We start from the raw sequence: 115,343 nt of genomic DNA on the forward strand, positions 1-115,343 counted from the left end.
AACAGGACCTGGGGGGACTGGCCTTCGGCCAGCTTGGCGAACTCCTCAGGGCGCTGTCCGAACGTACGGGCGTTGTCGATGAGGGGCTGCATGGGGTGACTCCTCCTGGCGCGCCGGACCGGCGCGTCGGTGTGGGGGACAGAGATACAGGTGAAGTGGGGGACTGCTCTGCTGTCAGCAGCGGAACACTTGAAGTGCCGCCGGAGCGTGGGCCGTCGAGGGTCTCGACAGCGGGACGCCACCCGGTGTGGCCTGCTCGCGGGACGCGGCCGCCGGCTCCTGAGCCAGCAGTGGGCGCTCGGGCCCCTCAGGGGCGAGGTCGGCGGCGCGGAGCCGGTCGCGGGCGCGCAGGGGACCGTTCGGGTCCCGTGCCGGGGTGCAGTGGCGGGGGGAGGCTTCGGTGCGCGAGGCCTTGCCGGAGAGGGTGATTCCGGCATGGGCTTTGGCCTCGACCTGACGGCCTGTGTACGCGGATGCGAAGCACTCGGTCGGTGCGAAGAACTGGAGGGCCAGCAGGACGGCGGCGAGGGCCGCGATCGCGGTCCGTACCGTCGTACCTCGGAACATGCGCCCCCCTTCCCGTACTTCGCACCTCTAGTCCGGACCAAAGCCTGGTCAATGGCTGGTCAAGAAACACATTAGCCCGGCAAAGTTGTTTGCAGCGTTAACTTAACGTTTCCGGCTGAAGAGAGGCTGAAGCGTGCCGGTGGCTGACTCGAACCGGCTCTTGATCTTCTGGAGTTGACGCGCTAGGAACCCTCGACGAGGCCCTTGGCGTCGCGGGCGAGTGCGGTGAGGCGGGAGATCGCGCGGAAGTACTTCTTGCGGTAGCCGCCGTTCAGCATCTCCTCGCTGAACAGCTGGTCGAACGGCTGTCCGGAGGCCAGGACCGGGACCTCGCGGTCGTAGAGGCGGTCCGCGAGCACCACGAGGCGCAGCGCGGTCGCCTGGTCCGGCACCGGCCGCACATCCGTGAGGCACACCGCTTTCAGGCCGTCGGTCAGGGCGCCGTAGCGGCTCGGGTGGACCTTGGCGAGGTGGGCGAGCAGCTCCGGGAACGCGTCGAGCGAGGCGCCCTCGGTGGCGTACGCCGCCTTCGTGACCTCCTCGTCCGCGAACGGGGCCGGGGCCTCGGGCAGCCCGCGGTGACGGTAGTCCTCGCCGTCGATGCGCAGTGGGCGGAAGCGGGCGGACAGGCCCTGGATCTCACGGAGGAAGTCGGCGGCCGCGAACCGGCCCTCGCCGAGCCTGCCCGGCAGGGTGTTGGAGGTGGCCGCGAGCGCCACGCCCGCGTCGACCAGCCGGCCGAGCAGGGTGGAGACGAGGACGGTGTCGCCCGGGTCGTCCAGCTCGAACTCGTCGATGCACAGCAGACGGTGGCCGGAGAGGGTCTGGACGGTCTTCTGGAAGCCCAGGGCGCCCACGAGGTTGGTCAGCTCCACGAAGGTGCCGAACGCCTTGAGGGCGGGCTCGGCGGGGGTGGCGTGCCACAGGGAGGCGAGGAGGTGGGTCTTGCCGACGCCGTAGCCGCCGTCGAGGTAGACGCCGCGGGGGCCGGCCGGCGTTTTGGCGGCCCGGGACCTGCCGAACCCCAGGAAGCCCCGCTTGCCGCCGCCCACCGCGTGTGCGCCGCCGAGTCCCGCCGCGAAGGACTCCAGGACGCCGACGGCCTCGGTCTGTGAAGGCTGGTTCGGGTCCGGGAGGTACGTGTCGAACCGCACCGAGTCGAACCGCGGCGGCGGCACCATCTCGGCGACCAGCCGGTCCGCGGGGACGTGCGGCTCGCGCGCGCACAGGGACAGCGGGGCGGTGTCGGCTATGGAGCCGAACCCGGACGCGGCGGGAGAAGTAGACACGGTTACCCATGCTAAGGGTCGTGCCAGACTGCACGACATGCGACGTCTGTTCCCTGTGACCGACCAGACAGTGATTCCCGGCGGGCCGGAGGGCGGCTCGACGGGCGGCTCGGCGGGCGGCTCGGCGGGCCCCGAGTGGAGCCTCGACGAGCTGGCCGACGCCTACGCCTACCCCGCGCTCGGGCCCGCCGCCGGCGGACCGGACGTGTGGCTGCGGGCCAACATGGTCTCCACGCTCGACGGGGCCGCCCAGCACGACGGCCGCTCCCAGCCGATCTCCAGCGCGACCGACATGCGGATCTTCGGCACCCTGCGGGCGCTCGCGGACGTGGTCGTGGCGGGTGCGGAAACGGTACGCCAGGAGGGGTACCGGCCCGCACGCGCGCGTGCCGAGTTCGCGGCGCTCCGGGAGGCGGCCGGACAGGGCCCCGCCCCGGCGATCGCGGTGATCAGCGCGAGCCTGGACCTGGACTTCTCGCTCCCGCTCTACACGTCCCCCTTGGTCCCCACCCTCATCCTCACCGGCGCCGCGGCCGCCCCGGACCGTGTCGCCGCGGCCGAGAAGGCCGGCGCGCGCGTGGTGATCGCCGGGGACGGCGTCGGCGTCGACCCCGCACGGGCCGTGAGCGCGCTGGCGGACCTCGGGCACACCCGGCTGCTGACGGAGGGCGGACCGCGGCTGCTGGGCCAGCTGGTCGCCGCCGGGGTGCTCGACGAGCTATGTCTGACCGTGGCGCCGATGCTCACCGCGGGGGACGCGCAGCGCATCGCGGGCGGGCCGTCGGTCGCCGTGCCCTCGCGGTTCGCGCTGGCGTCGCTGCTGGAGGAGGACGGGTTCCTCTTCAGCCGGTACTGCCGGGCCTGACCGCGGGGCTTGACCGACCCCTCCTGGTCCGCATAGGGGTTCGAGCGGTACCGCTGTCGTCGACATCAGCGGAATCTGCCGTTCCGTTTAGCTTCCGATGGGCACACTAAGTCCGGCAGTCCCCGTGCGATCACGGGGCAGGATGGTTTCCGCAGAGCCTCAGAGAAGGGGACGCCCGGTGTTCAGAAGCGTTTTGATGATCGAGAAGGCCCTGACGTCCGCCGACGTGGAGTTCGTCACCACCTTGCACGGGGACGAGCCCGTCGCCTTCCACGTGCTGCTCCAGCCGCGCGGGGATCAGGCCGACCGCTTGCTGCGGGCCATCGACGACGTGGCCCTGGGCGAGCTGGACGAGGCCGTACGGGAACGGGACACACCCGAGGGCGAGGCCGCGAAGGGCGTGGGGGAGCAGGCGCTGGAGGTGTCCCTCCAGGCGCTCAGGGCGTCCGGCAGCGAGGCCGAGGGCCGGCTGATCGAGGACCATCCCCTGGACGCGCTGAAGTCCCTGGTCGAGGAGACCGGCGCGGACGAGGTGATCGTCCTGACCGACCCCCACTACGTGGAGGAGTTCTTCCACCGGGACTGGGCCTCCCGGGCCCGTCACAAGGTGGGCGTACCGGTGCTGAAGCTGTTCTCGCACAGCAAGGCATAGGCTGACCCCGCATCCGTACCGCACCACCATTGGGAGACACCTACATGGCACCCGGCCTTCCTACCGCCATGGACCGACCGCACTTCATCGGCATCGGCGGGGCCGGGATGTCGGGGATCGCGAAGATCCTCGCGCAGCGCGGCGCGAAGGTCGCCGGCAGCGACGCCAAGGAGTCGGCGACCGCCGAGGCGCTCAGGGCGCTCGGCGCGACCGTGCACATCGGGCACGCGGCCGGGCACCTGGCCTCGGACGCCACCAGCGTGGTCGTGTCCTCGGCGATCCGGGCCGACAACCCGGAGCTGGCCCGCGCGGCCGAGCTCGGCATCCCGGTCGTGCACCGCTCCGACGCCCTCGCCTCGCTGATGGACGGCCTCAGGCCGATCGCGGTCGCCGGCACCCACGGCAAGACCACGACCACGTCGATGCTGGCCGTCTCCCTGTCCGAACTGGGCCTGGAGCCGTCGTACGCGATCGGCGGCGACCTCGACGCACCCGGCTCGAACGCCCTGCACGGCGACGGCGAGATCTTCGTCGCCGAGGCGGACGAATCGGACCGCAGCTTCCACAAGTACGCGCCCGAGGTCGCGATCGTCCTCAACGTCGAACTCGATCATCACGCCAACTACGCGTCGATGGAGGAGATCTACGAGTCCTTCGAGACGTTCGCGGGCCGGATCGTGCCCGGCGGCACACTGGTGGTCTCCGCCGACCAGGAGGGCGCGCGCGAGCTGACGCGGCGGCTGGGGCTCGGCGGCTCGGTGCGGACGGTGACGTACGGCGAGGCGGCGGACGCCGACGTGCGCGTGCTGTCGATCGTCCCGCAGGGCCTGAAGAGCGAGGTCACCGCCGTCATGGACGGCGTGGAGCTGACCTTCACGGTGTCCGTCCCCGGCCGCCACTACGCGCTGAACGCCGTGGCCGCGCTGGCGGCGGGCGCGGCGCTGGGCGTCCCGGCCGCCGAGCTGGCCCCCGCCCTGGCCGCGTACACCGGAGTCAAGCGCCGCCTCCAGCTCAAGGGCGAGGCGGCGGGCGTGCAGGTCATCGACTCCTACGCCCACCACCCGACCGAGATGACGGCGGACCTGGAGGCGATGCGCGCGGCGGCCGGCGAGGCCCGCATCCTGGTCGTCTTCCAGCCCCACCTGTTCTCGCGCACACAGGAGCTGGGCAAGGAGATGGGCCAGGCCCTCGCGCTGGCGGACGCCTCGGTGGTCCTGGACATCTACCCGGCCCGCGAGGACCCGATCCCCGGCATCACCAGCGAGCTGATCATCGAGGCGGCGCGGGCCGCGGGCGCTGACGTGACGGCGGTCCACGACAAGGCGGACGTGCCGTCGGTGGTGGCGGGAATGGCGAAGCCCGGTGATCTCGTTCTCACCATGGGCGCGGGTGACGTGACGGACCTCGGCCCGCTGATCCTGGACCGTCTCGCGAAGTAAGGGGCCGATCTTCATGTCGTACGACGTCGAAAAGCCGGACGAGCAGTGGCGCGCGGAGCTGACCCCGGCGGAGTATGCCGTCCTGCGCAAGGCCGGGACGGAACCGGCCTTCACGGGGGAGTACACCGACACCAAGACGACCGGCGTCTACTCCTGCCGCGCCTGCGGCGCCGAACTCTTCACCTCCACCGAGAAGTTCGAGTCCCACTGCGGCTGGCCGTCCTTCTACGACCCGAAGGACACGGACGCGGTGGAGCTGATCGAGGACCGCTCGCACGGGATGGTGCGGACCGAGGTGAGGTGCGCGCGGTGCGGGTCCCACCTCGGCCACGTCTTCGAGGGCGAGGGGTATCCGACGCCTACGGACCAGCGGTACTGCATCAACTCGATCTCGCTGCGGCTGACGGCGGAGTAGGGCTCAGCCGCGCGCCGCGTACCTCACGAAGTTCGCCCATCCGACGCGTCCCACGGTGAAGTCGGGACGCGTCACGTCCTTGGAGTCCCGTACGTGGACGGCCTGTTGGGTGACGGCGACCTCGATGCAGCTGTCACCCTGGCTGCCGCTGTAGCTGGACTTGAACCAGGTGAGTTCCGTCGTGCTCATAGCTCTCCTCGCAGTCGCTCCAACAGACCCCTCGATTCCTGCGGGTTGAGGGCCTGCGAGCGCAGTGTGTCATAGCGCTGCTGGAGGAGGCTCACCTCTTTCACGTCGCCGATCAAGCGCCCGTTCTGCTGCCCTTCGGAGTACCCGAACCGCCGCCCCTCCGGTGTCTCCAGAAGCTGCACCGGACCGTCCAGACAGGCGTGCAACCCGCCCTCCAGCGGCATGATCTGAAGCGTCACGTTGCGCGGTGCGCTGTGCTCCAGGACGTGGTCGATCATGGCCCGCATCTGACCCGCGTCCCCGAACCGGCGCCGGAAGACGTGCTCTTCGACGATGAAGCTGAACGGGACCGTCGGCCGCTCGTGCAACATCCTCTGCCGCTCCAGCCGTACGGACAGGAGCGTCTCCAACTGCTCGTCCGTGACCACCGGGATGGTGCCTTCGAACACGGCCCGGGCGTACCCCTCCGACTGCAACAGCCCCGGCACCAACCGGCATTCGTACGTGCACAGGCTGACCGCGATCCGCTCCAGCCTCGCCCACCGGCGGAACCAGGCGGCCAAACCCGCCTCGCCACGCGTCAGTAGCTTCGCCGACCTCCGCAGCGCGCCGGTGTTCCCCGTCGCCTCCTCGGCCCGCTCCACCAGCGACTCGTCCGGCATCCGCCGGCCCAACTCCACTGAGGTCACGGTGTGCTTGGAGAACCGCACCCGCTCCCCGAGCTCGGTCCGGCTGAGCCCCGCGTTCTCGCGCAGGGCCTGGAGCACGGCCCCGAAGACCCGCATGCTGTCCGCGGGATCGGGCTCCCGCTCCTCCTCGTGCCCCGCCGACTCGTCACTGCTGCCCGTCATACGCGGCCACCTCCAGGTGCGTGTGCGTGATCTCCCCGCGATCGACGCACTCAGAGTGACGACTTGATCGACGTACTGTCTACGTTCCGTCCGTGTACGGTGACTCGGCGTACACGGTGTTCACGCCCGAGGGGTCGCTCTCACGCGGGGCGCCTCGGAAGACCTCCTTGGTGTGCCAGGCGCGGTGGGTGTCGGCTACCGGGCGGGTGCCGGGCTGGGGGCCGAGGAGGGGGCGGCCCGAGAGGGCGAGGACGTGGGTGTGGGCCGCCGGGCTGCGGCCGACGAAGCTCTGGGAGACCAGGACGCGGTGGCCGTCGCCTATGCCCAGGACGCCTCTGTCGAAGAGCTTGTGGTGCAGGGAGCACAGGCACAGGCCGTTGTCGACGTCGTCCGGGCCGTCGAACGCCCACCAGCGCACATGCGCGGCCTCCAGCCCGACGGGCGCGGCGTCGATCATGCCGTCGTAGCCGCACCGGTACTCGTACGCGGTCAGGACCGACTCCCGCATCCGGCGGTCGCGTTGGCGTCGGTCGGGAGCCGTCAGGAACCCCGTCTCGGCCGGCTCCAGTTCCAGACCCACCGCGTCGCACAGGTCCTGGTGCAGAGACGGCGGGAAGTGCAGATCCAGCAGCACCCTCGCGATCCGGCCGAGCAGGGACGGTTCCCGCCGGAGCGCCGCCCGCAGGTCCGGGGCCAGCCGCCCGGCGGCCCGGCTCTCGCGCAGCTTCCCCACGGCCGGTCCGGGGCTTCCGGCGCCGCGGTCGGTGCGGACCTCCCACACCTCGTCGTTGGTCAGATGGTGGAAGGGGTACGCGGGGGTTGTCGCGCGGGCGGGACCGTACTCCGTGAGCAGCCGCTTCAGATCGCCCTCCACCGCGGTGTACGGCAACGCGTCCTCGGTGTCGGCCTGGTAGCGGCCCAGGGCGTACAGCAGGAGCAGGGGTTTGTGCGGGGCCCGGACACCGTCCCGGCTCCACTGTCTCAGCTTCGCGGCGCGCTCCACCCAGTCCATGACGGTGATCGTAGTGAGCCGCTTCACAGGGTGCGGCGGTCGGGGAGGAGGCGTTGGGCCCGGAACGCCGCTTTGAGGAAGGTGCGGATCAGGCGTTCGCGGTGTGGGGGCATCCAGCCGATGCCGTGCAGGCGGCAGACGCGTTCTCCGGCGAGGTAGCGGGTGAGGTCGCGGGCGAAGGGGCGTAAGGGGGCCGGGAACCAGTGGTCGGCGAAGAAGTTCATCATCGCCGTCGCCACCCGGTGGCCGGACTCCGTCGGCTCGTACGGCCGGGCGTCGAACTTCGCGGCGAACTCCGTCATCGCGTCCCAGTCCTCGGGAAACGCCTCGTCGGCCAGGGGACCGGACTCGCGTTCCAGGAGGCGGAAGAGGGCCCGCGCCCAGTGGTGCCACGCCGTCTTCATCGGGTCGCTCAGGCCGGGCAGGCCGAGCGAGGTCTGGAGGCGGTCGCCGAAGGTGGCCAGCAGGACCAGCGGATAGACGAAGTCGTCGACGTCGTCGAAGTTGCCGGGCAGGTGCGGGGTGCGGCGGGCGATCGAGCGGTGCATGCGGTTCAGACGGGCGGCGGCCCGGCGGCCGGCCTCGCTGGACACGCCGTCGATCATCCAGGCCGTGAGGAAGGCGTTGCCGTCCCGGAACCGCCTCAGCGGTCGTGTTTCCAGCTTGCCGGTGTGGGCCAGGGTCGCGGAGACGAGGCTCGGCTGCATCATGTGCATGGTGCCGGGATGGATCGTCATCGCCAGCGCGAACTCGGGGACGCGATGACCGACGTAGAGCGCGATCATCCGCTCCCAGTCCGACTCCGGGTCCAAGCGGGCCAGCTCGCGGTCCACCCACTTGTATCGACGGGCCAACTCGCTTTCCTTTCACGGTTTCTGATGTCTCGTTAGGGACACGACGCCTCCTTCGCGCCTTTCGATGCCCGTGCATGGAGTGACCTGTGACACAAGTGGGGGCCGAAGGCCTTATTGAATGACCAAACCATCTATCTGTTGACTTTCGGCTCAGCCAGCCAGAGGATTTCAGGGGTGACACACACCGAACCCCTGCCCGCCCGCGCAGCTCTCCCCGTCGACCTGGACGAGGCGGCCCACCGCTGTCTGGTCGCGGGATTCGAAGGCACCACCGTCGTGCCGGACACCCTGAAGCGGCTCATCGACCGCGGCCTCGGCGGGGTCATCCTCTTCACCCGCAACATCCGGGACGCGGAGCAGGTGCGCCGGCTCACCGACACCCTGCGCGCCCTCCGGCCCGACCTCCTCGTCGCCATCGACAACGAGGGCGGCGGCATCGGCCACCTGGTCACCGCGGGCGCCCCCGAGGTCCCCGGCAACTACGCCCTCGGCGTCGTCGACGACCCCGCCCTCACCGCCCGCTGCGCCGACGCGCTCGCCGGGCACCTCGCGTCGCTCGGCATCACCGTCTCCTACGCCCCCGTCGCCGACATCCAGCAGCAGGCCGACAACCCGATCGTGCGCACGCGCGCCTTCGGCACCGACGCCGGCGTGGTCTCCCGGCACCTGCGGGCCTGGATCGAGGCGACCGAGGCGCGCGGCATCGCCTCCTGCGCCAAGCACTTCCCCGGCCACGGCGGCACGCTCACCGACAGCCACCACGAGCTGGCCGTCGACCCGCGGCCGTACGAGGAACTCGACCTCGAACCCTTCCGGGCCGCGATCGCCGCGGGCGTGCCCATGCTGATGAGCGCGCACGTCGTCTTCACCGCGCTCGACGAGAACCGGCCCGCCACGCTCAGCCGGCGGATCCTGCGGGATCTGTTGCGGCTGGAGCTCGGGTTCGACGGGGTGCTCGTCAGCGACGCGCTGGAGATGAAGGCCATCGCCGACCAGTACGGGGAGGCGGCGGGGGCACGGATCGCGCTCGCCGCGGGGGCGGACCAGGTGATCGTCGCCGTGCCCGATCTCGGGGTCACGCTGGAGTGCCGGGACGCGGTGCTCGGGGCGCTGCACTCCGGGGTGCTGGCCGAGGAGCGGGTGCGGGAGGCGTCGGAGCGGGTGCGGAGGCTCTCCGAGCGGTACGCCGAGTCCTCTCTCGCCGTTCGTGCGTGGGACGCGGGGGTGGGGCTTGAGGCTGCCCGGCGGGCTGTGGGCGGGCAGAAGCCTCCGAGGGTCGTGACCGGTGCGCATGTCGTCGACCTGTTTCCGGCGCCGCATCCCGCACTCAACTGGGGTGGGGAGGATCTGCTGACCGCCGTGCACGAGGTGGATTCCTCGGCTACCGGGACGGCGGTTTCCGGGGAGCCGGAGGATCTCGGGGCGCTGGTCGATGGGATTCTGCGGCGGGCCGAGGGGGTGCCGTTGGTTGTCGCCACGAGTGACGGTGGGTTGTATCCCTGGCAGGGGCGGATCGTGGATGCGTTGATGGGCCGGCGGCCGGACGGGGTTCGGGTTGCCACGGGGCTTCCCGAAGGAGGGGCGTTGTGTTCTTACGGGCGGGGGAAGGTCAATTTGCGGGCGGTGGCGGAAGTTCTCGTCGGGGCGCGGTGATTGCGGCTAACGGCCGGTGGGGGCTGGTCGCGCAGTTCCCCGCGCCCCTAAAAGCAGGAATCCGTCACGGAGTTCTTATGAGCTCCTTGATTCCCCTTGCTGCCAGGTACTCGGAGTCCTCCGCTCGGTCCGCCAGTACCACCGCCGGGCGGAGCCCCTCCTGGCGTCGCCGCATCCACTCCTCGAAGTACGCGCCCCCCGGGCCCGACGTCGAGCGGGTCGACGGGGTGCAGTCCAGGACCAGGGCCGTATCCCGTGCCTCGGGCGTCCACGGCTTCGCCCGGAGTTCCGTGATCGTCGTCGCCAAAGACTCCGCGATCGGCTTCCTCCGGCCATCCGAGTCGAAGAGGCCCAGCGTGTACTCGAGTTCCGGAAAGTCCGCCAGGGAGCGGTCGACGTCGTGGGAGCACCACCACGTCACGCCCCACAGGCCCGTGCAGCCGGAGGCGTTGAGGACCGTCTCGCGGGCGAAGTCGGGGGCGTCGGCGGCCGGGATGTGGGGTTCGGGGGCGCCCGTCTCCTGGACCCAGACCGGGCGGGACGGGTCGGTGGCGTAGGCCTTGGCCAGTTCCGTGCCGTATTCGGCGAGGTGGTGGACCTGGGGGGAGCGGGGGCCGTAGAGGCGGGCGCAGCCGCCGGAGAAGACCCAGGGGTGGACCGTGGTGACGTCGCCCTTGCGGGCCGAGGCCTCGGGGGTGAAGGGGTGGTCGTCGCCGTACCAGGCCGCGTCGTAGGCGGAGTGGGTGACGAGACCGGACGTCCCCAGGCCCTCGCGTGCGGCGGCCAGCAGCGTGTCGAGGTAGTGGTCGACCTCGGTCACCGTGGCCGGGTTGTGCTCGATCAGGTTGTTGATCTCGTTGCCCAGCTGGAGGCCGATGAGGTTCGGGCGGCCGGCCAGGGCGCTGCCCAGGGTGCGCAGCAGGTTCGCCTGGGCCTCGATCGCCTCGGGGTCGGTGAAGACGTTGCGGTGGTGCCAGCTGCGGGTCCACTCCGGGTAGAAGTCGAAGCTGGACAGATGGCCCTGCACACCGTCCACCAGGACGTCCAGGCCCTCCTCGGCGGCCAGGTCGACGAGCTGCGCCAGCTGGTCGACGGCGGCCGTGCGGATCAGGGTGCGGTTGGGCTGGAGGAGCGGCCACAGGTGGAAGACCCGGACGTGGTCGAGACCGAGTCCGGCGATCTGGGCCAGGTCCTCGCGGGTCCGGGCCGGGTCGAAGTCCTGCCAGGAGTGGAACCAGCCGTGACGGGGCGTGTAGTTGACGCCGAAGCGGAGCGTGGAAATGGGATCCTCCTGGGGCCGGCTTCCTGGTGCTCTTGTCCGGTTGTTCGCGTCTTGCTCTTGTCCTGCGCGAATGTATCAACCACCATAGTCAGTGATGGGCAATGATTTGAACCAAGACCTCGTCATCGGCCTCGACGCCGGTGGCACCCGCACCCGCGCCGTTCTCGCCGGTGCCGCGGACGGCCGTGTGCTCGCCGAGGCGACCGCCGGTCCGGGCAACGCCATCACCGTGGCGCCCCCGCAGCTCACCGACCATCTGGCTGAGGCGCTCGCCGCCGCGGTGCCGGAGGAGGCGCGCTCCCAGGTGGTCGCCGTGGCGGGCGGTTTCGCGGGTGCCACGGCCGCCGCCGCGGACGATCCCGGGACCCTCCGGGCTCGCGCAGCCCTCACCGAGGCGCTGCGCCGGCTGGGCGTGCCCGAGTGTCCGGTCGGCATCTGGAGCGACATCGAGGCCGCCTTCGCCGGTGGCCCCGGCGCCCCGGCCGAGGGCCTCGCCCTGGTCGCGGGCACCGGCGCGGTCGCCATGCGCATCGCGGGCCGGCGGGCCACGACCACGGTGGACGGCGACGGCTGGCTCCTCGGCGACGAGGGCAGCGGCTTCTGGATCGGCCGCAGCGCGGTCCGCGCGGCCCTGCGCATGGCGGACGGCCGGGGCCGGGCGACCGTCCTCGCCGGGTGGGTCGGCCGCACCCTCGGCCTACCCGTGGACGTCCTGCCCACAGCGAGCATTTCGTCGTACGACAGGGGCGGCGCCCCTGGTCCGGTCGGCGCGGGCACCCAGGGCACCGGCGTCCCCGGCTGGTCCCGCGCCCGGCGTGAGGACTTCCGCCGGCATCTGCTGCCCGCGGTGATGGCGGACCCGCCGATCCGGCTCTCCCGGTTCGCCCCGCTGGTCGCCGAGGCGGCCGCGGAGAAGGACGCCGTCGCGCTGGAGATCCTGGACGAGGCCGCGGACCACCTGCTGGACACGGTGCGCGCGCTGGCACCCGGCCCGGGCGAGCGGATCGTCGCCACCGGCGGCCTCCTCGGCCCCGAGGGCCCGATGACCACCCCCCTGACAGAGCGCCTGCACGCACTGGACCTGAGCCTCGACTGGGTGGCCGACGGCGGACCGGGCGCGGTGGCGCTGGCGCGGATCTTGCACGGCGGGAACGGCTGATGAGTGACCTCGTGTACCGCGACCCCACCGCTCCCATCGAGAGCCGCGTCCGGGATCTCCTCTCCCGGATGACCCTGCGGGAGAAGGTCGGGCAGGTGAACCAGCGGATGTACGGCTGGGACGCCTACCGCCGCACCCCGGACGGCGACTTCGAGCTGACCGACGCCCTGTACGCCGAGACCGAGCGCTTCGAAGGGCTCGGTGCCCTGTACGGCCTCCAGCGCGCCGACGCCTGGTCCGGCGTCGACCACGACAACGGGCCCGGGGCCGAACAGGGCGCGGCCCTCGCCGAGTTGGTGCAGCGGCACGTCGTGGAGCGGAGCCGCCTCGGCATCCCCGCCCTGTTCGTCGAGGAGGTCCCGCACGGCCTCATGGCCCTCGACGGCACGGTCCTCCCCGTCAACCTCGCTGTCGGCGCCACCTGGGACCCCGCCCTCTACGAGCGCGCCGCCGCCCACGCCGCCGCCGAACTCCGCGCCCGCGGCGGCCACGTGGCCCTCGTCTCCGCGCTCGACATCTCCCGCGACCCCCGCTGGGGCCGCACCGAGGAGTGCTTCGGCGAGGACCCGTACCTGGCCGCCCGGCTCACCGAAGCCGTCGTGCACGGCATGCAGGGCACACCTTCGGAGACCTTCGCCGCCGACAAGGCTCCGGTCGTCCTCAAGCACTTCGCCGGCCAGGGCGCCACCGTCGGCGGCCGCAACTCCGCCGAATCCGAACTCGGTTGGCGTGAGCTGCACGAGATCCACCTCCCCGCCGCCCGCGCCGGTGTCCGCGCGGGTGCCGCCGCCGTCATGGCCGCGTACAACGAGGTCGACGGCATGCCCTGCTCCGGCAACCGCGCCCTGCTCACCGAACTCCTGCGGGGCGACTGGGGTTTCGAGGGACTGGTCATGGCGGACGGCCTCGCCGTCGACCGGCTGGCCCGTATCACCGGCGACACGGTGTCCGCCGGGGCGCTCGCCCTCAACTCCGGTGTGGACCTGAGCCTTTGGGACGAGGGCTTCACGCATCTGGAGGAGGCGGTGGAGCGGGGGCTCGTCGACGAGGACGTGCTGGACGCCGCCGTCGCCCGGGTGCTGCGGCTCAAGTTCCGGCTGGGACTCTTCGACGAGCAGGGCGAGCAGGCCCAACTGCCCCGCGCGGGCGCCGAGATCAGCACCGCACTCGCCCGCGCCGCCGTCACCCTCCTCCGCAACGACGACGTCCTGCCCATCGGCGCGAACGTCTCCCGCATCGCCGTCCTCGGCCCCCAAGCCGCCACCACCGCCCACCAGTCGGGCGACTACACGGCCCCGCAGCTCCCCGGCACCGGCGGCAGCGTCCTCGACGCCCTGCGCCGGCTCGCCCCGCCCGGACTCGACATCCGGCACGCCCGCGGCTGCGCCCTCACCGGCGACGACCTCTCCGGGATCCCGGCCGCGATCGCCGAGGCCGCCGCCTCCGACCTCGCCGTGCTGGTGCTGGGCGGCAGCAGCGCCCGTAGCGCCGACACCGAGTTCGACGCCAACGGGGCGGCCCTGAAAGCCGTGTCCGAGATGACCTGCGGCGAGGGCGTCGACCTCGCCCAACTCCGGCTCGGCGCGGCCCAGTACGCGCTGCTGGACGCCGTCGTCGCCACCGGCACGCCCACCGCGGTCGTGCTGATCCAGGGGCGCCCGCACGTCGTCCCGGACAGCGCGCCCGCCCTGCTCACCGCCTGGTACCCGGGCCCCTGGGGCGGCGAGGCGATCGCCGAGGTGCTGCTCGGGCTCGCGGAGCCGACGGGACGGCTCCCCGTCTCCGTGCCGCGTTCGGCCACCCAACTCCCCGTCTACTACAACCACAAGGACACCGAGTACGGCGGCTACGTCGACGAGAGCGCCGAGCCCGCCTACTCCTTCGGGCACGGACTCGCGTACACGGACTTCGTGTTCGGCACGCCCCGGCTCGACGGCCGTACCGTCGCCGTCGAGGTCACCAACACCGGTGCGCGGCACGGGCGTTCGGTCGTGCAGGTTTATCTGCGCCGGCTCGTCACCGGCACCTGGCCGCGCACCCTGGAACTGTGCGCCTTCGAGGGCGTCGACCTCGCGCCGGGCGCGTCCCGCACGGTCGTGACACGACTCGGCGCCGACCAGCTGGCCGGCGCCGACGTCGTCGAGATCAGGGTCGCCGAGTCGGCACGGGCGGCCCTCACCGCCGTACCGCTGACCCTGGACCTCAGATCTTGACCGCTCCCGAGGACACGCCCTTGTAGAACCAGCGCTGGGTGATCACGAACAGCACCAGCACCGGGACCACGGAGATCACCGAACCGGCCATGACCATCCGCTGGTCGTAGCCGAAGGACGACGACTGGAGCCGTGAAAGGCCCAGCGTCAGCGTCATGTTGCTCTCCGAGCGCAGCACGATCAGCGGCCACAGGAAGTCGTCCCAGGCGCTGATGAACGTGTTGATGACGACCACCATGATCGCGCCCCAAGCGGACGGCAGATACAGGTACTTGAAGCGCTGCCACTCGTTCGCGCCGTCCAGCATCGCCGAGTCCTCGATCTCGCGCGGGACCGCGAGGAACGCGCCGCGCATGAGCAGGACGTTGATCGCGCCGACGAAGCCGGGCAGCCACACACCGGCCAGGCTGTCGACCAGGCCCAGGTCGCGGATGCTGATGAACAGCGAGACCATGATCGACTCGAAGGGGAACATCATCGAGGCGACCAGCACCACCCAGACCGCCTTGCGGCCCTTCCAGGCGGGCTTGGAGAGCATGTAGCCGGCCGTGGTGGAGAAGACCAGCTGGCTGGTGATCGACAGGGCGACCACGATCAGGCTGTTCTTGATGTACGACCACACCGGCACCTGGTCGAAGACCGTCCGGTAGGCGCGCAGGGTCGGGTGGTGCGGCAGCAGGGTGGCGTTCGCGCCGAAGACGTCCTCGCTCGTGCCCTTCAGGGAGGCCAGCAGCTGCCACAGCAGCGGGCCCACGGTGAGGCCGAGCACGAGGAGCAACAGCAGGTAGCGGACCAGGAGTTCGCGCGGGCGGCCGTAGTCGCGCCAACGCGGCATCAGGCGGCGGCGCCTTTCGAGAACCGTGCTCACGACTCGTCCTCCTTGGTCAGACGCTGTGCCAGCAGGGTCAGTCCCAGCGTCAGCGCGAACAGGGCCACGCTGACGGCCGAGCCGTATCCCGCGTTGCCGGTGATCGGGTCCAGGCCGACGTCCCGGATGTAGAACGGCAGGGTGCGGTCGGCGCCGCCGGGGCCACCGGTGGAGCTGCCGAGCATGTAGATCTCGGTGAAGACCCGGAGCGAGCCGATGCCGGTGAGGGTGCCGACGAGCATCATGGCCTGCCGTACGCCCGGGATCGTGATGTGCCAGAAGCGGCGCACCGCACCGGCGCCGTCCATCTGCGCGGCCTCGTGCAGTTCCTTGGGCACGTTCCCGAGGGCGGCCAGGTAGAAGACCATGTACCAGCCGAGGCCCTTCCACAGCGTCAGGCCCATCGCGGAGAGCAGGATCAGCCAGGAGTCCGAGAGGAACGGGATCGCCGACTGGATCACGTGGGCCTTCTGGAGCCAGGTGTTGACCAGTCCGTCGTCCGCGAGCAGCCACTGCCAGCTCAGGCCCACGACCACGCTGGAGGCCAGCACCGGGGTGTAGAACGCCGACCGGAAGAAGCCGATGCCGGGCAGGTTCTTCTCCACCAGGACGGCCAGCATCAGCGGCAGCAGCACCATCAGCGGGACCACGATCACCGCGTACAGGATGCTGTTGCGGGTGGCGAGCCAGAAGTCGTCGTCCTGGAGCATCCGCGTGTAGTTGTCGAGCCCGACGAAACTCGCGGCGCCGCCCAGCGGCTTGGCGTTGGTGAACGACAGCAGGACCGTGTTGAGGAACGGGAACACCCCGAAGATCACCGCGCAGGCGATCGCGGGGGCGGTCCACAGCCACGGCAGCCACCAACGGCGGTACATGGCCGCTCCGTTGGCCCCGGGGGCGGGACCGGGAAGCGCGGCCTTGGCGAGTCGGCGGAGGCGGGACGGGGCCGGGCCCGGCGCGGAGGTCAGGGGCTCCACGCCGGACACCGGGTTCGTGATCTGTGCCGTCACTGTCAGCTGCCCTGCTTCAGCAACTCGTTCGCCTTCTCCTGGGCGTCCTTGACGGCGTCAGCAGCGCTCTTCTTGCCCTGCATGGCCAGCTGCACCTGGGCCACGATGGCGTTCTGCACGGCCGGGGAGAGATTGGTCTGGTTGGTGGAGGCCGTCTTGAGCTGGTCGGCGACGAGCTTGCGGGCCTGGGAGAACGGGTCGGTGCCGGTGACGTTCTGGAAGAACGGGTCGCTCAGCGACGCGGTGGTGGTCGGGAAGATCACCACGGCCGGGTCCTTGCACCAGGCCGTCTGGTTCTCGGCGTTGGTGAGGAACTCCGCGAACGACAGGGCCACCGGGGCGTGCTTGCTGGTCGCGGCGACCGAGATGTACTGCGGGGCGCCGGCGGAGGCGACGCCGAGGGCGTCGTAGGGCTGCTGGCCGACCGCCGTCTTGGCGTAGATCGAGGGGCTGTTCTGCTTCACGAACCGCACGAAGCTCGGGTTCGTCGAGCCGTACGCGACCTTGCCCTGGCTGTAGAGCGTGGAGGGGTCGTTGCTGGAGGACAGCGAGTCCTTCGGCATCGCGCCCTCCTTGTACAGCTTCGCCATCCACTCCACCCACTGGGTGGTGCGCGGGTCGTCGCCGAAGACGGCGGACTTGCCGTCGGAGGAGAGGACCTTGATGCCCATCTGGTCGAAGTCGGCGGGGATGCGCCAGATCGGGTTGGCCATCGTCGCGAAGTACTTGCCGTCGGCGGCCTTGGCGACCTTCTCGTAGTCGGCGAAGAGCCCGAAGATGGTCGTCGGCGGCTTCGCCGGGTCGACGCCGGACTTCTCCAGCAGGTCCTTGTTGTACGTCAGCAGGACACCGCCGGTGTACCAGGGCAGCGTGGTGTGGATCGACTTGCCGGAGGCGTCGGCGAAGGTCGCGGTCTTCCAGAACGACGGGACGAACGGCTTGGACGCGGCCGGGTCCTTGGTGCCGATGTCGAGCAGGTAGCCGGCCTTGGTGAGGGCGGTCGCCGTCGGGGCGTTGACGTTGATGACGTCGGCCATCGTGCAGGCCTGGGCGTCGGCGACGGTCCGGCTGGTGAAGGTGTTGTCGCCGGGGTCGTCGATCCACTTGACCTTGGTGCCGGGGTGGGCCTTCTCGAAGTCGGCGATCACCCCGTTGAAGAAGTCGCCGAAGTCTTTCTTCAGGTTGGTCGTCTGGAAGGTGATCGTGCCCTTGACGTCGCCGGAGAGCTTCCCCGACCCGACGTTGCCCTTGTCCACCTTGCAGCCGCCCGCGGTGGCGTCGCCGCTGTCGGAGCCGCCGGACAGTCCGCAGCCGGTGGCGGCCAGGGACAGAACGGCGATACAGGTCAGGGTGCGGGTCAGTCTTGGTGTGCGCATGTGATGAGCCCTCCGGCTGGTTCAATCAACCAACTTCTACTCCGATTGATGAAAATGTGGACCAGAAGTCATCGGAGGTCAATGGTTTCGCGTGTTGCGTTTAGGTTCCGTACGAGATCAGTGACGGTGCTCATGGTCCGGATGGCTCGGGTCACCAGGGTGTTCGTGCCCGTGCGCGTACACCACACCGCTGCGTGCCTGGTCCAGCCAGCCGAAGAAGGCGCGCCGGCCCGCCGCGCGGCGCAGCTCTTCGAGGACTCCCTCACGGACGTCCTCGTACGGCAGCACGTCACCGGGCGCCGTCCCCCCGAAGGGGTCGACGCCGCGTCTGAGCGCGTCCGGGGTCAGGAAGCGGTCCCGGTTGCGGTCGTAGTAGTCCCGTACGTCGGCCTCGGGCACCGCCTGTCCGGCCTCCAGGGCGTCCAGCACGGTCCGCGCGGCCGCCGAGTGGGCGAGCGCCGCGGCGACGATGCTGCCGAGGTCCGCGACCTCGCTCTCGGCGACGGCGAGCAGCCGCTCGGGCGCGACCTCGGGCGGCACCTTCAGCCCCCGCGCGGCACACTCCCGCCGCGCCAGCTCATCGGCGACGACCACCTGCGTGGCCCACCGCCGCCGCTGCCGCTCCGCCCGCGCGAGCGACTCCGGACGCGAGGTCTCGGGGTCCCGGGCGGGAACGGCGGAGAGAAGGGCGTCCACACGGGTTCTGGGGACCGTGTGGGGGCCGATGAGAGCGGCGGTCCCGGCATCGGCGTGGGCGTGACTGTGCGGGGGTTTCATCCCGCTCACCGAAGTCACGTCCTCATTCATCCGTCACCTCCAGGACCACGGCCTCCGTGTACGCCACGCAGCCGTGCCACGCGGCCTTCGCCATCAGCCAGTACGCGCCGGGGGGTACGGCGCCGCCGTCCACCTCGATCACCGCTTCCACCCGCTCCCCGCCGGGCACCTCGAAGCCCTGGAGGCCCGGAACGACCCCAGGCCAGGTGCCCCACGAGGAGACGGCCCACAGCTGGCCGGTGACCGGGCCGTGGGTGGTGTTGCGCAGGGCGACCGGGACACGGGCCCGCTCTCCCCGCCGTACGGTGATCCGCTCCGCGCCCAGCTCGCACACCAGGCCCGACCCCGCGGGCGGCCCGCCGGGCACGTCCAGGCCCACGACGTCCTCGAAGGTCTGACCGCCGTACGACAGCCGCGCGGCGAGCCAGTGGCGGCCGGGCTCGGCGTCCTGAGCCGGCGTCACCGTGACCTCGGCCAGCGTGAACCCGCCGGGACCGAGGGCGTACGGCAGTTCGGAGGGCGCGACGGACCAACCGGACGGCACCTCGAAGGACACCGTCCCCGAGACTGGCGCGTCCGTGAGCTCGGAGCTCACCCGGACCGTCGCCGTGACGGGCCCGGACGCGGTCAGGGAGGTCGGCGAGACGTACAGCGCGACCGGCATGTTGCCGCGGGGGGCGGGGCCCGAATTGTGCAGCCAGTACCGCGTGTGCACCGGCTGCGCGGGCTCGTGCGCCGCGACACCGGGGCCGGAGCACCCGGCGGGGATGACCGGCGTCGCCAGCACCGTGGCCACCTCGAAGCCCGTGAGGTCCACGGCCAGCGCGCCCCCGTCCTCCGGCGTCAGCGGCTCACCCGCCCGCTCCAGTACGTCCGCCCGCGCGCCCTCGGTCCACCCGACCGGCCCGCGCACCCGCGCCCGCACCGGCCGTCCGTTCACCTCGTGCACCCGGACCACGACCCCGCGCCCCGGATCCACCGCGTCCGAACCGCCCCTGGCCAGCGGCGACCCCACCGGCTTCAGCGCGTCGAGGATCACCTCGCGGGCGGGCTCCACCTCCAGCAGCGAGGTCGTACGAGGAAGCGAGGGGCTCCCCTCACCCCGTACGCGTCCCGTCAGCGGGTGGTTGTACGCGTGCCCGCGCGCCGGCAGCTCCAGCTCCCGCCAGTCGCCCTCGCCCGCGACGACCGCGTACTCGAACGTGTGCGACCAGCGCTGGAGCTGGAACGCCGAACCGTCGGGCGCGGTGCGCCGGGGCGGGTCGACCCAGATGCCGGAGGGCCAGCCGGTGCAGGAGCGCATCAGGGACATGTAGAGGTCGCCGGAGGAGGTGACCACACAGCCGGGCGTGCCCCGGTTCAGGACGGCGAAGCCGCGCCCGTCCCAGGCGTCACCCGGCGGCAGGGCCTCGCCGCCGCCCGCCGCGGTGGCCGCGACGGTGAAGTCGTCGAGGTCGGCGACGAGCGCGTCGACCGCCTTGGCGTCACCCTCCGCGTCCGGGCCCGCGACCACCAGCAGCGGCAGCCGCTCCAGGTCGCGCAGGTCCGCGCCGGGCACCCACTCCTCGCGCAGCGAGGCGCGCGGCGCGACCCAGACGGAGGCCGCGCCCCGCTCGGCGAGCTGGCGGCGCAGTTCGCGCTCGGCCGCCGGGTCCATGGCGAGCGCCTCGGCGACCAGGGAGTTGCGCTCCGGACCGCCCACGGCGATCCGGAGATCCGGCAGGTTGGAGTCGACCTCCAGGTCGCCGTAGCGGGGCCCGCCCGCGATGGTCGAGGTGGCGGTCACGCCCGTGCGGACCAGGGCGGCCGCCAGCGGGGCGCCCAGCTCACCGGCCACGTCCCAGTCGGCGTACACCAACTCCGCGACCCCGACGGACCGGTGGCCCAGCAGCACCCCGGCGTCGTCGTGGACCGCGACCCGCGCGGTGGAGCCGAGACCGAACCAGGTGTTGGCGGGGTTGTCCAGCGTCCACGGGAACCGCTCGCTGTCCACCTCCACGAACCCGAACCCGCGCCCGATCACCGCGTCGGCGACCTCGTGCACGGGCAGCCCGCCCCGCACGTCGGACGGCCAGCGCACCCGGATGAGCCGGTCGGCGCCGTCGTACCCGTCGATCGTCGTGGTGACGTCGAGCCGGTCGACGCCCTTCCACAGGGTCAGCTTCTGGGTGTACGTGAAGAGGCCGAGGTCGGCCCGGACGGTGATCCGGGAGCCCGCGGGGGAGTGCTCGACATCGATGTCGGCCGTGACGTCCCCGCTGCGGGCGGCGGTCGTGCCGGTCGGCGTGAGGTGCCAGGGGCCCTCGCCGAAGCGCGGGTGGCGGGGGAACTCCTCCTGGACGACGAGTTCGTTGCCGATGTCGCCGGGGCGCAGCAGTTCGCGGCCGCCCTCGCTCACGGACTTGAGACTGCTCACGGCGCCGCCGCGAGAAGGGTCGACCGTCACCTCGTAGAACTCGTTGCGGATGCTGAGACCCTCGCCGGCGACCCACTCCGGGATGGAACCCGCGGTCAGCGGCAGGGTCTTGAGGCCGAGGCCGGGGACCTCCGGGACGACGACCTTGAGCGTGCCGTCCTCCTCGCGGACGGCGGGCAGCGGCTGGAAGTCGTCGCCGACCGGGACCAGGCCCGGGTCGTCGACGGTCAGCACGTCCTGCCGTTGCCAGGTCGCGGAGTTGAAGACGACCAGGTCGGGTCCGGTGCCGGGCTCCACGCTGTCGGCGAGCGCCTGGGTGGCGTCGGCGTGGACGGTCTCGGCGAGGTCGGCCAACTCCCGCCAGCCGGTGAGGAGATCGATGTAGACCTGGTCCGACTCGGAGCCGGTGATGGCGTCGTGGTGGGCGCCGTAGACGAGCTGCCGCCAGGCCTTGTCGAGGGCCGCGTCCGGGTAGGCGTGGCCGGTGACCAGGGAGGCGAGGGTCGCCCAGGCCTCCGCGTCGGCGAGGAGTGTCTCGCCGTACCGCTGGGCCTGCTTGGTGTCGATGTAGGAGACGTCCTTGCCGGTGTAGACCGGGTTCATGTCCCGCGTCTGCGGCGAGGCCTTGCGCCCCTCGGTCTCCAGCTCGGTGCGGACGGCGGCGAAGAAGTCGCGGGGGATGCCGGAGACGAAGCGCGGCCAGACGTACCGCTCGTTCCAGTCGCGGTGGATGGCCATCACCCAGCGGCACGGCGGCGCGTAGTCCCCGCCGACCGGCAGCAGCACGTTGCGGGTGAGCGCGACCTGCTTGAGCCCCTTGAACAGCTTGAGCGCCTCGGCCTCCGCCTCCGGCAGCGTCGGCGCGTTGTCGATCCGCCAGCCCGCGCCGTAGTGGTTGACCATGTACGCGGTGAGGATCCCGCGCCCCGAGGGGGCGATCCAGTCGAACTCCGCCGGGAACTGCATCCGCTTGGGATCCCGCGGCTCCTCGCCGAACACGGAGAGCGTCGGCCCCCACTGGTGGAACGGCCCGCGCGCCCACGAGCTGGAGGAGACCCCCGCGTCCGCCATGATCCCCGGGAACTGCGGGTCGTGCCCGAACGCGTCCAGCTGCCAGGCCGTCTCCGGGGTCGCCCCGAGGATCGCCCGCTGGTATCCGTCGCCGTACAGGGCGTTGCGTACGGTGGCCTCGGCGCCGGTGAGATTGGTGTTCGGCTCGTTGTAGGTGCCGCCCATGATCTCCACGCGGCCGGTGCGGATCAGCTCGCGCAGGAAGCCGCGCTCCTCCGGGAAGGCGTCCCAGTACGGCTTGAGGTAGTCGACCTCCGCCAGCACGAAGGTGTACGCCGGGTCGCGCCGCGCGAGATCGCAGTGGGCGCGCACCAGGCTCATCCCGGACTGGCCGCGCGAGTCGAAGGTGCGGGCCGGCAGTCCGGTGGTGGCCGGGTCGTCGGCGACGTCCCAGGTCTCGGTGTAGGCGGCCTGGGTGTTCCACCAGACGGGGTCGTAGTGGAAGTGGCTGACCATGAACATGGTCCAGCCGGGCTCGGCGACGGTGAACTCGCCCTGCGCGCTCGCGACTTCCTCGCCGTCCGCGGCGGTGACCGTCATCGGGCCGCTCTCGCCCGTCACGGAGATCTCGGCGCGTACGGTGCCGTCCTCGCCGACGGTCACGGCCGTCTCCCCGACACCGCGGACGGTCGGGCCTTCGACGGTCAGGCGGACCGTACGGCCCGGTATGTGCTCGACCTCGGCCGCCACCACCTGCTGGGGGTGCTCGGGGCTGCCGACGAACAGCTCGGTCGACTCGACAGAGGTGACGCGCATGGGGCTCCTACGAGTGAGTGGAAGAGCCCCATCCTGCACCGATTGGATGATTCAAACAACCATCTTCGGGTATCTCAGGTGGTTCATCCATACAAAGTGAGCCGAGATCAGCGACCGCGCCGGTTCTTGAGCGCGTGCTGCGGGGTGATGTGGTCGGTCAGCGCCAGGGAGGCGCTGGAGCGCTGGTAGGTGAGCTGCGCGACCCGGACGTAGAGGACGTCGATGAGGACCAGTACGGAGTGCCGGCCGCCGATGCTGCCGGTGCGGCCGGGGAAGCTGGTCTCCGTGGGAGAGGCCGAGATCAGCCGGATGTCGGCGGCCCGGGCCAGCGGCGAGCGCGGGTCCGAGGTGATGGCGACGGTGGTCGCGCCGCGCTCCCTGGCCAGTTCCAGCGGCTCGATGGTCTCCCGGGTGGCGCCCGAGTGGGAGATGCCGATCGCCAGGTCGGCGGGGGTGAGCAGGGCCGCGGAGGTGGCCGCGCCGTGCACCTCGTTCCAGCCGCGCACCGCGCAGCCGATCCGGAACAGCCGGGTCTCGGTCTCCTGGGCGACCGCGCCGCTGCCGCCGACGCCGTACACGTCGATCCTGCGGGCCCGGGCCATCGCCTGGGCGGCGCGCTCCAGGGCGTCCAGGTCGATCCGGTCGATGGTCTGCTGCACCGCGCGTAGATCCGCGGTGCCGATCACCTGGACGACCCGCTCCAGGTCGTCGTCCGGGGAGATGTCCGGGCCGATCTCCGCGCTGCCCCAGTCGGAGACCTCGCTGCGGCCGCGCTCCTGGGCCAGCTCGATCAGCAGGTGCTGGTAGGAGTCGAGCCCTATGGCCCGGCAGAACCGGGTCACCGTGGCCTGGGAGGTGCCGGTGCGGCGGCCCAGCTCGGCGGCCGAGCAGTGGGTGACGGCGGCCGGATCCTCCAGGATCAGCTCGCCGACCTTGCGCAGCGAACCGGCCAGCCGGGGCAGCTCGGTGCGGATCAGTGTCGTGACGTCCGTCGCAGGCATGCGAAGAAGGTATCAGCGAAGGTGACAGCCACCCTACTGACCGGCGATTGAATACCAGGACCATGCTGTGATTTATTGATTCACCTATCGGTGGTTGTATGGTGGTTCAATCCATCAGTGGGGAGTGAAGCGTGTCCGTCGAGTCAGTCAGCGCCCAGGTCTTCGCCGAGCAGAGTCTGGCCGTCCTCCGTCACGTCACCGAGTCCGCGCGTGACGACGTGCGTCGCGCCGCCGAGCTGATCGTCGACTGTGTGCGCGGCGACGGGGTGATCCAGGCGTTCGGCACCGGGCACTCCCAGGCGATGGTGCTCGAAGTCGCCGGCCGGGCGGGCGGGTTGGTGCCGACGAACCGGCTCCAGATGGCCGACCTCGTTCTTTTCGGCGGGGACGATCCTCGTGTGCTGGACGATCCTCTGCTGGAGCGGGAGCCCGGGATCGCCGCGCGTCTCTATGATCTGGCCGCGCCGCGTGCCGAGGATCTGTTCGTGATCATCTCCAACTCCGGGGTGAACAGCGTCATCGTGGAGATGGCGCTGCATGCGAAGTCGCAGGGGCATCGGATCCTCGCCATCACTTCGCTCACTCATACGCGGGCGGTTCCCGCGGGGCATGTGAGCGGGAAGAAGCTGGTCGATCTGGCCGACGTGGTGTTGGACAACGCGGCGCCTGTGGGGGACGCGTTGCTTGAACTGCCGGGGGGTGGGGCGGTGTCCGCGCTCTCTACTCTGACCGGGGTGGCGTTGGTGCAGATGGCTGTGGCTGAGGCGTCTGGGTTGCTGATCGCTGCGGGGGAGCGGCCGCCGGTTTATGTGTCGGCGAATGTTCCCGGGGGTTTTGAGGGGAACCTGGAGCTGGAGAAGAAGTATTCGGGGCGGATTCGGAGGACGGCTAGTTAGGGGCGTGTTGAGGGGTCGCGGGGAAGCTGGCGGCCGGTGGGGGCTGGTCGCGCAGTTCCCCGCGCCCCTGGGTGGGTGGGCTGGTCCTTAGTCGACAGGTACTGGGGTCAGGGCTGCTGCCAAGGGGTACGCGCCGGTTGTCAGTGGGGCTTCTGTGGTGTCGGTGGATGTGTTCACCGGCACCAATTTGTTGCCGTCCGCCGTTGTCACGTAGGCCGTTGTGCCGTTCCAGTTCAGGGCTATGTCGAAGGCTGACTTGCCTACGGTGACTTGTTCGGCGGGGGCTCCTGTGACCGTGTCCAACGGGGTTACGTAGTCGCCGTTGCTGGGGCTGACCCACAGGGTGCGGCCGTCCGGGCTGAGGGCGAGGCCGTATGCCTGGCCAGTGACCAGGAGGGTGGGCTCCGTGTCGTTTGTGGCCGTGTCGATCGGGGTGACCGTCGAGCCGCCGGAGTTGGAGACGTAGACCGTCTTGCCGTCCGGTGCGGCCACCACGTTGAAGGGGTTCGGGCCGACCGGGATCGCCGTGCCTGCCTTCTGTGTTGTCAGGTCCACCGGGCTGACCGTGTTGTCGTGGATGTTGGCCACGTACAGGGTCTTGCCGTCCGGGGTGATCGCCATGTTCTCCGGGCCGGAGCCGACAGGGAGCGGGGTGCCGGTTGTGAGAGTGGTCGTGTCTATCGACTGCACTGTGCCGTCTGTGTAGTTCGCGACCCACAGGGTCTTGCCGTCGGGGGTGAGCGCTAGGCCTGCCGGGACCTTGCCCACCGCGACCGTGTCGGTGACCGTGCTCTTCGCCACGTCGATCACGCTGACCGTGTTCGAGCCCTGGTTGGCCGCGTATGCGGTGCGGCCGTCGGCGCTGACCACCACCTCGCCGGGGTTGTTGCCCACCGGGATGTTTGTCGTGGTCTTCGTGGTCAGGTCGATCGAACTCACCGACGCGCCGCTGAAGTTGGCGGTCAGGGCGTGTGAGTCACCGGTGCCGTCGGTGACCTGGACCGGGAGGGCACGGGAGAGGATGCCGGTGCCTTCGGCGATCACGTTGTGGACGCCTGTTGTGCTGCCGCCGGTCAGGGTGATGGTGACCGAGGACGGTGTGGTCGCCGTGCCCTCGGCGGGGGTGGCGGTGACGCCGTCCGGTACGTCGAGCTTCCAAGTGACCGACTTCGTCTGGGTGTCGGTGAGGTTGAGGGTGACCGTCGTGGAGGCTCCCGGCTTCAGGGACACCGAGGCGGGGGAGAAGGCCGCGTCGACTCCGGGGTCGGGCGCGTTCTCCAGCATCGTCGTGTAGAGGAACTGGTCCATCACGCCCGGCGAGACCTGTTGCGGGATCGCGTCCAAGTCCTTGCGCTCGGCGCGGAGTCGGGTCCAGTACTTGGAAACCGCGTCCGTGTCTCCCGCCTTGTTCGCCAGCAGCAGGTCCACGGCCGTCCCGCCCGCGGTGCCGTAGCTGCCGAGCTTGTCCAGCCAGGCCGAAGTCTCGTCCAGGAAACCGGGGTTGGCGAGGTGCGCGCGCAACTGGGCGGGCGTGGCGGCCATGTCGGCGAAGTAGCCCTTGAGCCTGGCGGCCGCCTGATCCAGCCCGCTGTCCGCCTCGTACGCCTTGCGGAAGGCGGCGATCAGCTTGGTGAGCGTGGGGGACTCGGTCGCGTCCAGCTGGGAGGAGTAGTTGTTCTCGGCGAAGATCTGGAGCCACTTGGCAGCCTGCGGTCCGCCGAGGTCCCGTACGGAGGCCAGGAAGGACCGGCGCGGGTTGTAGGCGGCCGGGTTCCAGAGGTAGTCGGCCGAGGTGAACAGCGCGAGCTTGCTCGCCTCGCCCTGGATCATCGGGTTGGCGGTGACGCCGGTCGCCGCCGTGGCGACGCCCGGCTCACGGCCCGTGTAGGGGCCGAGCAGGAGACGGCTGGTCACGTAGTCGTTGACCGGGTAGTTGTCCCAGATCAGGATCGGGTGGCCGTAGACCTCGCGGGCCTGCTTCACCTGGTCCGTGGTGATGGTCGGCGCGATGACGCCGACGCCGGTCCATTCCACGACCACGTCCGGGTCGAGCTGCTCCCGCAGGGCCTTCTTGTACGGGGAGTCGGCGAGGTCGGAGTACTCGGTGGGGACCATCTCCAGGGGTTCGAGTCCGGTGTGGTTCGCGGAGAACTCCTTCCACACCGTGTTCAGCAGCTGCGCCTGCGCGGCACCGGCCGCACCGCCGCCCGTGCCGAACTTCTGCTCGTCCGCGGCGCAGTTCCACTTCGTGTAGCTGATGTCGTCCAGCGGGATCGCGAAGGAACGGACCCCGATGGCGTACAGCGAGTCGAACTTCGCGGTCAGCGCCTTGACGTCGTCCTCGGACGAGTAGCAGACCGACAGGCCGGGGGAGAGGGCGTAGGTGAAGCGGACGTGGTTGGCGGTGGCCCGGTCGACCAGTTCCTTCAACTGGGCGAGGGCGGCGGGCGGGTACTCGTCCCGCCAGCGGGCGCGCAGATAGTCGTCGTCCTTGGGGGAGTAGACGTACACGTTCTGCTTGGTACGGCCGTAGAAGTCGAGTTGGCTGAGCCGCTCGGCGTGCGTCCACGGGGTGCCGTAGAAGCCCTCGATGGTTCCGCGCAGCGCGGCACTCGGCCAGTCGCGGATGGTCGTGACCGGCAACTCGTGCTTTCCGTCGAGGAGTTGGCGCAGGGTCTGGGCCGCGTAGAAGGTGCCGGTGGTGTCGACGCCGGAGAGGGCGAGCAGGGCCCGGCCCTGGCTGCGGCCGGCGGCGAGGACGTAGCCGCCGGAGGCCAGGCCCTTGGGGGAGCCGGCCTTGAGCCGCTTCAGCGCGCCGGCGGTGGCGCTGTTCTCGCCGGGTCCGCCGAGGTAGACGGTCAGGGCGGCGGAGGGGGTGCGGTCACCGGCGTCGACCCTGGTGATCCGGTCGGCACCGGCGGCTTTGAGCGCCGCCTCCACGACCTTGCGGGCGGCGGGGTCGGTGCCGGGGCCGACGACCTCGACGACCCGGTCGGGGACGGGGAGTTGGCCCCGTCCGGTGTGCATGCTCTGCGGGGTCGGCCACACCTGGGGGGCGGCCTGACGCGGAGCGGCCGCGGCGGGAGCCGCCGGGGCCGCGAGTCCGACGGCCAGCAACAAGGCGGCCGTACATCTGAGGTTGATGAATGAAGCCACCTGCTGATGTTAGAGATGTTGAATACATCATTCAATGGGGTGGGTGGGTCGGCAGGGGGCTTCTACAGCAGCGGAGGGCTTCTACAGCAGCTTGCGGTGGACCATCGTCGACAGGCACAGGGCGCCGGGGAGCAGGGGGAGCCAGACCGTCAGGACGCGGTAGCCGATGAGGGCGGCCGTGCCGAGGGCGACCGGGACGCCGTAGACGGAAAGGGTGAAGACCATCGCCGCGTCCACCGGGCCGATGCCGCCCGGGGCGGGGATCGAGCCGACCGCACTGCTCGCGGCGAGGTACGCGAACGCCACCTGCGCCCAGGAGAGGGTCATGCCGAGGGAGGTGCCGACCGCGTGGATCACGCTCGCCTGGAGGAGGGGTGCGGCGGCCGCGCCGCCCCAGAGCGCGAGGACGCGGCTGGGCATGGTGTGCAGACGGCGGGCGTCGGTGAGGGCGGTGCGGACGAAGGTGGTCGCGGGGCGGCGCAGGGGCGGGACGAGGGTCACCAGCAGGAGCGTGCCGCCGAGGCCGATCACCGCGGCGGCGACCGGCAGGAGCAACATGCGGTGGTCCGGGACGAGTTCACCGAGTCTCAGCAGCCCCGGCAGCGTGAACAGGAAGCCGAGCAGGACCAAGGTCTTGGCGATCGGCCGGACCAGGGAGTACAGGGCCAGGGAGGCGGTGGCCCGGGTGAGCGGGATGCCCTGGGCCTGTAGGAAGCGCAGGGTGACGGCGTGGGCGCCGAGGCTGGCCGGCAGCACGTGGTTCGCGGAACCGGCGGCGAACTGCGAGGCGATCAGGGGTCCCGTCGGCAGCCGCTCGGGCAGCGCGCCCTGCCGGACCAGCGAGGCGGACAGCCAGCCCAGACAAGTGTAGAAGAGGCCGATCAGCAGCCAATAGGGGTCGGCCGTGGCCAGCCGCGCGGTGCCGTCGTAAAGGGCGTGCCAGTCCAGTGCCGCCCAGATGGCGATGAGGAGGAGGGGGAGGAGGGTGAGCAGGCGGCGGGCGGGGCGGGCCAGGCGGGAGAGGAGGCCGGAGGAGCGGGCGGCGGCAGGGAGGGAGGCGAGGGGCGGACCGGTGCGGGCCGGGGCGGGAGCTGCCGTGGGCTGGAGCCCGTCGGGGGCGGCGGCGCCGACGTGGTGGGAACTCGGCGGTGTGAAGCGTGCGTTGGGCTCGCGCCCGTCGGAGGCGACTCGGGGTGCCGGGGCGGCGAGGGGCTCGGCGGGAGGGATCGCGGAGGCCGGGGCCGTGGGGGGCGTGGCCGGAGTCGCCGAGGACGCCGGGGTGGTGAAGCGGCGGGCGGGAGTCGTGCCGGCGGCCGGGGTGATGAGGGGCCCGGTCGGTGTGGTCGAAGGTCTCGCGGTGGGGAAGGGCCCGGCCGTGCCGGGGAGTTGGCTCGGGGGGCCGTCGAGCGGGAGCAGGGACACGGCGCACGTCGTCCTTTCGCGTCGTGTCCCACGCGCGGGGCGGGGACCGAGACGGATGCAGGCGAGGCAGTGGGGACGGGGGGAAACGTTCCCGCCCGGCGTGACGTACCGGTGTCCGGCAGCCGAAGCCGCGCGGGCGGGCGGACGACACGCCTCCTCAGAGGGTGCCCAGCGCGCGGGCCGCGGAAGCGCTCGGTCAAGGTCTGCGGAAGGGCGGCCGGAACAGGGATTGACGGGATGGGAGGTTAGGTTAGGCTTCCCTTGCGTCCGCGTCGGTTCCCGTCAGTCCGCCCGGACTCTCCCTCGCCTTCGGCCTGTCGCTGTCGGCTTGCCCCGAAGGCGAGGGAAGCACCGACGCCCCCGACGCTCAGCCCCTGAGCGCCAGCGGCAGCGACACCGTGAACACCGTCGCCCCGGGCTCGCTGCTCAGCTCGATCGTGCCGCCGTGTGCCCGGACCAGGGAGTTCGCCACCGCGAGCCCCAGCCCGCTGCCGCCCCGGTCCCGGCTGCGCGCCTTGTCGACGCGGTAGAAGCGGTCGAAGACCCGCTCCTGGTCGGCCGCCGGGATACCGGGACCCGCGTCCGCGACCCGCACCCGCGCCCGCCCGTCCCGCACCTGGACCGCGACCGAGACCACCGTGCCCGCCGGGGTGTGCATGGCGGCGTTGGTCAGCAGGTTGTCCACGACCTGGCGGATCCGCTGCGGATCCAGGCGCAGCTTCAGCGCCTGCGGCCCCGGCTCCACCGTCAGCGGCCGGTCCGGGTGGCTCGCCCGGAACGCGTCGGCGGCCTGCTCCACCAGGTCGACCAGGTCCGTCTCGGTCGGCCGCAGCGGCGTCTCCACCTCCGCCGCGTCGAGGCGGGCGAGCAGCAGCAGGTCGTCCAGGAGGAAGCCCATCCGGGCCGCCTCCGCCCGCAGCCTGGCCAGGTGCTTTTCGCGTTCCTCGGGGGCGTTGGCGGCCGCGTACTGGAAGAGGTCCGCATAGCCCCGTACGGACATCAGCGGCGTCCGCAGCTCGTGCGAGGCGTCCGCCACGAACCTCCGCAGCCGCTGCTCGGCCTCCGCCCGCACCGCGAGCGAGTCGTCGATGTGCTCCAGCATGGTGTTGAACGCGGTGCGCAGCTCCTCGACCTCGGGTCCGCCGCCCCGTTTGTCGGCGCGCAGCGGCAGCCGGGCCGCCGAGTCGGTCAGGTCGTGCGAGGCGATGCCGTGCGCGGTGTGCGCCATGTCGCTCAGCGGCTTCAGACCGCGCCTGAGCAGCTTGCGCCCAATCAACACGAGCGCCAGCAGGGCCAGCCCGAACGCCACCACCTGGACCGTGATCAGCCGCCGTACCGTGTCGTCGATGTCGTCCATGGGGGCCGCGCTGACCAGCACCACCCCGGGCTCGACCTCGCAGGCCCGCAGCCGGTAGTCGCCCTTGTCCTCGATGTGCTCGGTGGCCAGCACCTCGGTCTTCGCGACGGTCTGCGCCTTCGCCACGGAGGTGAACTCGGCGACGTCCTTCGGCAGGTCCGTCGGGTCCTCGGGCTTGCGCAGCTCGGGCGTGCCGTCCTTCACGTCGTACACCGCGTAGTACCAGCGGTAGTACTTCTTGCCCGCGAGGGTGCCGTACTCCGCGATGCTCTTGGACTGCGCGACCTGCGCGAGCGAGAGCTGTTCGTTGAGCTGGGCGGAGAGGTAGTCGCGCATGTACGTGGTCAGGGCCGTGCCCACCACCCCGAAGACCAGCAGGGCCAGCACCCCGAGCCCGAGCGCCAGCCGGGTGCCCAGGCGCATGCGGCGGTACCCGGACCGGATCCGCCGGATCATTCGGCCGCCTGCCGGATGACGTACCCGAAGCCGCGCACGGTGTGGATCAGCGGCTCGCCCGTGTCGTCCAGCTTGCGGCGCAGCCGGCTCACCACCAGCTCGACGACGTTGGAGCGCCCGCCGAAGCCGTACTCCCACACGTGGTCCAGGATCTGCGCCTTGGTGAGCACGGTCGGCGACTTGCGCATGAGGTAGCGCAGCACCTCGTACTCGGTCGGGGTCAGGGTGAGCAGTTTCTCGCCGCGGCGCACCTCGCGGGTGTCCTCGTCCATGGTGAGGTCGCCCACGGCGAGCACCGAGCGCTGGAAGCCGGGCCCGGAGCTGCGCCGCAGCACGGTCCGCAGCCGCGCCATCAGCTCCTCCACCGCGAACGGCTTGACCAGGTAGTCGTCGCCGCCCCGGGTCAGCCCGGCCACCCGGTCGGCGACCGCGTCCCGGGCCGTGAGGAAGACCACCGGCACCATCGTGCCCGAGCGGCGCAGCCGGTCCAGGACGCCGAAGCCGTCGATGTCGGGCAGCATCAGGTCGAGCACCACGATGTCCGGGTGGAACGCGGCGGCACGGCTCAGCGCCTCCTCGCCGGAGTTCGCGGTCACCGCCTCCCAGCCCTCGTAGCGGGCGACCGTCGCCACGAGATCGGCGATCGGCGGGTCGTCGTCCACGACGAGGAGTCGAACTTTTTCCACGTGTTCATAGTGCTGCACAGCGGCCTCGCAGCCAGGGGCGGGAGGGCGCCTTTCGCACATCGATAAGCTCTTGAAAGTTGTACGACAGTAAATCGACAGCTCCGGCCGGGGAAGCTCGGAAGTCCAGAGCCCCGATCAAGGAGCCCGTCCGTGACGACCGTCCAGTCACCCCCCACGCCCCCCGCGGCGATACAACGCCCGAGGGTGGTCGCCCGAACCGGCCTGTATGCCCTCCTCGCCGCCAACGCGGCCCTGACCGCCTGGTTCTTCGCCCAGGCGGGCTTCGCCTCCAACGCGCTCATCGTCATCGGCCGCCTCACCGGCCTGTACGCCGCGCTGGTGATGGCCTTCCAGCTGGTGCTGGTGGCCCGGCTGCCCTGGCTCGACCGCCGCATCGGCATGGACCGGCTGACCTCCTGGCACCGCTGGACCGGCTTCGCTCTCCTCTGGCTGCTGCTCGCGCACGCCGTCTTCATCGCCTTCGGCTATGCCGAGGGCACCGACGTCGGCCCCGTCGGACAGGTCGTGGACCTCGCCGAGACCACCGAGGGCGTGCTGCGCGCCGTCGTCGCGTTCTTCCTGATCCTCCTGGTCGGCGCCGTCTCCGCCCGCTACGCCCGGCGCCGCCTCGCCTACGAGACCTGGCACTTCATCCACCTCTACACCTATGTCGCCGTGGTCCTGGCCTTCACCCACCAGGTCGCCGTCGGTACCACCTTCGCCTCCTCGTCCGTCGCCACCGCCTACTGGTACATCGTCTGGGGAGCCGCTCTCGGTTCACTCCTCCTCGGACGAGTCGTGCTCCCGCTCTGGCGGAACTGGCGCCACCAGTTCCGGGTCACCGCCGTCGTCCCCGAGTCCGACAACGTCGTCTCCGTCTACATCAGCGGCAAGGACCTCGACCAACTGCCCGCCCGCGCCGGGCAGTTCTTCCTGTGGCGCTTCCTGACCCGCGACCGCTGGTGGCAGGCCAACCCCTTCTCGCTGTCCGCCGCCCCCGACGGCCGCACCCTGCGCCTGACCGCCAAGGCCGCGGGCGACGGCAGCGCGGCCCTGCGCCACGTCAAGGTCGGCACCCGCGTCTTCGCCGAGGGCCCCTACGGCGCCTTCACCGCCCTGCACCGCGTCCGCAGCGAGTCCCTGCTGATCGCCGGCGGTGTCGGCGTCACCCCCATCCGCGCCCTGCTGGAGGAGATCGAGGGCCACGCGGTCGTCGTCTACCGGGTGGGCAGCGACCGGGACGCAGTCCTCTACGACGAGCTGCGCGAGCTGGCGCTCGCCAAGGGCGCCGACCTCCACCTGGTCACCGGGCCGCCGGTGCCGGACCGGCTGGCACCCGCCGAGCTGGTCAAGCTGGTGCCGGACATCGCGGAGCGGGACGTCTTCCTGTGCGGACCGCCGCCGATGATGAACGCCGTGCTGGGCACCCTGCGGGAGCTGAACGTGCCCAAGGCGCAGACCCACTTCGAGCGCTTCAGCCTGGCGGGATGAGGAAGAGACCGTGAAACGAGCCATACCTGTCGTCGTCCTGAGCATCGCGGGCCTGGTGCCCGTGTGGCTCTACGAGCCGTCCGCCGCCTCCTCCACCGTCCAGGCCACCACACCGGCGCCGTCCGCCTCGGCGTCTTCCGGTTCCTCGTCGGGGACCGTCGTCAAGGGATCGACGGTGGACACCGAGAAGGGTCCCGTTCAGGTCCAGGTGACCTTCGAGGGCACCAAGATCACCGCGGTCAGGATGCTTCAGCAGCCGAACCACCCGCAGACCACGGCGGCGGTACCCAAGCTGATCGCGGAGACCTTGGAGGCACAGAGCGCGGACATCGACACCGTGTCCGGAGCGACGATCACCAGCACCGGCTACCGGGAGTCCCTTCAGTACGCCATCGACCAGAACGCCGAAGCGGCCTCGGCCTCCCCGTCTCCGACGGCATCGGCCTCCGCCGCGGCGTCCAAGACCGTGGACGGAACGGCGGTCGACACGGAGAAGGGCACCGTCCAGGTCCAGGTGACCTTCGAGGGCGACAAGATCAGCGCCGTCCAGATGCTCCAGCAGCCGAACCACCCGCAGACGACGGCCGCGGTGCCGAAGCTGATCGCGGAGACCTTGGAGGCGCAGAGCGCGGACATCGACTCCGTGTCCGGTGCGACCATCACCAGTGAGGGCTACAAGGAGTCCCTCCAGGCGGCGATCGACGCGAAGGGCTGATCTCCGCGATGCACCGAGTCGAACACGTCATGGGCTTCCCCGTCTCGCTCCGGGTCGACGACGAGGGCGTCCCCGAGTCCGCGGCGGACGCGGTCTTCGCATGGCTGCGCGAGGTCGACGCCCGGTTCAGCCCGTTCAAGGAGGACAGCGAGGTGTCGCGGTACGGCCGCGCCGAGCTGACCGCCGACGAACTGAGCGCCGACCTGCGCGAGGTCCTCGCCCTGTGCGAGCACTACCGTCTCGCCACCGGCGGCGCCTTCGACGTACGGCTGCCCGGCCGCGGTCTCGACCCCTGCGCGGTGGTCAAGGGCTGGTCGGTGCAGCGGGCGGCGGAGCTGCTGAAGTCGGCCGGTGCCGCGCGGTTCGTCCTGAACGCCGGCGGTGACGTGGTCGCCGCCGGCGGCCCCTGGCGGGTGGGCGTACGCCACCCCGAGCACGCCGACAAGCTGTGCACGGTGCTGTCGCTCACGGACGGCGCGGTCGCCACGTCCGCCCGCTACGAACGCGGCGACCACATCCTCGACGGCCGCACCGGCCGCCCGGCGACGGGCCTGCTCAGCCTGACGGTCGTGGCCCCGACCCTGACAGAGGCCGACTCCGTCGCCACGGCCGCCTTCGCGATGGGCACCGAGGGCGTCGACTGGGCGGCCTCCCTGAAGGGCTGCGAGGTGTTCGCGGTGGACGGGGAGCGACGGGTGCTGCGGACGCCCGGGTTTCCCACGGCGGCCGGCGGGGGCTCGGAGGCCGCGTGACGGAGCCCGCCTACGGAATGGGGCCACCTGTCGGCGGGACCGGATCGGGCGGCGCGGGCGGGACGGCGGTCACCGCCGTCACCCGGCGGACCGGGCGCCCGATCGCCGTCTCCAGGGTGCGGCCCGGCATCCGGGACAGGCCGAAGATGACGGCCAGGGAGATCGACGGCGCGCCGACCGCGAACGCGGCGACGAGCGGCTCGCCGGCGTCGAGGCTGTACTTGGCGAACAGCAGCATCGCCCCGACCGACAGCAGAGCGAACACCTGCCCCATGGCCCGCTGGCCGACCGTCGCCCACGCCATCCGGCGCCGGTGCCTCTCGTCGACCCGGAACTCCTCCCAGATCTCGGCCGCGAGACCGGGCTTGACCAGCTCCCACTCCCGCGCCACGCTCGCGTCCCACCGCAGCCCCGGGCCGGTGTCCTGGCGTGTCATCGGCGCTCCCGGCCGTGTGCGGGGTCGACGCCGACGTCGTCCTTGTCCAGCGAGATCTGATAGGTCGTCTGCAGGGGCGCTGCACGCAGGTTCTGGTGGGCCCGGAGCCAGGCCAGTGTGCGAGCGGCGGAGTCGTGTCCCGCCCGCTGGGCCTGAATGAACCATTCGGTCGCCGCGGTGAGGTCCGCCGCGTCGGCCAGCGACAGCCCCAGGTTGTACGCGGCGTCCGCGCTGCCCCGCAGAGCGCCCTTGCGCCACCACCGGCGGGCCCGTTCGGGATCGCCCCGTTCGTTCCACAGCAGGCCCAGCAGCGAGTCCGCGTCCGCCACCCCGTGCTCGGAGGCGGTGACCCACGCCCGCTCGGCCTCCTCGATGTGGCCCTCCTCGCGCAGGAGCAGCCCGAGGTCCTTGGCGGCGAGGGCCGCACCGGCTTCGAAGGCCAACCGCAGTTGCCGTTCCGCCTGCCCGTACCGGCCGGCCCGCAAGGAGGTCAGCCCCAGGAAGTGCAGGGCCCGCGCGCTGCCCCGGCTGCCGGCCTCCTGCCACAGGCGGCGGGCCTCCTCGGTCCCGCCCGTGCGCAGGCGGAGCACGCCGAGGTCGGTGAGTGCTCGCGTGTTCCCGTCGTCCGCCAGTTTCTGGAGCAGCCGCGCGCCTTCCTCCGTCCGCCCGCTGCGGATGAGTTCGAGCGCCTGGCGGTGGACCTCGGTCTCCGGCGGCGACCCCAGGGCGGTGTAGGCGGTGGTCCAGTGGCGCCTGAGCCGTTCGTGGAAGTCCGGCTCCTCCTGCCGGGCGTCCACCGGCGCATGGCCGGGGGCGAGGACGTCGAGCGCGCCGTCGAGCAGGGACCGCCATGCCATCCGCCGTACCCCCCTCCACCGGCTCTCGCCGCTCAACTGTAGGGGAAGGTCACGAAGTTGGGCAGAAGGAAGGGCGGGCCCCGGTGTGGAACCGGGGCCCGCCCTCTGTCGTGCCGGTGAGGTCAGCTGACGTCGGAGGTGTCCAGGCGGTACAGGCCGCTGTAGTCGGAGACCGCCGTGCCGTTCTTCTTGACCCAGGTGGAGATCTCGGAGTTCGTGCCCTGGCCGCCGTCGCTGCTGATGACGATGTAGTGCAGCTTGCCGGACTTCACCAGGCTCTTCAGCTTGGCGAGGGTCATCGCGTTGTCGGAGCCGGACCAGCCGCCCATGGAGATCACCGGCTCGCCGGACTCCAGGATGATCGAGGAGGCGGTCTGGTCGGTGGCGACCGCGACGAGCCAGGTGGCGCCGTCCTGGTTCTTCTTCAGGTACGTGATCATCGCGGAGGAGACCTGGGTTCCACCGCCCATGCCGCCGGCGGTGCGGGCGGATTCGGTGCCGGACTCGGATTCGGTGCCGGTGGTGCCGGCGGTCCCGGTGGTTCCGGTGGTGCTGCTGCTGGTGCCCGACGGGGCGTTGCCGGACGGGGGTTCGCCCATGGACCGGCCGCCGCTGGTCGTCGTACCGCTGCCGCTCGGGCGCTGGCCGCCGCCCATGCCGCCGCCACCGCCCATGCCGCCGGTGCTGGGGCCGGCCGTCGGGTTCGTGCCGTTCGTGCTGGAGGTGGCCGCCGAGGCGGAGTAGGCCGCGGGGCCGGCGAGGAGGGCGACGACCGCGGCGAGGGCCGCGATGCCGGTGAGGCGCTGTCGCTTGGAGAAGCGCCCGAGGAGGAGCCCGATCACCGCGAGGGCGCCGGCGACACCGGCGACGACCTCGGCGACCGTGTACAGCGTTCCGGAGCCGGAGACCCGCTGGAGGAGGACGACCGCCCAGGCGGTGCTGGCCGCGATCGCCGCGGGGAGCACCCAGGCCCACTTCGCCGCCGTACCCTCCTGGAAGGCCTTGTACAGCATCACCCCGCCGATACCGGCCAGGGCCGCGATGCCGGGGGCCATGGCGGTGACGTAGTACGGGTGGAAGGTGCCCTCGGCGAGGGCGAAGGTCAGGTAGTGGAAGACGAACCAGCCGCCCCACAGCAGCAGCGCGGCCCGCTTGGCGTCGGTGCGCGGCGCCCGGCCGCGCAGCACCAGGCCGCCGATCAGCGCGACCAGCGCGAAGGGGATCAGCCAGGAGATCTGGCCGCCCATGATGTCGTTGAACAGCCGGTACAGGCCCGCCTCGCCGCCGAAGCTCGCGCCGTTGCCCTGCGAGCCGACCGACGAACTCGCCCCGAAGATGCGGCCGAAGCCGTTGTAGCCGATGACCAGGTCCCAGACGGTGTTGTCGGTGGAGCCGCCGATGTAGGGGCGGGAGGAGGCGGGGATGAGGTCGACGACCACCATCCACCAGGCGCTGGAGACCACCAGCGCCACGGTGCCGACGGCCAGATTGCGGATACGGCGGCCGAGGGAGACCCGCGCGGCCCACAGGTAGACCAGGAAGAACGCCGGCAGGACGACGTACGCCTGCATCATCTTCGTGTTGAACGCGAAGCCGATCGCGACGCCCGACCAGACCAGCGGCATCAGCCGCCCGGTGCGTACGGCCTTCATCAGCGCGGCCGCGCCCAGCAGCATCAGGAAGACCAGGATCGGGTCGGGGTTGGTGTCCCGGTTGATCGCGACCGTGATGGGCGTGAGGGTGAGCGCGAGAGCGGCGACCGTGGCGGCGACGGGGCCGAAGTCCCGCTTGACCATGCGGTACAGCAGGGCCACCGAGCCGGTGCCGACCGCGACCATCGGCAGCATCAACTGCCAGGTGCCGTACCCGAAGAGGCGGGCCGACAGGCCCATCACCCACAGCGCGAACGGCGGCTTGTCGACGGTGATGAAGCTGCCGGAGTCCAGCGCGCCGAAGAAGAACGCCTTCCAGCTCTTGGTGCCGGAGTAGACGGCCGCGTTGTAGAAGGTGTTGCCGCTGATGGACGACAGATTCCAGGCGTACAGCGCCGTGGCCAGCACCAGGATCGCCCAGAGCGCGGGCCGGGCCCAGCGGGGGTCCTCGGGGGCACCGGCGAGGAGCCTCTTCAGCCGGCCTGCCGCGGCGGGCGGCGCGGCCCGGTGCCGGCCCTCCTGGGAGGCCGGCGCGGGCGGTGGGGCGAGGGTCGTCATGGCCTGTACTCCTGGTCTGCGAGCGGTGATTGCTCAGACCATGGGCGCCGTGCCTGGGTGATCCCTGTGGCTTCACTGAACGGCGGATGAGAATCAGCGGACTCACAGGCAAGGCACAGACGGTTGGCCCGGCACCGGGACGGTTATATTCCTGGGAACCGAAACGGGCCGCTCGGGACGGGGACACGACGACGGGGGGAACCGTGGACAGGGCCGCGATAGTTTTCGTTCACGGACTGTTCTCCTCGTCCGAGACCTGGCGCGATCTCCGCGCGCAGTTATCGGGGATGCCCGGCATTGCACAGGAATTCGACCTGCTTTTCTTCGACTACGCGACACCGCGGTCGTCGATCAGCCCGCTGCGCAAAATTCCGAACCTCGACACCGTCGCCGAGAGCCTCAGAAGTTATCTCGACGGCCAGCCGGTCTCCCATCAGCGTCTGGTCTTCGTCACCCACAGCCAGGGCGGGCTCGTGGTGCAGCGCTATCTGTCACGGATGCTCGCCGAGGGGCGCGGCTGGGAACTCGCCCGGATCCGGCGGGTGGTGATGTTCGCCTGCCCCAACAACGGTTCGGAACTCTTCCTGTTGCTGCGCCGCAGTCTCATGGGTGTCATCGGCAACAACCAGGAGCGTGAACTGCGGCCGCTCCAGGCCTCGGTGCAGGAGGCGCAGCGCAGGGTGATGACGGGCATCGTGCACGCCCGGTACGTGTCCAGCGACCGCTGCCCGATCCCCTTCATGTCCTACGCCGGGGAGAGCGACAACGTGGTCTCGCACTCCTCGGCCGTGGGGGTCTTCCCCGAGGCCGCCGTGCTGCCCGGCGACCATTTCTCCGTCATCAAGCCGGGCCCCGACGGACGGCTCGTTCGCGCGTTGCGCGGCAATCTGGACAAAGCCCTGCTGGAGCCATTTCCGGAGGAGTCGGTTTCGGGTGCGCCCACGCATGCGCATTCAGGGGCGAGAAGTGAGGAGTTTCTGGCAGAACACGAGATGTTCGGGCCGGTTGTCGTGCGGACCGGTGATTCCACCACGCCGTTCTTCATTCACGGCGGCCCGCTGGAACAGCTGCGCGGTATCGACGTCATCGCGTCGTCGGAGAACATCTACCTGCAGATGTCCCAGTTCTTCAAATCCTCGACCTCGGGCAGTCTGCGCCGTGCCGCCGCCGTGAAAGGGGCCGGCGGGGAGATCCTCGAGGACGTGGCCGGCGACAGCCTCATCGCCTGGCTGCGGACCAACGCCCGCTACGGTCTCCCGGTCCGCGAGGGCACGGTCGCACCGACCCCGTCCGGCGCGCTCGCCGAACGCGGCGTCCACCGCATCTACCACGCGGCCGTCGTCACCCCGGTGGACGGCACCGGCGAGTACATCGTCAACCCGCACGCCATCACCCGCGCCACCCACAACATTTTCGAGGTGGCCCGCAGAGAACGCCGCGAACTGGGCCTGCACCTCAGCTCCATCTGCCTTCCCCTGTTCGGCTCCGGGCGCGGTGACATCACACCCGACCGGAGCTTCGACCTCGTCTGGGGCGCGCTGATGAGCGAACTGTCCGACGACAGCGACAGTTCGTGGAGCATCCACTTCGCCGCCCGCAGAAGACGCAGCTTCGACCGGCTCAGGGAACGGCTGCTCGCGAAGCAGGCGGAGCACGACGCGGAGCACGGCATGGCGTAGGTCCGCGTGCCCGGCCCAGGGGCCCGTTGTACGTTGGGGGCATGGGAAGCGCCGACGGCGACGACGGGGCCGAGCCCTGCGATCCGGAGGCGGACGTCAGGGCTCTGTGTCTCCGGCACGTCCGCGACGAGTTCCTCGCCGAAGAGCTGCAGCTTGTGGCGTTCGAGGGCGAGTGTGCGTTCTGCGCCCACGGCGCGAGCGGCCCGGTGCGGGTCGTCCGGGTGGACGGGCTCACCACCACCCTCCTTTCCGCGCTGTCCGGCCACGGCTCGCCCAAGGCGCCGCCCGACCCGGCGCAGGCGATCACCGAGCACTGCGGGGCGGCGCTCGACGCTGAGGTGCTCAGGGCCGTCCTGGACCATGTGGACCGACGGCAGTGGAGCGGCGAGCCGGTCGAGTTCGTGCCCCGTACCTGCCCGTTGCAGGACAACTGGGAGTGGCTGTGCCGGACGACGGTCGACCGTGATCTGGACCTGTCGGACGGCGACCTCTCACCCCGCTCCGACCGGCACCGGCTGGAAGCCCTCATGGGACGGATCGCCGACATCGTCCGTGCGGAGCGCATCGTCAGGATCGTTGAGCCCGGCAGGAAGATCTGGCGGGGTCGTATGCGCTCGGACGCGACGCTCCCCGGTTACCGCGCCCCGGACATCGGCGCCGTGCCCGCCGAGCGTGCCGCGGAGAACCGGATGAGCCGCGCGGGGGTCCCTCTCTTCTACGGTTCCGCCGACAGCGGCACGGCCGTCGTGGAGATCTCCGCCCGGGACGGCCGGCCGTTCGCCGCCGTCGCGGCCTTCGAGACGATCCGGGAACTGCGCGTGCTCGACCTGGTCGACATCCCCGAACTGCCCAGCCCCTTCGACCGGAAGCAGGCCGCGCGCCGCGATGCGCTGGTCTTCCTCCACGAGTTCGCCCAGGACCTCAGCAAACCGGTCTTCTACGACGGCCGCAGACACCGTGACTACCGGCCCACGCAGTACGTGACCGACTGCTTGAGGGCCTCGGCCGAACTGGACGTCCAGGGCATCCGGTTCCGCTCCGCTCACAACGGCGGTGTCAACTACGCCCTCTTCGTCGATGCCGGCCGGAGCACACTGAGGCTGATCGAGGGGTCCGAGCGGGTCGAGCCCCGCAGTGGGGGCCACCCACGAAGCGCCGAAACACAAGCGGTCTAGACTCTGCCGGACGGTCCACCAGGCCGGTCACGTGTGGGCAAACTCTGCCAGACCCGAAGGGTATTCGGCGTTTTGATACGGATAGATTCAGTCACCAAGCGGTACCCGGACGGCACGGTGGCGGTCGACCGGCTCTCGTTGGAGATACCCGATCGTTCGATCACCGTGCTCGTGGGGCCCTCGGGGTGCGGTAAGACCACGACGTTGCGGATGATCAACCGGATGGTCGAGCCCAGTGAGGGGACCATCCTCATCGACGGGAAGGACAGCCGGCAGCAGCCCGTGAACACGCTGCGGCGGTCCATGGGTTACGTCATCCAGAACGCCGGTCTCTTCCAGCACCGCACGATCGTGGACAACATCGCCACCGTGCCCCGCATGCTCGGCTGGGGGAAGGACAAGGCCCGGGCCAGGGCACGGGAGTTGATGGAGCGGGTCGGGCTCGACGCGTCCCTCGCCAAGCGGTATCCGTACCAGCTCTCCGGGGGGCAGCAGCAGCGCGTCGGGGTCGCCCGGGCGCTCGCCGCCGACCCGCCCGTGCTGCTCATGGACGAGCCGTTCTCCGCCGTCGACCCCGTCGTCCGCAAGGGACTCCAGGACGAACTCCTCCGTATCCAGGACGAGTTGGGCAAGACCATCGTCTTCGTCACCCATGACATCGACGAGGCCGTCAAGATCGGCACGATGGTCGCCGTGATGCGCACCGGCGGCAAGCTCGCCCAGTACGCGCCGCCCGCCGAGCTGCTCTCGCACCCCGCCGACGCGTTCGTCGAGGACTTCCTCGGCGCCGACCGAGGCATCCGGCGGCTCTCCTTCTTCTCCTCCGCGGGACTGGAGTTGCTCACCTCCCCGGTCGTCGCGGTCGACGCCACCGCCGAGCAGATCGCCGCCCGCGGCTCGGGCGACGCGCCCTACCTCCTCGTCACCGACGTGAACGGCAAGCCTCTTGGGTGGGGCGAGCCGGAGCAGCTGACCGCCGGGAGCATCGACGCGGGGCAACTCCTTTCGTTCGGGCGGCCGTTCACCGCCGGTACGGACTCGCTGCGGTCCGCGCTCGACTGTGCGGTGCTCTCGCCGACCGGGTGGGCCGTCGGTGTCGACGCCGAGGGGCGGGTGGCCGGGGTGGTCTCCCAGCAGAGCATCGGCGAGGCGATCCGCGGGGCGCACGCGGAAGGCCGTACGGATGTCGAGGCCGGCCGGTGAACGGCTTCTTCGACATCCCCAGCGACCTCCAGCACAGCTGGCTCGGGCTGATCGGGCTGCATCTGCGCGAGGCGCTGCTGCCCGTTCTCGCCGGGCTGGTGATCGCGCTGCCGCTCGCCCAACTCTGCGTGCGCTTCCGGTGGTTGTACCCGCCCGTGCTGTGGGTGACGACCATCCTGTACGCGATCCCGTCGCTGGCGTTCTTCGTCATCCTCATCGACTACACCGGGCAGACCGAGCTCACGGTGATGATCCCGCTCACCGTGTACACGCTCGTCGTGCTGGTGCCGGCCATCGTCGACGGCGTGCGCTCGGTGCCGCAGGAGACGCTCGCCGCGGCCACCGCGATGGGCTTCGGGCCCGTACGCCGGTACGTCCAGGTGCAGTTGCCGATCGCCGTGCCCGCGATCATCGCGGGGCTGCGGGTCGCCACCGTGTCGAGCATCTCACTTGTCAGCGTCGGGGCGCTCATCGGCAACCAGGGCGCGCTCGGCAACCTCATCAACGACGCCAACATCTACAACCGGCCCGAGCTCGCGGTGAACGCCGTGGTGACGATGGCGGTCCTCGCCGTCCTCGCCGACGGGCTGCTGGTCGTCGTACGACTGCTGCTGACCCCTTGGATGCCGAGCGGTGCGCGAGCACGGCGTGCGGCGCGGCCCGAACCGGAGGGCGCGGCCCTGTGAACGTCCTCAACTTCATCAACGCGTTCTTCAGCGACAGTGCGCACTGGAGCGGGTACGACGGGATTCCGACGCGGCTGGGGGAGCACGTCCAGTACACGCTGGAGGCGCTCGCCATCGCCGCGGCGATCGGGCTGCCGGTGGGGCTGGTCACCGGGCACTACGGGCGGGGCGGCAACGCGCTCGCGCTGATCGCCGTCGCGGGGCGGGCGTTGCCGACGTTCGGTCTGCTGGTGCTGATGACGCTGCTGCTCGGGTTCGGGCTGGTGAACGTCATGATTCCGCTGGTGGTGCTGGCCGTTCCGCCGATCCTGGTGACGACGTACGAGGCGATGCGGTCGGTGGATCCGGCGCCGGTGGACGCGGCCCGGGGGATGGGGATGGGGGAGGTGGAGGTGCTCTTCCGGGTCGAACTCCCCGTCGCCCTTCCGCTGATCCTGGGCGGGCTGCGGTCGGCCGCCATCCAGATCGTCTCCACGGCCACGATCGCCGCGTATGTGGCGCTCGGGGGGCTCGGGCGGTACATCGTGGACGGGCTGTACCAGCGCAACTACGAGAAGGTGGTGGGTGGGGCGACCCTCGTCGCCGCGCTGGCCCTGGTGACGCTCGGGGTGTTCTGGGCGGTGGGACGGACGGCGGTGTCCAAGGGAGTACGGCGGAGCGTGTAGTCACCCCTCGGTGCGGGCCAGCGCCTGCTCCAGGACCACCAGCAGCGCGTCCCGCACCGAACCCCGTTCCCTCGCGTCGAAGACGACGATCGGGGTGCGTTCGTTGACGTCCAGGGCCCAGCGGACCTCCTCCAGGGTGTGCTGGACCTGGCCGTCGAAGGCGTTGACGGCGACCGCGAACGGGATCTGCTTGTGCTCGAAGTAGTCGACCGCCGCGTAGCAGTCGTCGAGGCGGCGGGTGTCGACGATGACCAGGCCGCCGATCGCGCCCTCGACGATGTCGTCCCACATGAAGCCGAAGCGCTCCTGGCCCGGCGTGCCGAACAGGTACAGCTTCAGCGTGGGGTCGATGGTGATGCAGCCGAAGTCCATCGCCACCGTGGTCGTGGTCTTGCGGGGCGTGTGCGTGAGGTCGTCGACGCCCGCCGCGACCTCGGTGATGGCGGCCTCGGTGGTCAGCGGCTCGATCTCGGAGATGGAACCGACGGTCGTGGTCTTGCCCACGCCGAAGCCGCCCGCGATCACCATCTTGACCGGTAGCGGCGGTCGTACGGCGGCGGCCTGCGCCGCCGAGGGCCGGGTGGCCGGTTCAGTCGGAGTCACGGAGTACCCCTCGGGAGTCGGGGATGGCACGCAGGCCGTCGATGAGCCTGCGCAGGACGGACGCGTCGTGGACGACGCCGGTGTCGGGGACATGCACCGTCAGCTGCCCCGCCGTGCGCAGGTCCTCGGCGAGGACGCGGACCACGTTCAGGTGCAGCCGCAGCCGGGCCGCCAGTTCCGCGATGGACTGCGGGATCCGGCAGGCGGCGACGATGTCGTGCTGTTCGAAGGAGAGCCGTTCGAGCCCGGCGAGACCCTCGGCGGTGGCCACCACCTGGGTCTCGACGGGCATCGTCCGGCCGGACGGACTGGGCGCCACCCGGCCGGCGGTGACCAGGAACGGCCGTACGGCGGCGACGCGACCGGCCGGTTCCGGGTCCGGGGGAGTGGAGCCGTCCGCCATGACTGGACTTCCTTCTCGGTCAGCGCTTGGAGGTGGCGCCGACGCTGTTCTTCAGCTCCAGCACCAGCTGGGGGCTGAGCGCGGCACCGGCGCGGTTCGCGAACAGCGTCATCTCGTACGCGATGTTGCCGAGCTTGGCCTCCTTGTCGGTGACCACGCCGAGCACGGCGCCGCTGCCGACGGCGGAGACCAGGACATGGCCGCCCTCCAGGTCGATGATGACCTTGTTGAGGCCGCCCAGACCGTAGTTGCCGGAGGCGCCGGCGGCCAGGCTGGTGATGCCGGAGACGATCGCGGCGAGGCGTTCGGAGTCGGCGTGTTCACGCAGCTCCGACACGGCGATGAGCAGGCCGTCGGAGGACACGGCGATGGCGTCGACGACGCCCGCGGTCTCCGTCGCGAAACGGTTCAGCAGCCAGGTGAAGTCGGCTGCGGCGGCCTGGAGGTCGGCCGGCGTGGTGCCTCCCGTGGGAGTGTCACCTGTCGACGTGCTCACTGCTCCGCTCCTTCCGGGGAGTGGTTCTGGTTGTGCGGGTCCTGCTGGGGGTCGGATGCGGGTCTGTCCGGGGCGGCCTGGAGTCCGGGCCGCGCGTGACTGCCGGTCTCGCTGTCGCGGTGCGCACGTTCTACGGCGGCCTCGAACTCGTCGAGCGCGTCGCGTACGGCGTCGGCGTCCTCGGGGCGCGAGGGGGCGGGACGGGCGGCCGGGTCGGCGCCGAAGGTCGTACGAAGGGTGGCTCCACGGACCCGGCGACGGAGGGGGCGGGGACCGGCGGGGTCGGCGGGGTCGGTCGGGTCCGCGGCCGAAGCGCTGGTCGCGGCGGACACCGTTGTCTCCCCGGTGCGGGCCTTCGGGATGAACGGCGCCCCGTTGGAGGGGAGTTCGGCGTCACGCTGCGGGACACGGCGAGGAAGCGAGGCCGGTCCGTCACCGGGTTCCTCCTGAACGGCCATGCTCGGGCTCGGGCCGCCGATGGGGGCCGAGTGTTCGTCCACCCTGGTCACGCCCGCCTCCGCCGTCTCCGTCGAACCGCCGGCGGCGACCGTCACCGGGCTCATCGTCAGGAGCAGGGACCAGGGGATCGTCACCTCGGCCGTCACGCCGCCGCCCGGGGTGCGGGTGAGGAGGACGGAGATCTCCCAGCGGCGGGCCAGGGTGCCGACCACGAACAGGCCGAGCACCTTCGTCGGGACGACGTCGAGCCGCTCGCGCCGGATCAGGCGGGCGTTCTCCTCCTCCAGGCGCTCCGGGCTCATGCCGAGACCGTGGTCGGAGATGACGACGAGCGCGCCCTCGTGGTTCTCCTTGACCGTCACCTCGACGGGGCTGCCCGCGGGCGAGAACGACACGGCGTTCTCGACGAGTTCGGCCACCATGAGGGTGAGGTCGCCGATGATGTCGGGCTCGACCATGACCTCGGTGCCGACCTGGAGCGCGACCCGCTGGAACCCCTCGATCTGCCCGAGCGCGGCCCGTACGACGTTGGTGAGCGCGAGCGGACCGGAGTCGAGGACGGTCTCGCGGATGCCGGCGAGCAGCATCAGGCTGTCGGCGTTGCGGCGCAGCCGGACCGCGATGTGGTCGATGGAGTAGAGGCGTTCGAGGAGCGCCGGGTCGGTCTCGCCGCGCTCGACCGCGTCGATGAGGGCGAGCTGGCGGGTGGTGAGGTTGCTGACCCGGCGGCCCACGTTGCCGAACATCTCGGCGACGTTGCGCCGGCTGAGCACCTGGCGCTCCAGCAGCGCGACCGCGGTGGTCTGCACCTGGTTGAAGACGTCGGCCAGGTCGCCGATCTCGTCCTTCGCGGTGACCGGCATCGCCTGGAGCCGCGGCGGACCGGCGTCCTCGGTGTCGTCGTCGGCCACCCGGGCGAGTTCACGGCCCGCGACCTCGGCGACCTCCTTGGCGGCCGAGGTGAGCGCCTGCACCGGGCGGACCACCGAGCGGCGGACGGCGACCGAGAAGGCGAGCCACAGCACGAAGCCGACCAGGGCGCTGGTGAGCAGCCAGAGGGCGTTGGACCGGGCACTGCTGGAGGCGTTGTCGGCCCGGTCGGCGATCTGGTCGATCAGCGAGGTGGTGACCTTCAGCCGGGTGCTCGCCTGGGTGCGGTAGTCCGGGTAGGAGGCGAGCGCGGTGTCGAAGGCCTGCCTGATCTCCGCCTGCGACTCGGCCTGCAGCGCGCTCGGGTCGATCTGGAGCTCGGCGTACTGGCGGGCGATCGTGGCCTGGGCGGCGTTGTGCTCGATCCCGCCGAGCGTCTCCGCCTGCGCGGAGGTGGCGAACCGGGCGAAGCGGTCGGCCTGGTGGACGTACTCGTCGTAGGAGCCGATCGCGCCGATCAGCTCGATGAGGGCGTTGGAGTCGCCGGTCGTCGCGGAGAAGACACCGGTCTCGAAGGCGCCGTGGGCGGCGTCGGCGCGCAGCAGCGAGTCGAGCAGGTTGCCGGTGAAGGTGGCCGCGAGGGCGGGGTCGCGGTCGAGGCCGAGACCGTCGATCAGGCCCTGGGCGGCGTCGTTGTAGGCCGGGTCGATGTTGTCGGCGGGCAGATAGCTCTGCTCGATGGTGCGGCGCAGGTCCGCCAGGCCCTCGATCTCCCTGAGGGCCCGCGCCTCCTCGTCCGGCAGCCCGCCGCCGAAGGCCGTGCGCACCTTCGTCACCTGGTCGTCCACGGCGCTCTGCGCCTCGCGGTAGTCGGTCGGCGAAGGGGTGCCGCCGTCCCAGCTGGACTGGTGGCGCACCGAGAGCAGTACGGCCTGCTGGTGCTCGGCCTCCAACTGCCCGACCAGTTTGGCCACCTGGGCGCTGTTGCGCACCAACTGGGCCGCGTCCGCCGCGTCCTGGGAGCGGCCGACCTGGTCGGTGATCAGATAGGCAAGGAGCACGGCGACCACCGCGAGCGGGATGCCCACGAGGATGTTGAGCTTGCGCCGGAAGGGCCAGCGTTCCGCGAAGTCCCGCAGTGCGCGGCTGCCGCGCTTGGCGGTCTCGGCCGTTGCGTCCGCGCCCACCTCGTTCGTGGACACCAGGCCTCCTTCGTGGGTGTTTCACACGAGGTACTCGCGTGACCGAATCCGATCGCTTCCGGTATCGCCACCGGAATGGTGCGGATGGTGCCCAAAGACACCAAAGCGGCCCCCGCACGCCTCTGTGACCTGGCGCCAACTCACGCGAGACTACAGCCTCTTCGGACGGCGCTTCGCGCCACCCTGAGTCAAGAATCCGTTACAACCTGACCGGACCCGGCGTGCCGTTTTCGTTCTTCCTTCACAACGGACCACACAGTGACGGCAATTGTGACCAGGCTGTTCTTGACTGAGTGAGAAGCCGCTGGATTGGATCGACGCAAGAGCTTCTCAGGAACCCCTCAGTCCGGAACGGAAATCGTGACTTCTACCGCCGCACAGCCCAGGTCCCTCAGGAAGAACCCCGGCGTGGCCGCCCTCGCGCTCGCCGCCGCCGCGGCCCTGCTGGCCGGATGCGGGTCCTCGGACGACACCTCCGACCCGCTCTCCGAGGACACGGCGGGCGCCGCCAGCGGCGACACCGTGGTCGTCGGTTCCAACAACTTCGCGGAGAGCATCCTGCTCGCCGACATCTACGGCGAGGCCCTGAAGGCCAAGGGCGTCAAGGTCACCTACAAGCCCAACATCGGCAGCCGCGAGACGACTTACGGCCTGCTGAAGAACGGCTCCATCACCGTCCTGCCCGAGTACAACGGCTCGCTCCTCGCCTACCTGGACAAGGACGCGGCGCAGGAGTCGGCCGCGGCCGTCGACGCCGCCGTCAAGACCAAGCTCGACTCGAAGCTGACGCTGCTGAACTCGGCGCCCGCGGAGGACAAGGACTCGGTCACGATCAACGCGGCGACCGCCGAGAAGTACAAGCTGACCTCCGCGTCCACGCTCGCGGACCTCAAGGACATCGCCTCCGAGCTGGTCATCGGCGGCTCGCCGGAGTTCCAGACCCGGCAGCAGGGTCTGCTGGGCCTGGAGTCCGAGTACGGCCTGAAGTTCAAGTCCTTCAAGGCGCTGGACGCGGGCGGTCCGCTGACCCAGGCGGCGCTGAAGAAGAACACCGTGCAGGCGGCGGACATCTTCACGACGGACCCGACCATCGTGAAGGAGAAGTTCGTCACCCTCCAGGACCCGAAGAACCTCTTCGGGTTCGCCAACGTGACGCCGCTGGTCTACAAGTCCGGGCTGTCGCAGGAGGGGGTGGACGCGCTCAACGCGGTCTCCGCCAAGCTCGACACCAAGGCGCTCCTGGAGATGGACGCCCAGGTGCAGCTCGAGAGCAAGGACCCGCTGGACGTGGCGAAGGCCTGGCTGAAGGCGAACGGGCTGAGCTGACAAGGGGGTTGGGCGTAGGCCCGCCCCTGGCTCCACCGGGCCGGGCCCCTGGCTCCACCGGGCCGGCCCCGGTTCCGCCGAGGCCGGCTCAGAGTTCCGCCCATGCCCGGGCCGCCGCGCCCACCGCCACCGCGTCTCCGCCGAGTTGTGCGGGCAGTACCCGCAACGGGTGCCCGCTGACCGGGGGTTCGGCGGCCAGGGCGCGGTCGATGGGGGCCGCGAGAAGGTCCCAGGAGCCGGTGACACCGCCGCCGACGACGACCGTGGTGATGTCGAGGAGGCCCGCCGTGAGCAGGACCGCGCGGGCCACGGCGGTGCCCGCGGTCTCGAACACCGCGCGGGCCGCGAGGTCGCCGTCCTCGGCCGCCTTCGCCACGTCGCGGGCGCTGAGGGCCCGTTGCCCGGAGCGGTCGCCGTATCGCTCGCGGTACTGCTCACGGTGCTTCTCGCGGTGCCGCTCCCCGTACTTCTCCCCGTACTGCTTTTCGTAGCGTGCCGCGATCGCCCGCCCCGACGCCAGGGTCTCCAGGTGCCCGCGTCCGCCGCAGGTGCAGGGCAGGTCGCCGAAGCCGGGCACGTGTCCGATCTCGCCCGCAGCGCCGTGCGGCCCGTCGTAGAGGGCGCCGTCCAGCCACAGTGCCCCGCCGACCCCGGTGCCCAGGGTCATTCCGAGCACATGTGTCTCGCCCGCCACCGCCCCGGCCGTCGCCTCGCCCCGCAGGAACGCGTTGACGTCGTTGTCCAGGAACGCGGGCACCCCGAGCGCCGACTCGACCGCGGCCGTCACCGCGAACCCGGCCCACTCCCGGAAGGAGTCGCTGGCCACCAGCACCCGCCCGGCCCGCGCGTCCACGACACCGGCGGCACCGATCCCGACGCCGAGCAGGCGCGTGTCCCCGGACGGCCCTGTGCTCCCGGGCCGCCGTGTCTCCTCGCGTGCCAGCAGCAGGCGTACGGCGTCCAGCGCCGCCCCCACCATCGCGGTCCCGCCGGCCGCCGCCGGGGTGGGTACCTCCACCCGGTCCAGGACGGTCAAGTCCGGTGCGCACAGGATGACTTGTGTGGTCGTACCGCCGATGTCGACGCCCGCGACCGTCGGCGTCACGCGGTGGCCTCCGTCCGCACCTGGGCCCGCCGACGCCGTTGGACGACCGGATCCGGCACCGGTACGGCCGCGATGAGCCGCCGGGTGTACTCGGTCTCCGGGCGCAGCAGCGTGGACATGGTCGGCCCCTGCTCCTCCACACGGCCCGCCCGCAAGACGACGACCCGCTGGGCGAACTCCTGGACGACGGCCAGGTCGTGGGAGACGAAGAGACAGGCGAACCCCAACTCCCGCTGCAACTCGGCGATCACCTCAAGGACAGTCCGCTGCACGCTCACGTCCAGCGCGCTCGTCGGCTCGTCCGCGACCAGCAGCCGGGGCCGCAGGGCCAGCGCCCGCGCGAGACTGACCCGCTGCCGCTGACCGCCGGACAGCTCACGCGGCCCGCGCCCGGCCAACTCCTTGGACAGCCGCACCAGTTCGAGCACCTCCGCGACCCGGGCCCGCCGCTCGGCGGCCGACATGTCCCGCCGGTGCACCCGCAGCGGCTCGGCCACGCACTCCGCCACACTCATCCGCGCGTCCAGCGAGGCCACCGGATCCTGGAGCACCACGCCGACCCCGGCGAGCAGCGCCCGCCGTTTCCGGCCCCGGACGCGCCCCAGTTCGGTGCCGAACAGCGACACGGACCCGGCGGCGGGCGCGATGAGCCCGAGCGCGACCCGAGCGGCCGTCGACTTGCCCGACCCGGACTCGCCGACGAGACCGACTGTTTCGCCGGGCCGGACGTCGAGGGACACGTCCCGCAGGGCTTGTAGGCGCCCGAACTGCACGGACACATCCCGGAGTTCGACCACGGGAGCGGCCTCCATGGGCTCGGCGTCCACACCGTCGAACCGCAACTTCGGTACGGCCGACAGCAGTTGCCGCGTGTACTCGTGCGTCGGCCGCAGCAGAACCTCCTCCACCGGCCCCGTCTCCACCACCTCGCCCCGCAGCATCACCGCGACCCGGTCGGCGAAGTCGGCGACCACGCCCATGTTGTGGGTGACCAGCAGCACGCCCGTGTCGGAGTCGGCGGCGAGCCGTCGCAGCAGATCGAGGATCTCGGCCTGCACGGTGACATCGAGCGCCGTGGTCGGCTCGTCCGCGATCAGCAGACCGGGCGAGTTGGCGATCGCCATCGCGATGACGACCCGCTGCCGCTGCCCGCCCGACAACTGGAACGGAAACGCGGACGCCCGCCGCTCCGGCTCCGGAATCCCTACGCGGCGCAGGAGTTCGACCGCCTCCGCCGCGGCCTCCTTGCGGGAGACGTCCCGGTGGTTGCGTACGACTTCGGCGATCTGCGCGCCGACCCGGGTGAGCGGATCGAGGGCGGTGGCGGGTTCCTGGAACACCATCGACGCCGTACGCCCGCGCAACCGGGCGAGTTGTCCCTCCGCGGCCCCGACCACGTCCGTACCGTCCACCGAAATCCGCCCGGCCGCGCGGGCGTTGCCGGGCAGCAGCCCCATCGAGGCCAGTGCCACCGTGGACTTGCCGGACCCGGACTCCCCGACGACCGCGAGCGTCTCACCGGGCCGCACGTGCAGGGACACCCCGCGCACGGCCGGCACGTCACCGGTCTCCGTCGAGAAGGTCACGTCCAGGTCGTCGATCTCCAGGATGTTCGTCATCCCCGTCCCTTCACGTCGAAGGCGTCGCGCAGTCCGTCGCCGATCGCGTTGAACGCGCACACGACGAGGATGATCGCGAGGCCCGGCGGCACGATCAGCCACCAGCGTCCCGAGTAGGCGGCGTTGAGCCCGGCCGACAGCATCCCGCCCCAGTCGGTCTTCGGCGGCTGCACACCCAGCCCGAGGTACGACACGTAGGCGATGAGCAGGATCGCGTCGGCGACCTGGAAGGTGGCCGCGACGACGATCGTGGACACCGAGTTGGGCAGGATGTGCCGCCGGATCGCCCGCCCGTGCGTCCCGCCGGTCGCCCGCAGGGTGAGCACGTAGTCCCGGTTCTTCAGCGTGAGCGTCTCGGCCCGCACCAGCCGCGACGGCACGAGCCACGACACCAGCCCGAGCACGACGATCAGCCCGAGCGTCCCGGGACTGGTGATGGCGGACACGACGAGCAGGATGAACAGCGCGGGAATGGCGATCCCGGCATCGACAACACGCATCATCACGGCGTCGACCCAGCCACCCGCATACCCCGCGACGGCACCCCACAGGGTCCCGATGACGGTGGCCAGCACACCGGCGGCAAGCCCGACGAGCAACGACACCTGCCCGCCGTACATGAGCCGCCCGAGCTGATCGTGTCCCACGGCATCGGTACCGAGCCAATGCGCCCCGCTGGGAGGGAGGTTGACCTGGGTGAGATCGGTATGGGTCTGATCGGTTGAGTAGAGAAGCGGCCCGACGAAGCAGAAGAGAAGGAAGAGGATCACTGTGATGAGCCCGGCAACGGCGAGCTTGTTGCGCGCGAAGCGCGCTCTCAGGGGCGCGGGGAACTGCGCGATCAACCCCCACCGGCCCGCGGTTTGCACACTCACACCCGCCCACCCTTCACCCGAGGATCCACAACCCGCTGAACGACATCCGCAAGCAGCGAGCCCACCACCGTCGCCACAGAGATCACCAGCACACACCCGAGCAGCACCGGATAGTCCGACGACTGAGCCGCGGACCAGAACAACAGCCCCATCCCCGGGTAGTTGAAGAGCTGCTCCACCACCAACGCCCCTCCGAACAGCACCGGCACGTAGTACCCGAGCATCGCCACCACCGGAGTCAACGAGTTCCGGAACACATGCCGAAACAGCACCGCGTACTGCCCCGCACCCCCCGCCCGAGCGGTCCGCACATAGTCCTCGGCGAGATTTTCGAGCGTCGCCGCCCGCATGTACCGGCTGAAGACGGCCACCATCGACGCCGCCCCGGTCACCACCGGCAGGACCAGCGCGGCCGGATCCCCCTGCGGCGCCTGCGAGGGAAACCACCGCAGCGTCTGCGTGAACACCAGGATCAGCACAAGTCCGAGGAAGTACACGGGAGTCGAGTACGCGACGAAGCTCAGCGTGGTGATGGCGTAGTCCGTCGGCCGGTTGCGCCGCACGGCCTGCCACATCCCCAGCGGAACGGCCAGCAACAGCCCCACCACCGCCGACAACACGGTCAACACCAGCGTCTTCGGCAGCCGTTGCTCGATCAGCCGGGAGACCGCATCGTTGAGCGTGTACGACGTCCCGAGGTCCCCTTGCACCAACTCGCGCAGGTAGTAGACGTACTGGACGGGCAGTGACCGGTCGAGCCCCTGTTCGTGGTTGAACGCGGCGATCTGCCCGGCCGTCGCCTGCGGCCCGAGGATCCCGCGCGCGGGACCCCCGGGCAGCGCGTGCAGCAGACAGAAGACCACGACCGTGACGATCAGGATCACCGCGAGGGCCTGGAGCAGCCGCCGGACGAGATACAGGACCGTCTCCACTAGCTGGTCCACTTCCACTGCGCCGGGTGGAAGTTGGCGAGCGAGTCCTGGGAGAAGCCGCCCAGCCCGTTCTTCATGACGGAGATCTGGTAGACGGGCTCCGGCAGCCAGATCACCGGCAGGTCCTTGGCGAGAGCCGCGCTGTAGTCCTGGATCGCCTGCGTGGAACTCGACGTCGTAGCCGCGTCGACGAGCTTGTCGACCGAGGAGTTCGAGTAGTTGCCGAAGTTGGAGCCGCCTCCGGTCTGGAAGAGCGAGTCACCGGTCGGGAAGGCGCTGAAATACCAGCTGCCCATGGTGCCGAAGAAGGACAGCTGCCACTTGCAGATGGACTGCTTGGCCGTGCACTGCGGGGTCTGCGACAGCACGGAGTTGACCGGGGCGGTCTTGATGGAGAACTTGATGGCGGTCTTCGCGAGCGAGGACTGGATCGCGCTCATCATGTTGTCGGTCACCGCCGACCCGGACTGCGAGAGCACCTGCATCTCGAACTTCGTGCCCTTGGCGACACCCGCACCGCACAGCGAGGCGTCCGTGCAGGTCATGACCCCGCCCTGCTCGGTCCAACCGTGCTGCGTCAGCAGGGACTTGGCGGTGTCCGTCGAGAACGGGTACGGGTTGTCCTTCTGCGTGGCCGACAGGAAGTCCGAGGCCTGGCCCTGCGGGACCGGCCCGTAGCCGGGCACCGCCGTGCCGTTGAAGACGACCTTCGCGAGGCTCGCCTGGTCGATCGAGTGCTGGATCGCCTGACGGGCGTACAACTGCTTGAACACGGCACCCATAGCTGGGTTGTTGAAGTTGTACGGCATGTAGGTGATCGCCCAGCCCGACCACGGCTCGACCTTGTAGCCCTGCGCGGTGAAGCTGTCCTTCTGGTCGAGGTCGGTCGCCTCGATGTAGCCGTAGTCGACGCTGCCCGAACGCAGCGCGTTCTTCTCGGCGTCGGAGGTGGTGAAGGGGAGCAGGTTCACCGTCGGGATGTTCGCCTTCTCGCCGCCGTCGTACTTCTTGTTGGCGGTCAGGACGACCTTGCCTGCGGTGGAGAAGGACTTGACGGCGTAGGGTCCGCTGATGGTCTTCCACAGCGGGTTGGAGGCGTACGCCGAGATGTTCTTGGCCGCGTCGTTGAGGTACGTCCACGTCTTCTTGGCGTCACCGCCCTGGTCCCACGCGTGCTGCGGCAGCGGGTTGATGGCGCTGAGCTCGTTGGCCAGCATCCACTGCGGGTTGTACGCCTTGTCGAAGGCGATGGTGAAATGCCGGGCGTCGACGGTCTTGAAGGACGTCCAGTTGTCGGGTGCCTTGCCCGGGTTGTAGCCCGCCCATTCCGACTTGTTCGCCTTGATGAGATCGAACCAGAACTTCACGTCCGCCGACGTGATGGGCTTTCCGTCGCTCCAGTGCCGGTCGCCGAGCGTGATCGTCACGCTCTTGTTGTCGGCCGCGAACTTCGCGTCCGTGGCCACCGAACCCGCCTTGTTCCAGCCGATCTTGCCGGTCGAGCCGTCATAGGCGATCAGCGGCTCCCACAGTGTGTTCGCGATGGAGATGTTGTTGGTGTTCAGGTGGGCCGCGGTGCCGATAGGCAGGATCCAGTTCGGCGTGAAGTTCGCCGGCAGCGCGTAGTTGATCGTGTCGTGGGAGGACGAGGACGTGTCGCTCGACCCGGAACACGCGGTGAGCAGCAGGGCGCCCGCGCTGAGCGCGGCGGCACCGGCGAGGAGTCTCGGGCGGGCTGGGGACATGTTCGCTCCAGGAAACCAGGGTGGCGGAAGCAGGGGGTGGAGCCAGTGAACGCCCCGATGGTTGGAATAAATAGGCGCTCCCCGGTAAAAAGCCCGTTTCTGCTGTTCTGGAAAAAGTCCGAAGGCGCCCGACGGGCTTACGCTCGACGTCCCGGCCGTCAAATTCGGGAGTAACTTCGTCCATGCTTGAAAAAAGTCCCCAGCACCATCGGAGAAACGGCACGGGCTTCTCCTCGCTCGCCGAGGGAATCCTCGAACTCCTCGCCTCCGGGCAGGCGGCGACCCGTACGGAACTCACCGCGCTGCTCGGTGCCGCCCCCTCGACCGTGTCGTTCGCGGTGAGTCAACTGCTCGCCCACGGCCTGGTCGCCGAGGAGGGCACGGTGTCCTCCACCGGCGGTCGGCCGCGCAAGGTGCTGCGGCTCGGCGGCAGCGACGGATACGCCGTCGCCGCCGACATAGGCGGCAAGCACGCCCACGTGGGCGTGATCCACCCCGGCGGCGCCCTCACGGACGTCTCCACCGTGCCGTTCGCGACGGCGGACGGCCCCGAGGCCGCGCTGCCCGGCCTGGTCGAGACGCTCCAGGCACTGGTCGACCAGCACGGACCGGAGCTGCTGCGCGGGGTGGGCCTGTGCCTGCCGGGCCCCGTGGACGTCGAGCCGGGCCTGGTGACCCTCCCCGCCCGGATGCCCGGCTGGAACCGCTTCCCGGTCCGGGACTGGCTGGAGGAGCGCTTCGCGGTCCCGGTGGCCGTCGAGAACGACGCCAACTGCATGGCCGTCGGCGAGCACAGCGTCCGCCCCGCCGAGCACCGCCAGTCCATCATGGTCAAGGCGGGCTCCGGCATCGGCGCGGGCATCATCGCCGACGGCCGCCTGTACCGGGGGGCGACCGGAGGGGCCGGCGAGATCACCCACGCGCGCGTGGAGGCCGCCCAGGACACGCCCTGCTCCTGCGGGAACACGGGGTGCCTGGAGACGGTGGCGTCGGGTGCCGCGCTGGTCCGCATCCTGCGCGAGCGAGGGCATGCGGTTTCCTCCACGGAGGATGTCGTACGACTCGCCGTCGACGCGGACCCGGAAGCGACGCGAGCGGTCCGCCAGGCCGGCCGCTACCTGGGCCAAGTCCTGTCCGCCAACGTCAACTTCTTCAACCCCGACGCGGTGTACCTCGGCGGCATCCTCTCCACGCTGGAGCCGTTCGTGGCGGCGGTCCGCAGCCAACTCTACGAAGGCTGCCACCCGTTGGTGACACAGCACTTGGTGATCGAACGCACGTCACTGGGAGCGGACGCGGGGCTGATGGGGGCTGGTCAGTTCGCGCTGCAGAGAGCTTTGGCGATGGCCATGCAGGCGGTATCGGGAGAGCGCCGGTGACGCCAACTCCCTAGGGGCGCGGGGAACTGCGCGACCAGCCACAACGAACCCGCAGCCGACAAACGACCTTAGGAGCCCCCAAATCCGCCCTGTCATCGCCATCGCAGGCCTCGGCATCGAATCCTCGACCTTCTCCCCGGCCCGTACCGAGGCCCCCGCCTTCCACCCCCTACGAGGAGACGACGTCCTCACCCGCTACCCCTTCCTCGCACCGGGACAGCCCTTGCGGGAGTCGGCCCACTGGCGAGGCGCCCTCGTAGGCAAAGCCCTCCCCGGCGGCACGGTAACGGCCACCGCCTACGCCGACCTCACCGAGGAACTCCTCGACAGACTGCGGCAGTTGGGGCCGATAGACGGCCTCTGGTACGACATCCACGGCGCGATGACGGTCGAGAACCTGGACGACGCAGAGGCCGAACTCCTCGCCCGCATCCGCCAGATCATCGGCCCGAAACCCATCGTGTCGACGTCGATGGACCTCCACGGCAACGTCTCCCGAGAACTCACCCACCGCACCGACCTGATCACCTGCTACCGCATGGCCCCGCACGAGGACGCCATGGAGACGAAGGAACGCGCCGCCCGCAACCTCGTGGAGCACCTGGCAAGCGGCGCCCCACGCCCCCTCAAGGCATGGATCCCCGTCCCCGTACTGCTCGCCGGAGAGCAGACCAGCACCCGTATCGAACCGGCGAAGAGCGTGTACGCGGCCGTGGACGAGGTCGAGGCGACCGACGGCGTCACGGACGCGGCGATCTGGGTCGGCTACGCTTGGGCGGACGAACCCCGCAACAGGGCCGCCGTCGTGGTCACCGGTCATGACGCGGCCGCCGTCACGACCGGCGCCGAACGCCTCGCGCACGGCTTCTGGAAGGCCCGCCACGACTTCGCCTTCGTCGCCCCGACCGGCACCCTGGAGGAGTGCCTGGACGAGGCACTGGCCTCACCGCGACGCCCGTACTTCATCAGCGACACCGGCGACAACCCGACCGCGGGCGGCGCCGGAGACGTCACGTGGGGCCTCGAACAGGTCCTGGCCAGACCGGAGTTCAAGGATCCGACCGGACCGACGGTCATCTACGCCTCGCTCCCGGGTCCCGCGGCCGTCGCCACCGCGGTCGAGGCCGGTGTCGGAGCGAGCGTCACCGTCACCGCGGGCGCCGAGGTCGACGACCGGCACGCGGGCCCGCTCACGCTCACCGGAGTCGTCCACGCGATCCGGCACGGCGATCAGCACGCGGAGGTGGAGGTCGTGCTCAGGGTCGGCAGCGTGCACGTGATCCTGACGCGGCTGCGCAAGCCGTACCACCACGAACACGACTTCACCGACCTGGACCTGGACCCGCGCGCGGCGGACGTCGTCCTCGTCAAGATCGGTTATCTGGAACCGGAGTTGTTCGCGATGGCGGCCGACTGGAAGATGGCCCTCACCCCGGGCGGAGTCGACCAGGACCTGGTCCGCCTCGGCCACCACCGGGTCCGCAGACCGCTGTTCCCCTTCGACCGGGACCTGGCCGAACCGGATCTGACGGCCCGTCTCATCCCGCCGTCCGACGAGGAGTTGACCGGCCGCGACGAGTGAACCTAGTCCACGGCCGAGGCGATCAGCAGGTCCAGGAGCGCGATCAGCACGTCCCGGGACGACTCGCGGCGACGCGCGTCGCAGAGCACCACCGGGACGTTCTCCGGCAGCGCGAGGGACTCGCGGATGTCCTCGGCGGGGTAGGGGTGCTCGCCGCCGAAGCCGTTCACGGCGACGACGAAGGGGATCTTCCGGCGCTCGAAGAAGTCCACCGCGGCGAAGCTCGCCTCCGGACGGCGCACGTCGATCAGGACGACCGCGCCCAGGGCGCCGACGGCCAGGTCGTTCCACATGAACCAGAACCGCTGCTGGCCCGGAGTGCCGAACAGGTACAGCACCAGCTGGTCGTTGATGGTGATGCGGCCGAAGTCCATGGCCACGGTGGTGGCCCGCTTCTGTTCGATCCCCGCGAGGTCGTCGACGCCGAGGCCCGCGATGGTCAGCGGTTCCTCCGTGCGCAGCGGGGCGATCTCGCTGACCGAGCCGACCATCGTGGTCTTGCCGACGCCGAAGCCGCCGGCGATCAGGATCTTGACGGTGTCCGGCGGGGCGGGCGTCGCCTCGCGCGCGGCGGACGTTTCAGAGCCGGCCAAGGCCTTCCCTCACTTTCTGCAGCAGGTCGAGATCGGGGGTGCGACCCGAGACCGGGCGCGGCGGATGGGCGCTGATCAGGCCCGCCTCCAGCAGATCGCACAGCATGATCACGATCACGCTGACCGGGAGGTCGAGCAGCGCGGCCAGCTCCGCGACCGCGACCGGGCGGGCGCATCTGCGCAGGATGCGGGCCTGTTCGGGCTGCGGTCTGCGGGCCCGCTCCGGCGGTGGGTCGACCGCGGTGACCGTGGTGATGAGGGTGAAGTCGGCGCGGCTGGGCCGGGTCCGTCCGCCGGTGAGGGCGAAGGGCCGTACCAGCCGGCCCGCCGCGTCGCTGTCGGTCACTTCATCCGCCGGTGGGGCCGATGCCGGCCCGTGGAGCCGCGCTGAGGTGCTCGCCGATCTTCTTCACCAGCATGTTCATCTGGTACGCCACCACGCCGACGTCGGCGTTCGGTCCCGTCAGGACCACGAGGTGGGCGCCGGGGCCGGCCGAGGTGAGGATCAGGAAGCTGTTCGCCATCTCGATCAGGGCCTGGCGCACCGGGCCGCCCCGGAAGTCCATGCTGACCCCCTTGCTCAGGCTCATCAGGCCGGACGCGGTGGCCGCCAGCCGCTCGGCGTCGTCGCGCAGAAAACCGGTCGACTTGCTCACCACCAGGCCGTCCTCGGAGAGCACGACGGCCTGGGTCACGTCGGCTACCCGGTCCACGAGACCGGTCAGCAGCTGATCCAGCTGGGTGTGCGTGGCGGGGGTGGGGCGTGTCATGGCGTTGTCCTTCATGAGCGATCGGTCTGGGGAGTCGCGGTGGCGGCCGGATCCTGGGGGACGTCGAGCGGGTCGTCCTGGGGGGCGGGTGCGCCGTTCCCTGCGGCGGGGTCCTCCTGGGTGCCGAGCGGATGGTCCTGGGCGCGGGCCGGTTCCTCGTCCCGCGCACCGAGATGTCCGTCCTCGTCCTCGTCGCGGGCGCGGAGGGTGCCGCGCTGGAACCCGGCGAGGGAGGCGGCCGCGTGATCCGCGGTGAAGTCGTCGGCGACCTCGTCCACCACGGGCGCGTCGTCCCGCAGTTCGACGGCGAGACTGGTCTGCGGCACCCGCTTGGGAAGCGGCGCGAGACCGCCGGGGCGGGGGGCGGCGCCGGGGGCCCGGTGCGGGAGCCGCGGGGCGTCCCGACCGGCCGACACGGGAGCCTGGCGGTGCCCGGAGCCGGGCTCGCCGGGAGGTGGCGGGGGTACGGCGTCTGCGGCGCGGGTGCTCTCCGGGGGTACGGCGTCTGCGGTGCCGGTACCCTCCGCGGGCGTGGACTGCGTGGCCCCACCCCTGCCCGCGGCGTTCCAGGAGCGGACGGCGCGCTTCAGGGCCGTAGCGTCGTCGTCCGCGTCGCCGGAGCCGTCGGCCGCGCTCGCGGAACCGGCCGAGTCCACGGGGCGGTCCGCCCGCACGGAGCCTCCCGTCCCCGACGAGTCCTCACCCGCCGAGTCACCGGGCCCTGCCGCGTCGCCCGAGCCCGCGTCCGAGCCCGCGTCCGAGCCCGATCCTGAGCCCGCATCGGTGCCCGTGCCCGTGCCTGATCCCGAGTCCGAATCCGTGCCGGCACCCGGACCCGCTCCGAGCGCCTGGCGTGCCGTGCGCGCGGGGATCGCCTCCCGTGTCGGACCCGCGGAGACCGCTCCCCGTGCCGCGCCCGCGGGAACCGCGCCGCGCGCCGTACCCCTCCTCGCCTCGGCCCCGGCCCCGGCATCCGCGTCCCCCGCCCAGTGCCCCGCGTCCGGCCGCCGACCGGTCCCCGCCTCCTCGCGTACGACGATGTCGTGCGGGATCAGGACGATCGCCGTCGTTCCGCCGTACGGCGAGGAGCGGAGGGTCACGGTGATGCCGTGGCGGGTGGCGAGGCGGGCGATGACGAACATGCCGAGGCGGAGGTCGTCCGCGAGGGCGACCACGTCGAACTTCGGCGGTACGGCCAACTGCGCGTTGAAGGAGGCGTAGTCCTCCTCGGACAGGCCAAGACCCCGGTCCTCGACCTCGACGGCGAGCCCCTTGGCGACCAGCCCCGCCCGCACCCCGACCGGGCTCGGCGCGGGGGAGTACAGCGTGGCGTTCTCGATCAGCTCGGCCAGCAGATGGATCACGTCGGCGACCGCGGGCGGCGCCAGCGACACCTCCTCGTCGGTGTGCACCTCCACCCGCTGGTACTCGGCGACCTCCCCGACCGCGCTGCGCAGGATGTCGACCAGCGCCACCGGCTCGGTCCAGCTACGACGGGGCTGCCCGCCGCTGATGATGACCAGGTTCTCCTCGTAGCGGCGCAACTGGCTGGCCGTGGAGTCCAGTTCGTACAGTCCCGCCAGCACGTCCGGGTCCTGGTGCTGCCGCTCCAGCGTGTCGAGCCGGCTCAGCTGGAGGTTGACCAGGTTCTGGCTCTGCCGGGCGATGCCGAGGATCACCTTCTGGAACCCCCGCCGGGTGTCGGCGAGTTCGACCGCGGTCTCCACCGCCGTACGCTGCGCGGTGTTGAACGCCTTGGCCACCTGCCCGAGTTCGTCCGAGCCGTAGTCCAGCTCGGGCGCGGCCCGGTCGATGTCGACCGGCTCACCGCGCTCCAGGCTGGCCACCACGTCCGGCAGCCGCTCCTGCGCGAGCCCCAGCGTGGCCTCGCGCAGCCCGCGCAGCCGCCGGGACAGCGACCGGGTGATCCGCCAGGACATCCACACGCACAGCAGCAGGGCGACCAGGCCCGCGGCGCTGAGGGAGGCGGCCGTCAGCAGCAGCCCGCGGGCCTTGTCGGCGCTGCGGGTGAGCAGTTCGGAGGTCTGCTGCCGGATCAGGGCGGCGTAGCGGACGGACACCTTGTCCATCGCGGCCATCCACTTCTGCCGTTCGTTCGGCAGCGCGACCCGGCCGTCGGCGTCGGGCCGGGCGGCGAGCACCTGGTCCTCGACGGCCAGCAGGTTCTTCCAGTCCGCGCTCGCCAGGATCCGCTCGGTCTCCGCCTTGGCGTCGCCGGTCAGCGCGGGCAGGATCTGGTCCTCGACCAGCCAGCGCCGGGTGTTGACCAGCTGGACGAACTGTTCCCACGACTTCTCGTCGAAGTGCCCGGACGGCCAGGCCAGGGTGAGCTGGGCGTCCTCCTGGGAGGTCAGCTCCGCCGCGTGCTCCAGGGCGACCAGCGGGCCCGCCTGCGAGGTGAGGTCGCCGTCGTCGACCTGGGAGAGCTCCTGGAAGGCGTGGATCTGGTCGTCGATGATCGACGTGTACTGGTCCAGGGCCTGCGCGGCGGTGATGTCGCTGGGGTCGTCCACCTGGTCGCGGTAGTACTCCAGGCTGCCCACCGAGCCGAGCACCGAGTACAGCTGGTCGGCGATGCGCGAGGGCGCCCGCTGGATCTCGTCGGACCGGCCGACGAGCTGGGCGACCGCCTTGTCGGTGTCCGCGCGCTTCTCGGCGAGCCCGGCCTTCGCGCCGGGCACCTTGGCCAGCCAGGCGGCCGAGAGGGCGCGTTCGCCCTGGAGCGCGAGCGTGGTCTCGGTGCCCATCGCGCCGGTCTGCTTGCTCAGTTGGGTCTGCGAGCGCAGCCGGAGGCCCTCCGAGAACATCTGCGTCGTCGTCACGCCCCACAGGGCGGCGAGGGTGACGCTCGGCACCAGGGCCAGCAGGATGAGGGAGAGACGTATGGAGCCGAGGCGGCGCCGGGCACCTTTCCGGTCGGGCATGGTCGTCCTTGGGCGGTCAGGGAGTTCGGGGCGGAGGGGACAGCGGGAGGGGCAGCGGAGCGGGGGAAGGTTCCCCCGAGACGGTCAACGGGTGCCCGCCGCCGCGAACTTCGCGACCGCGGCGACGTTGGTGCGGGTGACGAACGCGGGTCCGGTGAGCACGGGTGCCGCGCCGCCGCCGGTGATGTTGCCGTTGGTCCGGTAGAGCCAGAGCGCGTCCACGGCGAGGTAGCCCTGGAGGTAGGGCTGTTGGTCGACGGCGAACTGCACCTGCCCCTTCCGTACCGCGGCGACGATGTCGTTGTTCAGGTCGAAGGTGGCGATCTTCGCCGTGCTCCCGGCCTCCTTCACCGACTTGACGGCGTCCAGCGCGAACTGCGCGCCGTTGGTGACCACTTCGTCGATGCTGGTGTCCTGGCGCAGCCTCGCCGTGAGGGCGGCGTTCACGGCGTCGGGGTCGGTGCCCTCCACGTAGAGGTTCTCGGTGTCGCCGTCGAAGGTCTTCTTCACGCCGGCGCAGCGGGCCTCCAGGGCGACGTTGCCCCGCTCGTGGATGACGCACAGCGTGTGCCGGGCCCGGTACTCGTCGAGCTTGTTCCCGACGGCCGTACCGGCGACGCTCTCGTCCTGGCCGAAGTACTCCAGCAGGCCCTGTGCCTTCCATTCGTCGATCCCGGAGTTGAGGCCGACGACGGGGATGCCGGCGGCTCTCGCCGCGCGCACCGGTGCCCGCATCGCGGCCGGCTTGGCCAGGGTCACCGCGATGCCGTCGACCCGCTCGGCGACCGCGTCCCGCACCAGCTGCGCCTGCCCGGCGGAGTCGGCGTCATTGACGTAGGTCAGCTCGATGCCGTCCTTGGCGGCCGCCGCCTCGGCGCCCTTGCGCACCCGCTCCCAGAAGGCGTCGTCCTTGCCCGCGTGGGTGATCAGGACGACCTTCCGCCCGGAGCCGGCGGCCTTGGCCCCGCCCGCCGACGCGCCGAGGGCGTGGTCGCCGGAGCCGGAGCAGCCGGCGAGCAGCAGGAGGGCGACGGAGGTCAGGGCGGCCACGCGCACGGACGGGAAGGACGAAGCCCGAGGTGGGGGAGGAGTGTTCATGGAGTGCGGCACCTCGCTGTGCGGCCTGGCAGGCGGAACGCGAAAGGGGGCCGAAACGCGGAAGCATGTCGACCGGTTGAACTTTCACTGGCTCGGAGCCAACCGCGTGTGACCGCCGGTAGTCAAGTGATCAGCCGCTGGTAGCCGGTTCTCGGTGCCGCATCGTGATGATCTTTACGGCCCACCACCCCGTACATGGCGATGTCCTCGTCCCTCGTCACTTCTGTGCCGGTGCCGTCCGGGCGCCACTTGTGGACCTGGACGACCCCCGGCTCGACGAGCGTGAGCCCCGTGAAGAACTCCGCGGCCTCGGCCGACGTGCGCAGACGCATCGGCATGCCGCGGGCGGCGTACTCGCGGGCGACACGGCCGACTTCTGCCGGGGCGAAGTCGGCGGTGCCGACGGACATCGCGAGGTAGCTGCCGGAGGGGAGGGGGTCGAGGAGCCGGCGCACGATGCCGACGGCGTCGTCCTCGTCGGTCATGAAGTGCACGATCGCGATCACCAACAGGGCGACGGGACGGTCGAGATCGAGTGTCGCGCGCAGTTCGGGCGCGTTCAGGATGGCCGCCGGGTCCCGCATGTCCGCCTCGACGTACGCGGTCGTGCCGGCCGGCGCGCTGCCCAACAGGTCGCGGGAGAGCCGGAGTACGAGCGGGTCGTTGTCGACGTACACGACCCGTGCGTCCTCGGCCGCCGCCCCGGCGATCTCGTGGATGTTGGGCGAGGTCGGGATCCCGCTGCCGACGTCGAGGAATTGCCGTACCCCCGCCTCCTCGGCGAGATACCGCACCGCCCGGTTCATGAAGTCCCGGTTGGCCCGCATGTGCACGGGCAGCGCGGGCCACTCCCGGACCATGGCGTCCCCCGCCTCACGGTCCGCCGGGTAATGGTCCCGGCCCCCGATGATGTAGTCGTAGATCCGCGCCGAATGCGCGCTCCCGGTATCGACATCACGCTCCATGTCCCTCCTTTCCCACGCACAACTCCGCTTCAACCCAAGGAAGTTGCCCCATGCCCACGCCGGTTTCGACCTCACTCCGGCTCAGCCTCTTCCCGATGCCCAACCTGGAGGACGTCGAGGGGACCGTTCTGGAGCAGGACGTCGTGTGGGTCATGGGCGGGTCGGTGGCCAACCTGCTCGCCGTGTGGCGGGTGCACGGGGTGGACCGGATCATGCGGCGGGCCTGGGAGGCCGGGGTCGTGCTCAGTGGGGTCAGTGCGGGGTCGTTGTGTTGGTTCGAGGGTGGTACCACCGACTCCTAAGGGCCCGAACTGCGGCCGCTCGCCAACGCGTTGGGGTTCCTGCCGTACGGCAACGGTGCCCGTCACCCACTGCACGGACGACGGCGTCGGCCTGGTCTACCGTGGCACCGAACTCGTCGAGGCCGTGGGCGAGTTGCCCGGAAAGGGCGCCTACGTCGTCACCCGCGACGGCGACAGCGCCGTCGAGGAACGCGTCGAACCGCGCAGACTGCCCGGCGAGTGAGCCGGCGCCTGCGCGGTCCGAGGGCCGGGACGGCCGTACGCGTTCGTGTTACTGAGCGGCCTGGGGTGAACCGACCGCCATCCCGGTCCGGGCCGTGCCCGGCTCGTCACCGGGCTGCCCCGGATCGGTCGCCGACTCGTCCCGCGCCGTCCGCTGTGCCGCCCTGCGCCGGTCCCGACGGCTCGTCCGCGGGTCCTGTTCGGGCAGCCAGCCGAAGGTGAGGATGCTGCCCACGACGCCGAGCAGGAGGCCGACCATGAAGCCCCCCAGGTTCGAGGTGAGCCAGGTGCCCATGGAGCACAGGACGCCGACGATCGAGTAGAACAGGCGTTGTGCCGGGCTGAAGAGGATGAGCAGACCCGCCAGGATCATCAGGGTCGGCAGGAGATAGCCCGCCACGCCCTGCATCCCGACGTGCATGACGACCTTGATCGAGGCCTTCATGGTCAGCAGGATCCACGCCCCGCCCAGGGTGAGCCACAGCCCGCCCCAGAAAGGACGTTCATACACCCAGCGGGTGAACCTGTCCTCGGTGAGCAGAAGTTGATCGCCGCCCACACGCTGCTGCTGTCCGCCGTGCGGTTCCTGTCCCGCCACGGGCTCCTGGCTCTCCATCAGCACCCCGAGCTGCTGAAGCTCATCTTGAGGCCGGGCAGCTTGAACACGCCCGCCGTGGTGGCGTAGTTGGTCTGTCGCAGGTTGGCGATGTAGACGGTGTCGGCCTGCTGGCTGAAGACACCGAGGGGACCCTTCACACCCGCCTTGGTGAGGGTGCTGGCGTCGTTGCCGATCTCGATGTTGTCGAAGGAGGCGTCACCGGACAGCTCGGTCGAGTCGGTGGTCAGGTCGGTCGCCTCGACCTTCTTGTCCCCCTGGCCCGCCTTGATGAGCAGGTTGGTGCCGCCCAGGTCGACGCTCTGGCACAGCTTGGTGAGGGTCGCGCTCTTGATGGCGGAGGTCATCACCAGCACCTGCCCGCCGGTGTCGCCGGCGTTCGGGCTGTTGTCCGCCATGTTGTCGAGGCCGCCGAACTGCTCGAACCCGGTGCCCTTGAGCTCCGTCGCGGTGACCGTGAAGGGCATGCCCGAGATCGCGAACTGCACTCCCAGAGCGCCTTCCGCGGTCAGGATCGCGAGCCCCGCGGTGATCGCGACGGCCGGAACGGCCATGATCGCGGCGCGGCGTCCGCGGACCCGGCCGCGTCTTGCCGGTCTGGGACCGCTTTCCGGGCTTTCTGGTGTGTGGTCGGCGGACGAACTGACGTCCGAGGACGAGGCCATGTCTGCTCCCATGCGCTTGATGTGGTGCGGGTCGGGCTTCAGTGGCACGTTGTCCTGGCGCGGACAGCGGCTGCGGCGCACGCCTCCTGGCAACTCCCGGCGGGTGCAAGGGCTTTCACATACTCCGCAGTAGCCAGCCAGGAAGTTACCGGCGGTTACGACCATGGGTCAAGCAAGTTGTGAGTAAAGGGTGTCGATTGTGCGACAGGTGTGATCAACTACGGCCGCGCGTGCTGTGAAAATGCCAGTTGACGCGCCAACTCCCCAATGATCTCTTGACGTTGACGGACACTCAGGTCTACAACTCTCCCTGGCTTCCCCCGGATCCGTGGCGCCGGATCCAGCCGCCGGGTGGTGCCTTCCGCGTTCCCGGACCATCTGTCCACTGCGGACGATTCACCGCCCTGTCACCACCCTCCACGGGCCCGTACGGCCACTTCCCCCCAGCGGCCGCGGCGGGACCGTCCCTCCGCCCGGCCCGGCCGGGGCCCTCCCCCCATTGGGTCTCCGGCCGGTCACCGGCCGGCTGTCGTTGCCGGTCCGTCACGTACGGAGAAGGCGTCACGGGTCGGCAACGGCGGGCGCCGACGCGCGTCCCGAGGACGTCGGCGTCCCCTTCACCCTCACCCCCACCTCAGAGAAGAGGCACACCCGCATGCGTATGCGCTCCCTGCTCACCGTCACCGCCGCCGGCGCCGCGTTCGCCCTCCCCGTGGCCGTCGCCGCCTCGGCCCCCGCCGCTGCCGCCGACATCGCGGTCCTGACCACCGGCTCGGTCGGCGGCACCAACGTGGCCGACGGCGCGACCATCACCGCGCCCCTGGCCAGCGGCACCACCGCCACCCTCTACTCCACCGCGACCGGCACCACCGGCATCACCTGCACCACCTCGCAGTTCACCGCCACGGTCGACACCGGCGGCAACCCGACCGCTCCCGGTACGGCCACCGAGTCGCTCACCGGTCACACCTTCAGCGACTGCACCTCGAACAACGTGGGGGTGCTCGGCGTCACCAGCATCACGGTCAACAACCTGGCGTACACCACCAGCGTGGCCTCCGACGGCACCGTCACCGTGACCCCGGGGACCGCCGGCGCCATCCAGACCACCGTCGTCCTCAGGACCCTGCTCGGCAGCGTCACCTGTGTCTACCAGGCGACGAACGGCAGCCTCGCCGGCACGGCCTCCAACACCGACAACAGCATCGCCTTCACCAACCAGCAGTTCACCCGCAGCTCCGGCTCCTCGCTCTGCCCGAGCAGCGGCTTCTGGACCGCGAAGTACGCCCCGGTGACCACCGGCGGCGAGTCCGTCTACGTGAACTGACCCGCTACCAGCGGTAGTTCAACGCCGGCGCAGACGTAGCGCCAGGGCGGCGCCCCCGGTGAGCACCAGCACCGCGGCGGCGCCGCCCGCCAGCATGGGCGCGGACGGCCCGGAGCCGGGCTCGGTGTCCGCGGCCACGTTGGAGGCGTCGGGAGCGGTGGCCGCCGACGAACGGGCCACCCCCGACGGGACGACAGACGCGGCCGCCGGTGAACTCCTCTTCGCGTCAGGCGACTTGGCCGGATCGGCACCCTCGGCCGACTTCGACGCGGAAGGCGGCGAAGGTGTCGACGGCGTCGTGCTCTTCTTCCCACCGCTCCCCGCGGCCGCCGCCGGGAACACCACGTCCGAGCACGAGTAGTACGTGTCCGCCGTACTGCTGTTCTGCCAGATCGTGTACAGCACCTGCCGCCCCGTCCGGTCCTTCGGCAGCGTCATCCTGATCCGGTACGCGCCGTCCGTCAGCGCCGGGTCCTTCACCTGCGCGAACGGCTGCTCGGGCAGGTCGGACCAGGTGAGCGGCTTCGTCGGGTCGTAGCCGGGCTCGGTGAGGTACATCCGGAACGTGCCGGTGTGCGGGATCGTCGAGACGTACTTCATGGTCAGGGAGGCCCCGGGGGTGAGCCGGGTCGCCGGCCAGTCGGCGCGCGCCAGGTCCAGCCCCTTGTACGCGGCGAGTCCGCCGCTGCACAGCTCGCCGTCCGGGATCGTCTGCCGGTCCCGGCCGTTCACGTTCGCGACGCGCAGGTTGTCCCAGGCCGCGAACGACGTCCCGCCCGCGGCGATCGCCGCCCGGCAGGCCGCCGTACCCGAGGAGGCGCCGTCGGGGGAGCAGGCGAAGACCCGGCTGACCGGATCCGTCGGCGCGCCGTGCGCCAGTGCGGGGGTCGCCGCGAACACCGTCAGCAGGAACGGTGCCGTGAGCGCGGCCGCGACACGGGTGCGGCGGGCGGTCTGCCAGGACATCCGGGACATCCGGAACGCCTCCTCGGACGGCGTGGGAACGATGTGCTCCCGAGCAGTACGGGGCGCGGGCCCCTGGCGTTCACCCGTGCGCAAAGGCGCGGGAAACGGGCGTACCGCAGGGGCCGTCGGGCAACGAGGGTGGGTTTCCGGCCGGATCTAGGGTTTCCCCTGTATTCCCATGACCTTCCCTTTGCCTATCGTTCGAGCACAGACGACCCACAGGTAACCCCGAACGGGTCGGACCCCACGCTTTCGGCCGGCCGCCGCGCGTCCTTTCCCGGCTCCACACCCCCCGCCGCTTCATCGACGAAGCGATTCGACCGCCGCTCCGCGCTGCCCGGAGCACGGCCACGAAAGGCAAGCCCTTGCGTACCTCCCCCTCCCTGCGGCGGAAGCTGATATCCGTCGCCGCCGTCTCCGCGGCCCTGCTCTCCGTCGGTACGGCCTCCGTCGCCGTCGCCCAGGACGCCCCCGCGCAGGAGGCCGCCGTCCCGGCCGCGCTCACCGAGGCCGCCCCCGGCGCCCCGGCCGAGCGCCTCATCGTCGGCTACAAGTCGGGCGCCGCCGAAGCCACTTCGAACGCGGCCGCCGAGGCTGACGCCGCCGCCAAGGACGCCGACTTCCAGCGCCGGCTCGGCACCGGCGCCGCCCTCGTCGACCTGGGCACGAACCCCAGCACGGCCGAAGTCGCCGACGCCGTCGCCGAGTTCAAGGCCGACCCGCAGGTCGCCTACGTCGTACCGGACCGGCTGAACAAGCCGCAGGCCGACCCGAACGACACCGAGTACGCCAAGCAGTGGGACCTGTTCGAGTCGACGGCCGGCATGAACGTGCCCGGCGCCTGGACGACCTCGACCGGCACCGGTGTGACCGTCGCCGTCATCGACACCGGCTACGTCGCCCACACCGACCTCGCCGCGAACATCGTCGCCGGCTACGACTTCATCTCCGACACCGCGGTCTCCGTCGACGGCAACGGCCGCGACAGCAACCCGGCCGACCCCGGCGACTACTACGCGGCCAACGAGTGCGGTTCGGGCATCCCGGCCTCCAGCTCCTCCTGGCACGGCACCCACGTGGCCGGCACCATCGCCGCCGTCACCAACAACAGCAAGGGTGTCGCCGGCATCGCCTACGGCGCCAAGATCTCCCCGCTGCGTGTGCTCGGCAAGTGCGGCGGCTACGACTCCGACATCATCGACGCCATCACCTGGGCGTCCGGCGGCACCGTCTCCGGCGTGCCCGCCAACACCAATGTCGCCAAGGTCATCAACATGAGCCTCGGCGGCGACGGCGCCTGCACCTCGGCGACCCAGACGGCGATCAACAACGCCGTGAGCCGTGGCACCGTCATCGCCGTCGCCGCGGGCAACGACAACGACAACGTCGCGAACCACTCGCCGGGCAACTGCAACAACGTCATCTCCGTCGCCGCGACCAACCGCACCGGCGCCAAGGCCTCCTACTCCAACTACGGCTCCCTGGTGGACATTTCCGCGCCCGGCGGCCAGACCAGCACCGGTACCGCCAACGGCATCCTGTCCACGCTCAACTCCGGTGCCACCACGGCCTCTTCGGAGTCGTACGCCTACTACCAGGGCACCAGCATGGCGACCCCGCACATCGCGGGCCTGGCCGCGCTGCTGAAGTCCGCCAACTCCTCGCTGACCCCGGCGCAGATCGAGACCGCCATCAAGAACAACGCCCGTGCCCTGCCGGGTGCCTGCTCGGGCGGCTGCGGCGCGGGTCTCGCCGACGCGGCGAAGACGGTCGCGGCGGTGAGCGGCGGTACGACGACGGGGACCACCTTCTCCAGCACCACCGCGGTCGCCATCCCGGACAACGGCTCCGCGATCGAGTCCTCCATCGCCGTCAGCGGCCGTACCGGCAACGCCCCCTCGACCCTCCAGGTCGGCGTCGACATCACCCACACCTACCGCGGTGACCTGGTGATCGGCCTCGTCGCCCCGGACGGCACGGTGTACAGCCTGAAGGCGGCCAGCTCCTCGGACTCCGCGGACAACGTCAGCACCACCTACACGGTGAACGCCTCCTCGGAGGTCGCCAACGGGACCTGGAAGCTGCGCGTCCAGGACACGGCGGCCCAGGACACGGGCACGCTCAACAGCTGGAAGCTGACCTTCTGAGCAACCCCGTAGAGGGTGCGGGCCGGCCGGTGCGGATGGGACACCGGCCGGCCCGCCTCGTTTCTCGGGCCGCCCGCCTCAGACCTCCGCGCCGACCAGCCGCGCGCTCTCTGCGGAGGCCAGCACGCGCCGACCGCGGTCGGGCCGGCTGTCGAGGGCGGGCAGCAGCCCCGGTACGGCGACGCCCGGCAGGATGTGCCGCCACATCACGGCGATCCGGTGCCCCAGATCGTCCCGGCCGCTGAGGGCGCGGGACATCAGCTGGACGCCGGCGAAGGCGCCGACCAGCAGCTCCGCGGTGTCCCGCGGCTCCACCGTGGGCAGCAACTCGCCCTGGTCCCGGGCCGTGTGCAGCATGTCCTCCAGATGATCCCCCCACTGCCGGAACGGCCCGGTGTGGTCGACTCCGGGCGCCGAGCACTGGTCCACCGTCAGCCGCACACTCCCCTTGAGCAGGGGGTTGCCCAGCAGCCGCTGCCCGAACACGAACGTGATGTCGATGATCTCCTGCAGCTTGCAGGGGTGCGGCGGCACGGCTCCGAGGGACAACTGCTCGTCCAGGACCGCCTGGGCGAGCGATTCCTTGGAGGGGAAGTGGAAATACAGGGCACCTTTCGTCACATCCGCGCGCTCCAGCACCATCGCGATGGTGCTCGCGGCGTACCCGTACTCGTCGAAGACGGCGCCCGCGGCCTCGATGATGGTCCTGCGTGTCCTGATGGCGCGCTCCTGTCTCGCCATAAGAACCCCTCCCATGCGTCGAGTTGGGTCTTGCTCGGTCTCATTGAAAACAGACCGGAATCCCTCGTACTCTATCGCTCACCGGCACGGGCACCTCGCCGTCCGTCATCGCACCGCGGGGAACGAGGGAGGGAACATGCCAGAGCTGCGGCAGTTCGCCGAGGTCCGGACCGGCACCGGGTCGCTCACGGTCACAGTGCCATGCCAGTTCGTGCACCGCGCAGCCGTTGCTGAAACGTTTCTTACGGGCTGGGTGAAAACGGGCACCGACCGCTTCCGCATCACCGCCCAGTGGCCGCGCGCCCATCAGTTACACGTGTCGGCGGACCGGTCGGCGTACGAACCGCTGCTGGTCGCGGAGACCGTCCGGCAGAGCGGAGCGCTCCTCGCGCACGCCGCCTACGACGCCCCGCTCGGCGACTGTTTCGTGCTCCAGGAACTCCATGTCGACACCCGCCCCGAGCACCTGGCCGTCGGAGCCGTCCCCGCGGCCCCCGTTCTGGATGTCACCGTCGACGAGGTCCGCCGCCGCGGCGGGCGGGCGACGGGCCTGCGCTACGAGGCCGTCGTGCACCTCGGCGGCGAACGGATCGGGGGTGGTCGCATCGCCGTGACCTGGACGAACGCCTCCGTCTACCGCCGACTGCGAGGCGGCCGTACGCACACCGCCGCCGCGCTCTGCCTGCCGCCGCTCCCGCCCGCGCTGCCGGCCGCGGCGGTGGGCCGGGCGCAGCCGGCCGACGTGGTGCTGGCCGCCGCCGACCGCCCCGATCACTGGCGGTTGCGCGTCGATACCGCCCATCCCGTTTTCTTCGACCACCCCCTCGACCACATCCCCGGCATGCTGATGCTCGAAGCCGCACGTCAGGCCGTTCGCGTGCGCAGCGGCGGCGAGCGGGTGGCGGTGTCCTTACGGGCCGCCTTCCACCAGTACGCGGAACTCGATCAGCCGGTCCGCGTGGAGCTGAGCGAGGTGGACGGTTCCCACGTACAAGTCGTGGCGGTACAAGGGGAGTCGGTGGTCTTCGAGTGCCTGGTGGGTACCGCCGCACGGTGAGATATCGTGTACAGGGAGTGAGAAACAAACGGCATGACCCGTTCTTTTCCGTACCAGGAGTGTGCAGTCGATGCCGAGGCAGCTACGCGCCGAGCAGACCCGAGCGACGATCATCAGTGCCGCCGCCGACCTGTTCGATCGCCGCGGCTATGAGTCGACGAGTCTCAGTGACATCGTCGAGCACGCCCAAGTGACCAAAGGCGCCCTGTACTTCCACTTCGCCGCCAAGGACGACCTCGCCCACGCGATCATGGAGATCCAGTCGCGGGCGTCGCGGCAGGTCGCCGGGGACGTGGAGGCGCGCGGGTACTCCTCGCTGGAGGCGCTCGTCCGCATCACCTTCGGGATAGCGCGGCTGTCCGTCGAAGGGCCCATCCTGCGGGCCGGGTTGCGGCTGGCGACCGGGGGAGTGGAGGTGCGGCCGCCGCTGCGGCACCCGTTCCAGGAGTGGCTGGACCTGTCCTCCGGGAAGCTGGTCGGGGCGGTGAAGGAGGCGGATCTCCATCCGGATACCGACGTGGATGCCGTTGCGCATGCGCTCGTGTGCTTCTTTGTGGGGACGCGGGTGGTGGGGCGGCGGCTGGAGCCGGTGTCCCGACAGCCGCGGAGGCTTGCGCAGATGTGGCACGTGATGATCCGGGGGTTGGTGCCGGTTCCGCGGCGGGCGCGGTATCTGACGTTGGTGAGTCAGTTGGAGCAGGAGAGTCGGGTCGTCGGGTAGCGCCGTTGTGGCTGCGGTGAGTGTCCGGCTTGCCCGCCGTGGGGGCTGGTCGCGCAGTTCCCCGCGCCCCTGAGGGGGTTACAGTCGCGGCATGATTTCCGGCGCTCCTGTCATCCTCAGCAATGAAACCGGGTCCTTTCCCTTCAGCGTGCTCGCCGAGCGGCATCCGGCGATCATTCGGCAGGTGCGGGAGGCCATTCCTTACGGTCCCCAGCAGCATCTTGCGTTGGACGCGCTGCTCGACAGCTGTACCAAGGGTGTTGTCGAGGCGCTGCCCGGTGACTCCTGGGAGGCGTGGGGGATCGGGGAGTTCGTCGGGCGGTCCTGGTTCGATGTGCCGTGGCTCTGGAGCGAGAGTTACTTCTACCGGCGGCTGCTCGATGCCGTGGGGTATTTCGGCGACGGGCCCTGGCGGGGGATCGATCCGTTCCGGCCCTCCAAGCTCGCCGAGTTGGAGTCGCGGGAGACCGACGAGGAACTCGCCGCGCTCGATGAGTTGGGCTCCTTGCCCGTCGAGGAGCAGGGGGCCGCTCTGCTGCACGGGTCGTTGTGGGGGAACCGCGCCGACCTCGGGTTCCGGCTCTCCGACTCCGACGCCGAAGGGCGGGACGCCGTATCGGATCTCGTCGCCGACGACAGCGACGCCTTCTGGTCGTCGGTCGGGGGCACGTTGGCGGTGATCGCCGACAACGCCGGGCGCGAGCTGATCCCCGACCTGCTGCTGATCGCCCATCTCCTCGAACACGGGCGCATCGAACGGGCCGTACTCCATGTGAAGCCGTACCCCTACTACGTCTCCGACGCCACCACCGCCGATGTCGTCGACGCGCTGCGGCGGCTCGTGCGGGCGCCGGGGGAGGCCGCCGCGTACGGGCGCCGGCTGTGGGACGCCATGGGCGACGGGCGGCTCGACGTACGGGCCCATCCGTTCTTCTGCGCCCCCCTGCCGTACGCCGACCTGCCCGACGACCTGCGTGCGGAGCTGGCCGGGGCGACGCTCACCGTGCTGAAGGGCGACCTCAACTACCGGCGCCTGGTGGGCGACCGGAGGTGGCCGCCGACCACGCCCTTCGCCGAAGCCACCGGGTATTTCCCCGGTCCGGTCGCCGCGCTGCGTACCCTGAAGTCCGAGGTGATCACCGGCCTCGACGCGGCCACGGAGGCCGCGCTGGTCGGTGCTCAGGGGCAGCGCTGGCGGACCGGCGGCACCCATGCGCTGATCCAGGTGCGGCCATGAGGAGGCGGTAGGCTGCCGACTTGTACCGGTGGGCTGCCATACGTCCCGCCGACGGGCAGCGAAAGAGGACGTCATTGACCCCGCGGTACCTGAGCAATCCTGGGGAGCCCGTCTACGACGTGGACGCACGGCGCTATGTCGACGTCACGGATCCCCGTGACGAGGCCGACCTGCACGACGTGTTCACGGACATCTACCGCACCAACCGCTGGGGCTCCGAGGAGACCCGCTCGGGGCCCGGCTCCGAGAAGCAGCGCATGAAGCGCGTCGTCGGCCAACTCAGCGAACTCATCGAGGAGTTGGGGGTGCGCTCGGTGCTGGACGCGCCCTGCGGCGACTTCAACTGGATGCAGTTCGTCGATCTGCACGGCGCCTCCTATCTCGGCGGGGACGTCGTCGCGGAGCTCGTCGAGAGCAACCGTGTCCATCACCGCGGCCCCGGCCGGGAGTTCCAGCTGCTCGACTTCACCGCGCAGCCGGTGCCCCGCGTCGACCTCATCGTCTGCCGGGACGCGCTCGTGCACTTCTCCTACCAGCATGTCGTGGAGGCGCTGACCCGCTTCCGGGAGAGCGGCTCGCGCTACCTGCTCACCACGACCTTCGCCCGCACACGCGCCAACACCGACATCGTCACCGGCTGGTGGCGCCCGATCAACCTGCGGCTCGAACCCTTCGGCCTGCCCGAGCCGTTGCGGGTCCTCGGCGACGAGGAGTCCGACGACTTCTACGACGACAAGGCGCTGGCGCTGTGGGACCTCGGGCAGATCCCGGCCCGCTTCCCGGGCTACGAGCCGGCGGCCGCCGAGTCGTTGTGATGGGCGGAGTGCAGGTGGGCGATCGCCTCCTCGGCCGCCCGGGTCCGTGGGTGCCGTAGCCCCAGGACCTCCTCGCACGCCTCCCGCACCTCGCTGAACTCCGCCTCCGCCGCGTCCAGTTCACCCTTGAGATGCAGCAGGTCGGCGAGGTTGTGGCGGACGGCGAGGGTACCGGGGTGGCGCGGTCCGAGCGTCTCGACGCAGTCCGCCAGCACCGTCCGGTACTCCGTCTCCGCCTGCTCCATGCGCCCCCGCAGATGCAGCACGTGCGCGGCGCCGTGCCGAACGGACAGCGTCATCAGGTGCTGTTCGCCGAGCACGGTCCGCCGGGCCTCGTACACCTCCCTGAACTCCCGTTCCGCCGCCTCCAGTTGACCACGGTCCTTGAGCAGGTCGGCGAGGTTGTGGCGGACGGCGAGGGTGCCGGGGTGACGGGCGCCGAGGGTCTCGACGCAGTCCGCGAGGACAGTGCGGTACTCCGTCTCGGCGCGGTTGGTGCGGCCCCGCAGATGCAGCACGTGCGCGGCGCCGTGCCGTACCGAGAGGGTGAGCAGATGCTGCTCGCCGAGCACTTCGCGGCGGGCCGCGTAGACCTCCCTGAACTCCGCCTCGGCGGCCTCCAGTTGACCGCGCTCCATGAGCAGGTCGGCGAGGTTGTGCCGGACCACCAGGGTCTGGGGATGCATATCTCCCAGCAGCCGGCGGCGCACCTCGAAGACCTCCCGGAACTCGGTCTCCGCGTCACCCGGCCAGCCCCGGTCGCGCAGCACGGTGGCCAGGCCATGCCGGGCGGCCACGGTCTCCGGGTGGTCCTCGCCGTCGGTTGCGGCGCGCAGCCCGAGCACCGTACGGAACTCGTGCTCGGCCGCCCCGAGCAGACCGCGGTCGCGCAGGACGTCCGCGAAGCGGTGCCGGACGCTGAGCGTGAGCGGATGGCGTTCTCCCAGCACCTCGACGCACACCCCGAGGGTCTCCTGGAGTTCCTCCTCGGCCTGCCGGAACATGCCGCGTTCGTGCAGCACTTGGGACGCGTTGTACCGAAGGGCCAGGGTGTCGGGGTGCCGGTCGCCCAGCGCCTCCCGGTAGGCGTCGAGCAGCAGGCGGTACTCCTCCTCGGCCTCCGCGAGCAGCCCCCGCTGCTGGGACATGCGGGCAACTCCCTTGCGGGCGGCGAGCGTCTGCGGGTCGCCCTCGCCGAGCAGGGTGCGCCGGGTCGCGTACACCGTGCGGTACTCGGCCTCCGCCTCGGCGGGCCGGCCCCGGTCGCAGAGCAGCTCCGCGAGCGCGTACCGGGCGTCGGCGGTCTCGGCCGCCGCGTCGCCGAACAGGGAGCGGGTGTCCTCCAGGACGCCGCGGACCAGGGTCTCGGCGGCGGCCAGCCGACCCCGCAACTGCAGCAAGTGCGCGGCCGCCGACCGTACTTCGAGCGCGTCCGGATCGCGCGGACCGCAGGCCAGCACGATCGGCTCGCATCCGTCGAGCACCTCCTCCGCCCGGTCCAGCCAGCCCCGCCGGATCAGATGCCGGGCCCCGGCCGCCGCCGACCGCAGCGCCTTCGACACCAGGTCGTCGGCGGCCTCGTACGGGTCGTCGATCAGGGCCAGCGGGGCGTCGCAGTGCGGGAGCAGCAGCCTCCAGCGCGGCCAGTCGCGTGGATCGTCCTCGCTCAGTTCGGCGGTGGCCCCGACGACCAGGTCGGCGACGACGGCCGCGTACTCCTCCAGGTGTTCGGCGAGGTCCCGCTGGAGCCGGCCGGCGTCCCGGACGAGCGGGTGCAGCAGCAGGGTGCGGGCGTGGTCGTCGCCGCCGCGCGGGGTGTGCAGCTCGACCAGGCCGAAGTCGGCGAGCGAGGTGAGCGCGGTGAACAGCTCCTGGGGCGTCATGCCCGGCAGCAGCCGCGAGGCCGCCAGCCGGTCCGGGCGTAACAGGCTCACCAGCGGCACCGGGGCCTCGCCCAGACAGCACAGCAGCCGCATGAGAGGCCGGGCCTGGGTGATCCCGCGCCGTTCGAGGAGGTCCAGCGAGAGTTCCCAAGTGCCGCTCACCGGAGCTGAGTTGGCAATCCCGGGCTGGCCCGGCGGGTCCTCGTCGAGGAGTTCGGCGAAGCGCTCGTCGAGGGCGGCACGATAGTCGGCGTACGTCCGCACGGTCGTCGTCCCCGGCCAGGCGGGGAAGGCGGAGGCCGCCGCGAGGTGGGAGCCGGCGATGCGCAGGGCCAGCGGCAGCCCGCCCAGCCGGAGCGCCAGCAGCCGGGCGTCCTCGCGGGAGCCGGCCCGCTCGCCCGCGAGGTCCCACAGCACCTCGGCGGCGTCGGCCTCCTCCAGCGCGTCCACCGGGTGCAGGGTCGCCCACGGCCCCCAGGTCGCGGGGCTGCTGTCCCGGCTGGTGATCAGCACCAGGCCCGGCAGCTCCGCGGCGGGCCGGATCCAGCCGGTGCCCTCCGCCAACCGGCCCTGCGGGGCGAGGTGTTCGGGCTCGTCGGCGTTGTCCACCACCAGCAGCCACGGGCTCGCGGTGTCGCACAGCCGCCGCCACAACAGGTCGGTCGCGCTCGAACGGCCCGACCAGGCACGGTCGATGAGATCCGCGGGCGTCCCCAGCGCGGCCACCACCTCACGCATCCCGGCGCTCAGCGCGGCCGGGTTGGACGCGGTCACCCACCACACGTCGACGCCCAGCGCGGCGGCGTACGCGGCGATCTCCAGCGCGACCGTCGTCTTGCCGCTGCCGCCCATGCCGTGCAGCACTCGCACACCCGAAGTCGGCTTGCCCACCAGCTGCTTGAGGGTGTCCAGCAGCGGCTCCCGGCCCCGCACCCGGCGGTCGAGGCGGCCCAGCGGAGGGGCCACGGTCAGGGCACCCGGCGCCCGGGTCTCCAGGGCGGCGGGCGACGCCTGCTGGACCTGGATGAAGACCGGCCGGGCGAAGCCGGAGAACTCCTGGACGAACTCGGTCAGCAGCCCCGACAGCGCCGGGTCGCGGGCCAGCAGGCCGCGCAAGGTGGTGTCCAGTTCGTCGCGCTGCTCGCGCAGGATGATCTCCTGGCGGCCCGGCGGAGCGGCCTCCAGCGTGGCCCGCGCGCGGTCCAGCCGCTCCACGTCCTCGCGGCGCAGGAACCGTACGATCCGGTGCCGGGCGGCCTGCCAGGCATCCGTGGTCATCAGCCCGACCATCGTGCCCGCGGCAGCGGCGGCGGTCTGGGTGAACAACTCAGCCCCGAACATCGAGGACCCCCTGTCGGCACACACCTCGACGGCTACGTCCGAACCCCTCTCCCGCTTTCAGGTTCTCATGTCACGCCGACAGGAAGGGACTTGATCCCGTTGATGAAGTTCGACACGAGACGTCCGGGAGGTGCCGCGAGCCGTGGTGCGGGCAGCGCGCGCAGCGCCTCCCGGTACAGGATCCGCAGCTGGAGGCGGGCTGGGGGCACCCCCTCTGGGGGAGGGTGCCCAGGCAGACGTGCGGCCCGTCCCCGAACGAGACGTGCGGATTCGGTGTGCGGCGAGGTCCAGCACGTCCGGCGCCGCGGAGACCCGTTCGTCCGGAAGGTCAGCACGGGCGGATGCCGGCGCAGCAACTCGTCCACGGCGGTGGAGAGTTGGCCGGGTTCGGCCCGCAGCCGCTCGTACGCCCTGGGACGTTCCACCAGCGCCAGCAGCCCGCCAGGGCGCGCGCTGCGGACGGTGTCGTTGCCCGCGACGGTGAGCAGGAAGAAGAACATCTCCAGTTCACCGGCGGCGAGTTCGGGGTCGTGGGCGAGCTTGGTCAGCACGTCGTCCGCGGGGTGCCGCAGCTTGTGCGCGGCCAGTTCGCGGGCGTAGGCGAACATGTCCGCCAGCATCGCGGGGGAGCGCGGGTTGACCGGTTTCCCGTCTGCGTCGAGCACCGGCGTACCGGCCTCGTCCGGATCCTGGTGGCCGATGACCCGTTGGGTCCAGTGCAGGAGCAGGCCCCGGTCGCCGTCCGGGACGCCCAGCAGGTCGGCGAGGTTGAGGAGGGCGTAGTCGTCGGTGACGGCGGAGACCAGGTCGACGGTGCCGTCGCCGGCGCGGGCGGTCTCCACGGCGGCCGCGAACAGCTGCCGGGCCCGCTCCTCGGCCACCGTCGTGAACCGCTTGATGCGGCCGGGGGTGAAGGCGCGGCTCACCGTCCGTCTCAACCGACCGTGCTCCGACGGATCCTGATTGAGCATCATGCGCCGGATGAAGGGCAGGTCCGCCGGGTCCGGATCCCGGATCTGGGTCGCGCCGAGACACGAGGAGTACGTCGACGGGTCCTTGAGCACCCGCACCACGTCCGCGTGCCGGGTCACCGCCCAGAGCCCCGGCCCGGCCGGCCGAGCACCGCGGACTCCTCCTGCCGGGCCACCGGATGGTGGTCGCGCAGGACGCGGTAGTCGTCGTACGGCACGGCGACGGCGTACCGGCGCGGATCGAAGACGTCGGGGATGGGCGGGGCCTGGCTCACGGTCACCCGAGCAAGGTGGCGCGGGCGAGGGCGCCTAGGCAAGGGCGCGTGGGGGCGGGACGAGAACCGGCCGCCGTGCTGTTGACCCTCTCGACCCCACCGGGAGGAGACCGGCGACATGCGCCTGGGAGTGGCACCGCACCGACTGTGGCCCACCGACGAGGAGGACCTCGACCACGTCCTGGAAACCACCCGTACGGCCGAGGAGTTGGGCTTCGACCACGTCATCGCGAGCGGCCACCTGCTGGCCGGGGACCTCGGCGTGACCCCGGACCCGCTGGTCCTGCTGTCCGCCCTGGCGGGGGCCACCACCCGGATCGGACTGGTCACCAGTGTCCTGATCCTGCCGCTGTACGACCCGGTCGTGGTCGCCCACCAGACGGCCACTCTGGACCGGCTCTCCCGGGGCCGGTTCACACTGGGCGTCGGCACCGGCTGGGACGCCCGTGAATTCGCCGCGGTCGGCGTCCCGTTCGCCGGACGGGGCCGCCGGGCCGACGAACAGCCGGCCGTCGTACGGGAGTTGTGGCGGGACGAGGGGGAGGAGCGGCTCGGTGTGCGGCCGCGGACGCCCGGTGGTCCGCCGGTGTGGATCGGCGGCCACAGTGACGCGGCCCTGCGCCGGGCCCTCCGGTACGGCGACGCCTGGCACGGTTCCGGTCTCGGCGCGGCCGAACTCGTCGAGGTCCGGCACCGGTTGGCGGCGCTGGAGGCGGGGCGTGATCCGGCCAGGCCACCCCTGGAGTTGACGGTGGGTCAGTTCCTCGTACCCCCGGGGTTCGTGGCCGCCGTCGACCTCCCGGGCGCCCGCTGGGCGGCTCCCACCCGACCGCCGAGGGGGTGCGCGAAGAGCTGCGCGCGCTGGCCGGCGCGGGGCTCGCCTCCTGCTCGCTGTGGCTGCCGGTGGCCGCGGACGCGCTGCCCGACGCGCTCGACTGGGTCGCGCGGGAGGTCCTCGCGCATCGGGAGATCCTCGCGCATTTCTCCAAAGACCGCTGATTCGGCTGATCGTGGTGTAGTGATCATGTCAAGCGGTCGGTCATCATGGCCCGATGGCGTTACGTCCTTGGCGTTCGGGAAGTGGAAAGGCGGCGGCCGTCGCGGCCGCCCTCGTGCTGGCGCTCTCCTCCTGCGGCGGTGACGGGGACTCCGGGTCCTCGGGCGGCGGCACGAAGACGGTCCGGGTGGCCGCGCTGCCGCTCAGCGACTGCGCCATGCTCTACATCGCGCAGGAGCGGGGGCTGTTCAAGAAGGAAGGGCTCGACGTCCGCATCCAGCAGATCCAGCAGAGCCTCCAGGCGCTGCCCGCCCTGTCCAAGGGGCAGATCGACATGGTCGCGAGCGCGAACTACGTCACCTACTTCCAGGCCCAGGACCAGGGCACCCTCGACATCCGGATCGTCGCCGAGGCGATCCGGGCCGCGCCGCACATGATGGACGTGCTGGTGCCCAAGGACTCGGACATCAAGACCCTCGCGGATCTCGCGGGCAGGAAGCTCGCCGTCAACGTCCTCAACAACGTCCAGTCCCTCACCTTCAACGAGATCCTCGAGAAGCAGGGCGTCGCAGCGCCCGTCTACCGGCAGATCCCGTTCCCGCAGATGGGTGCCGCGCTGGAGAAGGGGCAGGTGGACGCCGTCCATGCCGTCGAGCCCTTCGACAGCTCCATCCAGGACGAGTTGGGCGCCCGGGTGCTGGTCGACGGGGACTCCCCGCCCGTCCAGGGGATCCCCCTCAGCGGCTACATCACCACCTCGCGGTTCGCCGGGAAGAACGCGGAGACACTCGCCGCGTTCCAACGGGCGATCAGGGCGGCCGTGAAGCTCGCCGACGCGGATCCCTCGCTGGTACGGAACGTGCTGCCGACGTACACCAAGGTGACGAAGGAGCAGGCGGCGAAGATCGATCTGCCGGTCTATCCGGCGGCCATGGACGGGACGCAGATCGCCCGGATCACCCAACTCATGGAGAAACAGAAGATGTTGAAGAAGCCGATCGATCCGAACACGCTGCTGGTGAAGTGACGGAGCCGTCCCGGTGCGCCGACTGAGGGGCCGTCAGGAGCTGTGGCTCGGTCTGCTCGGCGTGCTGCTCGCGTTCGGGGTGTGCGAGGCGGTGAGCCGGGCGGGGCTGGTCCGGCGCACGTATCTGCCACCGGCTTCCGAAGTCCTGGCCCGCGCGGTCGAGTTGGCGGGGGACCCCCTCTTCCTCGACGGCATCGGGGCCACGCTGCGGGCCTGGGCGCTGGGACTCGCCCTCGCCTGCGCGATCGCGGTGCCGCTCGGGCTGCTGCTCGGCAGTGTGCCGCTCGTCGACGCGGCCACGCGGGCGATCGTGGAACTGCTGCGGCCGCTGCCCTCGGTCGCGCTGATCCCGCTGGTCTCCCTGCTCCTCGGCTCCGGCACCGAGACCGAGGTCGCGCTCATCACGTACGCCTGTGTCTGGCCCATCCTCTTCAACACGGTCTACGGCCTCGGCGAGACCGATCCCCTCGCCAAGGACACGCTGCGCGCCTTCGGCTTCGGCCGCCTCGCGGTCCTGCTCCGTGCCGAACTCCCCGCCACCGCCCCCTTCATCGCCGCCGGCGTCCGTATCTCCGCCGCCGTCGCCCTCATCCTCGCCATCGCCACGGAGATCCTCTCCGGCTTCGGCGAGGGTCTCGGCATCTTCATCGCCCAGTCGGGCCTCTCGACGGACGGCACCCGGGACGTCCTGGCGGGCGTGGTGTGGGCGGGCGCGCTGGGGCTGCTCATCAATGGGGTGCTGGTATGGGCCGAGCGGCGGCTTTTTCCGTGGACCCCGGAACACCGGGAGGCGGACGGGCGGGTGGCGGGACGGTGAGCGGGGCGGGCGAGCGGGGGCGGGGAGAGGAGCGGGACGCCGGGGCGGGGGCCCGCGAAGGGGAGGCGCGCCGCGAAAAGGGGCGGAGCGGGTCGTCCCGGGAAGCGGAGGTGCGCGGGGAAGAGGGGCGGAGCGGGTCGTCCCGGGGTGCCGGACCGGGGCGTGGGAGCAGCGAGCCCTCGGCCGTGGCCGCAGCGCGAGGCGCCTCCGCTCGGGCCGTCCGTCCCGGCGCTCCGTCGGAGCAGGTCCCGTCCGGGCGCCGTACGAGCCGTCCCTCGGCCCGGGCGCGCCTCGCGAACCGCCCGCCCTTCCTCTCCGCCCGCTCGCACCCCACCTCCCACCCCGCCCTCCTCCGCTGGCTCGTCCTCCTCCTCGCCGTCGGGGTCTGGGAGCTCGCCACCCGGGCCCGCGGCAGCGTCTACTTCCCGCCTCCCGGCCGTATCGCCCGCCACATGTACGACCTCTGGTTCGACGGGCCCGTTCGGCATCTGTTCCTCAGTTCCGCCGCCGTGGACGACATCCTGCCCAGCCTCGGACGGATGACCGCCGGGTTCGTGCTGGCCGCGTTCGGCGGGGTCGTGCTGGGCGTCGCCGTCGGCCGGTCGCGGTGGGCGTACGCGCTGTGCGACCCCGTCCTCCAGTTCGCCCGGGCCGTCCCGCCCCCGGCTCTCGTCCCCGTCTTCGTCGTGGTCTTCTCCTTCGGCACGCCGATGCAGATCGCGTCCATCACCTTCAGCGCCGTCTGGCCGGTCCTCGTCAACACCGCGGCCGGCGTCCGCTCCACCGACCCGCTGCGCCTGGACGTCGCCGCGGTACTGCGCCTGAACACCGCCGAACGCCTGTGGTTCCTCGTCCTGCCCTCCGCGCTGCCCCGCGTCTTCGCGGGCCTGCGCCTGAGTCTTTCGCTCTCCCTCATCCTCATGGTGTTCTCGGAACTGCTGCCGGGCACCGCGAACGGCATCGGCTTCACGCTCACCGAGGCCCAGACCCGCTCCGACCTGCTCACCGTCTGGGCGGCACTGGTCCTGCTCGGCATCCTCGGCTATCTGCTCAACACCGGCCTGCTGGCGGTCGAGAAACGGCTGCTCGGCAGGGGGAGGGCCGTATGACCCACGCGACACGACCCCCGTCCCAGGGCGACAGGGCCACCGACGACATGCTCCGGCTCACCGCGGTCGGCCAGCACTACGGCGACCACCGGGTCCTCGACGACCTCACCCTCACCGTCCCCGCCGGCCAACTCCTGTGCGTCGTCGGCCCGTCCGGCTGCGGCAAGTCCACCCTGCTGCGCACCATCGCCGGCCTGCTCCCCGCGCGCGAGGGCACGATCACCGTCGACGGCACCCCCGTCACCGGCGTCCCCGACAACCTCGCCGTCGTTTTCCAGGACTACGGCCGCTCCCTCTTCCCCTGGCTCACCGTCCGCGACAACGTCGCCCTCCCGCTGCGCAGAAGGGGCCTCGCCCGGGCCGAACGGCGCGCCGAGGCGGACCGCATCCTCGACCGCGTCGGCCTCGCCGGCGCCGCCCGCCGCCACCCCTGGCAGCTCTCCGGCGGTATGCAGCAGCGCGTCGCCATCGCCCGCGCCCTGGTCTGCCGCCCCACCCTCCTGCTCATGGACGAACCCTTCGGCTCCCTGGACGCCCAGACCCGCGAGGACCTGGAGGACCTGCTCCTGGAGGTCCACCGCACCGACGGCACCACCATCGTGTTCGTCACCCACGACATCGACGAGAGCGTCTACGTCGGCGACCGCGTCGTCGTCCTGTCCCCGGGCCCCGGCTCGCGGATCGTCCAGGACCTGCCGGTCCGCCTCCCCGGACGGCGCGACCAGATCGCCACCCGGGGACTGCCGGAGTTCGTCGCCCTGCGCGCCGAGGTCGGACGGGCCGTACGCGGCAAGGGAGTTCAGGAGAGCGGCCCGGCGGCTCAGGAGACCTGAACGTCCTGCCACACCATCCGGTGGTCCGAGGTCGGCACCGAAGTGCCGTTGCCCACCAGGCGGTACAGCGGGTCGTCGGAGGTCGGCCAGAACACGCCGTTGCCCCGCGGTATCAGCCCGTGGGACGGCAGCACATGGTCCACCCGCAGATTCCCCGGCGCCGTGTCGTTGAAGTCCGAGGTGTCGTACGCCGGATCCCCGATGTGTGAGGCGTTCGCACCGCCCTGGAGCCGCGCCGCCTCCACCCCGCCCGCGCTCGCCGGCGGCCGCTTGGGCAGCCGTATCGCCGGATGGTCCAGCAACTGCCGTACGGCGTGGTCGTAGCTGTCGCCGTCGTACGGATCGGCGTTGAGATCACCCGCGATCACGAACCGCTCGCCCGGCCGCAGCCCGCCCCGGACGCCCTTGTCGTCGTACAGATAGGCGCTTCGCCGCCGCCCGCCGATGTAGTCGGCCCACAGGCGGATCTCGTCGTGGTTGCGCCGGCCGTTGCGGTCCTCGGGGCCGTCGAAGCTGGGCGGGGTCGGGTGCGAGACCAGGAAGTGCACGGTCTCGCGGCCGATGCGCACCGGCACGTCCCAGTGGCTCTTGGAGGACAGCCTGAGGATCGCCCGGGCCTCGGCGCTGTAGTAGCCCTCCGGGAGGACGTTGCCCGGCATGTCCCTCCACAGGAAGCGCTGGAAGGTGCGCACCGCGCGGGCGTCGATCGGGAACCTGGAGAGCACGACCATGCCGTACTGCCCCGGGAACCAGCCGTACCCGAAGGCGTCCTGGCCGTACGCGTCCGAACCCGGCGTCGTGACCACGCCGTTCTTCCCGTCCAGGTCCACGCCCGAGGGCACGCCGGTGTTCACCGGGGCGGTGAAGTGGTACGGGAAAGGCAGGGCTTCGGCGCCGTTGTGCCCGACGGCCAGGTAGTTGTCGAGGAACAACCGGACCGCTCTGCCGCCCGCCACGTAGTCGAACTCGTTGATCAGCAGCACGTCCGGGGCCACCCGCTGGATGGTCTCCGCGACGTTGCGCGCCTGGGCGTTGTCCGGCGTGGACAGGTCGGTGACGAGCGCGCCCTCGGTCGCGCGGTTCAACGACGCGTTGAAGGTGGCGAACCGGACGGTGCGGCGGCCGGACGCGGCCACCGAGGCCGACGCGGGTGCCGCGGCGACACCGGTCAGCGCCGCGCCCGCGAGCGCGGTGAGCGTGGTCCGGCGGGAGAGGGCTCCGGGGTGGGCCTGGGAACGGTTCATCGGGACTCCGGTGAGGGAGGGGACACGGCGGGAACGGCAGAAGTCTGCGCGCGTAGAGGTGAACGTCACAAGTCCCCTCCGCAGTGCCCGGATTCACCCCTGATTCACGCGATGGTGTGATCATGTCCCGGCCCGCGGATGGCTCCGGAGCGCCCTGGGTAGGGCCCGGCTCATGACGCAGCAGCCCTTCGAACTCCCGCACTTCTACATGCCGTACCCCGCGCGCCTGAACCCGCACGTCGAGGAGGCCCGCGCCCACTCGACCGCGTGGGCACGCGAGATGGGCATGCTGGAGGGGTCCGGGATCTGGGAGCAGGCCGACCTCGACGCGCACGACTACGGCCTGCTCTGCGCCTACACCCACCCCGACTGCGACGGCCCCGCGCTCTCGCTGATCACCGACTGGTACGTGTGGGTCTTCTTCTTCGACGACCACTTCCTGGAGATCTTCAAGCGCACCCAGGACCGCGTCGGCGGCAAGGCATACCTCGACCGCCTGCCGCTGTTCATGCCGATGGACCTCTCGACGCCGATGCCCGAGCCCGAGAACCCGGTCGAGGCCGGCCTCGCCGACCTGTGGACGCGCACCGTCCCCGCGATGTCCGCCGACTGGCGCCGCCGCTTCGCCGTCGCCACCGAGCACCTGCTCAACGAGTCCCTGTGGGAGCTCTCCAACATCAACGAGGGGCGCATCGCCAACCCCGTCGAGTACATCGAGATGCGCCGCAAGGTCGGCGGCGCGCCCTGGTCGGCCGGGCTCGTGGAGTACGCGACCGCCGAGGTCCCCGCGTCCGTCGCCGGATCCAGGCCCCTGCGCGTGCTCATGGAGACCTTCTCCGACGCCGTGCACCTGCGCAACGACCTCTTCTCCTACCAGCGCGAGGTCGAGGACGAGGGCGAGCTCAGCAACGGCGTGCTGGTCCTGGAGACCTTCTTCGGCTGCACCACCCAGGAGGCCGCCGACACCGTCAACGACGTCCTCACCTCGCGCCTGCACCAGTTCGAGCACACCGCCCTCACCGAGGTCCCCGCCGTCGCCCTGGAGAAAGGTCTCGCCCCGGACGGCGTCGCCGCCGTCGCCGCCTACACCCAGGGCCTGCAGGACTGGCAGTCCGGCGGCCACGAATGGCACATGCGCTCCAGCCGCTACATGAACGCCCGCGCCCAGAGCACCTCCCCCTGGCAGACCCCGACCGGCCGCGGCACCTCCGCCGCCGACGTCGGCGCCCTGCTCGCCGCGGCCGGCGCCGAGCGGCTGCGCGCCTACACCCACACGCCGTACCAGAAGGTCGGCCCCTCGCTGCTGCCCGACTTCTACATGCCCTTCCAGGTCGAGCACAGCCCGCACCTGTCCGCGGCCCGCCCCCGCCTGACCGCCTGGATGCACCGCATGGGCATGCTGGAGGAGGGCGTCTGGGACGAGGACAAGCTCGCCGCCTACGACCTTCCGCTGTGCTCCGCCGGACTCGACCCGGACGCCACCCCCGAGGCCCTCGACCTCAGCTCCCAGTGGCTCGCCTGGGGGACCTACGGAGACGACTACTACCCCCTCGTCTTCGGCCACCGCCGTGACCTGGCCGCCGCCCACCTGACCACCCGGCGCCTCTCGGACTGCATGCCCGTCGACGGCGAGGAGGTCCCGCTCCCGCTCAACGGCATGGAGCGCGGCCTGATCGACCTGTGGACCCGCACCACGGCCGAGATGACCCCGGAGCAGCGCTCCACCCTCAAGGACGCCGTGAACGTCATGACCGAGAGCTGGGTCTGGGAGCTCTCCAACCAGCTCCAGCACCGCATCCCCGACCCGGTCGACTACCTGGAGATGCGGCGCGCCACCTTCGGCTCCGACCTCACCCTGAGCATGTGCCGCATGGGCCAGGGGCCCGCCATCCCGCCGGAGGTCTACCGCAGCGGACCGGTGCGCTCCCTGGAGAACGCCGCGATCGACTACGCCTGTCTGCTCAACGACGTGTTCTCGTACCAGAAGGAGATCGAGTACGAGGGCGAGATCCACAACGCGATCCTCGTAGTCCAGAACTTCTTCGGCATCGACTACCCGACCGCCCTCACCGTCGTCCACGACCTGATGACCCAGCGCATGCAGCAGTTCGAGCATGTCGTGGCGCACGAACTCCCCGTCGTCCTCGACGACTTCGCGCTCTCCGACGAGGCACGCGAGGCCATGGGACGCTATGTGGACGATCTGCGGAACTGGCTCGCGGGCATCCTCTACTGGCACCAGCACGTCGACCGCTACAAGGCCGACTTCCTGGCCCGCCGCGCCCACGGCTTCCTCCCGGACCGTCCGCCGGCGCTGCCGGTCGCCGGATAGGGCACGGACTTCACCGAAGGGCGCTGTGCAGCCTCCGCGCGCGCAGCGCCTGCCACGGCGCGCCCAGCCGCTCGAAGTCCTCGGCGAGGACCTCGAGTTCGGAGGTGTCCAGCCGGCTGGAGTCGTCCTCCCGGCGCAACTGGCTCTGGTCGAGCTCGATCTCGTCGAACCGGCGGATCAGCGCGACCAGGGCCAGTGTGGTCAGCCCCTGGTCGAGCGCGAGGTCGGTCCAGGTGTACAGCGGCTCGTCCGAAGGGTCCGTGCCGAACAGCAGGTCGTCGGTCTCCCGGGCCCAGCGCCGCAGTTCCTCCGGATCGGCGCCGGGCCGGGGTATCTCACTGAGCCCACAGCCCGTGTCGAAGTCCGTGCGCCGCACCTCGTCGAGGAGCGGCAGGTCCTCCGCGCGGCCGTGCAGCCCCACCAGTACGGCGGCCAGCCGCAGTTCGTCCGTCATCGACGACCGCGTCTCGTACCGCAGCAGACGGCGCAGCAGCTCCAGGTCGCCCTCCGCGCGGTCGAACTGCGCGGCCCGCAGCGCGAGCCGACGCCGTACGGCGTCCTCGGCCACCGCCTCCCACACCGCGCCGTCGTCCGCCCGCAGCGCCGCGAGATCCGCGCGGCCCGCCGCGAGCACCGGCTCCCACAGCGGGGGCGGGGGCGGGCCGATCAGGTCGTAGGCGCCGCCCTCCTCAGCGTTGAGGAGCAGGAAATCGGGCTCCGTGCGCAGCAGGGCGGCATGGAGCATCCCCACCAGCTCCACGGCCGAGCGCTCGGGGAAGCCCAGCGCGGCGCGCAGGGTGGCCCGGTCCGCGTCGAGGTCGAAGTCCTCGCGCATCTCGTCCTCCACCTCGGCCACGCGCGCGAGGATCTTCTCCGCGCCGTCCGCCGGGGACAGCCGGAGGCAGTCGCGCCAGCCGGGCAGGCCGACCACGACCTCCAGCGCCCGGTCCACGTCGGAGCCTATGACCCCGGCCCCGCCCTCCGAGTCGGCGTACAGCACGGAGCCGTCCCCGCACACGAAATACGAACCCCCGGCGCTGTCCCCCGCCACGATCTCCAGCGGGCCGCCCGAGGCGAGGCGCACCGGCTCCACATGGCCGTACTCGGCGCGGGCGAGGGAGAAGTCGAAGGGGAAGTCGGCCAGCCCGGCCAGCCGGGGGTCCTGTCGCAGCAGCCGCAGGGCGTCATCGCTCATGTCACAGAACGTAACAGCCCCCACTGACAACGGACTTCGCTGCTCCGTTTGCGGTTTCCAAACCCACTCGTCCGGAATGGGGTATTCGGGGAACTTTGGCGAGACGCCAGGAGTCCTTCGAGGCAAGGGGAACAAACCACAGAACACACGGGGGTGTTCACAGCCTTGACCGAAATCATCGAGAGGATCACCGAGAGCGACCAGAGGCAGGAGACGGAGGCGGTCGGCGAACTGACGCCGTACATCGCCCCGCTGCCCGTGCCGCCCGTCCTGCGGCCCGCCTCCGGCGACGTGCTGCGCGAGACGGAGATCGCCCTGCGCCCGACCTGGGTGCGCCTGCACCCGCAGCTGCCGCCGACCCTGATGTGGGGCTACGACGGCCAGGTGCCGGGGCCCACCATCGAGGTGCGGCGCGGCCAGCGCGTCCGCATCGCCTGGACCAACCGCATCCCGAAGGGCAGCGAGTACCCGGTCACCTCCGTCGAGGTGCCGGTCCGCCCGCCGGGCACCCCGGCCGCCACCACCGAGCCGGGCCGCGAGGGCGTCGAGCCCAACCAGGACGTCGCCGCCCTGCCCGCCTGGTCGGTCACCCACCTGCACGGCGCCCAGACCGGCGGCGGCAACGACGGCTGGGCGGACAACGCGGTCGGCTTCGGCGACGCCCAGCTGTCCGAGTACCCGAACGACCACCAGGCGGTGCAGTGGTGGTACCACGACCACGCCATGAACATCACCCGGTGGAACGTGATGGCGGGCCTGTACGGCACCTACCTCGTCCGCGACGACGAGGAGGACGCCCTCCGTCTGCCGTGCGGCGCACGGGAGATCCCGCTGCTGCTCGCCGACCGCAACCTCGACACCGACGAGGACGGCCGGCTCAACGGCAGGCTGCTGCACAAGACCGTGATCGTCCAGCAGGCGAACCCGGAGACTGGCAAGCCGGTCACCACCCCGTTCGCGGGGCCGTACACCACGGTCAACGGCCGCATCTGGCCGTACGCCGACGTCGAGGACGGCTGGTACCGCTTCCGGCTGGTCAACGCCTCCAACGCGCGCATCTTCGACCTGGTCCTCGTCGACGAGGACGACAACCCGGTCCCGGGGATCGTCCACCAGATCGGCAGCGACGGCGGACTGCTGCCGCGCCCGGTGCCGGTCGACTTCGACGGCGCCCTGCCCACGCTGACCGCGGCCCCCGCCGAGCGCTTCGACCTGCTCGTCGACTTCCGGGGCCTGGCCGGACGCAGGCTCCGCCTGGTCAACAAGGGCCCGAACCGGCCGGCGGGCGTGCCCGACCCGGTGGGCGGTGTGCGCTATCCGGCGGTCCTGGAGTTCCGTGTGCGCGAGGGATGCGAGCCCGACACCTTCGAGCTGCCCGAGGTGCTCTCCGGCTCCTTCCGCCGGCTCACGCACGCGACGGCGCACGGCCACCGCCTGATCGTCCTGTCGCCGCCCGGCACCAAGGGCTCCGGCGGACACCCGGAGATCTGGGAGATGACCGAGGTCGAGGACGCGAGCGGCATCCAGTTCCCGACCGACGGCGTCATCCAGATCACCGGCCCGGACGGCGTGACCAAGACGTACCGGCGCACGGCACGGACGTTCAACGACGGCCTGGGCTTCACCATCGCCGAGGGCAGCCACGAACAGTGGAGCTTCCTCAACCTCGCGCCGATCCCGCACCCGATGCACATCCACCTGGCCGACTTCCAGGCGCTCGGCCGGGACCCGTACGTGACGACGGGCTTCGACGCGGCGGTCGGCGGCACCCGCACACCGATCACGTACAACCCGGCGGTGACCATCCCGCTCGCGCCCAACGAGCAGGGCTACAAGGACGTCTACCGCGTCCCCGGCAACCAGATGCTGCGCATCATGGGGAAGTTCGACGGGGCGTACGGCCGCTTCATGTACCACTGCCACTTCCTGGAGCACGAGGACATGGGCATGATGCGGCCCTTCGTCGTCATGCCCCCGGAGGCCCTGAAGTTCGACCACGGCGGGGCCCACGGCGGACACGGGGAGGGTCACACCGGCTGACGCTCCCGCCGCTCCAGGGCATGCCGTACGGCTGCTCGTGCCAGGGCCCGGACCACCGGGTGCGGGCGCGAGCCGTCGCCGGCCAGCTCCGGCTGGAACAGGGTGGCCAGGAAGAAGGGGTGGCCCGGGAGTTCGGCGATGCGGACCTGGCCGTCCTCGTCGTGCCCGGAGAACCGCAGGCCGTGCGCGCGCAGCGTCTCCAGGTGGCGGGAGGGACCGTAGGCGCAGAAGTAGCGCTCCACGGTCCGCTCCGAGCCGATCACGGACTGGGCGAGTGAGCCCGGCTCGATGCGCACCACGGCCTCGTGGCCGGCCAGCGAGCAGGAAAGCGGCTCGATCAGGAAGTCCTCGGCGTCGGGGTCGTTCTCGGCGTGCGCCACCCGGGCAAGCCCGCAGACGTGACGGGCGAACTCCAGCAGCGCGTGCTGGAATCCGCCGCAGGTGCCGAGGTAGGGGATGCCCTCCTCGCGCGCGGTGCGGATCGCCGCCAGCACGCCCGCCTCGCTGCGGTACGGGCTGCCCGGCAGCACCCACACCGCGTCGAACCCGCGGACGGCCTCCGTGTCCGCGGCCTCCTCGGACGGGATCCAGTAGGCGTCGAGCACCAGCCGGTCGCGCTCCACGAGGGCGTCGAGGAGGCGGGGGATCCGGGTGTGCGACACCACGGTGGGGGAGCGGTCGCCGACCAGGGCGATCCGGGCGGTCTGCGCCGGGTTCGTCGTCATGCCGTCATCCTGGCCGCGCCCGCCCGATCGCGTCCAACGATAGTTTCTACACTCTCGATAAGCATCCCTGATGCGATGCTGTGGGCATGGACCCGCACCTCCTGCACACCTACATCACCGTCGCCCGCCTCGCCTCCTTCTCGGAGGCCGCCCGCGCGCTGGGATACACCCAGTCGGCGGTGTCCCAGCACATCGCGGCCCTCGAACAGGACCTGGGCGCACCCCTGCTCACCCGCCGTCCCGTCGCCCCCACACCGGCCGGCGAGCGGCTGCTGGAGCACGCGGGACCCCTGTTGCTGCGCCTGGACGCGGCCCGCGCGGACGTCGCCCGCATGGTGGCCGCCCCCGCCCACGGACTGACCCTGACGGCCTCGCCCACCGCGCTCGGGCCGCGCGTCCTCGCCGCACTCCCGGCGGCCGGTGTGACCCTGCGCGTGGCGGCCCGTGACGCGGTCCCCGAGGCCGTCGCGACCGGCACGGCCGACCTGGGCCTGGTCGACGGGCTCGCCGCGCCCAGCGACCCCCTGCGGCTGCCGGACGTGGCCCCGCTGACCACGCACGGCATCGCCGAACAGCCCGTCTGCGTCCTGCTGCCCGCCGCTCACCCGCTGGCCCGGCGAACCGGACTGCGCCTCACCGACCTCGCCGACGCCCGCTGGCTGGACGCCCCGGACACCGCCCTGCCGCTGACCCAGCTGCGCGCCGCGCACGGCGGCCGCGGTTTCCGGCCCGCCCTGCGCTACGAGGGCACCGACCTGAGCGTCCTGACCGCCCTCGCGGCCGCCGGACATGGCCTCGCGCTGCTGCCCCGGCCGGCCGCCGAGGGCGTGCCCGGCGCGGTCGCCGTACCGGTCGCCGAGCCGCGGGTCGTGCACCGGACGGAACTGCTGCATCCCGGTTCGCCGAGGGGAGCGGCGGCGGACCTCGTCGACCTGCTGCTCCCGGAGGCTTCCCGCCCCTGACCGGGAGTCAGTCTCACTCGTTCGTGGCTCGTCGCGTGCCGGTGCGCCGGGTAGGGAGTCGGCCGGTGGTGATCCAGCCGGAGGCGATCCATGGAACAGACTGTGTTGCGCCCCAAGCCGATGCCCGGCCAGGAGCCCGGCGGCGGCAGGAAACCCGGGTCCGCCCGGCGCCCGCATGCCGCCCGACGGCGCGGGCGACGGCTGACGACCCTGTTGACCGGCCTGTTCGTCGCGCTCGTCCTGGTGCTGACCGGGGTCGGCCTCGGCACGGTCGGCGCCACGGTGATCGGCATGAGCAAGCTGGCCGAGCTACGGCGACAGCTGCCGGGTGCACCGCAGGGCAGCCCCGGGAGCGGCCCGTCCGTCGCAGAAACGGGCAGCTCCGCGAGCGGCCCGCACGCCGCGCAATCGGGCGGCCCCGGGAGCGGTCCGTCCGCCGCGCCGGGCACCTCCCCGTCGACGGCCCTCTCGCCCGCGCCGCCCGCCGCCACGCTCGGCCTGGAGGCCGTGGACGCCGAGAAGGTGGGCGCGCTCGTCGTCGGCGTCCACATCCCGGGTCCCGGCTACACGGCCGGTCTGGTCCGGGGCGACGTCCTGCTCGCCTTCGGCCGCACCCGCGTCGACTCGGCCGCCGACCTCGCCCGCGCGGTCGCCGCGGCCCGCCCCGGCCGCGAGGTCCTCCTGACGGTCCGGCACCGCAGCGGCGGCTACCAGCAGCTGACGGCCGTACCGGGCGTCGTGACCTGACTCCACGCGGCCGGCGGCCGAGGCCCGTCCGGATCCCGGTGAAAACCACTGGTCCGGATCCGTCCGCCGGGCCACCATGAGCCCATGCCGACCACGCTCCTCGCCTTCCTGGGCGCCTGCACCCTCATCGCCGCGTCCCCCGGACCGAGCACCGTGCTGATCATCAAGCAGTCGCTGCACAGCAGGCGCTCCGGCTTCCTGACCGTGCTCGGCAACGAGACCGGCGTCTTCGTCTGGGGCGTCGTCGCCGCGCTGGGCCTGACCGCCCTGCTCACGGCCTCCGAGATCGCCTACGACGTGATGCGCGTCGTCGGCGCCGTCGTCCTGGTCGGCTTCGGCGTCCAGGCCCTGCGCCAGGCCCGCCGTGCCGAGGCGGGCGCCGAAGGCGGGGCGGGGGAGTGGCAGAGCGGCGGCAGGACCGGCTGGGCCGCCTACCGCGCGGGCCTGCTGCTCAACCTCGCCAACCCCAAGGCGGCCGTCTTCGCCCTGTCCTTCCTGCCGCAGTTCGTGCCCGAGGGCGCCCCGCACCTGCCCACCATGGTCGGCCTCGCCGCGCTGTGGGCGGTCTACGAGGTCGGCTATTACGGCCTCTACGTGTGGTTCGTCGGCAGGCTGCGCACGGTGCTGTCCCGCGCGGGCGTGCGCCGACGCCTGGAACAGGTCTCCGGAGGCGTCCTGCTGCTCCTCGGCGTCCGCATGGCCCTGGAGAGCTGACACCGGCCGGGCGGGCCGCCGTAAAGACGCGCCGACCGCTCGCGCACCCCCCGCCGTCCGGGCAGGATGCTGCCCGTAGACCCGCACCCGCCCAGGGAGGCCCGGATGACCGGTACCGCAGCGCCGTTCGCCGCCGACGACTACAGGTCCCGCATGGAGCGTGCGACCCGGTCGGCCGCCGAGGCCGGGCTCGCCGGACTCCTGGTGGCCCCCGGACCCGACCTGGTGTGGCTCACCGGCTACGAGCCCCCCGCCGCCACCGAACGGCTCACCCTCCTGGTCCTCGTCCCCGGCCGGGACCCCGTCCTCGTGGTGCCCACCCTGGAGGCCCCGGACGCCGCCAAGGCCGTCGGCGCCCCCGCCCTGACCCTGCGCGACTGGACCGACGGCAAGGACCCCTACGCCGCCACCGCCGCCCTTCTCGACCCCAAGGGCGGCTTCGGCGTCAGCGACAACGCCTGGGCCCTGCACCTGCTGGGCCTGCAGAGGGCGCTGCCCGGCACCACCTACGCCTCCCTCACCGAGGCCCTGCCCATGCTCCGCGCCGTCAAGGACGCGGCCGAGCTGGAACTCCTGGCAGCCGCGGGCGCGGCTGCGGACGCAACGTTCGAGGAGATCCGGAAGGTTCCCTTCGGCGGCCGCAGGGAGTCCGAGATCGCCGCCGACCTCGCCGATCTGCTGCGCGGCTTCGGCCACTCCCAGGTCGACTTCACGATCGTCGCCTCCGGACCCAACGGCGCGAACCCGCACCACGAGGTGGGCGACCGGGTCGTCGAACGCGGCGACATGGTCGTCCTCGACTTCGGCGGTCTCAAGGACGGCTACGGCTCCGACACCTCCCGCACGGTCCACGTCGGCGAGCCCACCGACGAGGAGCGCCGGGTGCACGACCTGGTGCGCGCGGCCCAGGAGGCCGGCTTTCGGGCCGTGCGGCCCGGTGTGCCCTGCCAGGAGGTCGACCGCGCCGCCCGCGCGGTGATCGCCGACGCCGGGTACGGCGAGTACTTCATCCACCGCACCGGGCACGGCATCGGCGTCACCACGCACGAGCCGCCGTACATGATCGAGGGCGAACAGCAGCCCCTGGTGCCCGGCATGTGCTTCTCCGTGGAACCCGGTGTCTATCTGCCTGGGCGGTTCGGGGTGCGCATCGAGGACATCGTCACGGTCACCGAGGACGGCGGCCGCAGGCTCAACGACACCACCCGCGAGCTGGTGACAGTGGACTGACGCGGTATCAGGAACGGCACGACCATGACCCAGGCACCGACACCCACCGCGGACACCGTCCGCGCGCTGGTCCGTTCCCTCCTCAAGGACACCTCCAAGGACACCTCCAAGGGCACCCCCAAGGACGCCTCGAAGGCCAGTGAGAACGGCACCGCCGGCCCCGACGTCCGGCCCGTCGCCGACGGGCACTCCACGTGGTGGGTCGGCAGCCGCCATGTGCTGCGCCTCGCCCCCGACCGCGAGGCGACCGTGCGCAGGCGCCGCGAGCTGCGGCTGCGCGACCTGGTCCGCCCGCACGTCCCGGTCGCGGTGCCCACCAGCGTGGCGCAGGGCGAGTGGGCGCCGGGGCTCGCGTACACCCTGGACACCAAGGTGGCCGGCGGGTCGGCGGAGGAGCACGACGTCTCCGCCGTCGGCGAGGCCGACCTCGCGGGGCTGCTGACCGGGCTGCGCGAGGTTCCGCTACGGCAGGCCGAGGCGCTCGGCGTGCCACGCGTGGCCCCGCGGTCGCTGGAGGCGCTGCGCAGGGAGGCGGGGCGGGCCGCCGAACTCCTCGGTGCGGCGGACGAGTTCGACCCCGTACGGCTCCAGCAACTGACCTCGGCGGCCGCGGTGCAGCTTGCCGCGCAGGCCGGGAGTGCGGTGCTGGTGCATCACGGGCTCACCGGGGAGCACCTCGTGGTGAGCGCCGACGGTCGGGTGCGGGGGGTGGTCGACTGGACCGACGCGGTGGTGGGTGATCCGGCGGAGGACATCGCGGGTCTGGCGTTGGCGGTCGGGTCACCCGCGGCCGTGCGGGCGGCCACGTTGGCGGGCTACGGTGCGCGGCCTTGTCTGCGGGGGTTGTGGCTCGCCCGGTGCGACAGCGTGATCCAGCTCGCCGGGAATCTCGATGACGCGCTTCTGCGGGTGCGGTTGCGGCGGGCTTGGGAGGCGATTCTGTTGGAGCGGGTGACGGAGCTTCGAGGGGACGAGATCTAGTCACGCCTGGAGCAGCACCACACACGACTCCCCAGGCACATGCAGCACCCCGTCCGCCCCCGGCGCCTCCACCGGCTCCCACGCCGCCAGCACCGTTGCCTCCCGCGGCCCCAGCGGGATCGTCGCCGGCGACTTCGCCAGGTTCACCGCTACCCTCACGTCTCCCCGGCGGAAGGCCAGCCAGCGCTGGTCCTCGTCATAGGCCACCTTCGTGTCCGCCAGGTCCGGGTCCGTGAGGTCCGGGTGTGCTCGGCGGAGGGCCAGCAGACCGCGGTACCAGGACAGCACGCGCGCGTGGGGGTCGCGTTCGGGTTCCGTCCAGTCGAGGCAGGAGCGGTCCCGGGTCGCCGGGTCCTGGGGGTCGGGGACGTCCTCCTCGGCCCAGCCGTGCGCCGCGAACTCCCGGCGCCTGCCCCGCCGTACGGCCTCCGCGAGCTCGGGATCGGTGTGGTCGGTGAAGAACTGCCAGGGCGTGCCAGCGCCCCACTCCTCGCCCATGAAGAGCATCGGCGTGAACGGCGCGGTCAGGGTCAGCGTCGCCGCGCAGGCCTGGAGCCCGGGCGGGAGGAGGGCCGAAAGGCGGTCGCCCTGGGCGCGGTTGCCGACCTGGTCGTGGGTCTGGCTGTAGCCGAGCAGCCGGTGCCCCGCCACCCGCGCGCGGTCCAGCGGGCGCCCGTGGCGGCGGCCGCGGAAACTGGAGTACGTGCCGTCGTGGAAGTAGCCGCCCGTGAGCGTCTTCGCCACCGCCGCGAGGGGCGCACGCCCGAAGTCGGCGTAGTAGCCCTGCGCCTCACCGGTCAGCGCGGTGTGCAGGGCGTGGTGGAAGTCGTCGTTCCACTGCGCGTGCAGCCCGAGGCCGCCCTCCGCGCGGGACGTGATCAGCCGCGGGTCGTTCAGGTCGGACTCGGCGATCAGGAACAGCGGCCGGCCCAGGTCGGCGGAGAGGGCGTCGACCGTCGTCGACAGCTCCTCCAGGAAGGGGTACGCGCGCGTGTCCGCCAGCGCGTGCACCGCGTCCAGGCGCAGCCCGTCGATCCGGTAGTCCCGCAGCCACGCCAGTGCGCTGTCCAGCAGATACGCGCGCACCTCGTCCGAGCCGGGCGCGTCCAGGTTGACGGCCGATCCCCAGGGCGTGTGGTGCGTGTCCGTGAAGTACGGGCCGAACGCGGGCAGGTAGTTGCCGGACGGGCCCAGATGGTTGTGGACCACGTCCAGGACCACTCCGAGGCCCAGTTCGTGCGCCCGGTCCACGAAGCGCTTGAGGGCCTCGGGACCGCCGTACGGCTCGTGGACCGCCCACAGGGAGACCCCCTCGTAGCCCCAGCCGTGGCGGCCGGGGAAGGGGCACAGGGGCATCAACTCGACGTGGGTGACGCCCAGTTCGACGAGGTGTTCGAGACGTCCGGCGGCCGCGTCCAGGGTGCCCTCGCGGGTGTACGTGCCCACGTGCAGCTCGTACAGGACCGCGCCCGGCAGCGGACGGCCCGTCCACGGCGTACGCCAGGTGTACCGGTCGTGCTCGACGACCGCGCTGAGCCCGTCCGGGCCGTCCGGCTGGCGGCGCGAGCGCGGATCGGGCAGCACCGGGCCGTCGTCGAGCGCGAAGCCGTACCGGGTGCCGTCGGCGGCCTCCGCCTCCGCCCGCCACCATCCCGCGCGTTCCGGATCGCGCTCCAAAGCGTGCGTGGCGCCCTCGCGATGGAGCGTCACTCGGCCGGCCTGCGGTGCCCACACCTCGAACTGCACGGACGGTTCCCCTTCGTCGGCTCACCGGGACGTAGCCTGTCCATGGTGCTCCACGCACGATCAATCCGCTTTTGAAAGCCCCCTTTTGCGGCGGGTGTCGTGCGCGTAGCGGTCGTAGTCCCGTTTTCTGGACACGTGACGTTCACTGCCCGACAATCACCAACGTGACATCGTCCTTCGAGTTCAACACGTACCCCGCGCGGCTGTCCGACGCGGAGCGCGACAAGGCGCTGCAGGTACTCCGTGACGGTGTCGCCATGGGTCGTCTGTCCCACGACACGTTCGTGCGGCGCATGGAACTGGCCCTCGTCGCGCGCCGCTCCGAGGAACTCGCCGCGCTCACCGCCGACCTGCCCACCGAGAGCCGTCTCGCGCGCGTGGTCTTCGGCGCCGTGGAGGCCGTCTCCGGCTTCACCGTACGGCTGCGCAGGGCCTGGCAGTCCGAGCGGCTGCCCAAGCTGCTGCTGCCGCACCCCGGCAGCGGCCACCCCCTGCGCATCGGCCGCGACCCGGCCAACGGTCTGAGGCTGACCCACGAGACCGTCTCCCGCGTCCATGCCGAACTCAGCCGGCAGGGCGGCATGTGGGTGCTCAGGGACCTCGGATCGACCAATGGCACCACGGTCAACGGCCGACGGGTGATCGGCGCGGCCGTGGTCCGTGAGGGCGACCAAGTGGGCTTCGGGCGCATGGCGTTCCGGCTCGCGGACGGCTGAGGGACGGCTGAACGCGACGACCCCGTACAGGCTCTGGCCTGGGCTTCACCTCTCGTGGCGGTGCAAAAACCGTTCCTCCGCACACTGTTGACGTACCCGACAAGTCGTGACTGACTGTGCGTACACCATGCACATCAGGTGAACCGACGGCACCACATTGTGGAGGTGTGCCCTGCCGCCACTCCTCCGCTACCCGACCGTCGACGAGCTCGGGGCCCGGGCCGCCGCCCTCGTCGCCCGCCACCCCCGGGACGCCCGACTGCGCCGCGCCGGCACCTCCCGCGCCGGGAACCCCCTGTGGCTGCTCTCCGTCGGCCACGGCGGCCGCCAGGCCCTGATCGTCGCCGGACCGCACGCCAACGAACCAGTCGGCGGCGCCACGGTGTTGAGGCTCGCCGAGCGGGCGCTGGCCGACCCGAGGCTCACCGAGGCCGCCGACGCCACCTGGAACCTGCTGCTCTGCCTCGACCCCGACGGTCTGCGCCGCAACGAGGGCTGGCTGCACGGCCCGTACACCCTCGACCGCTACTTCCGGAACTTCTTCCGGCCCGGCTTCGGCGAACAGCCCGAGTGGCTGCCCGACGGCGCCGAGGGCGCGGCGCTGCCGGAGACCCGCACCCTGCTCGCCCTCCAGGACGAACTGCGGCCCTTCCTGCAGTGCTCCCTGCACGGCGTCGACGTCGGCGGCGGCTTCGTCGAACTCACCCGCGACCTGCCCGGCATCGCCCGCCGCCTCGCCCACACCGCGGCCCGGCTGCGCATCCCGCGCGAACTCGGCCCGTACGACACCCTGTACTGGCCGCGCCTGGGCCCCGCCGTCTACCGCATCCCCCCGCCGCGCCCCGGCGACCTCGCCGCCGCCATCACCGAGGCCGCCGTCGAGTCGACCTGGTACCACCCGCACCGGCACGGCACCGTGACCGCGGTCGTCGAGGCGCCCATGTGGGGAGTCGCCGCCGTCGAGGACGCGAGCCCGCCCGCCGACGCGTCCGCCGCCCTGCGCACCGTCAGCCACACGCTCCGCCGCGACGCGCGGCTCCTGGAGGACGTCCTCGCGCGGATCCGGCCCCATGTCGGCCACGCCCCGGACGCGGCCCGGCTGCTCGCCCCGGTCGAGGACTATTTACTGGTCTGTCCCGGGCTCGCCGACGCTTGGGACCCGGACGTCGCCGACGACGTCCGCCCGCTGCCGCCGCTGACCACCGGCCACCTGGTCGCCCTGCGGATCGCCGGGCGGCGGCTCGCCCTGCGCACGGCCGGGCTGCTGCACCAGGTCGTCACCCGCGCGGGCCGCGACCCGGCCGGCGCGCTGCCGGAACTGGACCGGCTCATCGACGTGTGGTGCGGCGACTACCTCGACGGCTGCGGGGCCCGCTGGATCCCCGTCGAACGCCAGGTCGAGTACCAGTCCCGGGTGGTGCGCGCCGCGTTCGAACTCGCCGCACGGCACGCGCCCGCGTGCTCCCGTTCGGGTGAGCCGGGGTGGGGTTCCGAGGCCGCCGTGCCGATGCATCGGGAATGACGTACACGATCACAGCGGCAGGGGCATCTTCGGTGGTACGGCGCGTGGTGCGCGCGGCGCTGCCCGCCGCTGCCGTCCTCCTCCTCGCCGCCGCAGCCCCCGTCTCCGCCCAGCAGGCCGGCGGCAACTGGCTCTTCGTCTCGGTCACCACAGGCGACGGCCGCTCCAGTGACACCCGCGGCACGCTGTTGCTCTGCAACCCGCCCCAGGGGCACGGCCGCGCCGCCGAGGCCTGCGCCCAACTCGCCGCCGCCGGTGGTGACATCGAGGCCGTGCCTCCGGCCGACGTCGCCTGTCCGATGATCTACGCACCGGTCACCGCCAAGGCGCGCGGCCAGTGGGACGGACGGCCGGTCGAGTACCAGGAGACCTTCTCCAACGGCTGTGTGCTGGCGGCCCGGACCGGGGCGGTCTTCGCGCTCGACGGCTGAGCCCGCCGCCTCACCCCGTCCGCTCGCGCGCGTGCAGCGCCGTCGTCACGACCGTGCGGGCCTGGTGTTCGACCTGGTGCTCCAACGGCACCCAGCGGGCCCGGAAGCGGTCCGCGAACGAGTTGCTCCAGGCCCGGACGAGCCGCTCCAGCCGGGGCGCCAGCGGGTCGCCGGCCTCCTGGAGGACCCGCAGCAGCATGGCCGCCGCCCGCAGCGGCAGCCGCCGCGAGAACGCGTCCACGCTGCCGATGTACGCCATGGTGTCGTCGGCGGGCGGGGTGTGGATCCAGTCCGCGGCCAGCCCCGGCACCAGCTCCAGGCCCCACCGGGACGCCCGCAGCAGCGGCCCGTCCGGGCCCTCCAGCCGCGGCAGCGTCTCGCGGAGCACCCGGTCCACCTGGCTCGCCTCGCGCAGCAGCCGGCCCGCCAGGCGCCGCATCGCCGTCGCCGGCGCCGGATGCGGCGCCGGGTCGCTCACCAGGTCGCTCGCCCACATCGGCACCTCGACGACCGCCGTCAGCCCGCCGTAGCGGTGCGCGTGGTACCAGGTGCTGCGCCGCGCGTCGTCCGGCATGCTCGGATACGCCGCCCCCGCCCCCGGCGCCGGCATCACATGCACTCCCGGCCCGGACGCGGGCCAGCCCGCCGCGTCGGAGGCGCCCGTCTCCACCGGTATGTGCAGCTCCGCCGCGGACTTGGCGAACGGCTCCGCGAGACCCGGCACCTCCTTCGTCAACTGCACCCAGCTGCCGCCGAGATCGGTGCCGTGCAGTGTGACCTGGAGGTAGGGGCGCAGGTCGTCGATCACCCCGGTCAGGGCGCGGGTCTCGGGCGGCAGCCGGTCCGGCGGCAGCATGGAGGGCGCCCACTCCGGCTGCTCCTCACCGGCCGGCCGGAAGAAGCCGAGGTGGTACTCGAACAGGCTGCGCGGCGCGGGGGTGACGTGCAGGCTCGCCCCGTCGGGGTCCGCGCACAGCAGGAAGTGCCAGGAGATGTCCGCCCTCAACTCCCGGTCGAACAAGACCCGTTCGGCGACCGCCAGTGCCGTGGGGCCGCCGGTCGGCTCGTTGGAGTGGGCGCCCGCGACCACCAGGACGGCGCGTCGGGCCCGGCCGACCGAGAGCAGGAGCAGCGGCCTGCCCGCGCGCGAGACACCCACCTGCCGCAGCGCGCAGACGCCCGGCCGCAGCGCGGCCAACGCCCTCGCGGACGCGGTCAGTTCGGTCACCGTGGGGTAGCGCAGCTCCGGCAGGAGACTCACCCCCGACACATCCGCCCGGCTTCGCAATCCGCAGTACCCCACGGTCCGGTGGAGGTGTCAAGGACACCATGGGGGAGGCTCCAGGGGGCGCCCAGAGGCATTTACCGGCAGCCGGTAACGGCGTAGGTGCCAGCGGGGTTGTCCGGGCCCGCCCGCCCGGGTAGCGGGCTCCGGCGCTCATCGGGGCGCGGGCCCCGCTCCGGCACCGGACCAGGGCGGGCGTGGACCCGTCTCACTCCGCCCGCCGCCGCTCCAGCAGCGCCACCGGCACGCCCTCGAACAACTCCGCCACGCGCGCGTGCCCCGAGAACTCCCGCTCCGGGGCCAGCACATCGGCCCACACCCCGGGAGGCAGCGGCAGCACGGTGTCCCGCCAGCCGCCCGACTGCGCCAGCCGCAGCGACAGCCGGGTGACCGCGGTGACCACCTCACCGGAGCGCGCGAAGGCCGCACAGTGCGCGGCGGCGGGCCCCTCGGCGGCCAGCGCCGTGTACGTCGCCGTCTCCCCGAAGACCTCCGGCCGACGCCGGCGCAGCCCCAGCGCGGCGGCCGTGAGCACGCCTTTCTCGCCGGTGCCGGCGGCCGTCAGCAGCTCTGTCCCGCCGGCGCCCACCGCCAGCCCGCCCGCCCCGCCGGCGTCCGCGGCCGGGAAGGACACCGCCCGCCGGTTGTCCGGGTCCACCAGCGCCAGGTACTCGCCCTCCGTGCCCTGGTACACGTCCGGCACCCCCGGCATCGTCAGGTGGACGAGAGCCGTCCCCAGCACGTTCGCCCGGACGTGGGGCGCCAGCCGGTCCCGCAGGGCCGTCACCTGCTCGCCGGGAGCCCCGCAGGGCCCCGCGTCGACGAACGCCGCCACCGCCGCCTCGTAGGCCGGTTCCTGCTCCGTCCAGCTCGTGTACAGCCCCGCCTCGCGCACATGCTTCAGCAGGGCCTCCCGCACCCGCTCGGGCGCCGCCGGACCGAGCCCGAACACCGTCTGCCAGGCCGCCCACGCCACCTGCGCGTCCGGCACGCCCTCACCCGTGCGCGTCACCTCCGCGAGGACGTCGGCCCACCACTGCGGACACTCCGTCAGCACAGCCAGCGCCGCCCGTACGTCGGCACTGCGCTTGGTGTCGTGCGTGGACACCACCGTCCCCGTGGCCGGCCAGTCGCGCTGCACGCGCGCGCAGTACGCGTGGAAGTCCTCGGGCGGGACGGCCGGGCCGCCCGGGTTCCCGCCCACCTCCGTCGCCGACAGCAGCGGTACGTACCGGTAGAACGCCGTGTCCTCCACGGACTTCGCCCGCAGCGCCGACGAGGTCTGCGCGAACCGGGTCCGGAACTCCACCTGCTCCGGCCCGTCCCCGAACCGCCCCAGCACCAGATCCCGTACGACGTCCACGGCGCCCGCCTCCTCGGCGACCACGAAGGCGAGCCGGGCCTCGGCCGCGGCCTCCTCGGTGACGACGGACGCGGCGTCCGAGGAGCCGTAGGGCCGGTAGACCTCCATGCGGACGAGGAGTTCCTGGAGCGCGGTGCGCAGCGCCCAGGGAGCCCGGTCGCGCAGCACGGGCTCCGGGGAGGAGGCACACACGCGTGCCGCCACCCGGGTCAGCCGGTCCAGCTCGGCCGCCAGCTCGTGCGTGAGCACCTTGTACGCGGCCCGCCGTACCGTCGCCGCCCAGTCCCCGCCGCGGTCCGTCTGCGGGGCCGCGAACCGCCGGTACTGGCCGAGGAGTTCCCCGAACCCCGCCGGGTCCGTGAAGAGGCCGTCGACGTGCCGCAGGGCGTCGTAGCCGGTCGTCCCCGCCACCGGCCAGGAGGCGGGCAGCTGCTCCCCGTCCGCCAGGATCTTCTCCACGACCGTCCAGCGGCCGCCGGTGGCCTCGTGCAGCCGCCGCAGATAGCCGTCGGGGTCGGCGAGCCCGTCGGGATGGTCGACGCGCAGCCCGTCGACGACGCCCTCGTGCAGCAGCTGGAGGATCTTGGCGTGGGTCGCCTCGAACACCTCCGGGTCCTCGACCCGCACCCCGATCAGCTCCGAGATGCTGAAGAACCGCCGGTAGTTCAGTTCCGTACGCGCCAGCCGCCACCACACCGGGCGGTACCACTGCGCGTCCAGGAGCTGCGGCAGGGGCAGCTCCTCGGTGCCCTCGCGGAGCGGGAAGACGTGGTCGTAGTAGCGCAGCACCTCGCCGTCGACCGTCAGCTCGTCGAGCAGCGCGCCGGCCGGGCCTCCCAGGACCGGCAGCAGCACCTGTCCGCCCTGTGCCTCCCAGTCGATGTCGAACCAGCGCGCGTACGGCGACTTCGGGCCCTCCCGCAGCACCTCCCACAGGGCGTGGTTGTGGCGGGGAGCCATCGCCATGTGGTTCGGGACGATGTCCAGCACCAGGCCGAGCCCGTGCTCCCGCGCGGTGCGCGCCAGCGCCCGCAGCCCGTCCTCGCCGCCCAGTTCGCCGCGCACGCGCGCGTGGTCGACCACGTCGTAGCCGTGCATCGACCCGGGCACGGACTCCAGGACCGGCGACAGGTGCAGGTGCGAGACGCCCAGCGAGGCCAGGTACGGCACGGCCGCCGCCGCGGCCTCGAAGGGGAAGTCGGGCTGCAACTGCAGCCGGTAGGTGGCCGTCGGCACCGCCGCCGGGTCGGGACGCACAGATGTCATGCACTCCTACGTACCCGCCCGGCCGCCTTTCGTGTCACCACCTCGCCTATACGGGCCGCTGCAGCACCGTCATGCTCCGGTCGACCAGCGTCAGCCGGTCCCCGGCCTGCACCTTCGCGCCCGTGCCCGGTGGCACCCCGTCCGCGCGCGCGGTGTCGACCACGACCTGCCACTGCCGGCCGTGGTTGACCGGCACCACGAAGTCCAGGGACCGCGGCGAGGCGTTGAACATCAGCAGGAACGAGTCGTCGCTGATGCGCTCCCCGCGCGGACCCGGCTCCGAGATCGCGTTGCCGTTGAGGAACACCGTCAGCGCCGAGGCCTGTGTCCGGTCCCAGTCCCGCTGTGCCATCTCCTTGCCCGCCGGGGTGAACCAGGCGATGTCCGAGAGCTCGTCATGGGTGCCCTCCACCGGCCGCCCGTGGAAGAAGCGGCGGCGCCGGAAGACCGGATGGTCCTTGCGCAGCCACACCATCGCGCGCGCGAACTCCAGCAACCGGCCGCCCATCCCCGCGTCCTCGCCGGAGCCGTCGGGCCACTCCACCCACGCCAGCTCGCTGTCCTGGCAGTAGGCGTTGTTGTTGCCCTTCTGGGTGCGCGCCACCTCGTCGCCGTGACTGATCATCGGCACGCCCTGGGACAGCATCAGCGTGGCGACGAAGTTGCGCATCTGGCGGGCGCGCAGCTCCAGCACCGCGGGGTCGTCGGTCTCGCCCTCCGCCCCGCAGTTCCACGACCGGTTGTGGCTCTCGCCGTCGCGGTTGTCCTCGCCGTTGGCGTCGTTGTGCTTGTCGTTGTACGCCACCAGGTCGTGCAGGGTGAACCCGTCGTGGCAGGTCACGAAGTTGATGGAGGCCAGGGGGCGCCGTCCGTCGTCCTGGTAGAGGTCGGACGAGCCGGTCAGCCGGGACGCGAACTCCGCGAGCGCGCGCGGCTCGCCCCGCCACAGGTCCCGTACGGTGTCGCGGTACTTGCCGTTCCACTCGGTCCACAGCGGCGGGAAGTTGCCCACCTGGTAGCCGCCCTCGCCGACGTCCCACGGCTCGGCGATCAGCTTCACCTGGGAGACCACCGGGTCCTGCTGCACCAGGTCGAAGAACGACGACAGCCGGTCCACCTCGTGGAACTGCCTCGCCAGGGTGGCCGCGAGGTCGAAGCGGAAGCCGTCGACGTGCATCTCGGTGACCCAGTACCTGAGCGAGTCCATGATCAGCTGGAGGACGTGCGGGGACCGCATCAGCAGGGAGTTCCCGGTGCCGGTGGTGTCCATGTAGTACCGGGGATCATCCGTCAGGCGGTAGTACGACGGGTTGTCGAGGCCCTTGAACGACAGTGTCGGGCCGAGGTGGTTGCCCTCGGCGGTGTGGTTGTAGACGACGTCGAGGATGACCTCGATACCGGCTTCGTGCAGCGCCCGGACCGCCGACTTGAACTCCAGGACCTGCTGGCCGCGGTCGCCCCAGGAGGCGTACGCGTTGTGCGGGGCGAAGAAGCCGATGGTGTTGTAGCCCCAGTAGTTGTTCAGGCCCATGTCGACCAGACGGTGATCGTTGACGAACTGATGGACCGGCATCAGTTCCAGCGTCGTGACCCCGAGCTGGGTCAGGTGCTCGATGATCGCGGGATGCGCGAGGGCGGCGTAGGTGCCGCGCAGCTCCTCGGGCAGCCCGGGGTGCCGCATGGTGAGGCCCTTGACGTGCGCCTCGTAGATGACCGTCTCGTGGTAGCCGATCCGCGGCCGCCGGTCGTCGCCCCAGTCGAAGTACGGGTTGACCACGACCGAGCTCATGGTGTGCGGCGCCGAGTCGAGGTCGTTGCGCTCCTCGGGGGCGTCGAAGTGGTAGCCGTACACCTCCTCGCCCCAGCGGATCGACCCGCTGATCGCACGCGCGTACGGGTCGAGGAGCAGCTTCGCGGAGTTGCAGCGCTGTCCGCGCCCCGGCTCGTACGGGCCGTGCGCCCGGAAGCCGTAGCGCTGGCCCGGCATCACCCCGGGCAGGTACGCGTGGCGCACGAAAGCGTCGCTCTCGCGCAGTTCCACCGCCGTTTCCGAGCCGTCGTCGTGCAGCAGACACAGCTCTACTCGGTCCGCGGCCTCCGTGAAGACCGCGAAGTTGGTACCGGCGCCGTCGTACGTGGCGCCGAGCGGATACGCCTCTCCAGGCCAGACCTGCATGGATACGACTCTTCCAGGTGTCCGGCGCCGCTGGTGGCGCCTTGGCCCCGAGTGTCCCCGAAAGTGAGGGAACCACCTATGACTTACGTCCCTCTTACCGTGCGACCGGTGCACAGGGCGGTCACAGAGTCGCCCTGTGCCGAACCAGTGGGACCAACACGTACTCCCGGGGCTGTTGGGGGAGTAGGGGGAAGATGTGCGCACGATAGTCCACCGCCACCTGGGCAAGGTGGTGGCCGGTGCGGCCATCGCGGTGGCCGGGACCGCCGTGATGGTCGGCATCACCCTGCCGGGCACGGCGGGAGCCGACGACACACCAGGGGCGAAGGCGGGCACGGCACAGTCCGCGGCACAGGCGGGACAGTCGGGAAGCGGCCAGGACGGGGCCGTCGCGCCCGGAGTCGTCCAACAGGCCCCGGCCGAGGGCGAGAAGGGCAAGGGCCGCGACCCGCTCACCGACGACGAGATCGCGCGGGTCGAGCAGCTCGCGGTGAGCCGCCAGATGTTCAACGCCAGCGAGGACGTGGAGGGCGAGCGCGGCCCGGAGCGGCTCACCGTCGACCTGGCCGACCCCGAGGCCGACGAGCTGGACGACCCGAACGCGCCCCGGCGCGCGGTCGTCACGTTCTACGACTACCGGGACGACACCCTCGTCACCAAGACCGTCGACCTCGACACCGGCAAGGTCGCGGCGACCGGCACCCAGCACGGCGTACAGCCGCCGCTGAGCAGGGCCGAGTACGCCGAGGCGGCCGCCCTGCTGATCGCCGACCCGCAGGGCTCCGACCTGAAGGCCGACTACAAGGACGCGACCGGCAAGGAGCTCACCTCGCCGGACCAGCTCCAGCTGACCGGCGCGGTCTACCGCGCGGTCCCGGGCGGACAGCCGGCCGTCCTCGACAAGTGCGGCGAGCACCGCTGCGTGCGGCTGTTCCCGAAGGTGAAGAACGGCCCGTGGATCGACGCCCGGGACTTCATCGTCGACCTCAGCGCCCGGAAGGTCGCCAAGCTCGGCGGCTGAGCCGCCACCCTCCGTCCACTTTTCCAACTTGCCCTGTTCGCAAGGGAGTCATCTCTTCATGCAACCCAACAGAATCAGCCGTGCCCGCAGGCACACGGCGCTCGGCCTGTCGGTGGCCGCGCTGACCGCCGGTGTCACCGCCGGTGCGGGACCGGCCGTGGCCCAGCCCAAGGCAGCCGCCGCCGCGGCCGCCGAGTGCAGCGCCGCCTACCGGATCGAGCAGAAGCTCTCCAGCGGCACCACCTGGCGGATGTGCTGGCGCTACGACAGCAAGGCCGGCCTAGTCCTGGAGGACATCACCTACCAGCCCAAGAACGAGCCCCGGCCCATCAAGGTCCTCAACAGCGCCCGGCTCGGCCAGATCCACGTCCCCTACGACGACGGCAGCGTCGAGTACGACGACCTGACGGGCTTCGGTTTCGCCCAGGGCCTGATGAACCTCGCGCCCGGCGAGTGCCCCGGCGGCACCATCAAGAGCGTCAAGGTCCCCGACACCTGGCAGGACAACCCGAACGTCAACGGCCTGTGCACCACGACCCGTTCACGCGGTCACGCCTACCGCATGCAGGGCGACAGCGCGAACAAGGTCTACCAGGCCCAGGGCAAGGACCTGCTCGTCTACTCGGTCAACCAGGTCGGCTGGTACGAGTACATGACCGAGTGGCGCTTCCAGGACGACGGCACCATCACCATGAACCTCGGCGCGACTGGAAGCCTCTCCTGGAGCGACTACGACGCCGGTGACGGCCGTGGCTGGCCCATCGGCAAGGGCCCGAAGGCGCAGGCCACCAGCCACAGCCACAACGCCTTCTGGCGCCTGGACTTCGCCCTCGACGGCTCCTCCAAGAACCGCGTCGAGCAGTACGACTCGACGGTCAGCGCGCCCGCCCAGGGGCAGCAGGCGCCGAGCACCAAGACCACGCGCACCCCGGTCACCAAGGAACTCGCCGGTGACGCCAAGAGCTACCGCTGGTGGCGCGTGGTCAGCGCGGCCGGCAAGAACAAGGACTGGCACCCGCGGTCGTACGAGATCGTCCCGGGGACCAGCACCAAGTACCCGGGGCGCAGCTTCACCAAGCACGACGTCTACTTCACCGAGTACAACGAGTGCGAGCAGTTCGCCAGCAACAACCCCGGCAACTGCGCTGCCGGAGCGGGCGATTCCGTCGACAAGTGGGTCAACGGCCAGACGCTCACCCATCCCGTGGTCTGGATGAACGTCGGCTTCCACCACATAGCGAGGGACGAGGACCAGCAGCCCATGCCGGTCCACTGGCAGGGCTTCTCCATCGCCCCGCGGGACGTGACCGCTATGAATCCGCTCACTCCCTCCGAGCTCGACTGGCAGAACGGCCACTGGCGGCAACGCGGTTGAGAAATGAGCCTGTCCATCCGGCTGCACCGCCGACCACTCCCGGAGTACCCTTCCTTTCCTTGATCGTTGGGTGGGGCGGATCTCCCGGGTGTTCCCGGGGGAGTGGAAGGCGGTGCGCGGGTGGGGTCGGGAGGGCTGGAGTTGCCCCCTGGTGACGAGGGTCACGAGGGGAACTCCGCAGACGTCCCGCCCGGCACGGTGTCCTTGGCCCGGCCCATGGACGCGGGTGCCATCGGGCCGGAGCTGGGCTGGGACGCCGAGGCCTGGCGCGAGGTACGGACGCGCGCGCAGCGGGCGGGCCGGGCCTACATCTGGCTGAACCTCGTGGAACAGCGGCTGCGGACCGTCGTGGCCGCCGTCCTGCGGCCCATCTACGAGCCCGTCCACGGCGACGACTGGGTGGTCGCCGCCGCCGGGCCCGCCGGGCAGGAGTGGGTGCAGCGCGCGGTCGCCGTCCGCGAAGTCAGCCGCCGCAAGGGCTACTTGCTCGACCCGGCCGACGACAATGTCCTCAGTTTCCTGACCTTGCCCCAGCTGCGCGAGCTGATGGTGCAGCACTGGCCGTGCTTCGAGCCGTACTTCGACGAGCGCCGTGACGTCGAACTGGCCCTGGACGAGCTGGAGGTGACCCGCAACGTCGTCTCCCGCAACCGCGCCCTGTCCGAGGCGGTCCTCGGCCAGGCCGAGCGTGCCTCGGCCCGGCTGCTGGAGATCCTGGGCGCCGACGGCGACGTGCCGTCCGCCCGCAGGCTCCCCGTCGACGCGGTCGAGGACCTCGTCGGCGACCGGTACGCGGACGTGGTCGCCGTCCACTCCGACCGGGTGCGGCTGCTACGGCAGTTCCCCGCCGAGGACATCTTCGGCGGCGCCCGGCGCCTCGACGCCGTCGGCATCGGCCTCAACCTCCTTGTGCAGAACTTCTCCGGCCGCCGTCTGGTGCGCCTCGCGGAGGCGGGCTGCCGGGTGCGGCTGCTGTTCCTGAACCCGGCCTCCAGCGCGGTCAAGCGGCGCGAGCGCGAACTGGGCATCAAGCGCGGGGAGTTGGGCCGGGCCGTCGAGATGAACATCCTGCACATGCGCCGGGTGCGGTCCCGGCTGCGCGACCCGGGCGCCTTCGAGATCCAGGTCTACGACGAGACCCCGCGCTTCACCGCCTACCTCGTGGACGGCGACGGCGCGGACGGGGTGGCGGTCGTGCAGTCCTATCTGCGCCGCTCCAGGGGGATGGAGGCACCGGTCCTCGTGCTACGCAACGGCAACCGGGTGGTCAAGTCGGGCGATGTGGACGACATCGGACTCTTCCCGACCTACCGCGAGGAGTTCGAGACGGCTTGGGCGGATTCGCGTCCGGTGTCCTGAATGTCAAGCGGAATGCGGTCCTCTGATTGTCAGTGGCCCATGGGAAGGTGGAGACCACTGGGGGAAAGCACCACCAAGAAGGGGGACCGCCCATGGGCTGGCACCGGGAGCTGCTGATCGGCTTCGACCTGGAGACGACGGGCACCGACCCGCGCGAGGCGCGTATCGTCACGGCGGCCGTGATCGAGGTCAGAGACGGACAGCGGCTGGGCCACCGCGAGTGGCTGGCCGACCCGGGCGTGGAGATCCCGGCGGACGCGGTCGCGGTGCACGGCATCAGCAACGAACGCGCGGCCGCGGAGGGCCGCCCCGCCGACCAGGTCGCGGACGCGGTCGCGGACGTGCTCGCGGGCTACTGGAAGACGGGCGTCCCGGTCGTCGCCTACAACGCCGCCTTCGACCTGAGCCTGCTCGCCGCCGAACTGCGCCGCCACGGCCTGCCGTCCCTGCGCGACCGCCTGGGCGGCCTCGACCCGGCCCCGGTGATCGACCCGTACACCATCGACCGCTCGGTGGACCGCTACCGCCGCGGCAAGCGCAACCTCGAAGCGGTCTGCACGGAGTACGGCGTCGCGCTCGACACCGCCCACGACGCCTCCGCCGACGCCCTCGCCGCGGCCCGTCTCGCCTGCGCGATAGCCGCCCGCCACCCCAAGGTCGCGGCCCTCGGCCCGGCCGACCTGCACCGCCGCCAGATCGAGTGGTACGCGGAATGGGCGGCCGACTTCCAGGACTTCCTGCGCCGCAAGGGCGACGCGACCGCGGTGATCGACAGCACCTGGCCGCTGCGCGAGCCGGCCGACGAGACGGTCTGATCAGGCGCGCGGGGAGGTTGTAGCCGGGGGCGGGGTGCCCTCCAAGGGGTGCTGCTCCTCTTCGCGTACGGCGGTCTCGCGCGCCGCGCGGTCGCGGTGGGCGCGTTCCACGGACTGGCCCCAGTAGGTGCCGGCGACCATCAGCACCGCGCCGAGGCCGGTCAGCGCGGTGAAGTGCTCGCCGCCCAGGGCGACGCCGACCACCGCGGCCCAGACCGGCTCGGTGCCGAGGAGCAGGCTCGCCCGGCTGGCCGAGGTGCGCTGGACCGCCCAGGTCTGCGCGAGGAAGGCGAACACACTGCAGAACAGGGCGAGATACAGAAGTTGCGCCCAGGTGGCCGCGTCGGCGTGACCCAGGGCCGGCAGGTCGGGCGCGGCCGGGGTGAGGAACAGCACCGTGCCGACGAGCGTCTGCACGGTCGTGAGGTGCAGCGGCCGTATCGCCCGCCCCGCGGTGAGGCGGCCGACCAGTGCCACATGTCCCGCCCGTACGAAGGCCGCGGCGAGCATCAGCAGATCGCCGAGCCGGGGCGCGTGGAAACCGCCGCCCGCCATGAGCAGCCCCACGGCCAGGACGCACACCCCGGCGGCGACGTAGAAGGCGGGCGGCAGGCCCCGCGGGTGGCCGCTGCGGTCCAGCAGCGGGGTGAGGACGATGGTCAGGCTGATGATGAGCCCCGCGTTGGCGGCACTGGTGTGGGCGACACCGTAGGTCTCCACGACCAGGACGGCGGCCTGGGTCACCCCGAGCGGGAGGCCGACGCGCAGTTCGTCGCGCGTCCAACGGAGCGATCGGCGCCCACGGGTGGCGAGGGCGCCGAGACAGGCGAGTGCGGAGAGGGCGTAGCGGGCGAGGAGTACCAGCAGGACGGGCAGGGCGGTCGTCGCCGTCTGGGCGGAGAGATAACTCGACCCCCAGACGATCGCGACCAGCAGGAGTACCGCATCGGTACGGCGGGCGTCGGACACCCGCCCACCCTGCCCCGAACCGACTCTGAAGCCCAGAGCCAGTTCCTAAAACGATCTTTTAGTGCTCCTACACTGTCGACATGGACGAACGTCAACTGCGGATCCTGCGGGAACTCGGCGAACTGGGCAGCGTCACCGCCGTCGCCGAGGCGCTGCTGGTCACCCCGTCGGCGATCTCGCAGCAGCTGCGGCTGCTCCAGCGGGCGATCCCGGTGCCGCTGACCGAGCGCCAGGGGCGGCGGCTGGTGCTCACCGACGCCGGGCAGACCCTCGCGGGCGCGGCGATCGAGGTGGAGACCGCGCTGGAGCGGGCGCGGCACAGCGTCGAGGAGTTCCTGGAGCGGCCCGACGGCGAGGTGTCGGTGGCCGCCTTCCACAGCGCGGGCGCGGCCTTCTTCCCGCTGCTGCTGCGGGCCCTGGCCGACCCCGGCCGGCCGGTGCTCGCACTCGCCGACGAGGACGTCCCGCAGGAGGACTTCCCCCGCCTGACCCGGACGTACGACATCGTCCTCGCCCACCGCCTGGACCACGCCCCGCCCTGGCCCCGCACGGTGACCGCGACGACCCTCCTGCGCGAACCCCTGGACGTGGCCATGCCCGCGGCCCACCCGCTCGCCGCCAAGCGCCGGGTCACCCCGCGGGACGTGGCGGACGAACCCTGGATCACCGTCCACGACGGCTTCCCGGTGATGGCCACCATCGAGGCGATCGCCGCCACGGCGGGCCGCCCCCTCCGACTGGCCCACCGCATCAACGAGTTCGCGGTGGCGGCGGAGGCGGTCGCGGCGGGCGGCGGCCTGGCCCTGATGCCCCGCTGGACCTCCCGCCCGCACCCGTCCCTGACCCTCAGACCCCTCAGCGGAGTCCGGGCCCGCCGCCACATCGACGCCCTCTGCCGCCCGGAGCGCACCGCCCGCCAAGCGGTCCGCACCGTCCTGCTCGCCCTGCGCTCCGCGGCGGCGACGATCCAGGACCGCGACCGCAGCGGATAGCGTGGGGGGCATGACCGTGTCCGAGGCCGTGCTGCGGTGCGACGACGTAGACGGTCTGCATCGGGCGGCGCTCGAAGCGGGGGCGCGTCCCTGACGGAGCCGACGGGCTCACCGGACGGACTCCCCTCAGAACGAATACCACCGCACCGTCTCGTCGCCGTCCCGCAAGGATGCCACCCGCCGCTCGAACTCGGCCCGCGCCTTGGGGTTCGACGGTGCGTGCTGGGCCACCCACGCGCAGCTCGCCGTCTCCCGGGCCCCGCGCAGCACCCCGCACCCGTCCCACTCCCGCACATCCCAGCCGTAGGCCGAGACGAACCCCTCGTAGGCCGCCGCGGGCAACCCGTACCGGTCCCGGGACAGCGCCATCACCACCAGGTCGTGCTCGCGCAGATCCCCCGAGAACGTCTCCAGGTCGACGAGAACCGGACCCGACGGCCCCACATGCACATTGCGCGGCAGCGCGTCCCCATGGATCGGCCCCGGCGCAAAATGCGGCGTCAACGCGGCCACCGCCGAGGCGAATCCGTCCCGCCGCTCCCGCAGATACTCCGCGTCGGCGGCCGAGACCGCGTCCCCGGCAAGCCTGAGCCACCGCTCGACACCGCCCAGCAGCTCGCGCGGCGGCAGCGCGAACGGCGGCGACGGCAGCGCGTGCACCACCCGCAGCAGTTCGGCCAAATCCCGTGGTTCGGCGGGCCGTACGGCCTCCGGCAACCGGTGCCACACCGTCACCGGGTGTCCCTCGACGAGCAGCGGCTTCGGCTCGGCCGCCCGCACCGCAGGCACGTCCGCCTCCGCGAGCCACACCGCGATGTCCAGCTCCCGCCGGGCGCGGTCGAGGAGTTCGGCGTCCCGGCCGACCTTGACGACCAGGTCACCGGCGGCGAACACGGCGTTCTCGCCCAGCGCGAGCAGCTCCGCGGGCCCCGGCAGCACGCCCGCCGCGGCCAGTACGTCCCGCGCCCGTGCCTCGTCCATCGCCCGGCCTCCCAGTCGCCGTATGCCTTCGTGCGCCGCCGCCGACAACGACGTGATCGCGCCAACCACCGGCCAGTCTCGCATCACCACAGGTCGGCCCGTGTACGCGCTGCCTTGACGGGGCATGGCGCGTTCACGACCATGACGGGGCCCACCGGACTCAGACCGTCACGAGCCGCGCGAAGGAGCCGATTACGTGACATTGGTGACCGCGACGAAGCGGCCGGCCCGGGGCGCCCCGCGCGCCGGAGGGAGACGGGCGTCCGATCACGGAGCCTGGTTCCTGGTGCTGCCCGCCCTGCTCCCGATCCTGGTGCTGAGCGTCGGACCGCTGCTCTACGGCATCCTGCTGGCCTTCACCGACGCCCAGTCGGGCCGCACCCAGGCCACCCGGTGGATCGGCGCCCTCAACTTCCGGGACCTGCTGCACGACACGCTGTTCTGGGAGTCGTTCCGGATCGGGTTGGTGTGGGCGGTCGGCGTGACCGTCCCGCAGTTCCTGCTCGCCCTCGGCCTCGCCCTGCTGCTGAACCAGGACCTGAAGCTGCGCTGGCTCGCCCGCG

94 protein-coding genes and 4 pseudogenes (1 of these 98 running past the window's edge) are annotated in these 115,343 nt (G+C 71.5%); 47 read left to right on the top strand and 51 right to left on the bottom strand.

All coding sequences use genetic code 11. The features are described 5' to 3' along the window. The 3 genes and pseudogenes from ABZ896_RS00005 to zapE form a co-directional block, all read right to left on the bottom strand. Positions 1-92: pseudogene (locus ABZ896_RS00005) on the bottom strand (carbonic anhydrase); the annotation flags it as partial. 82 nt (positions 93-174) lie between these two features. Further along, positions 175-567 (bottom strand): hypothetical protein, encoded by a 393-nt coding sequence (locus ABZ896_RS00010; RefSeq protein WP_360919244.1) that lies wholly within the window; start codon positions 565-567, stop codon positions 175-177. Positions 568-749: 182 nt separating this feature from the next. After that, positions 750-1,856, bottom strand: a complete 1,107-nt coding sequence (gene zapE, locus ABZ896_RS00015) for a cell division protein ZapE (RefSeq protein WP_360919247.1) — start codon at positions 1,854-1,856, stop codon at positions 750-752. A gap of 37 nt (positions 1,857-1,893) precedes the next feature. On the opposite strand from zapE, the gene ABZ896_RS00020 reads away from it, so the two are divergent. From ABZ896_RS00020 to msrB, 4 genes are all read left to right on the top strand, one after another. Continuing rightward, positions 1,894-2,721 (top strand): pyrimidine reductase family protein, encoded by an 828-nt coding sequence (locus ABZ896_RS00020; RefSeq protein ID WP_360919250.1) that lies wholly within the window; start codon positions 1,894-1,896, stop codon positions 2,719-2,721. A gap of 196 nt (positions 2,722-2,917) precedes the next feature. Then, the gene (locus ABZ896_RS00025; protein ID WP_360919253.1) at positions 2,918-3,373 is read left to right on the top strand and encodes an indole-3-glycerol phosphate synthase; all 456 of its coding nucleotides are present in this window, start codon (positions 2,918-2,920) and stop codon (positions 3,371-3,373) included. 44 nt (positions 3,374-3,417) lie between these two features. Continuing rightward, entirely contained in the window at positions 3,418-4,812 is a 1,395-nt protein-coding gene (murC, locus tag ABZ896_RS00030) for a UDP-N-acetylmuramate--L-alanine ligase (RefSeq protein WP_360919257.1), read from the top strand. A gap of 13 nt (positions 4,813-4,825) precedes the next feature. Beyond that, complete coding sequence (msrB, locus tag ABZ896_RS00035) at positions 4,826-5,227, top strand: peptide-methionine (R)-S-oxide reductase MsrB (protein WP_360919260.1); 402 nt, start codon at positions 4,826-4,828, stop codon at positions 5,225-5,227. 3 nt (positions 5,228-5,230) lie between these two features. Here the strand turns inward: msrB and ABZ896_RS00040 are convergent, their stop codons facing one another. The 4 genes from ABZ896_RS00040 to ABZ896_RS00055 form a co-directional block, all read right to left on the bottom strand. After that, a complete protein-coding gene (locus tag ABZ896_RS00040) occupies positions 5,231-5,416 on the bottom strand; it encodes a DUF397 domain-containing protein (protein ID WP_360919263.1) in 186 nt (61 codons plus the stop codon). After that, complete coding sequence (locus ABZ896_RS00045) at positions 5,413-6,267, bottom strand: helix-turn-helix transcriptional regulator (protein ID WP_360919266.1); 855 nt, start codon at positions 6,265-6,267, stop codon at positions 5,413-5,415. Before ABZ896_RS00045 ends, ABZ896_RS00040 begins: the two co-directional genes overlap by 4 nt. A 79-nt stretch (positions 6,268-6,346) precedes the next feature. After that, positions 6,347-7,279, bottom strand: a complete 933-nt coding sequence (locus ABZ896_RS00050; RefSeq protein ID WP_360919269.1) for a phosphorothioated DNA-binding restriction endonuclease — start codon at positions 7,277-7,279, stop codon at positions 6,347-6,349. Positions 7,280-7,302: 23 nt separating this feature from the next. After that, positions 7,303-8,133, bottom strand: coding sequence for an oxygenase MpaB family protein (locus ABZ896_RS00055; RefSeq protein ID WP_360919272.1), 831 nt, complete (start codon positions 8,131-8,133; stop codon positions 7,303-7,305). Between the two features lie 174 nt (positions 8,134-8,307). On the opposite strand from ABZ896_RS00055, the gene ABZ896_RS00060 reads away from it, so the two are divergent. Continuing rightward, a complete protein-coding gene (locus ABZ896_RS00060; RefSeq protein ID WP_360919275.1) occupies positions 8,308-9,786 on the top strand; it encodes a glycoside hydrolase family 3 N-terminal domain-containing protein in 1,479 nt (492 codons plus the stop codon). Positions 9,787-9,850: 64 nt separating this feature from the next. On the opposite strand, the pseudogene ABZ896_RS00065 reads toward ABZ896_RS00060, so the two are convergent. After that, a pseudogene (locus ABZ896_RS00065) lies at positions 9,851-11,154 on the bottom strand (glycosyl hydrolase). An 8-nt stretch (positions 11,155-11,162) separates the two neighbouring features. Between ABZ896_RS00065 and ABZ896_RS00070 the strand changes: the two are divergent. After that, complete coding sequence (locus ABZ896_RS00070) at positions 11,163-12,227, top strand: BadF/BadG/BcrA/BcrD ATPase family protein (RefSeq protein WP_360919279.1); 1,065 nt, start codon at positions 11,163-11,165, stop codon at positions 12,225-12,227. After that, positions 12,227-14,440 (top strand): glycoside hydrolase family 3 N-terminal domain-containing protein, encoded by a 2,214-nt coding sequence (locus ABZ896_RS00075; RefSeq protein ID WP_360919282.1) that lies wholly within the window; start codon positions 12,227-12,229, stop codon positions 14,438-14,440. Before ABZ896_RS00070 ends, ABZ896_RS00075 begins: the two co-directional genes overlap by 1 nt. Here ABZ896_RS00075 and ABZ896_RS00080 read toward each other — a convergent pair. The 6 genes from ABZ896_RS00080 to ABZ896_RS00105 form a co-directional block, all read right to left on the bottom strand. Further along, entirely contained in the window at positions 14,430-15,275 is an 846-nt protein-coding gene (locus tag ABZ896_RS00080; RefSeq protein ID WP_360919738.1) for a carbohydrate ABC transporter permease, read from the bottom strand. The genes ABZ896_RS00075 and ABZ896_RS00080 overlap by 11 nt on opposite strands. Before the next feature lie 29 nt (positions 15,276-15,304). Next, positions 15,305-16,318, bottom strand: coding sequence for a sugar ABC transporter permease (locus ABZ896_RS00085; RefSeq protein WP_360919285.1), 1,014 nt, complete (start codon positions 16,316-16,318; stop codon positions 15,305-15,307). A gap of 2 nt (positions 16,319-16,320) precedes the next feature. Then, on the bottom strand, positions 16,321-17,694 hold the full coding sequence (locus ABZ896_RS00090; protein WP_360919287.1) for an extracellular solute-binding protein: 1,374 nt from the start codon (positions 17,692-17,694) through the stop codon (positions 16,321-16,323). A gap of 117 nt (positions 17,695-17,811) precedes the next feature. Further along, positions 17,812-18,471: a peptidyl-prolyl cis-trans isomerase gene (locus ABZ896_RS00095; protein WP_360919741.1), complete on the bottom strand. Its 660-nt coding sequence runs from the start codon at positions 18,469-18,471 to the stop codon at positions 17,812-17,814. Positions 18,472-18,493: 22 nt separating this feature from the next. Beyond that, positions 18,494-22,714 (bottom strand): NEW3 domain-containing protein, encoded by a 4,221-nt coding sequence (locus ABZ896_RS00100; RefSeq protein WP_360919290.1) that lies wholly within the window; start codon positions 22,712-22,714, stop codon positions 18,494-18,496. Positions 22,715-22,821: 107 nt separating this feature from the next. Continuing rightward, positions 22,822-23,715, bottom strand: coding sequence for a MurR/RpiR family transcriptional regulator (locus ABZ896_RS00105; RefSeq protein WP_360919293.1), 894 nt, complete (start codon positions 23,713-23,715; stop codon positions 22,822-22,824). A 131-nt stretch (positions 23,716-23,846) separates the two neighbouring features. On the opposite strand from ABZ896_RS00105, the gene ABZ896_RS00110 reads away from it, so the two are divergent. Next, entirely contained in the window at positions 23,847-24,611 is a 765-nt protein-coding gene (locus tag ABZ896_RS00110; RefSeq protein ID WP_360919296.1) for an SIS domain-containing protein, read from the top strand. Between the two features lie 87 nt (positions 24,612-24,698). Here the strand turns inward: ABZ896_RS00110 and ABZ896_RS00115 are convergent, their stop codons facing one another. The 4 genes from ABZ896_RS00115 to ABZ896_RS00130 form a co-directional block, all read right to left on the bottom strand. Then, positions 24,699-27,767, bottom strand: coding sequence for a beta-N-acetylglucosaminidase domain-containing protein (locus ABZ896_RS00115; RefSeq protein WP_360919300.1), 3,069 nt, complete (start codon positions 27,765-27,767; stop codon positions 24,699-24,701). 81 nt (positions 27,768-27,848) lie between these two features. After that, entirely contained in the window at positions 27,849-28,781 is a 933-nt protein-coding gene (locus tag ABZ896_RS00120) for a lysylphosphatidylglycerol synthase transmembrane domain-containing protein (protein ID WP_360919744.1), read from the bottom strand. A gap of 775 nt (positions 28,782-29,556) precedes the next feature. Then, positions 29,557-31,002, bottom strand: coding sequence for a HAMP domain-containing sensor histidine kinase (locus tag ABZ896_RS00125; RefSeq protein ID WP_360919303.1), 1,446 nt, complete (start codon positions 31,000-31,002; stop codon positions 29,557-29,559). Then, a complete protein-coding gene (locus ABZ896_RS00130; protein WP_360919306.1) occupies positions 30,999-31,688 on the bottom strand; it encodes a response regulator transcription factor in 690 nt (229 codons plus the stop codon). The genes ABZ896_RS00125 and ABZ896_RS00130 overlap by 4 nt, the downstream gene beginning before the upstream one ends. A gap of 150 nt (positions 31,689-31,838) precedes the next feature. Here ABZ896_RS00130 and ABZ896_RS00135 point away from each other — a divergent pair, with 150 nt between their 5' ends. The 3 genes from ABZ896_RS00135 to ABZ896_RS00145 are packed head-to-tail and all read left to right on the top strand — an operon-like array spanning position 31,839 to position 34,646. Beyond that, entirely contained in the window at positions 31,839-33,179 is a 1,341-nt protein-coding gene (locus ABZ896_RS00135; RefSeq protein ID WP_360919310.1) for a ferredoxin reductase family protein, read from the top strand. A 10-nt stretch (positions 33,180-33,189) separates the two neighbouring features. Then, a complete protein-coding gene (locus ABZ896_RS00140; protein WP_360919313.1) occupies positions 33,190-33,894 on the top strand; it encodes an FMN-binding protein in 705 nt (234 codons plus the stop codon). A gap of 8 nt (positions 33,895-33,902) precedes the next feature. Further along, positions 33,903-34,646 carry an FAD:protein FMN transferase gene (locus ABZ896_RS00145; protein WP_360919317.1) on the top strand — a complete coding sequence of 248 codons (744 nt, stop codon included), beginning with the start codon at positions 33,903-33,905 and terminating at the stop codon, positions 34,644-34,646. A gap of 10 nt (positions 34,647-34,656) precedes the next feature. On the opposite strand, the gene ABZ896_RS00150 is transcribed toward ABZ896_RS00145, so the two are convergent. The 3 genes from ABZ896_RS00150 to ABZ896_RS00160 all read right to left on the bottom strand — a co-directional run bounded on the left by ABZ896_RS00150 (position 34,657) and on the right by ABZ896_RS00160 (position 38,149). Further along, positions 34,657-35,082, bottom strand: a complete 426-nt coding sequence (locus ABZ896_RS00150) for a hypothetical protein (RefSeq protein ID WP_360919320.1) — start codon at positions 35,080-35,082, stop codon at positions 34,657-34,659. After that, complete coding sequence (locus ABZ896_RS00155) at positions 35,079-35,939, bottom strand: hypothetical protein (RefSeq protein WP_360919323.1); 861 nt, start codon at positions 35,937-35,939, stop codon at positions 35,079-35,081. The genes ABZ896_RS00150 and ABZ896_RS00155 overlap by 4 nt, the downstream gene beginning before the upstream one ends. 122 nt (positions 35,940-36,061) lie before the next feature. Further along, a complete protein-coding gene (locus ABZ896_RS00160; protein ID WP_360919326.1) occupies positions 36,062-38,149 on the bottom strand; it encodes a glycosyltransferase family 39 protein in 2,088 nt (695 codons plus the stop codon). Positions 38,150-38,352: 203 nt separating this feature from the next. Between ABZ896_RS00160 and ABZ896_RS00165 the strand changes: the two genes are divergently transcribed. The 5 genes from ABZ896_RS00165 (at position 38,353) to ABZ896_RS00185 (ending at position 43,557) form a co-directional block, all read left to right on the top strand. Next, a complete protein-coding gene (locus ABZ896_RS00165) occupies positions 38,353-39,828 on the top strand; it encodes an alpha/beta fold hydrolase (protein ID WP_360919329.1) in 1,476 nt (491 codons plus the stop codon). A 41-nt stretch (positions 39,829-39,869) separates the two neighbouring features. Continuing rightward, positions 39,870-41,003 carry an RES family NAD+ phosphorylase gene (locus tag ABZ896_RS00170; protein ID WP_360919332.1) on the top strand — a complete coding sequence of 378 codons (1,134 nt, stop codon included), beginning with the start codon at positions 39,870-39,872 and terminating at the stop codon, positions 41,001-41,003. A 72-nt stretch (positions 41,004-41,075) separates the two neighbouring features. After that, the gene (locus tag ABZ896_RS00175) at positions 41,076-42,206 is read left to right on the top strand and encodes an ABC transporter ATP-binding protein (protein WP_360919335.1); all 1,131 of its coding nucleotides are present in this window, start codon (positions 41,076-41,078) and stop codon (positions 42,204-42,206) included. Further along, a complete protein-coding gene (locus ABZ896_RS00180) occupies positions 42,203-42,892 on the top strand; it encodes an ABC transporter permease subunit (protein WP_360919338.1) in 690 nt (229 codons plus the stop codon). Before ABZ896_RS00175 ends, ABZ896_RS00180 begins: the two co-directional genes overlap by 4 nt. Continuing rightward, a complete protein-coding gene (locus ABZ896_RS00185; protein WP_360919341.1) occupies positions 42,889-43,557 on the top strand; it encodes an ABC transporter permease in 669 nt (222 codons plus the stop codon). The genes ABZ896_RS00180 and ABZ896_RS00185 overlap by 4 nt, the downstream gene beginning before the upstream one ends. Here the strand turns inward: ABZ896_RS00185 and ABZ896_RS00190 are convergent, their stop codons facing one another. From ABZ896_RS00190 to ABZ896_RS00205, 4 genes are read right to left on the bottom strand one after another with little or no spacing between them, the layout of a single operon-like run. Continuing rightward, on the bottom strand, positions 43,558-44,160 hold the full coding sequence (locus ABZ896_RS00190) for an ATP/GTP-binding protein (protein ID WP_360919344.1): 603 nt from the start codon (positions 44,158-44,160) through the stop codon (positions 43,558-43,560). Beyond that, positions 44,147-44,563 carry a DUF742 domain-containing protein gene (locus ABZ896_RS00195; RefSeq protein ID WP_360919346.1) on the bottom strand — a complete coding sequence of 139 codons (417 nt, stop codon included), beginning with the start codon at positions 44,561-44,563 and terminating at the stop codon, positions 44,147-44,149. Before ABZ896_RS00195 ends, ABZ896_RS00190 begins: the two co-directional genes overlap by 14 nt. Positions 44,564-44,582: 19 nt before the next feature. After that, a complete protein-coding gene (locus ABZ896_RS00200; RefSeq protein ID WP_360919349.1) occupies positions 44,583-45,059 on the bottom strand; it encodes a roadblock/LC7 domain-containing protein in 477 nt (158 codons plus the stop codon). After that, the gene (locus ABZ896_RS00205) at positions 45,056-47,590 is read right to left on the bottom strand and encodes an ATP-binding protein (RefSeq protein WP_360919354.1); all 2,535 of its coding nucleotides are present in this window, start codon (positions 47,588-47,590) and stop codon (positions 45,056-45,058) included. Before ABZ896_RS00205 ends, ABZ896_RS00200 begins: the two co-directional genes overlap by 4 nt. 360 nt (positions 47,591-47,950) lie before the next feature. On the opposite strand from ABZ896_RS00205, the gene ABZ896_RS00210 reads away from it, so the two are divergent. Further along, positions 47,951-48,916, top strand: coding sequence for an ABC transporter substrate-binding protein (locus tag ABZ896_RS00210; RefSeq protein WP_360919357.1), 966 nt, complete (start codon positions 47,951-47,953; stop codon positions 48,914-48,916). Positions 48,917-49,004: 88 nt separating this feature from the next. Here ABZ896_RS00210 and ABZ896_RS00215 read toward each other — a convergent pair whose 3' ends face one another. The 5 genes from ABZ896_RS00215 to ABZ896_RS00235 are packed head-to-tail and all read right to left on the bottom strand — an operon-like array spanning position 49,005 to position 55,192. Continuing rightward, positions 49,005-50,021 (bottom strand): ROK family protein, encoded by a 1,017-nt coding sequence (locus ABZ896_RS00215; RefSeq protein WP_360919359.1) that lies wholly within the window; start codon positions 50,019-50,021, stop codon positions 49,005-49,007. After that, positions 50,018-51,640, bottom strand: a complete 1,623-nt coding sequence (locus ABZ896_RS00220) for an ABC transporter ATP-binding protein (RefSeq protein ID WP_360919362.1) — start codon at positions 51,638-51,640, stop codon at positions 50,018-50,020. Before ABZ896_RS00220 ends, ABZ896_RS00215 begins: the two co-directional genes overlap by 4 nt. Further along, positions 51,637-52,485: an ABC transporter permease gene (locus tag ABZ896_RS00225; protein WP_360919364.1), complete on the bottom strand. Its 849-nt coding sequence runs from the start codon at positions 52,483-52,485 to the stop codon at positions 51,637-51,639. Before ABZ896_RS00225 ends, ABZ896_RS00220 begins: the two co-directional genes overlap by 4 nt. A gap of 26 nt (positions 52,486-52,511) precedes the next feature. Continuing rightward, a complete protein-coding gene (locus ABZ896_RS00230) occupies positions 52,512-53,447 on the bottom strand; it encodes an ABC transporter permease (protein ID WP_360919367.1) in 936 nt (311 codons plus the stop codon). Beyond that, positions 53,447-55,192 carry a peptide ABC transporter substrate-binding protein gene (locus tag ABZ896_RS00235; protein WP_360919370.1) on the bottom strand — a complete coding sequence of 582 codons (1,746 nt, stop codon included), beginning with the start codon at positions 55,190-55,192 and terminating at the stop codon, positions 53,447-53,449. The genes ABZ896_RS00230 and ABZ896_RS00235 overlap by 1 nt, the downstream gene beginning before the upstream one ends. Before the next feature lie 182 nt (positions 55,193-55,374). Between ABZ896_RS00235 and ABZ896_RS00240 the strand changes: the two genes are divergently transcribed. Next, complete coding sequence (locus tag ABZ896_RS00240) at positions 55,375-56,571, top strand: ROK family transcriptional regulator (protein ID WP_360919373.1); 1,197 nt, start codon at positions 55,375-55,377, stop codon at positions 56,569-56,571. 82 nt (positions 56,572-56,653) lie between these two features. Beyond that, positions 56,654-58,153: a M81 family metallopeptidase gene (locus ABZ896_RS00245; protein ID WP_360919747.1), complete on the top strand. Its 1,500-nt coding sequence runs from the start codon at positions 56,654-56,656 to the stop codon at positions 58,151-58,153. Positions 58,154-58,155: 2 nt separating this feature from the next. Here the strand turns inward: ABZ896_RS00245 and ABZ896_RS00250 are convergent, their stop codons facing one another. The 6 genes from ABZ896_RS00250 to ABZ896_RS00275 all read right to left on the bottom strand — a co-directional run bounded on the left by ABZ896_RS00250 (position 58,156) and on the right by ABZ896_RS00275 (position 64,524). Further along, positions 58,156-58,746, bottom strand: coding sequence for an ATP/GTP-binding protein (locus ABZ896_RS00250; protein WP_360919376.1), 591 nt, complete (start codon positions 58,744-58,746; stop codon positions 58,156-58,158). After that, complete coding sequence (locus ABZ896_RS00255; RefSeq protein WP_360919379.1) at positions 58,733-59,092, bottom strand: DUF742 domain-containing protein; 360 nt, start codon at positions 59,090-59,092, stop codon at positions 58,733-58,735. Before ABZ896_RS00255 ends, ABZ896_RS00250 begins: the two co-directional genes overlap by 14 nt. Position 59,093: 1 nt before the next feature. Further along, positions 59,094-59,516, bottom strand: a complete 423-nt coding sequence (locus tag ABZ896_RS00260; RefSeq protein WP_360919382.1) for a roadblock/LC7 domain-containing protein — start codon at positions 59,514-59,516, stop codon at positions 59,094-59,096. A gap of 11 nt (positions 59,517-59,527) precedes the next feature. After that, positions 59,528-62,461, bottom strand: coding sequence for a nitrate- and nitrite sensing domain-containing protein (locus tag ABZ896_RS00265; protein ID WP_360919385.1), 2,934 nt, complete (start codon positions 62,459-62,461; stop codon positions 59,528-59,530). 84 nt (positions 62,462-62,545) lie between these two features. After that, positions 62,546-63,559: a substrate-binding domain-containing protein gene (locus ABZ896_RS00270; protein WP_360919388.1), complete on the bottom strand. Its 1,014-nt coding sequence runs from the start codon at positions 63,557-63,559 to the stop codon at positions 62,546-62,548. Positions 63,560-63,681: 122 nt separating this feature from the next. After that, positions 63,682-64,524 carry an SAM-dependent methyltransferase gene (locus ABZ896_RS00275; protein WP_360919391.1) on the bottom strand — a complete coding sequence of 281 codons (843 nt, stop codon included), beginning with the start codon at positions 64,522-64,524 and terminating at the stop codon, positions 63,682-63,684. Between the two features lie 58 nt (positions 64,525-64,582). On the opposite strand from ABZ896_RS00275, the pseudogene ABZ896_RS00280 reads away from it, so the two are divergent. Then, a pseudogene (locus ABZ896_RS00280) lies at positions 64,583-65,049 on the top strand (Type 1 glutamine amidotransferase-like domain-containing protein); the annotation flags it as partial. A gap of 48 nt (positions 65,050-65,097) precedes the next feature. Here the strand turns inward: ABZ896_RS00280 and ABZ896_RS00285 are convergent. Next, a complete protein-coding gene (locus ABZ896_RS00285) occupies positions 65,098-65,646 on the bottom strand; it encodes a DUF6114 domain-containing protein (protein ID WP_360919393.1) in 549 nt (182 codons plus the stop codon). A gap of 17 nt (positions 65,647-65,663) precedes the next feature. After that, positions 65,664-66,329 (bottom strand): DUF6230 family protein, encoded by a 666-nt coding sequence (locus ABZ896_RS00290; RefSeq protein WP_360919750.1) that lies wholly within the window; start codon positions 66,327-66,329, stop codon positions 65,664-65,666. Between the two features lie 655 nt (positions 66,330-66,984). Between ABZ896_RS00290 and ABZ896_RS00295 the strand changes: the two genes are divergently transcribed. Further along, the gene (locus ABZ896_RS00295; protein ID WP_360919396.1) at positions 66,985-67,656 is read left to right on the top strand and encodes a Tat pathway signal sequence domain protein; all 672 of its coding nucleotides are present in this window, start codon (positions 66,985-66,987) and stop codon (positions 67,654-67,656) included. 18 nt (positions 67,657-67,674) lie between these two features. On the opposite strand, the gene ABZ896_RS00300 is transcribed toward ABZ896_RS00295, so the two are convergent. After that, positions 67,675-68,622, bottom strand: a complete 948-nt coding sequence (locus ABZ896_RS00300; protein ID WP_360919753.1) for a lytic polysaccharide monooxygenase — start codon at positions 68,620-68,622, stop codon at positions 67,675-67,677. Positions 68,623-68,987: 365 nt separating this feature from the next. Here ABZ896_RS00300 and ABZ896_RS00305 point away from each other — a divergent pair, with 365 nt between their 5' ends. Next, positions 68,988-70,769, top strand: coding sequence for a S8 family serine peptidase (locus tag ABZ896_RS00305; protein ID WP_360919399.1), 1,782 nt, complete (start codon positions 68,988-68,990; stop codon positions 70,767-70,769). Between the two features lie 78 nt (positions 70,770-70,847). Here the strand turns inward: ABZ896_RS00305 and ABZ896_RS00310 are convergent, their stop codons facing one another. Next, positions 70,848-71,510 (bottom strand): ScbR family autoregulator-binding transcription factor, encoded by a 663-nt coding sequence (locus ABZ896_RS00310; protein WP_360919402.1) that lies wholly within the window; start codon positions 71,508-71,510, stop codon positions 70,848-70,850. A gap of 136 nt (positions 71,511-71,646) precedes the next feature. On the opposite strand from ABZ896_RS00310, the gene ABZ896_RS00315 reads away from it, so the two are divergent. The 4 genes from ABZ896_RS00315 to ABZ896_RS00330 all read left to right on the top strand — a co-directional run bounded on the left by ABZ896_RS00315 (position 71,647) and on the right by ABZ896_RS00330 (position 75,340). Continuing rightward, positions 71,647-72,567, top strand: coding sequence for a ScbA/BarX family gamma-butyrolactone biosynthesis protein (locus ABZ896_RS00315; RefSeq protein WP_360919405.1), 921 nt, complete (start codon positions 71,647-71,649; stop codon positions 72,565-72,567). 70 nt (positions 72,568-72,637) lie between these two features. Then, positions 72,638-73,288, top strand: a complete 651-nt coding sequence (locus tag ABZ896_RS00320; RefSeq protein WP_360919408.1) for a ScbR family autoregulator-binding transcription factor — start codon at positions 72,638-72,640, stop codon at positions 73,286-73,288. Positions 73,289-73,379: 91 nt separating this feature from the next. Continuing rightward, a complete protein-coding gene (locus ABZ896_RS00325; RefSeq protein WP_360919411.1) occupies positions 73,380-74,525 on the top strand; it encodes a damage-control phosphatase ARMT1 family protein in 1,146 nt (381 codons plus the stop codon). 74 nt (positions 74,526-74,599) lie between these two features. Then, positions 74,600-75,340, top strand: coding sequence for a class I SAM-dependent methyltransferase (locus ABZ896_RS00330; RefSeq protein ID WP_360919414.1), 741 nt, complete (start codon positions 74,600-74,602; stop codon positions 75,338-75,340). Here the strand turns inward: ABZ896_RS00330 and ABZ896_RS00335 are convergent. Further along, a complete protein-coding gene (locus ABZ896_RS00335; RefSeq protein ID WP_360919417.1) occupies positions 75,310-78,564 on the bottom strand; it encodes a tetratricopeptide repeat protein in 3,255 nt (1,084 codons plus the stop codon). The two genes, ABZ896_RS00330 and ABZ896_RS00335, sit on opposite strands and share 31 nt — an antisense overlap. A 65-nt stretch (positions 78,565-78,629) precedes the next feature. Continuing rightward, positions 78,630-79,816 (bottom strand): annotated as a pseudogene (locus ABZ896_RS00340) (cytochrome P450). A 112-nt stretch (positions 79,817-79,928) separates the two neighbouring features. Between ABZ896_RS00340 and ABZ896_RS00345 the strand changes: the two are divergent. The 5 genes from ABZ896_RS00345 to ABZ896_RS00365 all read left to right on the top strand — a co-directional run bounded on the left by ABZ896_RS00345 (position 79,929) and on the right by ABZ896_RS00365 (position 84,593). Then, positions 79,929-80,951, top strand: coding sequence for an LLM class flavin-dependent oxidoreductase (locus ABZ896_RS00345; RefSeq protein WP_360919420.1), 1,023 nt, complete (start codon positions 79,929-79,931; stop codon positions 80,949-80,951). Then, positions 80,863-81,834, top strand: coding sequence for an ABC transporter substrate-binding protein (locus ABZ896_RS00350; RefSeq protein ID WP_360919423.1), 972 nt, complete (start codon positions 80,863-80,865; stop codon positions 81,832-81,834). Before ABZ896_RS00345 ends, ABZ896_RS00350 begins: the two co-directional genes overlap by 89 nt. 13 nt (positions 81,835-81,847) lie before the next feature. After that, positions 81,848-82,651 carry an ABC transporter permease gene (locus ABZ896_RS00355; protein WP_360919426.1) on the top strand — a complete coding sequence of 268 codons (804 nt, stop codon included), beginning with the start codon at positions 81,848-81,850 and terminating at the stop codon, positions 82,649-82,651. A gap of 185 nt (positions 82,652-82,836) precedes the next feature. Further along, complete coding sequence (locus tag ABZ896_RS00360) at positions 82,837-83,760, top strand: ABC transporter permease subunit (protein ID WP_360919429.1); 924 nt, start codon at positions 82,837-82,839, stop codon at positions 83,758-83,760. Between the two features lie 47 nt (positions 83,761-83,807). Further along, positions 83,808-84,593 carry an ABC transporter ATP-binding protein gene (locus tag ABZ896_RS00365; protein ID WP_360919756.1) on the top strand — a complete coding sequence of 262 codons (786 nt, stop codon included), beginning with the start codon at positions 83,808-83,810 and terminating at the stop codon, positions 84,591-84,593. Here ABZ896_RS00365 and ABZ896_RS00370 read toward each other — a convergent pair. Next, complete coding sequence (locus ABZ896_RS00370; protein ID WP_360919431.1) at positions 84,581-85,837, bottom strand: endonuclease/exonuclease/phosphatase family protein; 1,257 nt, start codon at positions 85,835-85,837, stop codon at positions 84,581-84,583. The genes ABZ896_RS00365 and ABZ896_RS00370 overlap by 13 nt on opposite strands. Before the next feature lie 172 nt (positions 85,838-86,009). On the opposite strand from ABZ896_RS00370, the gene cyc2 reads away from it, so the two are divergent. Continuing rightward, positions 86,010-88,169, top strand: a complete 2,160-nt coding sequence (gene cyc2 / locus ABZ896_RS00375) for a germacradienol/geosmin synthase Cyc2 (RefSeq protein WP_360919434.1) — start codon at positions 86,010-86,012, stop codon at positions 88,167-88,169. Positions 88,170-88,179: 10 nt separating this feature from the next. On the opposite strand, the gene ABZ896_RS00380 is transcribed toward cyc2, so the two are convergent. Beyond that, entirely contained in the window at positions 88,180-89,364 is a 1,185-nt protein-coding gene (locus ABZ896_RS00380) for a hypothetical protein (protein ID WP_360919437.1), read from the bottom strand. A gap of 165 nt (positions 89,365-89,529) precedes the next feature. Here ABZ896_RS00380 and phsA point away from each other — a divergent pair, with 165 nt between their 5' ends. After that, on the top strand, positions 89,530-91,404 hold the full coding sequence (gene phsA / locus ABZ896_RS00385; RefSeq protein ID WP_360919440.1) for an O-aminophenol oxidase PhsA: 1,875 nt from the start codon (positions 89,530-89,532) through the stop codon (positions 91,402-91,404). On the opposite strand, the gene ABZ896_RS00390 is transcribed toward phsA, so the two are convergent. Next, the gene (locus ABZ896_RS00390) at positions 91,392-92,129 is read right to left on the bottom strand and encodes a hypothetical protein (RefSeq protein ID WP_360919443.1); all 738 of its coding nucleotides are present in this window, start codon (positions 92,127-92,129) and stop codon (positions 91,392-91,394) included. The two genes, phsA and ABZ896_RS00390, sit on opposite strands and share 13 nt — an antisense overlap. A gap of 86 nt (positions 92,130-92,215) precedes the next feature. Here ABZ896_RS00390 and ABZ896_RS00395 point away from each other — a divergent pair, with 86 nt between their 5' ends. The 5 genes from ABZ896_RS00395 (at position 92,216) to ABZ896_RS00415 (ending at position 96,763) form a co-directional block, all read left to right on the top strand. After that, positions 92,216-93,091 (top strand): LysR family transcriptional regulator, encoded by an 876-nt coding sequence (locus ABZ896_RS00395; RefSeq protein WP_360919446.1) that lies wholly within the window; start codon positions 92,216-92,218, stop codon positions 93,089-93,091. A 90-nt stretch (positions 93,092-93,181) separates the two neighbouring features. After that, positions 93,182-93,838, top strand: a complete 657-nt coding sequence (locus ABZ896_RS00400) for a PDZ domain-containing protein (RefSeq protein ID WP_360919449.1) — start codon at positions 93,182-93,184, stop codon at positions 93,836-93,838. Positions 93,839-93,922: 84 nt separating this feature from the next. After that, positions 93,923-94,552: a LysE family translocator gene (locus ABZ896_RS00405; RefSeq protein WP_360919453.1), complete on the top strand. Its 630-nt coding sequence runs from the start codon at positions 93,923-93,925 to the stop codon at positions 94,550-94,552. A gap of 105 nt (positions 94,553-94,657) precedes the next feature. Continuing rightward, complete coding sequence (locus tag ABZ896_RS00410) at positions 94,658-95,782, top strand: aminopeptidase P family protein (protein WP_360919456.1); 1,125 nt, start codon at positions 94,658-94,660, stop codon at positions 95,780-95,782. A gap of 24 nt (positions 95,783-95,806) precedes the next feature. Beyond that, a complete protein-coding gene (locus ABZ896_RS00415) occupies positions 95,807-96,763 on the top strand; it encodes an aminoglycoside phosphotransferase family protein (RefSeq protein WP_360919459.1) in 957 nt (318 codons plus the stop codon). Here ABZ896_RS00415 and treZ read toward each other — a convergent pair whose 3' ends face one another. Further along, positions 96,764-98,509: a malto-oligosyltrehalose trehalohydrolase gene (gene treZ, locus ABZ896_RS00420; RefSeq protein WP_360919462.1), complete on the bottom strand. Its 1,746-nt coding sequence runs from the start codon at positions 98,507-98,509 to the stop codon at positions 96,764-96,766. 164 nt (positions 98,510-98,673) lie between these two features. Here treZ and ABZ896_RS00425 point away from each other — a divergent pair, with 164 nt between their 5' ends. From ABZ896_RS00425 to ABZ896_RS00435, 3 genes are all read left to right on the top strand, one after another. Continuing rightward, positions 98,674-99,225, top strand: coding sequence for a DUF1707 and FHA domain-containing protein (locus ABZ896_RS00425; RefSeq protein WP_360919465.1), 552 nt, complete (start codon positions 98,674-98,676; stop codon positions 99,223-99,225). Between the two features lie 157 nt (positions 99,226-99,382). Then, complete coding sequence (locus tag ABZ896_RS00430) at positions 99,383-100,747, top strand: M14 family zinc carboxypeptidase (protein WP_360919468.1); 1,365 nt, start codon at positions 99,383-99,385, stop codon at positions 100,745-100,747. Further along, positions 100,744-101,178, top strand: a complete 435-nt coding sequence (locus ABZ896_RS00435) for an SSI family serine proteinase inhibitor (RefSeq protein WP_360919471.1) — start codon at positions 100,744-100,746, stop codon at positions 101,176-101,178. The genes ABZ896_RS00430 and ABZ896_RS00435 overlap by 4 nt, the downstream gene beginning before the upstream one ends. A 10-nt stretch (positions 101,179-101,188) precedes the next feature. On the opposite strand, the gene ABZ896_RS00440 is transcribed toward ABZ896_RS00435, so the two are convergent. From ABZ896_RS00440 to glgX, 3 genes are all read right to left on the bottom strand, one after another. Then, complete coding sequence (locus ABZ896_RS00440) at positions 101,189-102,439, bottom strand: M14 family zinc carboxypeptidase (protein ID WP_360919473.1); 1,251 nt, start codon at positions 102,437-102,439, stop codon at positions 101,189-101,191. A gap of 232 nt (positions 102,440-102,671) precedes the next feature. Then, on the bottom strand, positions 102,672-105,092 hold the full coding sequence (treY, locus tag ABZ896_RS00445) for a malto-oligosyltrehalose synthase (protein WP_360919476.1): 2,421 nt from the start codon (positions 105,090-105,092) through the stop codon (positions 102,672-102,674). Positions 105,093-105,138: 46 nt separating this feature from the next. Further along, positions 105,139-107,268 (bottom strand): glycogen debranching protein GlgX, encoded by a 2,130-nt coding sequence (gene glgX, locus ABZ896_RS00450; RefSeq protein ID WP_360919479.1) that lies wholly within the window; start codon positions 107,266-107,268, stop codon positions 105,139-105,141. A 196-nt stretch (positions 107,269-107,464) separates the two neighbouring features. On the opposite strand from glgX, the gene ABZ896_RS00455 reads away from it, so the two are divergent. From ABZ896_RS00455 to ABZ896_RS00470, 4 genes are all read left to right on the top strand, one after another. Further along, positions 107,465-108,289: a Tat pathway signal sequence domain protein gene (locus ABZ896_RS00455; protein ID WP_360919482.1), complete on the top strand. Its 825-nt coding sequence runs from the start codon at positions 107,465-107,467 to the stop codon at positions 108,287-108,289. Positions 108,290-108,347: 58 nt separating this feature from the next. Next, positions 108,348-109,664 carry a copper amine oxidase gene (locus ABZ896_RS00460; RefSeq protein ID WP_360919485.1) on the top strand — a complete coding sequence of 439 codons (1,317 nt, stop codon included), beginning with the start codon at positions 108,348-108,350 and terminating at the stop codon, positions 109,662-109,664. Between the two features lie 120 nt (positions 109,665-109,784). Continuing rightward, positions 109,785-111,023, top strand: coding sequence for an SAV2148 family HEPN domain-containing protein (locus ABZ896_RS00465; RefSeq protein WP_360919488.1), 1,239 nt, complete (start codon positions 109,785-109,787; stop codon positions 111,021-111,023). Between the two features lie 92 nt (positions 111,024-111,115). Beyond that, positions 111,116-111,838 carry a 3'-5' exonuclease gene (locus ABZ896_RS00470; RefSeq protein ID WP_360919491.1) on the top strand — a complete coding sequence of 241 codons (723 nt, stop codon included), beginning with the start codon at positions 111,116-111,118 and terminating at the stop codon, positions 111,836-111,838. Here the strand turns inward: ABZ896_RS00470 and ABZ896_RS00475 are convergent, their stop codons facing one another. Beyond that, a complete protein-coding gene (locus ABZ896_RS00475) occupies positions 111,839-112,807 on the bottom strand; it encodes a DMT family transporter (protein ID WP_360919494.1) in 969 nt (322 codons plus the stop codon). It abuts the gene before it with no gap. A gap of 80 nt (positions 112,808-112,887) precedes the next feature. Between ABZ896_RS00475 and ABZ896_RS00480 the strand changes: the two genes are divergently transcribed. Next, the gene (locus ABZ896_RS00480) at positions 112,888-113,799 is read left to right on the top strand and encodes a LysR family transcriptional regulator (protein WP_360919497.1); all 912 of its coding nucleotides are present in this window, start codon (positions 112,888-112,890) and stop codon (positions 113,797-113,799) included. A 126-nt stretch (positions 113,800-113,925) separates the two neighbouring features. On the opposite strand, the gene ABZ896_RS00485 is transcribed toward ABZ896_RS00480, so the two are convergent. Next, a complete protein-coding gene (locus tag ABZ896_RS00485; protein WP_360919500.1) occupies positions 113,926-114,780 on the bottom strand; it encodes an aminoglycoside phosphotransferase family protein in 855 nt (284 codons plus the stop codon). Positions 114,781-114,976: 196 nt separating this feature from the next. Here ABZ896_RS00485 and ABZ896_RS00490 point away from each other — a divergent pair, with 196 nt between their 5' ends. Beyond that, positions 114,977-115,343: the 5' end (the start) of a sugar ABC transporter permease gene (locus ABZ896_RS00490; protein ID WP_360919503.1), read on the top strand. 566 nt of this gene lie beyond the right edge of the window; the window shows 367 of its 933 coding nt (coding positions 1-367); its start codon is at positions 114,977-114,979; the stop codon falls past the right edge of the window.

Source organism: Streptomyces sp. NPDC047072, from assembly GCF_040643855.1.
Lineage (GTDB): Bacteria > Actinomycetota > Actinomycetes > Streptomycetales > Streptomycetaceae > Streptomyces.

Coding starts and splice junctions, on each gene's coding strand:
- ABZ896_RS00075 (WP_360919282.1), top strand. CDS start 12,227: ATGAGTGACCTCGTGTACCGCGACCCCACCGCTCCCATCGAGAGCCGC.
- ABZ896_RS00410 (WP_360919456.1), top strand. CDS start 94,658: ATGACCGGTACCGCAGCGCCGTTCGCCGCCGACGACTACAGGTCCCGC.
- ABZ896_RS00345 (WP_360919420.1), top strand. CDS start 79,929: ATGCGCCTGGGAGTGGCACCGCACCGACTGTGGCCCACCGACGAGGAG.
- ABZ896_RS00400 (WP_360919449.1), top strand. CDS start 93,182: ATGGAACAGACTGTGTTGCGCCCCAAGCCGATGCCCGGCCAGGAGCCC.
- ABZ896_RS00025 (WP_360919253.1), top strand. CDS start 2,918: ATGATCGAGAAGGCCCTGACGTCCGCCGACGTGGAGTTCGTCACCACC.
- ABZ896_RS00070 (WP_360919279.1), top strand. CDS start 11,163: ATGGGCAATGATTTGAACCAAGACCTCGTCATCGGCCTCGACGCCGGT.
- ABZ896_RS00235 (WP_360919370.1), bottom strand. CDS start 55,192: ATGTCCCCAGCCCGCCCGAGACTCCTCGCCGGTGCCGCCGCGCTCAGC.
- ABZ896_RS00350 (WP_360919423.1), top strand. CDS start 80,863: ATGGCGTTACGTCCTTGGCGTTCGGGAAGTGGAAAGGCGGCGGCCGTC.
- ABZ896_RS00240 (WP_360919373.1), top strand. CDS start 55,375: ATGCTTGAAAAAAGTCCCCAGCACCATCGGAGAAACGGCACGGGCTTC.
- ABZ896_RS00300 (WP_360919753.1), bottom strand. CDS start 68,622: ATGTCCTGGCAGACCGCCCGCCGCACCCGTGTCGCGGCCGCGCTCACG.
- ABZ896_RS00325 (WP_360919411.1), top strand. CDS start 73,380: ATGATTTCCGGCGCTCCTGTCATCCTCAGCAATGAAACCGGGTCCTTT.
- murC (WP_360919257.1), top strand. CDS start 3,418: ATGGCACCCGGCCTTCCTACCGCCATGGACCGACCGCACTTCATCGGC.
- ABZ896_RS00470 (WP_360919491.1), top strand. CDS start 111,116: ATGGGCTGGCACCGGGAGCTGCTGATCGGCTTCGACCTGGAGACGACG.
- ABZ896_RS00335 (WP_360919417.1), bottom strand. CDS start 78,564: ATGTTCGGGGCTGAGTTGTTCACCCAGACCGCCGCCGCTGCCGCGGGC.
- ABZ896_RS00010 (WP_360919244.1), bottom strand. CDS start 567: ATGTTCCGAGGTACGACGGTACGGACCGCGATCGCGGCCCTCGCCGCC.
- ABZ896_RS00405 (WP_360919453.1), top strand. CDS start 93,923: ATGCCGACCACGCTCCTCGCCTTCCTGGGCGCCTGCACCCTCATCGCC.
- ABZ896_RS00100 (WP_360919290.1), bottom strand. CDS start 22,714: ATGCGCGTCACCTCTGTCGAGTCGACCGAGCTGTTCGTCGGCAGCCCC.
- ABZ896_RS00315 (WP_360919405.1), top strand. CDS start 71,647: ATGCCAGAGCTGCGGCAGTTCGCCGAGGTCCGGACCGGCACCGGGTCG.
- ABZ896_RS00295 (WP_360919396.1), top strand. CDS start 66,985: ATGCGTATGCGCTCCCTGCTCACCGTCACCGCCGCCGGCGCCGCGTTC.
- msrB (WP_360919260.1), top strand. CDS start 4,826: ATGTCGTACGACGTCGAAAAGCCGGACGAGCAGTGGCGCGCGGAGCTG.
- ABZ896_RS00050 (WP_360919269.1), bottom strand. CDS start 7,279: ATGGACTGGGTGGAGCGCGCCGCGAAGCTGAGACAGTGGAGCCGGGAC.
- ABZ896_RS00170 (WP_360919332.1), top strand. CDS start 39,870: ATGGGAAGCGCCGACGGCGACGACGGGGCCGAGCCCTGCGATCCGGAG.
- ABZ896_RS00275 (WP_360919391.1), bottom strand. CDS start 64,524: ATGGAGCGTGATGTCGATACCGGGAGCGCGCATTCGGCGCGGATCTAC.
- ABZ896_RS00150 (WP_360919320.1), bottom strand. CDS start 35,082: ATGACACGCCAGGACACCGGCCCGGGGCTGCGGTGGGACGCGAGCGTG.
- ABZ896_RS00370 (WP_360919431.1), bottom strand. CDS start 85,837: ATGAACCGTTCCCAGGCCCACCCCGGAGCCCTCTCCCGCCGGACCACG.
- ABZ896_RS00290 (WP_360919750.1), bottom strand. CDS start 66,329: ATGGCCTCGTCCTCGGACGTCAGTTCGTCCGCCGACCACACACCAGAA.
- ABZ896_RS00095 (WP_360919741.1), bottom strand. CDS start 18,471: ATGAAACCCCCGCACAGTCACGCCCACGCCGATGCCGGGACCGCCGCT.
- ABZ896_RS00390 (WP_360919443.1), bottom strand. CDS start 92,129: ATGACGACGAACCCGGCGCAGACCGCCCGGATCGCCCTGGTCGGCGAC.
- ABZ896_RS00160 (WP_360919326.1), bottom strand. CDS start 38,149: ATGACGACCCTCGCCCCACCGCCCGCGCCGGCCTCCCAGGAGGGCCGG.
- ABZ896_RS00040 (WP_360919263.1), bottom strand. CDS start 5,416: ATGAGCACGACGGAACTCACCTGGTTCAAGTCCAGCTACAGCGGCAGC.
- ABZ896_RS00090 (WP_360919287.1), bottom strand. CDS start 17,694: ATGCGCACACCAAGACTGACCCGCACCCTGACCTGTATCGCCGTTCTG.
- ABZ896_RS00415 (WP_360919459.1), top strand. CDS start 95,807: ATGACCCAGGCACCGACACCCACCGCGGACACCGTCCGCGCGCTGGTC.
- ABZ896_RS00310 (WP_360919402.1), bottom strand. CDS start 71,510: ATGGCGAGACAGGAGCGCGCCATCAGGACACGCAGGACCATCATCGAG.
- ABZ896_RS00020 (WP_360919250.1), top strand. CDS start 1,894: ATGCGACGTCTGTTCCCTGTGACCGACCAGACAGTGATTCCCGGCGGG.
- ABZ896_RS00195 (WP_360919346.1), bottom strand. CDS start 44,563: ATGGCGGACGGCTCCACTCCCCCGGACCCGGAACCGGCCGGTCGCGTC.
- ABZ896_RS00395 (WP_360919446.1), top strand. CDS start 92,216: ATGGACCCGCACCTCCTGCACACCTACATCACCGTCGCCCGCCTCGCC.
- ABZ896_RS00045 (WP_360919266.1), bottom strand. CDS start 6,267: ATGACGGGCAGCAGTGACGAGTCGGCGGGGCACGAGGAGGAGCGGGAG.
- ABZ896_RS00145 (WP_360919317.1), top strand. CDS start 33,903: ATGCACCGAGTCGAACACGTCATGGGCTTCCCCGTCTCGCTCCGGGTC.
- ABZ896_RS00105 (WP_360919293.1), bottom strand. CDS start 23,715: ATGCCTGCGACGGACGTCACGACACTGATCCGCACCGAGCTGCCCCGG.
- ABZ896_RS00365 (WP_360919756.1), top strand. CDS start 83,808: ATGCTCCGGCTCACCGCGGTCGGCCAGCACTACGGCGACCACCGGGTC.
- ABZ896_RS00265 (WP_360919385.1), bottom strand. CDS start 62,461: ATGCCCGACCGGAAAGGTGCCCGGCGCCGCCTCGGCTCCATACGTCTC.
- ABZ896_RS00480 (WP_360919497.1), top strand. CDS start 112,888: ATGGACGAACGTCAACTGCGGATCCTGCGGGAACTCGGCGAACTGGGC.
- treY (WP_360919476.1), bottom strand. CDS start 105,092: ATGACATCTGTGCGTCCCGACCCGGCGGCGGTGCCGACGGCCACCTAC.
- ABZ896_RS00220 (WP_360919362.1), bottom strand. CDS start 51,640: ATGACGAACATCCTGGAGATCGACGACCTGGACGTGACCTTCTCGACG.
- ABZ896_RS00080 (WP_360919738.1), bottom strand. CDS start 15,275: ATGCCGCGTTGGCGCGACTACGGCCGCCCGCGCGAACTCCTGGTCCGC.
- ABZ896_RS00485 (WP_360919500.1), bottom strand. CDS start 114,780: ATGGACGAGGCACGGGCGCGGGACGTACTGGCCGCGGCGGGCGTGCTG.
- ABZ896_RS00320 (WP_360919408.1), top strand. CDS start 72,638: ATGCCGAGGCAGCTACGCGCCGAGCAGACCCGAGCGACGATCATCAGT.
- ABZ896_RS00260 (WP_360919382.1), bottom strand. CDS start 59,516: ATGACACGCCCCACCCCCGCCACGCACACCCAGCTGGATCAGCTGCTG.
- ABZ896_RS00125 (WP_360919303.1), bottom strand. CDS start 31,002: ATGATCCGGCGGATCCGGTCCGGGTACCGCCGCATGCGCCTGGGCACC.
- ABZ896_RS00270 (WP_360919388.1), bottom strand. CDS start 63,559: ATGAACACTCCTCCCCCACCTCGGGCTTCGTCCTTCCCGTCCGTGCGC.
- cyc2 (WP_360919434.1), top strand. CDS start 86,010: ATGACGCAGCAGCCCTTCGAACTCCCGCACTTCTACATGCCGTACCCC.
- ABZ896_RS00155 (WP_360919323.1), bottom strand. CDS start 35,939: ATGGCATGGCGGTCCCTGCTCGACGGCGCGCTCGACGTCCTCGCCCCC.
- ABZ896_RS00435 (WP_360919471.1), top strand. CDS start 100,744: ATGACGTACACGATCACAGCGGCAGGGGCATCTTCGGTGGTACGGCGC.
- ABZ896_RS00460 (WP_360919485.1), top strand. CDS start 108,348: ATGCAACCCAACAGAATCAGCCGTGCCCGCAGGCACACGGCGCTCGGC.
- glgX (WP_360919479.1), bottom strand. CDS start 107,268: ATGCAGGTCTGGCCTGGAGAGGCGTATCCGCTCGGCGCCACGTACGAC.
- ABZ896_RS00380 (WP_360919437.1), bottom strand. CDS start 89,364: ATGAGCGATGACGCCCTGCGGCTGCTGCGACAGGACCCCCGGCTGGCC.